This is a genomic window from Pseudomonas sp. Z1-14 (genome assembly GCF_051132005.1).
GTDB lineage: Bacteria > Pseudomonadota > Gammaproteobacteria > Pseudomonadales > Pseudomonadaceae > Aquipseudomonas.
This window is the reverse complement of sequence record NZ_CP071646.1, coordinates 335,476-450,818: the sequence shown is the minus strand read 5'-3', so window position 1 is coordinate 450,818 and position 115,343 is coordinate 335,476. Positions and strand designations below refer to the sequence as shown.

The 115,343-nt window shown below is 61.7% G+C and carries 95 protein-coding genes, 2 pseudogenes and 1 riboswitch (2 of these 98 only partly in view); of the genes and pseudogenes, 51 read left to right on the top strand and 46 right to left on the bottom strand.

The window, feature by feature from the left end; genetic code table 11:
- From J3P89_RS02120 to J3P89_RS02095, 6 genes are all read left to right on the top strand, one after another.
- On the top strand, positions 1–269 hold the 3' portion of the coding sequence (locus tag J3P89_RS02120; RefSeq protein ID WP_434696603.1) for an RNA polymerase sigma factor. The gene continues 250 nt to the left of window position 1, outside the view; only the last 269 of its 519 coding nucleotides appear in the window; its start codon lies beyond the left edge, outside the window; its stop codon occupies positions 267–269.
- Positions 266–1,246, top strand: coding sequence for a FecR domain-containing protein (locus J3P89_RS02115; RefSeq protein ID WP_434696602.1), 981 nt, complete (start codon positions 266–268; stop codon positions 1,244–1,246). The genes J3P89_RS02120 and J3P89_RS02115 overlap by 4 nt, the downstream gene beginning before the upstream one ends.
- Positions 1,247–1,464: 218 nt before the next feature.
- Positions 1,465–3,903, top strand: a complete 2,439-nt coding sequence (locus tag J3P89_RS02110) for a TonB-dependent siderophore receptor (protein ID WP_434696601.1) — start codon at positions 1,465–1,467, stop codon at positions 3,901–3,903.
- A gap of 224 nt (positions 3,904–4,127) precedes the next feature.
- Positions 4,128–5,258 (top strand): PepSY-associated TM helix domain-containing protein, encoded by a 1,131-nt coding sequence (locus tag J3P89_RS02105; protein ID WP_434696600.1) that lies wholly within the window; start codon positions 4,128–4,130, stop codon positions 5,256–5,258.
- Positions 5,255–5,434 carry a hypothetical protein gene (locus J3P89_RS02100; RefSeq protein WP_434696599.1) on the top strand — a complete coding sequence of 60 codons (180 nt, stop codon included), beginning with the start codon at positions 5,255–5,257 and terminating at the stop codon, positions 5,432–5,434. The genes J3P89_RS02105 and J3P89_RS02100 overlap by 4 nt, the downstream gene beginning before the upstream one ends.
- A 194-nt stretch (positions 5,435–5,628) precedes the next feature.
- Positions 5,629–6,258, top strand: a complete 630-nt coding sequence (locus tag J3P89_RS02095) for a glutathione S-transferase (RefSeq protein WP_434696598.1) — start codon at positions 5,629–5,631, stop codon at positions 6,256–6,258.
- Between the two features lie 197 nt (positions 6,259–6,455).
- On the opposite strand, the gene creD is transcribed toward J3P89_RS02095, so the two are convergent.
- The 4 genes from creD to J3P89_RS02075 form a co-directional block, all read right to left on the bottom strand.
- Positions 6,456–7,829 carry a cell envelope integrity protein CreD gene (gene creD, locus J3P89_RS02090; protein ID WP_434696597.1) on the bottom strand — a complete coding sequence of 458 codons (1,374 nt, stop codon included), beginning with the start codon at positions 7,827–7,829 and terminating at the stop codon, positions 6,456–6,458.
- 213 nt (positions 7,830–8,042) lie between these two features.
- Complete coding sequence (gene creC / locus J3P89_RS02085; protein ID WP_434696596.1) at positions 8,043–9,461, bottom strand: two-component system sensor histidine kinase CreC; 1,419 nt, start codon at positions 9,459–9,461, stop codon at positions 8,043–8,045.
- A complete protein-coding gene (gene creB / locus J3P89_RS02080; RefSeq protein WP_434696594.1) occupies positions 9,461–10,141 on the bottom strand; it encodes a two-component system response regulator CreB in 681 nt (226 codons plus the stop codon). Before creB ends, creC begins: the two co-directional genes overlap by 1 nt.
- A gap of 69 nt (positions 10,142–10,210) precedes the next feature.
- Positions 10,211–10,717 carry an ATP-dependent zinc protease family protein gene (locus tag J3P89_RS02075; protein ID WP_305498325.1) on the bottom strand — a complete coding sequence of 169 codons (507 nt, stop codon included), beginning with the start codon at positions 10,715–10,717 and terminating at the stop codon, positions 10,211–10,213.
- A gap of 197 nt (positions 10,718–10,914) precedes the next feature.
- On the opposite strand from J3P89_RS02075, the gene J3P89_RS02070 reads away from it, so the two are divergent.
- Positions 10,915–11,802, top strand: a complete 888-nt coding sequence (locus tag J3P89_RS02070; protein ID WP_434696593.1) for an acyltransferase — start codon at positions 10,915–10,917, stop codon at positions 11,800–11,802.
- Here J3P89_RS02070 and J3P89_RS02065 read toward each other — a convergent pair whose 3' ends face one another.
- A complete protein-coding gene (locus J3P89_RS02065; RefSeq protein WP_434696592.1) occupies positions 11,803–12,372 on the bottom strand; it encodes a DUF2780 domain-containing protein in 570 nt (189 codons plus the stop codon).
- 159 nt (positions 12,373–12,531) lie between these two features.
- Here J3P89_RS02065 and J3P89_RS02060 point away from each other — a divergent pair, with 159 nt between their 5' ends.
- From J3P89_RS02060 to J3P89_RS02045, 4 genes are all read left to right on the top strand, one after another.
- The gene (locus tag J3P89_RS02060; RefSeq protein ID WP_434696591.1) at positions 12,532–13,110 is read left to right on the top strand and encodes a hypothetical protein; all 579 of its coding nucleotides are present in this window, start codon (positions 12,532–12,534) and stop codon (positions 13,108–13,110) included.
- 198 nt (positions 13,111–13,308) lie between these two features.
- A complete protein-coding gene (locus J3P89_RS02055; RefSeq protein WP_434696589.1) occupies positions 13,309–14,016 on the top strand; it encodes a lytic polysaccharide monooxygenase auxiliary activity family 9 protein in 708 nt (235 codons plus the stop codon).
- A gap of 40 nt (positions 14,017–14,056) precedes the next feature.
- A complete protein-coding gene (locus J3P89_RS02050; protein ID WP_434696588.1) occupies positions 14,057–15,058 on the top strand; it encodes an RHS repeat-associated core domain-containing protein in 1,002 nt (333 codons plus the stop codon).
- Between the two features lie 128 nt (positions 15,059–15,186).
- Complete coding sequence (locus tag J3P89_RS02045) at positions 15,187–16,263, top strand: RHS repeat-associated core domain-containing protein (protein WP_434696587.1); 1,077 nt, start codon at positions 15,187–15,189, stop codon at positions 16,261–16,263.
- A 203-nt stretch (positions 16,264–16,466) separates the two neighbouring features.
- Here the strand turns inward: J3P89_RS02045 and J3P89_RS02040 are convergent.
- A pseudogene (locus J3P89_RS02040) lies at positions 16,467–16,602 on the bottom strand (formaldehyde dehydrogenase, glutathione-independent); the annotation flags it as partial.
- Positions 16,603–16,726: 124 nt separating this feature from the next.
- Here J3P89_RS02040 and J3P89_RS02035 point away from each other — a divergent pair.
- Both J3P89_RS02035 and J3P89_RS02030 read left to right on the top strand, forming a co-directional pair.
- Positions 16,727–17,788 carry an RHS repeat-associated core domain-containing protein gene (locus J3P89_RS02035; protein ID WP_434696586.1) on the top strand — a complete coding sequence of 354 codons (1,062 nt, stop codon included), beginning with the start codon at positions 16,727–16,729 and terminating at the stop codon, positions 17,786–17,788.
- 133 nt (positions 17,789–17,921) lie between these two features.
- The gene (locus J3P89_RS02030) at positions 17,922–19,031 is read left to right on the top strand and encodes an RHS repeat-associated core domain-containing protein (RefSeq protein ID WP_434696585.1); all 1,110 of its coding nucleotides are present in this window, start codon (positions 17,922–17,924) and stop codon (positions 19,029–19,031) included.
- Between the two features lie 90 nt (positions 19,032–19,121).
- Here the strand turns inward: J3P89_RS02030 and fdhA are convergent, their stop codons facing one another.
- From fdhA to J3P89_RS01990, 8 genes are all read right to left on the bottom strand, one after another.
- Positions 19,122–20,321: a formaldehyde dehydrogenase, glutathione-independent gene (fdhA, locus tag J3P89_RS02025; protein ID WP_003177608.1), complete on the bottom strand. Its 1,200-nt coding sequence runs from the start codon at positions 20,319–20,321 to the stop codon at positions 19,122–19,124.
- Positions 20,322–20,468: 147 nt separating this feature from the next.
- Positions 20,469–21,326 carry a formyltetrahydrofolate deformylase gene (gene purU, locus J3P89_RS02020; protein ID WP_434571318.1) on the bottom strand — a complete coding sequence of 286 codons (858 nt, stop codon included), beginning with the start codon at positions 21,324–21,326 and terminating at the stop codon, positions 20,469–20,471.
- Positions 21,327–21,500: 174 nt separating this feature from the next.
- On the bottom strand, positions 21,501–22,133 hold the full coding sequence (locus J3P89_RS02015) for a sarcosine oxidase subunit gamma (RefSeq protein ID WP_434655118.1): 633 nt from the start codon (positions 22,131–22,133) through the stop codon (positions 21,501–21,503).
- Between the two features lie 163 nt (positions 22,134–22,296).
- The gene (locus J3P89_RS02010; RefSeq protein WP_434696584.1) at positions 22,297–25,314 is read right to left on the bottom strand and encodes a sarcosine oxidase subunit alpha; all 3,018 of its coding nucleotides are present in this window, start codon (positions 25,312–25,314) and stop codon (positions 22,297–22,299) included.
- Complete coding sequence (locus J3P89_RS02005; protein ID WP_434561923.1) at positions 25,311–25,640, bottom strand: sarcosine oxidase subunit delta; 330 nt, start codon at positions 25,638–25,640, stop codon at positions 25,311–25,313. Before J3P89_RS02005 ends, J3P89_RS02010 begins: the two co-directional genes overlap by 4 nt.
- A gap of 14 nt (positions 25,641–25,654) precedes the next feature.
- The gene (locus tag J3P89_RS02000) at positions 25,655–26,905 is read right to left on the bottom strand and encodes a sarcosine oxidase subunit beta (protein ID WP_305498311.1); all 1,251 of its coding nucleotides are present in this window, start codon (positions 26,903–26,905) and stop codon (positions 25,655–25,657) included.
- A 21-nt stretch (positions 26,906–26,926) separates the two neighbouring features.
- Positions 26,927–28,180 carry a serine hydroxymethyltransferase gene (gene glyA, locus J3P89_RS01995; protein WP_434696583.1) on the bottom strand — a complete coding sequence of 418 codons (1,254 nt, stop codon included), beginning with the start codon at positions 28,178–28,180 and terminating at the stop codon, positions 26,927–26,929.
- A 308-nt stretch (positions 28,181–28,488) separates the two neighbouring features.
- On the bottom strand, positions 28,489–29,193 hold the full coding sequence (locus J3P89_RS01990; RefSeq protein WP_434696582.1) for a TraX family protein: 705 nt from the start codon (positions 29,191–29,193) through the stop codon (positions 28,489–28,491).
- Between the two features lie 194 nt (positions 29,194–29,387).
- Between J3P89_RS01990 and J3P89_RS01985 the strand changes: the two genes are divergently transcribed.
- Positions 29,388–30,428 carry a low specificity L-threonine aldolase gene (locus J3P89_RS01985; RefSeq protein ID WP_434655109.1) on the top strand — a complete coding sequence of 347 codons (1,041 nt, stop codon included), beginning with the start codon at positions 29,388–29,390 and terminating at the stop codon, positions 30,426–30,428.
- A gap of 187 nt (positions 30,429–30,615) precedes the next feature.
- On the opposite strand, the gene gbcB is transcribed toward J3P89_RS01985, so the two are convergent.
- Positions 30,616–31,716: a glycine-betaine demethylase subunit GbcB gene (gene gbcB, locus J3P89_RS01980; RefSeq protein WP_305498306.1), complete on the bottom strand. Its 1,101-nt coding sequence runs from the start codon at positions 31,714–31,716 to the stop codon at positions 30,616–30,618.
- Between the two features lie 281 nt (positions 31,717–31,997).
- On the opposite strand from gbcB, the gene gbcA reads away from it, so the two are divergent.
- On the top strand, positions 31,998–33,293 hold the full coding sequence (gbcA, locus tag J3P89_RS01975; protein ID WP_305498304.1) for a glycine-betaine demethylase subunit GbcA: 1,296 nt from the start codon (positions 31,998–32,000) through the stop codon (positions 33,291–33,293).
- A gap of 114 nt (positions 33,294–33,407) precedes the next feature.
- Here the strand turns inward: gbcA and J3P89_RS01970 are convergent, their stop codons facing one another.
- The 9 genes from J3P89_RS01970 to J3P89_RS01930 all read right to left on the bottom strand — a co-directional run bounded on the left by J3P89_RS01970 (position 33,408) and on the right by J3P89_RS01930 (position 49,119).
- Positions 33,408–34,652, bottom strand: a complete 1,245-nt coding sequence (locus tag J3P89_RS01970) for a metallophosphoesterase (RefSeq protein ID WP_434696581.1) — start codon at positions 34,650–34,652, stop codon at positions 33,408–33,410.
- 27 nt (positions 34,653–34,679) lie between these two features.
- Positions 34,680–36,548, bottom strand: coding sequence for a hypothetical protein (locus J3P89_RS01965; RefSeq protein WP_434696580.1), 1,869 nt, complete (start codon positions 36,546–36,548; stop codon positions 34,680–34,682).
- Positions 36,549–36,703: 155 nt separating this feature from the next.
- Positions 36,704–40,156 carry a GMC oxidoreductase gene (locus tag J3P89_RS01960; RefSeq protein ID WP_434696579.1) on the bottom strand — a complete coding sequence of 1,151 codons (3,453 nt, stop codon included), beginning with the start codon at positions 40,154–40,156 and terminating at the stop codon, positions 36,704–36,706.
- Positions 40,157–41,290: 1,134 nt separating this feature from the next.
- Entirely contained in the window at positions 41,291–42,061 is a 771-nt protein-coding gene (locus J3P89_RS01955) for an electron transfer flavoprotein subunit beta (protein WP_434627552.1), read from the bottom strand.
- A 15-nt stretch (positions 42,062–42,076) separates the two neighbouring features.
- A complete protein-coding gene (locus J3P89_RS01950) occupies positions 42,077–43,297 on the bottom strand; it encodes an electron transfer flavoprotein subunit alpha/FixB family protein (RefSeq protein WP_434696577.1) in 1,221 nt (406 codons plus the stop codon).
- A complete protein-coding gene (gene dgcB, locus J3P89_RS01945) occupies positions 43,297–45,246 on the bottom strand; it encodes a dimethylglycine demethylation protein DgcB (protein ID WP_434696576.1) in 1,950 nt (649 codons plus the stop codon). The genes J3P89_RS01950 and dgcB overlap by 1 nt, the downstream gene beginning before the upstream one ends.
- Before the next feature lie 209 nt (positions 45,247–45,455).
- Entirely contained in the window at positions 45,456–47,516 is a 2,061-nt protein-coding gene (gene dgcA / locus J3P89_RS01940) for a dimethylglycine demethylation protein DgcA (protein ID WP_434627543.1), read from the bottom strand.
- Between the two features lie 15 nt (positions 47,517–47,531).
- Positions 47,532–48,062 carry a DUF5943 domain-containing protein gene (locus J3P89_RS01935; protein WP_018612374.1) on the bottom strand — a complete coding sequence of 177 codons (531 nt, stop codon included), beginning with the start codon at positions 48,060–48,062 and terminating at the stop codon, positions 47,532–47,534.
- A gap of 79 nt (positions 48,063–48,141) precedes the next feature.
- A complete protein-coding gene (locus tag J3P89_RS01930) occupies positions 48,142–49,119 on the bottom strand; it encodes a dipeptidase (protein ID WP_030139307.1) in 978 nt (325 codons plus the stop codon).
- Between the two features lie 232 nt (positions 49,120–49,351).
- Between J3P89_RS01930 and J3P89_RS01925 the strand changes: the two genes are divergently transcribed.
- A complete protein-coding gene (locus J3P89_RS01925; protein ID WP_434655090.1) occupies positions 49,352–49,753 on the top strand; it encodes a lysozyme inhibitor LprI family protein in 402 nt (133 codons plus the stop codon).
- A 57-nt stretch (positions 49,754–49,810) separates the two neighbouring features.
- Entirely contained in the window at positions 49,811–50,227 is a 417-nt protein-coding gene (locus J3P89_RS01920) for a DUF3010 family protein (RefSeq protein ID WP_434696575.1), read from the top strand.
- 182 nt (positions 50,228–50,409) lie between these two features.
- Here J3P89_RS01920 and J3P89_RS01915 read toward each other — a convergent pair whose 3' ends face one another.
- On the bottom strand, positions 50,410–51,369 hold the full coding sequence (locus J3P89_RS01915; protein WP_434602076.1) for a GlxA family transcriptional regulator: 960 nt from the start codon (positions 51,367–51,369) through the stop codon (positions 50,410–50,412).
- Positions 51,370–51,562: 193 nt separating this feature from the next.
- On the opposite strand from J3P89_RS01915, the gene J3P89_RS01910 reads away from it, so the two are divergent.
- From J3P89_RS01910 to J3P89_RS01885, 6 genes are all read left to right on the top strand, one after another.
- On the top strand, positions 51,563–52,507 hold the full coding sequence (locus tag J3P89_RS01910; protein WP_434655086.1) for a choline ABC transporter substrate-binding protein: 945 nt from the start codon (positions 51,563–51,565) through the stop codon (positions 52,505–52,507).
- A 71-nt stretch (positions 52,508–52,578) separates the two neighbouring features.
- Positions 52,579–53,466: a 3-keto-5-aminohexanoate cleavage protein gene (locus J3P89_RS01905; RefSeq protein WP_434696574.1), complete on the top strand. Its 888-nt coding sequence runs from the start codon at positions 52,579–52,581 to the stop codon at positions 53,464–53,466.
- 79 nt (positions 53,467–53,545) lie between these two features.
- The gene (locus J3P89_RS01900) at positions 53,546–54,511 is read left to right on the top strand and encodes an L-carnitine dehydrogenase (protein WP_434696573.1); all 966 of its coding nucleotides are present in this window, start codon (positions 53,546–53,548) and stop codon (positions 54,509–54,511) included.
- Between the two features lie 146 nt (positions 54,512–54,657).
- Entirely contained in the window at positions 54,658–55,134 is a 477-nt protein-coding gene (locus J3P89_RS01895; RefSeq protein ID WP_434696572.1) for a thioesterase family protein, read from the top strand.
- A gap of 20 nt (positions 55,135–55,154) precedes the next feature.
- Positions 55,155–56,318 carry a gamma-butyrobetaine dioxygenase gene (locus J3P89_RS01890; protein WP_434696571.1) on the top strand — a complete coding sequence of 388 codons (1,164 nt, stop codon included), beginning with the start codon at positions 55,155–55,157 and terminating at the stop codon, positions 56,316–56,318.
- 382 nt (positions 56,319–56,700) lie between these two features.
- On the top strand, positions 56,701–56,961 hold the full coding sequence (locus tag J3P89_RS01885; protein WP_434696570.1) for a hypothetical protein: 261 nt from the start codon (positions 56,701–56,703) through the stop codon (positions 56,959–56,961).
- Positions 56,962–57,107: 146 nt separating this feature from the next.
- Here the strand turns inward: J3P89_RS01885 and J3P89_RS01880 are convergent, their stop codons facing one another.
- Together J3P89_RS01880 and J3P89_RS01875 are read right to left on the bottom strand one after the other, a co-directional pair.
- A complete protein-coding gene (locus tag J3P89_RS01880) occupies positions 57,108–58,211 on the bottom strand; it encodes a GlxA family transcriptional regulator (RefSeq protein ID WP_003177576.1) in 1,104 nt (367 codons plus the stop codon).
- A 573-nt stretch (positions 58,212–58,784) separates the two neighbouring features.
- Positions 58,785–60,161, bottom strand: a complete 1,377-nt coding sequence (locus J3P89_RS01875) for an L-serine ammonia-lyase (protein ID WP_434571282.1) — start codon at positions 60,159–60,161, stop codon at positions 58,785–58,787.
- A 434-nt stretch (positions 60,162–60,595) separates the two neighbouring features.
- Here J3P89_RS01875 and J3P89_RS01870 point away from each other — a divergent pair, with 434 nt between their 5' ends.
- From J3P89_RS01870 to choV, 3 genes are all read left to right on the top strand, one after another.
- Positions 60,596–61,543 (top strand): choline ABC transporter substrate-binding protein, encoded by a 948-nt coding sequence (locus J3P89_RS01870; RefSeq protein WP_434627513.1) that lies wholly within the window; start codon positions 60,596–60,598, stop codon positions 61,541–61,543.
- 65 nt (positions 61,544–61,608) lie between these two features.
- Positions 61,609–62,454 carry a choline ABC transporter permease subunit gene (gene choW / locus J3P89_RS01865; protein ID WP_305498280.1) on the top strand — a complete coding sequence of 282 codons (846 nt, stop codon included), beginning with the start codon at positions 61,609–61,611 and terminating at the stop codon, positions 62,452–62,454.
- A complete protein-coding gene (gene choV / locus J3P89_RS01860; RefSeq protein WP_434602082.1) occupies positions 62,451–63,629 on the top strand; it encodes a choline ABC transporter ATP-binding protein in 1,179 nt (392 codons plus the stop codon). Before choW ends, choV begins: the two co-directional genes overlap by 4 nt.
- A 239-nt stretch (positions 63,630–63,868) precedes the next feature.
- On the opposite strand, the gene J3P89_RS01855 is transcribed toward choV, so the two are convergent.
- Positions 63,869–65,404 carry a BCCT family transporter gene (locus J3P89_RS01855; protein WP_434697941.1) on the bottom strand — a complete coding sequence of 512 codons (1,536 nt, stop codon included), beginning with the start codon at positions 65,402–65,404 and terminating at the stop codon, positions 63,869–63,871.
- A gap of 365 nt (positions 65,405–65,769) precedes the next feature.
- Here J3P89_RS01855 and betI point away from each other — a divergent pair, with 365 nt between their 5' ends.
- The 9 genes from betI (at position 65,770) to yccS (ending at position 80,006) form a co-directional block, all read left to right on the top strand.
- Complete coding sequence (gene betI, locus J3P89_RS01850; RefSeq protein ID WP_305498277.1) at positions 65,770–66,390, top strand: transcriptional regulator BetI; 621 nt, start codon at positions 65,770–65,772, stop codon at positions 66,388–66,390.
- Between the two features lie 79 nt (positions 66,391–66,469).
- A complete protein-coding gene (gene betB, locus J3P89_RS01845) occupies positions 66,470–67,942 on the top strand; it encodes a betaine-aldehyde dehydrogenase (protein ID WP_434602083.1) in 1,473 nt (490 codons plus the stop codon).
- A gap of 214 nt (positions 67,943–68,156) precedes the next feature.
- Positions 68,157–69,860, top strand: coding sequence for a choline dehydrogenase (betA, locus tag J3P89_RS01840; protein ID WP_434696569.1), 1,704 nt, complete (start codon positions 68,157–68,159; stop codon positions 69,858–69,860).
- 292 nt (positions 69,861–70,152) lie between these two features.
- Complete coding sequence (locus J3P89_RS01835) at positions 70,153–71,595, top strand: TldD/PmbA family protein (RefSeq protein WP_434696568.1); 1,443 nt, start codon at positions 70,153–70,155, stop codon at positions 71,593–71,595.
- Positions 71,595–72,932 (top strand): TldD/PmbA family protein, encoded by a 1,338-nt coding sequence (locus tag J3P89_RS01830; RefSeq protein WP_434696566.1) that lies wholly within the window; start codon positions 71,595–71,597, stop codon positions 72,930–72,932. Before J3P89_RS01835 ends, J3P89_RS01830 begins: the two co-directional genes overlap by 1 nt.
- A gap of 192 nt (positions 72,933–73,124) precedes the next feature.
- Positions 73,125–74,552, top strand: a complete 1,428-nt coding sequence (gene mdtD / locus J3P89_RS01825) for a multidrug transporter subunit MdtD (RefSeq protein WP_434602087.1) — start codon at positions 73,125–73,127, stop codon at positions 74,550–74,552.
- Positions 74,553–74,856: 304 nt separating this feature from the next.
- Positions 74,857–76,194, top strand: coding sequence for an ATP-dependent RNA helicase DbpA (gene dbpA, locus J3P89_RS01820; RefSeq protein ID WP_305501161.1), 1,338 nt, complete (start codon positions 74,857–74,859; stop codon positions 76,192–76,194).
- Between the two features lie 182 nt (positions 76,195–76,376).
- Positions 76,377–77,555 carry an NAD(P)/FAD-dependent oxidoreductase gene (locus J3P89_RS01815; protein WP_434696565.1) on the top strand — a complete coding sequence of 393 codons (1,179 nt, stop codon included), beginning with the start codon at positions 76,377–76,379 and terminating at the stop codon, positions 77,553–77,555.
- Between the two features lie 267 nt (positions 77,556–77,822).
- Positions 77,823–80,006 (top strand): YccS family putative transporter, encoded by a 2,184-nt coding sequence (gene yccS / locus J3P89_RS01810; protein WP_434696564.1) that lies wholly within the window; start codon positions 77,823–77,825, stop codon positions 80,004–80,006.
- Between the two features lie 114 nt (positions 80,007–80,120).
- Here the strand turns inward: yccS and J3P89_RS01805 are convergent, their stop codons facing one another.
- Entirely contained in the window at positions 80,121–80,858 is a 738-nt protein-coding gene (locus J3P89_RS01805) for a substrate-binding periplasmic protein (protein ID WP_434571263.1), read from the bottom strand.
- 260 nt (positions 80,859–81,118) lie between these two features.
- Between J3P89_RS01805 and J3P89_RS01800 the strand changes: the two genes are divergently transcribed.
- Positions 81,119–81,571, top strand: coding sequence for a GNAT family N-acetyltransferase (locus J3P89_RS01800; RefSeq protein ID WP_434571261.1), 453 nt, complete (start codon positions 81,119–81,121; stop codon positions 81,569–81,571).
- Between the two features lie 111 nt (positions 81,572–81,682).
- Here J3P89_RS01800 and J3P89_RS01795 read toward each other — a convergent pair whose 3' ends face one another.
- Genes J3P89_RS01795 through J3P89_RS01785 form a run of 3 tightly spaced genes read right to left on the bottom strand, consistent with a single transcriptional unit; the run spans position 81,683 to position 84,653 of the window.
- Positions 81,683–81,979: a winged helix-turn-helix domain-containing protein gene (locus J3P89_RS01795; protein ID WP_434627482.1), complete on the bottom strand. Its 297-nt coding sequence runs from the start codon at positions 81,977–81,979 to the stop codon at positions 81,683–81,685.
- Positions 81,980–81,983: 4 nt separating this feature from the next.
- Complete coding sequence (locus J3P89_RS01790) at positions 81,984–82,487, bottom strand: M48 metallopeptidase family protein (protein WP_434571257.1); 504 nt, start codon at positions 82,485–82,487, stop codon at positions 81,984–81,986.
- Between the two features lie 42 nt (positions 82,488–82,529).
- Positions 82,530–84,653: a putative bifunctional diguanylate cyclase/phosphodiesterase gene (locus tag J3P89_RS01785; RefSeq protein ID WP_434571255.1), complete on the bottom strand. Its 2,124-nt coding sequence runs from the start codon at positions 84,651–84,653 to the stop codon at positions 82,530–82,532.
- A gap of 324 nt (positions 84,654–84,977) precedes the next feature.
- On the opposite strand from J3P89_RS01785, the gene J3P89_RS01780 reads away from it, so the two are divergent.
- The 4 genes from J3P89_RS01780 to J3P89_RS01765 all read left to right on the top strand — a co-directional run bounded on the left by J3P89_RS01780 (position 84,978) and on the right by J3P89_RS01765 (position 87,365).
- Entirely contained in the window at positions 84,978–85,646 is a 669-nt protein-coding gene (locus J3P89_RS01780; RefSeq protein WP_434696562.1) for a polysaccharide lyase family 7 protein, read from the top strand.
- A gap of 21 nt (positions 85,647–85,667) precedes the next feature.
- Positions 85,668–85,814 carry a hypothetical protein gene (locus J3P89_RS01775; protein WP_434696560.1) on the top strand — a complete coding sequence of 49 codons (147 nt, stop codon included), beginning with the start codon at positions 85,668–85,670 and terminating at the stop codon, positions 85,812–85,814.
- A 138-nt stretch (positions 85,815–85,952) separates the two neighbouring features.
- A complete protein-coding gene (locus tag J3P89_RS01770; protein ID WP_305498250.1) occupies positions 85,953–86,621 on the top strand; it encodes a polysaccharide lyase family 7 protein in 669 nt (222 codons plus the stop codon).
- Between the two features lie 459 nt (positions 86,622–87,080).
- Entirely contained in the window at positions 87,081–87,365 is a 285-nt protein-coding gene (locus J3P89_RS01765) for a fructose-bisphosphate aldolase (RefSeq protein WP_434696559.1), read from the top strand.
- A 924-nt stretch (positions 87,366–88,289) separates the two neighbouring features.
- Here the strand turns inward: J3P89_RS01765 and fba are convergent.
- The 6 genes from fba to tkt all read right to left on the bottom strand — a co-directional run bounded on the left by fba (position 88,290) and on the right by tkt (position 94,670).
- Entirely contained in the window at positions 88,290–89,354 is a 1,065-nt protein-coding gene (gene fba, locus J3P89_RS01760) for a class II fructose-bisphosphate aldolase (RefSeq protein WP_003177554.1), read from the bottom strand.
- 276 nt (positions 89,355–89,630) lie between these two features.
- Positions 89,631–89,966, bottom strand: coding sequence for an MliC family protein (locus tag J3P89_RS01755; protein WP_434571249.1), 336 nt, complete (start codon positions 89,964–89,966; stop codon positions 89,631–89,633).
- 56 nt (positions 89,967–90,022) lie between these two features.
- Positions 90,023–90,247 carry a hypothetical protein gene (locus J3P89_RS01750; RefSeq protein WP_434571247.1) on the bottom strand — a complete coding sequence of 75 codons (225 nt, stop codon included), beginning with the start codon at positions 90,245–90,247 and terminating at the stop codon, positions 90,023–90,025.
- A gap of 31 nt (positions 90,248–90,278) precedes the next feature.
- Positions 90,279–91,442, bottom strand: coding sequence for a phosphoglycerate kinase (locus J3P89_RS01745; RefSeq protein ID WP_198796856.1), 1,164 nt, complete (start codon positions 91,440–91,442; stop codon positions 90,279–90,281).
- A 24-nt stretch (positions 91,443–91,466) separates the two neighbouring features.
- Positions 91,467–92,522, bottom strand: coding sequence for an erythrose-4-phosphate dehydrogenase (gene epd / locus J3P89_RS01740; RefSeq protein ID WP_434696558.1), 1,056 nt, complete (start codon positions 92,520–92,522; stop codon positions 91,467–91,469).
- Positions 92,523–92,672: 150 nt separating this feature from the next.
- Entirely contained in the window at positions 92,673–94,670 is a 1,998-nt protein-coding gene (tkt, locus tag J3P89_RS01735) for a transketolase (RefSeq protein WP_434696556.1), read from the bottom strand.
- A 254-nt stretch (positions 94,671–94,924) separates the two neighbouring features.
- Here tkt and J3P89_RS01730 point away from each other — a divergent pair, with 254 nt between their 5' ends.
- Both J3P89_RS01730 and metK read left to right on the top strand, forming a co-directional pair.
- Entirely contained in the window at positions 94,925–95,920 is a 996-nt protein-coding gene (locus tag J3P89_RS01730) for an ArsR/SmtB family transcription factor (protein WP_434560372.1), read from the top strand.
- Positions 95,921–95,939: 19 nt separating this feature from the next.
- Positions 95,940–97,130, top strand: coding sequence for a methionine adenosyltransferase (gene metK / locus J3P89_RS01725; RefSeq protein ID WP_030137860.1), 1,191 nt, complete (start codon positions 95,940–95,942; stop codon positions 97,128–97,130).
- A 130-nt stretch (positions 97,131–97,260) separates the two neighbouring features.
- Here the strand turns inward: metK and J3P89_RS01720 are convergent, their stop codons facing one another.
- The gene (locus tag J3P89_RS01720; RefSeq protein WP_434696554.1) at positions 97,261–97,881 is read right to left on the bottom strand and encodes a LysE family translocator; all 621 of its coding nucleotides are present in this window, start codon (positions 97,879–97,881) and stop codon (positions 97,261–97,263) included.
- A gap of 206 nt (positions 97,882–98,087) precedes the next feature.
- Between J3P89_RS01720 and ligB the strand changes: the two genes are divergently transcribed.
- Together ligB and J3P89_RS01710 are read left to right on the top strand one after the other, a co-directional pair.
- Complete coding sequence (gene ligB / locus J3P89_RS01715; RefSeq protein ID WP_434696553.1) at positions 98,088–99,758, top strand: NAD-dependent DNA ligase LigB; 1,671 nt, start codon at positions 98,088–98,090, stop codon at positions 99,756–99,758.
- 89 nt (positions 99,759–99,847) lie between these two features.
- Positions 99,848–100,243, top strand: coding sequence for a DUF1090 domain-containing protein (locus J3P89_RS01710; RefSeq protein WP_434655035.1), 396 nt, complete (start codon positions 99,848–99,850; stop codon positions 100,241–100,243).
- 15 nt (positions 100,244–100,258) lie between these two features.
- Here J3P89_RS01710 and J3P89_RS01705 read toward each other — a convergent pair whose 3' ends face one another.
- Positions 100,259–100,708: a c-type cytochrome gene (locus tag J3P89_RS01705; RefSeq protein WP_434560364.1), complete on the bottom strand. Its 450-nt coding sequence runs from the start codon at positions 100,706–100,708 to the stop codon at positions 100,259–100,261.
- 122 nt (positions 100,709–100,830) lie between these two features.
- Between J3P89_RS01705 and mltA the strand changes: the two genes are divergently transcribed.
- The gene (gene mltA / locus J3P89_RS01700) at positions 100,831–102,018 is read left to right on the top strand and encodes a murein transglycosylase A (protein ID WP_434696552.1); all 1,188 of its coding nucleotides are present in this window, start codon (positions 100,831–100,833) and stop codon (positions 102,016–102,018) included.
- A gap of 132 nt (positions 102,019–102,150) precedes the next feature.
- Here the strand turns inward: mltA and J3P89_RS01695 are convergent, their stop codons facing one another.
- Entirely contained in the window at positions 102,151–102,534 is a 384-nt protein-coding gene (locus J3P89_RS01695) for an MAPEG family protein (RefSeq protein WP_249877090.1), read from the bottom strand.
- Between the two features lie 285 nt (positions 102,535–102,819).
- On the opposite strand from J3P89_RS01695, the gene J3P89_RS01690 reads away from it, so the two are divergent.
- Entirely contained in the window at positions 102,820–103,989 is a 1,170-nt protein-coding gene (locus tag J3P89_RS01690) for an MFS transporter (RefSeq protein ID WP_434696551.1), read from the top strand.
- Here the strand turns inward: J3P89_RS01690 and J3P89_RS01685 are convergent.
- Together J3P89_RS01685 and J3P89_RS01680 are read right to left on the bottom strand one after the other, a co-directional pair.
- Positions 103,940–104,824, bottom strand: a complete 885-nt coding sequence (locus tag J3P89_RS01685) for a formate/nitrite transporter family protein (RefSeq protein WP_434696550.1) — start codon at positions 104,822–104,824, stop codon at positions 103,940–103,942. The genes J3P89_RS01690 and J3P89_RS01685 overlap by 50 nt on opposite strands.
- A gap of 187 nt (positions 104,825–105,011) precedes the next feature.
- Positions 105,012–105,413 carry an acyl-CoA thioesterase gene (locus J3P89_RS01680; protein WP_030137870.1) on the bottom strand — a complete coding sequence of 134 codons (402 nt, stop codon included), beginning with the start codon at positions 105,411–105,413 and terminating at the stop codon, positions 105,012–105,014.
- A 189-nt stretch (positions 105,414–105,602) separates the two neighbouring features.
- Positions 105,603–105,709, top strand: a riboswitch (S-adenosyl-L-homocysteine riboswitch).
- Between the two features lie 23 nt (positions 105,710–105,732).
- On the opposite strand from J3P89_RS01680, the gene ahcY reads away from it, so the two are divergent.
- From ahcY to J3P89_RS01660, 4 genes and pseudogenes are all read left to right on the top strand, one after another.
- Positions 105,733–107,142: an adenosylhomocysteinase gene (gene ahcY / locus J3P89_RS01675; RefSeq protein WP_305498222.1), complete on the top strand. Its 1,410-nt coding sequence runs from the start codon at positions 105,733–105,735 to the stop codon at positions 107,140–107,142.
- Between the two features lie 168 nt (positions 107,143–107,310).
- Complete coding sequence (gene metF, locus J3P89_RS01670; protein ID WP_434696549.1) at positions 107,311–108,156, top strand: methylenetetrahydrofolate reductase [NAD(P)H]; 846 nt, start codon at positions 107,311–107,313, stop codon at positions 108,154–108,156.
- Positions 108,157–108,290: 134 nt separating this feature from the next.
- A pseudogene (locus J3P89_RS01665) lies at positions 108,291–109,102 on the top strand (substrate-binding periplasmic protein); the annotation flags it as partial.
- A gap of 231 nt (positions 109,103–109,333) precedes the next feature.
- Positions 109,334–111,208 carry a DEAD/DEAH box helicase gene (locus J3P89_RS01660; protein ID WP_434574071.1) on the top strand — a complete coding sequence of 625 codons (1,875 nt, stop codon included), beginning with the start codon at positions 109,334–109,336 and terminating at the stop codon, positions 111,206–111,208.
- Between the two features lie 245 nt (positions 111,209–111,453).
- Here J3P89_RS01660 and J3P89_RS01655 read toward each other — a convergent pair whose 3' ends face one another.
- From J3P89_RS01655 to J3P89_RS01645, 3 genes are all read right to left on the bottom strand, one after another.
- Positions 111,454–112,035, bottom strand: a complete 582-nt coding sequence (locus J3P89_RS01655; RefSeq protein WP_305498214.1) for a YceI family protein — start codon at positions 112,033–112,035, stop codon at positions 111,454–111,456.
- 32 nt (positions 112,036–112,067) lie between these two features.
- On the bottom strand, positions 112,068–112,619 hold the full coding sequence (locus J3P89_RS01650; RefSeq protein WP_305498213.1) for a cytochrome b: 552 nt from the start codon (positions 112,617–112,619) through the stop codon (positions 112,068–112,070).
- A gap of 716 nt (positions 112,620–113,335) precedes the next feature.
- Positions 113,336–115,090, bottom strand: coding sequence for a flavin monoamine oxidase family protein (locus J3P89_RS01645; protein ID WP_434696548.1), 1,755 nt, complete (start codon positions 115,088–115,090; stop codon positions 113,336–113,338).
- 222 nt (positions 115,091–115,312) lie between these two features.
- Here J3P89_RS01645 and J3P89_RS01640 point away from each other — a divergent pair, with 222 nt between their 5' ends.
- Positions 115,313–115,343, top strand: partial view of an adenosylmethionine--8-amino-7-oxononanoate transaminase gene (locus J3P89_RS01640; protein WP_434627430.1) — the start only. 1,376 nt of this gene lie beyond the right edge of the window; 31 of the gene's 1,407 nt are visible here — the first part of the coding sequence; the start codon lies at positions 115,313–115,315; its stop codon lies off the right edge, out of view.

The window sequence follows — 115,343 nt, the reverse complement described above, 5'->3', positions numbered from 1 at the left end:
CTTACCTGATCGAACTGATGCTGATTCCCGAGGCTGAGCAACCTTCGATAGAAGAGCAGCAGATGATCCTCGAAGACCTCAGGAACATCGACCGTCTGCTTGGCAAACTGTCGAGCAAGGCGCGTGCGGCCTTCCTCTATAACCGCCTCGACGGCCTCGGCCATGCTGAAATCGCCGAGCGCCTGGGGGTTTCGGTGCCGCGGGTGCGCCAATACCTGGCCCAAGGCGTGCGGCAGTGCTACATCGCCCTTTACGGTGAGCCGACATGACCCTGGCCTCTTCCAAGCCAGTCTCGGCGCGGGTGTTGGACGCGGCCATCGCCTGGCAATTGTCCCTGGACTCAGGCAATGGCAGCCCTCAGGAGCGTGAAGCCTTCGCTCAATGGCACGCCGCCGATGAGGAGCATGCACGCGCCTGGCAGCAACTGGGCATGCTCGACCAGCGTTTCAGCGTCGCCAGCGGCCCGGCGCGTGCGGCGCTGCTGCAATCGCGGGTCAGCATCCGGCGGCGGGTACGCAAGGTCGGCAGCGGCCTGGCCAGCGTCGTCGCGGTCATCGGCCTGGCGCTGTTCGCTGGCGAGCGTTACCTGCCGCTGGATTATTGGCTGGCCGACCAGCGCACCGCCACCGGTGAACAGCGCACGTTGCGCCTGGCCGACGGCACGCTGATCAACCTCAACACTCACAGCGCGTTGGATGTGCGTTTCGACGACAAGCAGCGGCGCGTCATCCTGCAGGAAGGCGAGATCCTGGTGGAAACCGGCCACAACGATCCGCGCCCGTTCATCGTCGAGACTCGCGAGGGTAGCATGCGCGCCCTGGGCACGCGCTTTCTGGTCAGGCTCGAAGACCAAGGTACACGCCTGAGCGTGTTGAAATCCGCGGTGGCCGCGCATCCGCAAGCGACCGCTGAGGAGCAGATTCTGCGCGAAGGCCAGCAGGTGCTGATGCGCCGCGACGGCCTCGGTCCAACCTTGGCCCTGAGCCCCGGCGCCGATGCCTGGACTCGCGGCATGCTGGTGGTGGACAACGCGCGACTCGAAGACCTGGTCCGTGAGTTGGCGCGCTATCGGCGCGGCTACCTGGGCGTCGAGCCCAAGGTGGCGGACCTGCGCATTACCGGCAGTTTCCCGCTGCATGACACCAACCTGGCGTTGACCGCTTTGCTGCCGACCTTGCCGGTGCAGGTCGAGCATCACACGCGTTGGTGGGTGGTGGTGGCGCCGCGGGTCGAGGCCAAGCGCTAGAGAATGTTGCGTCTCTGAGGACGCCTTCGCGAGCAGGCTCGCTCCCACCAGGTAATGCGTACCCCTGTGGGAGCGAGCCTGCTCGCGAAGAGGCCAGTTGCATCACCACCCAACCGCTCGCAATCTGAATCTAAATTATTTTCATCCACCCCTATCACTTTTCGGTTTTCATCCGGCACACAGGCAATTGAGAAATATTTCCATTCAGGAGCCGCCGTATGTCCCGCCCGCTAGACACCCTGTTGCGCCCCAGCCTGTTGGCCGTTGCCATCGCCTTCGCCACCCCGCTGGCCAGCGGTCCGTTGCTGGCCGCCGAGCAGGCGTCCAGCGTGCGCGCCTACAACCTCCCCGCCGCGCCATTGGCCAGCACCCTGAACCAGATCGCCAGCCAGGCCGGCCTGGCCCTGAGCCTTAACCCGGCGCTGGCTTCGGGTAAAACCTCGGCACCGGTCCAAGGCCAGTTCGACGCCACCGGTGCGCTGCGTGAAGCCTTGCGCGGCACCGGCCTGCAACTGGAACAAAGCAGCGCCGGCACCTACAGCCTGGTGGCCGTGCCAGAGGGCGTCATGGTGCTGCCGGAAACCAGCGTGATCGGCGCCGGCGTCAGCGAAACCGCCTGGGGCCCGACCGAAGGCTATGCGGTCACCCGCACCGCCGCCGGCACCAAGACCGACACGCCGATCGTCGAACTGCCGCGCTCGGTCTCGGTGGTCACGCGCCAGCAGATGGACGACCGCTCCGTGCTCAACCTCAACGATGCCCTGCGCTACACCGCCGGCGTGCAGAGCAGCGGCTACGGTTCGGACTCGCGCAATGACTGGCTGCTGGTGCGCGGCTTCGTGCCGACCCAGTTCCTCGATGGCCTGCCGCTGCCCAAGGGCAACTACATCACCCCGAAGATCGAGCCGTGGAACCTTGAGCGCATCGCCGTGCTTCGAGGCCCGGCGTCGTCGGTCTACGGCCAGACGCCACCCGGCGGCATGCTCGACATGGTCAGTCGTCGCCCGCAAGCCGAGAGCAGCAATGAAGTGGAGTTGCAGGCCGGCAGCCACGAGCACAAGCAGATCAACTTCGACAGCACCGGCAAGGTCGACGACGAAGGCCAGTTCCTCTACCGGCTCAGCGGTACCGTGCGCGACAGTAACTCCCAGATCGATCACATCCCGGACAAGCGCTACAACATCGCCCCGAGCCTGACCTGGAACATCAACGACGACACCCGCCTGACATTCCTGTCGCAATACACCCGCGATGACACCGGCATCACCGGGCAATTCCTGCCCCTGCAAGGCACCAAGCTGTCGTCGCCGGCGGGCAAGATCTCCCATCACAAGAACCTCGGTGACCCGGATTGGGAATTCTACGACCGCACCTACTACGCGCTCGGTTATGCCTTTGAACACCGCCTGAACGACACCTGGCAGTTCCGCCAGAACCTGCGCTACACCAAGAGCGATCTGGAAACCCAGGGCATCTCCGCCGGCGGTCAGTTCTCGCCGGATGGCCCGGACCAATCGGTGGACGCCGACGGCAACGTCAAGCGCAGCGCCAGCGTGATCGACGAAGACATCAGCCAGTTCGCCGTGGACAACAACTTCCAGGCTGACTTCCAGACGGGTGATCTGAGCCACACCTTGTTGCTGGGCCTGGATCACCAGCGCTCGAACAGCAATTCGCGTTGGGATTGGGGTTCGACTGGCGTGCCGACCAGCAATATCAACAACCCGACCTACGGACAGGATTTTTCCAACGTCCAGTACTTCACGATGTATGACTACAACCAGAAGACCAACCAGACCGGCCTGTACTTCCAGGACCAGATTGCCCTGGACAAGTGGCGCCTGACCCTTGGTGGTCGTGAAGACTGGATCCACACCGGCACCGTGTTCCACAACCAGAACAATGTCACCAACACCCAGCGCGACAAGAAATTCAGCGGCAACGCGGCGTTGAGCTACGTCTTCGATAACGGTGTGACGCCCTACGTTTCCTTCGCCCAGTCGTTCCAGGCGGCGGCGGGCTCAACCGTCAACAGCACCGAAGCGTTCAAGCCGACGGAAGGCGAACAGTACGAGGCGGGTATCAAGTACCAGCCACCCGGCACCAAGACCTTGTTGACGGCTGCGGTGTTCGACCTGACCCAGAAAAACAACTCCGTCACTGAAAACAACGTCACCCGCCAGGTCGGTGAAGTCCAGGTGCGCGGTCTTGAGCTGGAAGCCTCCGGCAACGTCACCGACAACCTGAAGCTGGTCGGTTCCTACACCTATAACGACAGCGAAATCACCAAGGGCACCGCCGCCGAAGAAGGCAAGCGCATGGCCCAGGTACCGCGTAACCAGGCCACCGCCTGGGCCGACTACACCTGGCACAACGGCCCGCTGGACGGGTTCGGCGTGGGTGCCGGCGTGCGTTATGTCGGCGACACCTACGGCAACACCACCAACACCGATTGGGGGCATGTCGGCTCCTATACGGTGTATGACGCCTCAGCCCATTACGACCTGGGCCGTTTGAACAAGACCCTCAAGGGCGTCACCGTGGCGGTGGACGCGAAAAACATCTTCAACAAGGAATACCTGTCCACCTGTGACGGCTTCTATTGCTACTACGGAGACCAACGCAACGTCGTCGCCAGCGTGAATTACAAATGGTAAACGGTTAGCATTTGCAAAACCTTTTAGGCCGCGCTGTCGGGCAATGCTGTTCGTATCAGGAAAACCGTGGCGAGGGAGCTTGCTCCCGCTGGACTGCGCAGCGGTCCTAAGCTTTTGGGGCTGCTACGCAACCCAGCGGGAGCAAGCTCCCTCGCCACGATGGATACTCAATCCAAAATGAACAGAGTTGTTGCTGTAGGTGCCCTTTTGCATTCGGATCGATCATGAAAAGCAAAACCATTCGCCGCTGGTCCTTTGTCCACACCTGGAGCAGCCTGATCTGTACGGTGTTCCTGCTGATGCTGGCAATCACCGGGCTGCCGCTGATTTTCCATCATGAAATCGAGCATCTGTTGGGCGATGCCCCGGAACTGCGGGAAATGCCGGCCGGCACGCCGCCGTTGGATCTTCAACAACTGGTGGAAAAAGCCAAGGCTCATCGTCCGGGTGAAGTGGTCCAGTATTTCGGCTGGGACGAAGACGACCCCAACGGCGTGATTACCATCATGGCGCCGACGCCGGGCACCGAACCCAATTCATCCCATACCTTCATGCTCGACGCGCGCACCGGCGAAGCCCTGGAGATGCCTTCGGCCAACGGCGGTTTCATGATGATCATGCTGCGCCTGCATGTGGACATGTTCGCCGGGCTGCCGGGCAAGTTGCTGCTGGCGTTCATGGGGTTTCTGTTCGTGATTGCCATTGTCTCCGGCGTGGTGCTGTACTTGCCGTTCATGCGGCGCTTGAACTTCGGCACGGTGCGCCAGGACAAATCCACCCGCCTGCGCTGGCTCGACCTGCACAACCTGATCGGCGTCGTCACCCTGGTCTGGGCGCTGACCGTGGGCGTGACCGGCGTGATTGCCGCCTGCGCCGACCTGATCATCGCCGCGTGGCGCAACGACAGCCTCAGCGCGATGGTCGAGCCGTACCGCAACGCCCCGCCATTGACGCAACTGGCGCCGGCGACCCGCCTGCTCGACATTGCCAAGGAAGTCGCGCCGGGCATGGAGCCCAGCTTCATCGCCTTCCCCGGCACGCTGTTTTCCAGCGAGCATCACTACAGCGTGTTCATGAAGGGCGACACCCACCTGACCTCGCACCTGCTCACTCCGGTATTGATCGACGCCAGCACCCAGGACGTCACCGCCGTGGCCGAGCGGCCGTGGTACATGGACGTGATGAGCCTGTCCCTGCCGCTGCATTTCGGCGACTACGGTGGCCGGCCAATGCAGATTTTCTGGGCAACCCTGGATGTGCTGACGATCATCGTCCTGGGCAGTGGCGTTTATCTGTGGGTGGTGCGACGTAAAGCCGCCAAGCGCGCGACTGTCGGCGCGGAGGTAACCTCGTGAGGCCTCGGCAGTCGAATTTCTGGAAGGTGTTTGGCATTCCCGTGATGATCGGCGCATTGAGCGCGGCGGGGCTGTTCAGCGCATTGCTCGGTGACGGCGCCTGGGATGCGCTGAGCTGGGTTGGATTGGGAATCCCGACCCTGCTTGGGACCTGGGGCTTGATCAAACGCGGATAACCCAGCCAGGCGCAGCCCCTGTGGGAGCGAGCTTGCTCGCGATAGCGGAAGTTCAGTTGCATTGATGTTGACTGACACGCCGCCATCGCGAGCAAGCTCGCTCCCACAGTGGAATACACCTATCGATTCGTTACTCGCCAGCAGACCCGCAACTGTCTAGGCTAACCCAGCCCGCCCAATCGAGGATGTTCTGCATGTCCACCCCCAGCATGACCCTGTTCCACAACCCCGCTTCGCCCTTCGTCCGCAAGGTCCTGGTGCTGCTCCACGAAACCGGCCAGCAGGATCGCGTCGCCTTGCAGCTCAGCCAACTCACGCCGGTCAAGCCGGACCTGGCGCTGATCGGCGACAACCCGTTGAGCAAGATCCCGGCCCTGCGCCTGGCCAACGGGACGGTGATCCACGACAGCCGCGTCATCCTTGACTACCTCGACCACCAACACGTCGGCAACCCGCTGATCCCGCGCGAGGGCGCCGCGCGCTGGCGGCGCCTGACCCTGGCCTCCATGGCCGACGGGATCATGGACGCGGCGGTGATGATCCGCTACGAGACAGCCCTGCGTCCTGTGGAAAAACACTGGGACGAATGGCTCGATGCGCAGCGGGACAAGATTCGTCGCGCCCTCGCCACGCTCGAATCCGAGGCGATTGCCGAACTGGCCAGCCATTTCGACGTCGCGTCCATCAGCGTGGCCTGCGCCCTGGGTTACCTGGACCTGCGCCATGCCGACCTGGAATGGCGCGAGAACAATCCGCAGCTGGCGGCGTGGTTTTCCGAGGTCAGTTTGCGGCCTTCGCTGGTCGAGACGGTGCCCCGGGTCTAAAACTGCCTTGGCTCACCGGCCTCTTCGTCGGAACGCCGCCCGGAGCAGGCTCGCTCCCACATTTGAGTGTGTTGCCCTCTTGTGGGAGCGAGCCTGCTCGCGAAGGCCGCGCACCGGATCCAAAGGAAACAACCCGACAATTCGCATCACCAGCATTTCCCCCACTCGCTGATCCTCCCGCAACCCCAACGACCGGCTCATTTCACCTCTCCCAGATCAAAACTCATCGCAGCCGCCGGCTTCGCGCCCACCCCGTACCAATCCAGCTTGCGGGTCAGCACCATGAACACACCCAGCAGGCCGAACAGCAGCAACGAACCCATCAACAGCGCGTAGTCTTCGGCGCTCAACAGGCCGTAAAGCAGTCCGTACAACCCCGCCAACCCCGCTGAAAATCCCAGGCCGTGGCTCACGCTGCGCAGCACATGGCAGACGTAGAAGCCAATCAGCACCACGCAGGCACTGGCCGATACCAGGTACGCCAGGGTGAAGCCGATGTGCTCCGACAGCGACAACAGCAGCAGGTAGAAGAACGCCAGCGCCACGCCGACCAATGCATACTGGACCGGGTGCACCGCGAGGCTCTTGAGCACTTCGAAGAGGAAGAACCCGGCGAAGGTCAGCGCGATGAACAGCAGCGCATATTTGATCGCCCGGTCGCTCTTCAGGTACTGGTCCACCGGATCGACGAAACTTACACCGAACGCACGACTGCGGAACGCTTCGCAACCATCGCTGGGATCGCAGGCTTGCAGCGTTTCCAAAAGGTTGGTGGAGAAAAACGAGGTCTGCCAGTCGGCATTGAAGCCCTGTTCATTGATCTCACGATTGACCGGCAGGTAATTGCCGATGAAGCTCGGGTGCGGCCAATCGGCGGACAGGTGCACCTTGGTGGACTTGCCCACCGGCAGGATCTGCAGCTCGCCGGTGCCTTGCAGGCGCAGGTCGAAACCGAAGGTCAGTTCGGGGCTGCCCTGGGCGGTGATCATCGGCAACGGCACGTGTACGCCCTGCCCCAGCCAGCCAAGCCGCGAACCGGGAAGGAAGTCGACCGTCTGCTGGTTCAGCGTCAGGGTCAACGCGTTCTCGATGCCGCGAATGTCGCTGATTCCGACGCTCAGGTACGGCTCGTCAAAGCGGTAATCGGCGAAATCCTTCGAGGCGACGCCATAACGTTCCGGCACTTTGAAGCGGCCATCGATCCGGTTGTCGGCATGAAACAAGCGCGCTTCGTAGATGCCCCGGGCACGTGTTTCGGTGCGGATCTGGCCGTCGAGCTCAAATTGCTCCGGGAGAAAATACAACTCGCCCGTTTGCTCGACGGTTTCGAGGAAACGCACGCCGGTCTTCTCGTTGGTATTCCAGACCTTCACGTCCTTGCGAAACGGCACCACGATCATCGGGCCGATCAATTGCTGGCTGTGGCTGGAACTGCGGGCGATGTCCTGCAACACCCCATCGCGCAGCTCCTGGCGCTCATCAATGAGGCCGTTGATCATCAACAGCGGAATCATCAGCAAGAGAATCAAGAGGGCAATCATGCCCAGTTTTATAGCGAGGCTGCGGTTCATGTGGGGCTCTCCCTGTTCGAATGGGGAAGAGTCTGGCGCGGCTGTGTGGGCGGTTTATGAGGGGAATGTGGAGATTGTGTGGAGAACCGGTTCCTGTGGGAGCGAGCTTGCTCGCGATAGCGGTAGAACAGCACCAACTGTGCTGAGTGACACACAGCCATCTCGAGCAAGCTCGCACACAAGTAACTGCTTTTTCAGATGGATTTTGTGGTGTCAGGGCAACCGCAGCACCACTTCCACCCCACCCTCGACATTGCCAATGCCGAATTCACCACCATGCAACTGCACCACTTCCTCGACGAAGTTGAGCCCCAGGCCTGTGCTTTTGCGCCCGGTGCCCGGGCGCGGCAGGGAATAAAACCGCTCGCTCAGGCGCGGTAGTGCGTAGTCGGGAATCGGCTCGGCCTGGTTGAAAAGACGGATCTCGACGCGGCTGCCCAGGCGCTCGGCGTTGATGCGCAACAGGCCTTCGACAGGGGTGAAGTCCAAGGCATTTTCCAGCAAGTTGCCCAACGCCTGGCGCAACAGGAAGGCCTCCCCGGTCAGCGTCAGATCAGCGGCGATGTATCGCTCCACGCGCAATTGACGACTTTCGATCCAGCCGCCGCGAGCTTCCAGCAATTCATCGACCAACGCCGCCAACGGCACCGCGACAATATCCTCCAACCCCTGGCGCTGCTCGACCTGGGCCAGGTTGAGCAGGCGCTCGATCAATTGCTGCATGCGCACGCTTTCGCTGTCGATGTTGCTGACAAAGCGCTGGTGCTGGGCGGCGGGCATGTCGCTCTGCAGGAGCTCGGCGGCGCCGCGAATCGCGGCCAGCGGGCTCTTCAGTTCATGAGTCAAGGTGTGCACATAACGCTCGACGTAGGCCTTGCCTTCGAGCTGGGTGCGCATGTGTTCGACGGCGCCCGCCAGTTGCTCGAATTCGCCGCCGCGATAATGCGGCACTTCCACCCGCCGGCCCTGGCTGACCGCCTGGGCATAACGAGTCAACCGACGCAAAGCCGCGCTGAGCCACCAGGACAGCAAGGCGCCCAGCAACAGGCCCAGGCCGATCAACCCGGCACCGTACGCCAGCAGGCGCCGCTCCGTGCGGTCGATATAAGGTTGCAACGAGCTGTTGGGCTTGGCCACCGTGACCACGCCGATGATCCTTCCGTTGTCGCGGATCGGTGCCCCGACATGCATCACCGACGACGCCGGATCGTCCGGATCGTTGCGGGTCGAACGAGCGCCGTAATGGCCGCGCAGGGTCAGGTAGACGTCATTCCACCGCGAATAATCCTGGCCCACCGCCACGCCACTGGAATCGAGCACGACGATGCCATTGGCATCCGTGACGTAGATGCGATGGTTGACCTGGTTTTTTGGCAATCCCCAGATCGTCGCCGCCGGCTGGCGTTCGCCATAGGACCTGAGCAATTGCGGCCAGCGGTTCTGGCTGAGCGTCCCGGCCTTGAAATCGTCCCGCAGGATCTCGGCCATCAGGTTGGCCGTGTCTACCAGGGTTTCCTCGGTGGACTGGCGCACACCGGGACGGATCTCCTCCATCACCGTGTTGAGCACGAAATACCCGGCCAGGCCGATGAACAGCACGTAGGCCAGGAAAATACGGATACCCAGCGACATCAGCTGTGGCCCGGGCTGTAGCTGTAGCCAAGGCCCCGGTGGGTCTGGATCGGTTCGGCCTCGGCCCTGACCAGGCGCAACTTGGCGCGCAGGCTCTTGATGTGGCTGTCGATGCTGCGCTCGTAGCCGGCATCGCTGGCCACGCCCAGGGCGTCGAGCAATTGCTCGCGACTGAAGACCCGCTCAGGCTGCTCCAGCAGGCAGTTCAACAGGCGAAACTCATGACGAGTGAGGTTCAACGGCTTGCCGCGATAGCTGATCTGCACGCGCTCGCTGTCCACCTGGAACAACGCCGAAACCGCTTCCGCGAAAGGCCGCGGCGCCACGCGCTTGAGAATCGCGCGAACCCTGGCGGCAACCTCGCGAGGGCTGAAGGGCTTGACCACGTAATCATCAGCGCCAATCTCCAGGCCCACCACCCGGTCGATCTCGCCATCCCGAGCCGTAAGAAAAATTACCGGAACGTCGCTGAAACGTCTGAGATTCTTGCACGTCTCGAAACCGCTGATATCCGGCAGGCCGACGTCGAGAATAATCAGGTCCGCCGGAGTCTTTTGCTGATGCTCCAGGGCCGCGGCTCCCAGGCTCAACCAGGTGGTGTCAAAGCCCTCGCCCTGCAGCGCAAACACCAGCGTATCAGCGATGGCGGCTTCGTCTTCGACAATCAGAATATGAGGCATGGCGACCGGGCCCGACAGTAAAGTTGCCGGAACGGTGCCCCAAGCCTCGGGGCACGTCAATCGGGGAAATCAACAGTCCGGTTTATCCGCCGTAAACCGCCGCGCCGGGTTCACCGCCGCGTCGAACTCACGCAAGGCCTTGGCACCGATCAGCAGCGGGTAGTTGAAACTGCTGCGGTCGGTCAGGTTGACCTCGACAGTGCGCTTGACGTTACCCAGACACATTTCCAGTTCCACCACCGGACGCTTGCTGGGGGCGATCTTTTCGTCGTCGTCCTCGTCCTCTTCGGAACGGGTCTTGATCTTGCTGATTCGGGCGATCTTGTGTTCGTAGATCTTGTTGCTCGCGTCCTTGGTCGCCAGGCGGAAACGTACCCAGTCATCGCCGTCACGGGTGAACGTCTCGATGTCCTTGGCCGACAGCGAGGCGGTCAATGCGCCGGTGTCCATCTTGGCCTTGAGCACTTCGCCACCGATTTCCGGCAGCGCGATGTATTCGTAGCGCCCATAGAGGGTCGGTTCGGCGGCGAGCACGGGGAGGGCCACCAGGGAAAGCAGGGCTAAAACGGATTTCATGTAAGGGGCTTCCGTTGTGGGAGTGGGATTTTAGACAGTGGCCGATGAATTCGTTCGGTAAAGCGTACCGTAGCTCCCTCGCCACAAAAGCAGGTTCAGCCTATACAAGCCCAAGTGAAACTTTCGTCCAGGCCGATTTGGCCTGCCGCGCGAAGCTGCTTATCATGGCCCGCCCACCCCGTTTGCAAGAGTCATCTATGCGCCGCCTGCTCACCGGCTGTTTCGTCACCCTGCTGCTACTGCTCAATACCCTGGTGCTGTTCGGGCCGCTGATGGTATTCGCATTGCTCAAACTGGTCCTGCCCGGGCGCCTTCGCGATTACGCCTCGTGGGCGGTGATGTGGATTGCCGAGACCTGGGCCGAGATCGACAAGTTGATCTTTGCCTGGTGCATCCCCACCCGATGGGACATTCGCGGCGGTGGGGGCCTGCGTAGCGACACTTCATACTTGGTGATCAGCAATCACCAGTCATGGGTGGATATCCCGGCCCTGGTCCAGACCCTCAACCGACGCACGCCGTTCTTCAAGTTCTTCCTCAAGAAAGAGCTGATCTGGGTGCCGTTCCTGGGGCTGGCGTGGTGGGCATTGGATTACCCTTTCATGAAGCGCTACACCAAGGCGTTCCTGGCGAAGAATCCGGAGCTGGCCGGCAAGGATCTGGAAATCACCAAGGCCGCCTGCGAGCTGTTCAAGCGCCAACCGGTCACTGTGGTGAATTATCTCGAAGGTACGCGCTACACCGCCGCCAAGAGCCAACAGCAGCAGTCGCCGTTCAGCCATCTGCTCAAGCCCAAGGCCGGTGGCGTGGCGTTTGTGCTAGCGGCGATGGGCGAGCAGCTGGATGCGATCCTCGACGTGACGGTGGTTTATCCGCAGCAGCGCATCCCGGGGTTCTGGGACTTGATCAGCGGCGCGGTGCCCAGGGTCATCGTCGACATCCAGACCCGCGAGCTGGACCCGGCGCTGTGGCAGGGCGACTACGAAAACGACCCGGTTTTTCGCCAGCATGTGCAGGACTGGGTCAACCAGCTCTGGCATGAAAAGGACCAGCGCATTGCTCATCTGCGCAACGAGAGCGCCTGATCAGATACCGGCGCCAGCGCCCCAGATACCGCCCAGGTTCTGCAACAGCGAGCTGGCGACGCCCTGTTGGCCGAGGTACTGCAAGATGATCGGGGCAAACTGGCCGATCATGCCGCTGTCCATGCCCAGCGCGCTGAAGGCATTGTTCAGGTCACCGGTGTCCTTGACGTTACCGAGCAAGCCGTCGAGCAAGGCGTTTTGGTCCGACCCGCCGCCCAGCAAGCCACCCAGGCCGTTAAGGCCACCGATGGCACTGTTCCCGGCGATCTGATCGAGCCCCGGCACACTTTTGCTCAGCTCGGAGAACTGCGCCTCGCCGAGCTGGTTCCTGGCCAGCCCGAGCATCGCCCCGGCACCGCCCACGGCTTGCTCCGGCGTGATCTGGAGTTCCGAGCCCAAGGTATTGAGCAGCCCGGCGGCTTTCGGCGCGGCCGCGACCGCCCCCTCCTGCCGATCGCCCTGGATGGCCGAGATCACGCTTGTCGCATCAGCGAGGCTGAACTGTGCGAAGGCCGGGCCGGCTGCCAACGAGAGCAGGCAAGACAGTGCAAAACCGCGTGAAACCTTCATCGGGACATCCTCTGGAACATGAAAAAGCCGCCTGGAAAGGGGCGGCGCAAAGTCGAGCGTTGGACTGGGATAGCCGGGGTTTGTTCAACACCACGCTTGCCGCGTGCAGCAATACCTGCCATCGAATACAGTGCAGCCTTCTTTCAGCAGAGTAACGCCATGAACGTACAAATCGGTGGGGGCGCCCTCGCGGTCATTCTGACGGGCATGCTCATCGCCTTCGGCGTCAGCGAGTGCCAACGCGGCCCGTTGAACCCGGAACTTGCCGACGACGTCAGCGACGCGCAAAAGACCTGGCTGACCATCGAGCACCGCATCAAACGTTATGATCCAGCCCTGACGCAGGTCACGCGAGACCAGCAGGGCCTGACCGTTTTCTACCGCCCCGCCACGCCCATCGAGGCGGGTGACGATTGGGCGCCGGACATGCTGCGCATCGTTGGCCACGGCCTGGCGGCGCTGAATGGCGCGCCAGGAGGAAAGGTGTATACCCAAGTGACCGTGAAAGCGCGAATGCTTGGCGATGATGACGTCGAACTGATGTATGACATGCCGGGGTTCGATGCCATCAAGACCCAACAGGACGGCTACTTCGACTTTGCCAGCATGCCGCGCAGCCTGGCATTCAGTCCGGCCGCCCTGGCGCAGATCAAGGACGATTGCCGTGGCATGAACGCGCAGGCGTTCTATTCGCAATTCTGCCAGCGGGTCGGCGAGGCCATAACGAGCCAACCCTGAACGCAGTCGCACAGCGGGCTCTTGACCCGTTTTTTTGACGCAATACTGTCAACTCTGACAGTAGGCAGCTGTTCATCCCGGTCCTAAGCTCGGATTGTCGAAGGTAAAAACCTTGGCAGATACCGTTCCTTTGCGCTGAAAACAGCCCGGACGTCGTGTTCGAAATAAAGGAATTTTCTCTAGAAAAAGGAATTTACAATGAAATATTCCAGCCTAGCCCTGAGCTGCATTCTTCTGTCCGGCATCGGTTTGATCAGTTGCACTGATGTCAAAACCCCGTCCAAGAGCCCAGAGATAAAACACGGAACCTCGCAGATGCCGCCGTCTCGCCAGTACTATTGCTGGGATCAGCAGGACTTCAACAATGGCAGCGCAAACATCAAGAACGCTGCGTGCCGGGAAGCCTTTACAGCGGCAGGCGACGCCGACTGGGAACGCGCCCGTCTGTTCAACGACTGGAACGCCTACTCGCAAAACATCCCCGAAGGCACAAAGCCGGAAGATGTCGCTCCCGATGGGAAACTGTGTTCCGCCGGGCAGGATCGCTTCGACAGCATCAATATCAAAAGCGCTGCCTGGCACACCACCAACCTGGACGTGAAGGATGGCCGCGTGCAGCTCACTTACGTGGCAAGCCAGATGCATGACCCCAGCGAATTCAAGGTTTACCTGACCGACCCGGACAATCTCAACTGGGCCGCGCTGAAGCAGTCCCCTGACGTCAAGGTGAGGCTCGCTCCGGACACCAAGGGACCGGGTACTTATTACCTGGACGTTCAATTACCTGCAGGCTACGCCACGGACAGCCGGTCAGTGATCTTCATCATGTGGCAACGCCATGAAGACCCTGCCCGTGAAACATTCTTCAGTTGCAGCGATGTGGTGCTGGCAAATGGGAAAAGCTGACGACTGATCCTTATCGTTAATTTCACTAATGGTCGACTCCATGCCGAAGAACCAGCGAACCCTACTCTGCCACTATTATTACGATCCACTGGATCGCTTGGCCGACTTCGCAGGAGCGGACCAGACCAGCACCCGGCGCTTCTACCTGAAAGAGCGCCTGACCAGCGAAATCCTGGGCTCGGTCCAACGATCGATTTTCCAGCAGGACGACCAACTCCTGGCGCAACAACAGCGCCAGGACGGCGTCGTCGAAACCACCTTGCTCGCCACCGACCTTCAGCGCTCGATATTGCACGCGCTCGATGCCACGCAGCCTCATTCCCTCGCCTACACACCCTACGGACATCGCGCCCCGCAAAATGGCTTACTCAGCCTGCTTGGCTTCAACGGCGAACGAGCGGATCCGGTGACCGGGCATTATCTGTTGGGTAATGGCTATCGGGCGTTCAATCCGGTGTTGATGCGATTTAACAGCCCGGACAGACGCAGCCCATTCGATAAGGGTGGAATAAACGCTTATGCATATGCCTTGGGAAATCCTGTTAATCACACGGACCCGACAGGCGAGTTCGCCCTGGCGATATTGGCTCCGATACAACGCAGTTTAACCATTGCGCTGCACACCATAGTGCCTGCGGGCATGATCTTAGGGCCCAAAGTGAGTGGCGCTGCGCTGTGGGCCACCCGTGTCAGCCTGTCAGGCTCCGCAGGTACTGCAGCGGGGGCAGTCATGCAACTTGCCGGCAACCCGATTGGTCCCTATGTTTCGGCCGTGGGCACGGCAGCGTTAATCGGAGGAGCCGCTACCCGCGGCGTCCTCGCGCTACGCACCGCGCAAAAAGCCGGCCCGCTATGGAACAAGATAAAAGGTAACGTTAGACAAATTTTCGGATTTTCGAAGAAAGAAAAACTGCCCGTCAAAATACCGGAGGCAGGTACGCCGAATCTCTCCTCTTCCTCCCCTTCAATTGCTATTTCCGTACCTGACGATCTCAACCAAACAGCCGAGTCGATAAGGGTATCAAGCGATTCTCACATTTGATTGTGTATAGGTTGAAGGTCGGAAAACGTGAGCAGCCAAACTAACACTTCCGCTAGCTAGACAACCATTCGCATCTGCCTGAGCCTTATACCTGCGTCCGAGGTTTTCTTTTATTCAGAGCGAAGCCCATGCCTTCTATCGACGAAACGCTTCTTTGCCGCTATCACTACGATCCTCTCGATCGCCTGGCCGATTGCACGCCAGCGGCCCAGGCCAGCACCCAGCGCTTCTATTTGCAGAATCGCCTGTCCTCAGAAATTCAAGGCTCGGTGCAACGATCGGTTTTCCAGCACGACGACCAATTGCTTGCCCAGCAGCAATGCCAGAACGAGGTCCGCGAAACCTATCTGCTCGCCACCGATCAACGACGCTCGGTTTTAAAAGGGCTCGACGCTACGCAACCCCATTCCCTTGCCTACACGGCCTATGGTCACGGCTCAGAAAACGGCTTGCTCAGCCTGCTCGGCTTCAACGGTGAGCGGCCGGATCCGGTGACCGGACATTATCTATTAGGGAATGGTTATCGGGCGTTCAATCCGGTCTTGATGCGGTTTCACAGTCCGGACAACTTGAGTCCGTTTGGGAAGGGCGGATTGAATGCATACGCCTATTGCTTAGGTGACCCCGTGAATAAGACGGATCCTACCGGGCATTTCCCTAACTTGTGGAAAGCTTTATTAAATGTTTTGAACCTTCGAATATCAAGTACCCGCTTGGCCGCTGCATCCTCTCAAGCCACTGTATTCTATCAAGACACTGCAACCTCTCGAGCCACTGTATTCTATCCAGCCACTGCAACCTCTCGAGCCACTGTATTCTATCAAGCCACTGCAACCTCTCGAGCCACTGCTGGGTACGCAGCGAACGCTGTTACGCCCCGCAACATCGCAACTGCAACCCCTCCACCAAGCTATTCTGCCGGAAATCTCAATCGTCTGAGACCTCCGAGTCAACGCGGGGAACCTCCCGCTTATCGCTCGTTACCACCTGGTTACAATGATCATGGATTGGACCCCCTCATACTAGCCACAGAAAAAGAATACCAAAACGGCGGACCTCCAACTTATCCTGAAGCTGAAGGGCGTCCATGGCTATTTATGTCACCGAGTACACGCAGAGCTTTTTTACGCTACGCTAGATCCTCTACAAGCAGTAGCATCAGCTTATCTGCCGAACAAGTCGACCGAATCAGACGTCTCTCATAGCTCGGCTGCAAATGGCGGGAAACTTATGAAATTGCGGCGACCATGGAGAATATTTCACTGGAACTGATTACAGTTTTGTTCGTCGTGTTTAGTGTCAGGTCCGTCAAACTGAATCGATTCGGTTCTGAAATACCGCAAATGGGGTGCACTGAATAAAAAGGGCAACATCGCTGTCGCCCCTTCTTTCCGTCTTGCTTCCAACCTCACGCTGCACTGAACAACTTATGCGGATCAATCACAAACTTCTTCGGCACACCCGCATCGAACTCGCCATAGCCCTTCGGCGCGTCATCCAGGCTGATTAACCTGCACGCCGACGATTTCAGCACTGTTGATGCGGCCCCCATGAGCAGGGCCCAGCTAGTGGCTATCATACCTAACACTTCTGCTAGCTAGACAACCCTGTGCATCTGCCTGAGCCTGATCCCCCCGTTCGAGGTTTCTTTTATTCAGAGCGAAGCCCATGCCTTCTACAGACGAAACGCTACTCTGCCGCTATCACTATGATCCCCTTGATCGTCTGGCTGATTTGGCGCCTACAGCTCAGACCAGCACCCAGCGCTTCTATTTGAAGAGTCGCCTGACCTCAGAGATTGTGGGATCGGTGCAACGCTCGATTTTCCAGCACGACGACCAACTGCTGGCCCAACAGCAACGGAAAGATGAGACCAGCGAGACCACATTGCTCGCCACCGATCAGCAGCGTTCTGTCTTGCAGATGCTCGACGCAGCGCAACCCCATCCCCTCGCGTACACGCCCTACGGTCACCGCCCCCAGGGAAATGGCTTGCTCGGCCTGCTCGGTTTTAACGGCGAGCAGGCAGATCCGGTCACCGGGCACTATCTGCTGGGTAATGGCTATCGGGGGTTCAATCCAGTGCTTATGCGGTTCAACAGTCCGGACAGCTTGAGCCCGTTCGGGGAGGGGGGGCTGAATGCATATACGTATTGCGTTGGGGATCCAATAAATCGGGTGGATCCGACGGGACATGTTGGAAATCTATTCAAAGGGATTTTAAATTTACTGAAGCTAAGGACTCCTTCTGCCAGACGGTTAAGCCCCGTCAGCAGCCTACCATCTGTCAGCCCTGATATGCCTACGCAAGTTTCCCGACCTCCCTTTTTGCAGCGTTACTTAGAGGGAAATCACGACTGGCATAAAAATTTCAATATTCCTTTGTCTACAGAATCAGTACCGTACGACATTTCATTTAATTCTCCTGGCAGGGTCGCTCGATACATAGAAAAATATCCAGGAAAAACTCCAATTCAAAAGCAGGCTCCAAATTTAGCCGACATGGCCAGAAAGAAAATCCCAAAAACCGCGCTCGATGATTTACAAAAAGACACCAAAGTGCAACTGGGATTAGCTGATAGCCCAGCAAAAATCTACAGTGACTTTATTAAAGATTTCAAGAAAAGCGGTAACCCACATGAGTTTCTGACTTTATATAGAAATGAAAATCCCAACTTCTATGAACTACCTGCCAAATTAAGAGAAAACATCAGGAAGAAAGACGGTTGATGCGATGCGGCCCCCATGAGCAGGGCCCAGCTAGTGGCTATCATACCTAACACTTCTGCTAGCTAGACAACCCTGTGCATCTGCCTGAGCCTGATCCCCCCGTTCGAGGTTTCTTTTATTCAGAGCGAAGCCCATGCCTTCTACAGACGAAACGCTACTCTGCCGCTATCACTATGATCCCCTTGATCGTCTGGCTGATTTGGCGCCTACAGCTCAGACCAGCACCCAGCGCTTCTATTTGAAGAGTCGCCTGACCTCAGAGATTGTGGGATCGGTGCAACGCTCGATTTTCCAGCACGACGACCAACTGCTGGCCCAACAGCAACGGAAAGATGAGACCAGCGAGACCACATTGCTCGCCACCGATCAGCAGCGTTCTGTCTTGCAGATGCTCGACGCAGCGCAACCCCATCCCCTCGCGTACACGCCCTACGGTCACCGCCCCCAGGGAAATGGCTTGCTCGGCCTGCTCGGTTTTAACGGCGAGCAGGCAGATCCGGTCACCGGGCACTATCTGCTGGGTAATGGCTATCGGGGGTTCAATCCAGTGCTTATGCGGTTCAACAGTCCGGACAGCTTGAGCCCGTTCGGGGAGGGGGGGCTGAATGCATATACGTATTGCGTTGGAGATCCGGTGAACTGGGTGGATTCAACGGGGCATGCGGGGATCTGGGGGATGTTGAAACTTATCGGGAGGAAACTTGGTCTCAGACAGTCATCGCGTGTAGCGCGTGCCAATCAGATAAACGAAGCTGCAACAAATTCGTCAATTTCAAGCTCTCTTATGAACCCCCCTGGTGCGCGACCCACTTCCGTGAGGATCAACCCTATTTACAATAGTTCCGGATCGTCCAGCACGTCGGATAGTATTTCCTCCAGCTACGCAAGCGCGCAATCATATTCCAAAATCAGACCTGCCCCCGCCCCGCCGATGCCTTTACGCCCTCCTCCGGCAAGCTCGAGCTCCTCATCTCGTTTCTCAACGCAGAGTCCTCAAAGGTTACCAACTGGAAGGTCGCCAGGAGATGTTCAGAAATGGGTTGATAACAGCTCTATCGGCGCTGACCCAGAGTTGGAAGCATTTACTAAAATTCCGGACTCCAGTGCCGAATTGAATCTAGATCGGCTAGTTACACGTATGCGTAACGGATCTGAAATAGCAAAGAGAGCCAACAAGGACTATCACCAAGTGTCAGTCATAGATGAAAATGGCACGCGGTATACTGGCTGGAGAAAAAACTAACCATGACTGAAAAACTTGCCCAAACGGAATACCAAGCCAAGTCATAAATCAAAAGGGCGACATCAAGTCGCCCTTTTTCTTCAAGCCAACTTACGCCGCACTGAACAACTTATGCGGATCAATCACAAACTTCTTCGGCACACCCGCATCAAATTCGCCATAACCTTTCGGCGCGTCGTCCAGGCTGATGACCTGCACGCCAACGATTTCAGCAATGTTGATGCGGTCCCACATGATCGCCTGCATCAGCTGGCGGTTGTACTTCATCACCGGGGTCTGGCCGGTGTGGAAGCTGTGGGATTTGGCCCAGCCCAGACCGAAGCGGATGCTCAGGCTGCCCATTTTTGCGGCGGCATCAACTGCGCCCGGGTCTTCGGTGACATAGAGGCCGGGAATGCCGATCTTGCCGGCCACGCGGACCACGCCCATCAATGAGTTGAGTACGGTGGCCGGGGCTTCGTGCTTGACGCCGTCATGGCCGTGGCCGCGGGCTTCGAAGCCCACGCAATCGACGGCGCAGTCCACTTCCGGTTCGCCCAGCAGCGCGGCGATTTGCTCGTGCAGTGGGGTGTCTGTGGACAGGTCGACAATTTCAAAGCCCTGGGCCTTGGCGTGAGCCAGGCGGATGGAGTTGACGTCGCCGATGATCACTACCGCAGCACCCAGCAGGCGGGCGGAAGCGGCAGCCGCGAGGCCAACCGGGCCGGCGCCGGCGATGTAGACGGTGCTGCCAGGGCCGACGCCAGCGGTGACTGCGCCGTGGTAGCCGGTCGGCAGGATGTCGGACAGGCAGGTCAGGTCGCGGATTTTCTCCATGGCCTTGTCGCGGTCCGGCAGTTTCAGCAGGTTGAAGTCAGCGTACGGCACCAGCACGTATTCGGCCTGGCCGCCGGTCCAGTCGCCCATGTCGACGTAACCGTAGGCACCGCCGGCACGGGCCGGGTTGACGGTCAGGCAGACACCGGTGTGTTGCTCCTTGCAGGAACGGCAGCGCCCGCACGCAACGTTGAATGGCACCGAGACCAGATCACCGATTTTCAGGTTTTCGACGTCGCTGCCCTTTTCGATCACTTCACCGGTGATCTCGTGACCCAGGACAAGGCCGGTCTGGGCAGTGGTACGGCCGCGCACCATGTGTTGGTCGGAACCGCAGATGTTGGTGGAGACTACGCGCAGGATGACGCCGTGCTCGATCTTCCTGCCGCGCGGGTCCTGCATTTTGGGATAGTCGATTTTCTGTACTTCGACCTTGCCGTTGCCGAGATACACGACACCACGATTACCAGACATGCTTTCACCTCGCTGTTGTTTTTGTGGAACTGCGTTGCCCAGGCAGGCAGCGCGTTGATTGCTCGGGTTGATGCCTGAGCTTCAAGCGGCAAGCACAAGCCGCAAGAAGCACGCATACCGCCTTTTCTTGCGGCTTGAAGCTTGTGGCTAAAGCACCACGGTACGATTGGCGTTCAGAAATACTCGTCGCTCGATGTGGTACCCCACCGCGCGGGCCAAGGTGAGCCCTTCGATATCGCGTCCCTTGGCGATCAGGTCTTCGGGATAGTGGCTGTGATCCACCACTTCCACGCCCTGGGCGATGATCGGGCCTTCGTCCAGGTCGTTGTTGATGTAATGCGCCGTGGCGCCTACCAGTTTCACGCCTTTGTTGTAGGCCTGGTGATACGGCTTGGCGCCCTTGAAGCCCGGCAGCAATGAGTGATGGATGTTGATGGCCTTGCCGTCGAGCTTGCGGCACAGTTCCGGCGACAGCACTTGCATGTAACGGGCAAGAATCACCAGCTCGGCGCCGGTCTCTTCGATCACCTGCCACACCTGCCGCTCCTGGGCCGGCTTGTCGTTCGGGTCCAGGGGGAAATGGTAGTAGGGAATCTGGTGCCAGTCGGCGAGCGGCTTGAGGTCGGGGTGATTGGAGACCACGGCCACCACGTCCATCGACAACTGGCCGATGCGTTGGCGGTAGAGCAAGTCGTTGAGGCAGTGATCGGCCTTGGAGACCATGATCACCACTTTCGGCCGGTAGTTGGGCGGCGTCAGTTCAAAGACCATGCCGAAGGCTTGCGCCCGCTCGGCCAGGCCCGCGCGGAAGCTCTGCTCGTCGAAACCGTCAGGCTGGCGAAACTCCACGCGAATGAAGAAGCGCGCCGAGAGCCGGTCGTCGAAGGAGTGGTGCTCGGTGACGTAGCAGCCCTGCTCGAACAGAAAGCGGGTCACCGCATCCACCGTGCCGAGCACGCTGGGGCAGTCGGCGGTCAAGATCCATGTGTCTGGGGCGCGGCTCATTGCGGTGACTCCTGTTCCAAATTAACGAAGCGACACAGAACTCCGTGGCGAGGGAGCTTGCTCCCGCTGGGCTGCGAAGCAGGCCCAGGATCTTGCGGTCGCTGCGCACTGGAGCGCCAGCCCGGCCGAGCGGGAGCAAGCTCCCTCGCCACGACAGCATTCCAAGGCCAAGAATCAGGCCTGCACGCTCAACCCATACTCAGCCGCCGCATCCTGCAACCACAGCCACCAGTAATCGGAAAAGCTGCGGCGGATCACCAGTTCCCAGGTGTCTTCAGCCGTGTGGCGGATCACCAGTTGCGACTTGGCGAACACCGTGCCCACGGCCTTGCCCACCGGGAAGTTGCTTGGGTGTACATCGTAGCTGGTGGATTTCATCAGCACGTCGCGCACGTTAGGGCCGGACAGTTCGAGTATCTGCTGGCCGCCGCTGACGTTGACGATCTGGATGTGCAGGTCGCCCAGGGCTTCGCGCAGTTTCTGCTCGGCGACGAATTCTTCGCCAGAAGGCACCACCAGCAGCCATTCATCCGGCCCCAGCCATTGCAGGCTGGTTTCGCCCTTGACGATGACAGCCAGCGCACCCGGCAACTCCAGGCCCAGGGCCTTGTGCACGCCCGCGGCGAACGCCGGATCGTGGCCATCGCCACGAATGGTCAGGTGGCCGAGGAGTTTTTTCTCGCGCACGGTCACACCGGCGTTCTTGCGGCCCTTGCCCGCCAGGCTGGCGAGGTCGGCATGGTGCAGCGACGACTCGGCCTTGGCCCCGGTGGTGGGGCGTTGTTGGTACACGTTGACTGCGGTCATATGGAGCACCTGTCTTGAATTCTTGATTCGGCCCTTGTGGAGCTGTTCTGCCGCCTTCGCGAGCAGGCTCGCTCCCACAAGGGTTATGCGGTCTCCTGTGGGAGCGAGCCTGCTCGCGATGCAGACGACGCAGAACAACTGCTCCCACCAGGACCTCAAGTCATTAAACGTTCTGCCGATCCCCCTTCGGATCGAAGAACACCGAAGAAACGATCTCTGCCTCGATCACCCGGCCATCCGCCAGCGGGGCGAAGACTCGCTCGCCGAGGCGCTTCAAGCCGCCCTTGACCACGCCCATCGCAAACGAATAACCCAGGGAGTTATGCGCATAGCTGGAGGTCACGTGGCCGACCATCGACATCGGGATCGCCTGCTTGGGGTTGAAGACCAGCTGCGCGCCTTCCGGCAGCCAGACATTCGGGTCGATCGGCTTGAGACCCACCAGTTGCTTGCGCTCTTCACGCACGCAGTCTTCGCGGTTCATCCCACGCCAGCCGATCCACGAGAACGGCTTGGTCCGGCCGACGCACCAGCCCATGTTCAGGTCGTCCGGGGTCATCGAGCCGTCGGTGTCCTGGCCGACGATGATGAAGCCCTTCTCGGCCCGCAACACGTGCATGGTCTCGGTGCCGTACGGGGTCAGGTTGTACTTCTTGCCGGCCTCGACGATCTGTTCGAGCACGCCCATGGCGTAGTCGGCCTGCACGTTGATTTCGTACGACAGCTCACCGGTGAACGAGATGCGGAACACCCTCGCCGGCACGCCGCCTACCAGGCCTTCCTTCCAGGTCATAAACGGGAAGCCGTCCTTGTCCAGGTCGATGTCGGTGACTTCGCTCAGCAGCTTGCGGCTATTGGGCCCCGACAGGGTCATGGTCGCCCAGTGATCGGTAACCGAGGTGAAATACACCTTCAGATCCGGCCATTCGGTCTGCTGGTAGATCTCCAGCCATTGCAGTACACGGGCCGCACCGCCAGTGGTGGTGGTCATCAGGAAGTGGTTGTCGGCCAGACAGGCAGTCACGCCGTCGTCGAAGACCATGCCGTCTTCCTTGCACATCAGGCCGTAGCGGGCCTTGCCCACGTCGAGCTTGGTCCAGGCATTGGTGTAGATGCGGTTGAGGAACTCACGGGCATCCGGGCCCTGGATGTCGATCTTGCCCAGGGTCGAGGCGTCAAGCAGACCGACGCTGTCGCGCACGGCCTTGCACTCGCGCTTGACCGCGGCATGCAGGCCTTCGCCGTTCTTCGGGAAGTACCAAGGCCGTTTCCACTGGCCGACGTCTTCGAACTCGGCGCCATTTTTCACATGCCAGGCATGCAGCGCGGTGAAGCGCACCGGTTCGAAGATATGCCCGCAGTGCCGACCGGCCACCGCGCCGAAAGTCACCGGCGTGTAGTTCGGACGGAACATGGTGGTGCCCATCTGCGGGATGCTCACGTTCAGCGAACGGGCCGCGATGGCCAGGCCGTTGACGTTGCCCAGCTTGCCCTGGTCGGTGCCGAAGCCCAGTGCGGTGTAGCGCTTGACGTGTTCCACCGACTCGAAGCCTTCGCGGGTGGCGAGTTCGATGGCGGCGGCGGTGACGTCGTTCTGCAGGTCGACGAATTGCTTCGGCGCACGTGCGGTGGTTTTTTCATGCGGCACCTGGAACAACGCCAGGGTCGGTTCTTCATGACGGCTCAGCGCCTTGGGCAACACGCCCTCCACAGCCTTGAAGCCGGCTTCGCTGGCCGCGCGCACGCCGCCTTCAAAACCGTCGGCCAGGGAATCGCCGAGACCGTAGACGCCATTCACACCGCCGACGCACACGCGTTTCTGAGGCGCTTCGCCCGGCACGAAACCGAGGATGTCTTCACGCCAGATCGGCTTGCCGCCCAGGTGCGAAGCCAGGTGGACCACCGGGCTGTAGCCGCCGGAACTGGCCACCAGGTCGCAGTCCAGCCATTCGCCGGGGCTGGTGACCTTGTGGGCGCGGACGTCGATCGCGGCGACACGTGCGCCGGTGACGCGCTTGCTGCCACGGGCTTCAATCACGGCGCTACCGGTGAGGATGCGGATGCCTTTGGCGCGGGCTTCTTCCACCAGCGCGCCACGCGGATTGCTGCGGGCATCGGCGACCGCCACCACTTGCAGGCCGGCGTCGAACCAGTCCAGGGCGACGCGATAGGCGTGGTCGTTGTTAGTGCTCAACAGCAGTTTCTTGCCCGGTGCCACGCCGTAGCGGCGAATGTAGGTAGAAACCGCACCCGCCAGCATGTTGCCCGGCACGTCGTTGTTGCCGTAGACCAGCGGGCGTTCGCAAGCACCAGTCGCCAGCACCACGCGCTTGGCGCGTACCCGGTTGATGCGCTGGCGCACCTGGCCGATCGGTGCGCGGTCACCGAGGTGATCGGTGAGGCGCTCGTGGATGGTCAGGAAGTTGTGGTCGTGGTAACCGTTCACCGTGGCGCGAGGCAGCAGCACCACCTCGGGCATCGAGCGCAGTTCAGCCACCGCCGCCGCGGCCCACTCGGTCGCCGGCTTGCCGTCCAGGCTCTCGCGGGAATCGAGCAGGCTGCCGCCGAACTCTTCCTGCTCATCGGCCAGGATCACTCGCGCACCGCTGCGGGCCGCGGCCAATGCTGCGGCCAGGCCAGCAGGGCCAGCGCCGACGATCAGCACGTCGCAGTGACGGTTCATGTAGTCGTAGGTGTCCGGATCGTTCTCGGTCGGCGAGCGACCCAACCCTGCGGCCTTGCGGATGTACTTCTCGTAAGTCATCCAGAACGATTGCGGGTACATGAAGGTTTTGTAGTAGAAGCCCGGCGGCATCAGCTTGCCGCCGACCTTGCCGAGAATCCCCATCATGTCGTTGTTGACGTTCGGCCAGCCGTTGGTGCTGGTGGCGACCAGGCCCTGATACAGCGCCTGTTGCGTGGCGCGCACGTTCGGGATCTGCGTGGCTTCGGTGGCGCCGATCTGCAGCACCGCGTTCGGCTCTTCCGCACCGGCGGCAAAGATGCCGCGCGGACGAGAATACTTGAAGCTGCGACCAATGATGTCGACGCCGTTGGCCAGCAGCGCAGCGGCCAGGGAATCGCCCTCGAAGCCTTTGTAGCTCTGGCCGTTGAAGGTGAATGTCAGCACTTTGTTGCGGTCGATCCGTCCGCCGTTGGACAGGCGATTGATCTGGCTCATACCTTCTCTCCCAGAGCCTGCGCGGCCGCTTTCGGACTGTCAGCCTTGTCGGTGAATTGCGGCTTTTGACCGATCTTGTAGGTTTCGAGGATCTCGTAGGTCACGGTGTCACGGGTCGCGTTGAAGTACTGGCGGCAACCGGCGGCGTGGATCCACAACTCGTGGTGCAGGCCGCGAGGGTTGTCGCGAAAGAACATGTAGTCGCCCCACTCCTCGTCGGTGCAGGCGTTCGGATCCAGCGGACGCGGGATGTGCGCCTGGCCGGATGCGTGGAATTCCTCTTCGGAGCGCAGTTCGCCGCAGTGAGGACAGAAGATGTGCAACATGGGGATTTCTCCTGTTAGTGGGCAACCGCAGCAGCGCCGTGTTCATCGATCAACGCACCGTTGTGGAAACGGTCGATGGAGAAAGGGGCGGCCAATGGGTGCATTTCGCCCTTGGCCAGACTCGCGGCAAACACGTTGCCCGAGCCAGGTGTCGCTTTAAAGCCGCCGGTGCCCCAACCGCAGTTGAAGAACATGTTCGGCACTGGCGTCTTGGAGATGATCGGGCAGGCGTCCGGCGTGGTGTCGACGATGCCGCCCCACTGGCGGTTCATGCGCACCCGCGAGAGCACCGGGAACATCTCGACGATGGCCTGGATGGTGTGCTCGATCACCGGGTACGAGCCACGCTGGCCGTAGCCGTTGTAGCCGTCGATACCGGCGCCGATCACCAGGTCGCCCTTGTCGGACTGGCTGATGTAGCCGTGCACGGCGTTGGACATGATCACGCTGTCGATAATCGGCTTGATCGGCTCGGACACCAGCGCTTGCAGCGGATGGGATTCGACCGGCAGGCGGAAACCGGCAAGCTTGGCCATGTGCCCGGAATTACCTGCGGTCACCACGCCGACGCGCTTGGCGCCGATGAAGCCCTTGTTGGTCTCCACGCCGATGCACACGCCGTTTTCCTTGCGGAAACCGATCACTTCGGTCTGCTGGATCAGGTCCACGCCCAAGGCGTCCGCCGCCCGGGCAAAGCCCCAGGCCACGGCATCGTGACGGGCCACGCCGCCGCGACGCTGGACGGTGGCGCCCATCACCGGATAACGGGTGTTCTTCGAGCAGTCCAGGTACGGAATCTCGTCAGCCACTTGCTTGGCATCGAGCAGTTCGCCGTCCACGCCGTTGAGGCGGTTGGCGCTGACGCGGCGCTCGGAATCACGGATGTCCTGCAAGGTGTGGCACAGGTTGTAGACGCCACGCTGGGAGAACATCACGTTGTAGTTCAGGTCCTGGGACAGGCCTTCCCAGAGTTTCATCGCGTGTTCGTACAGGTGGGCCGATTCGTCCCACAGGTAGTTGGAGCGCACGATGGTGGTATTGCGCGCGGTGTTACCGCCGCCCAGCCAGCCCTTTTCGACCACGGCCACGTTGGTGATGCCGTGCTCCTTGGCCAGGTAGTAGGCGGTCGCCAGACCATGCCCGCCGCCGCCGACTATGACCACGTCGTAGACCTTTTTCGGGGTCGGCGTGCGCCACATCCGCTGCCAGTTTTCATGATGGCTGAGTGAGTGTTTGAAGAGGCCGAAGCCCGAATAGCGTTGCATAGTCATTACTCCAGAACCGACTCAGCGATAAACCGGGAAGTCCGCGCACAAGGCCGCCACTTGCTGCGCGACATTGGCCTCGACATCGGCATCGCCGAGGTTGTCGAGGATGTCGCAGATCCAGCCGGCCAGCGTGACGCACTGGGTCACCTTGAAGCCGCGGGTGGTCACTGCCGGCGTACCGATGCGCAGGCCCGAGGTCACGAACGGCGATTGCGGGTCGTTCGGCACGGCGTTCTTGTTGACGGTGATGTGGGCGCGGCCCAGGGCGGCGTCCGCGTCCTTGCCGGTCAGGCCCTGGCGGATCAGGCTGACCAGGAACAGGTGGTTGTCGGTGCCGCCGGACACTACATCGTAGCCGCGCTTGATGAACACGCCCGCCATGGCCTGGGCGTTGTCGATCACTTGCTGCTGGTAAGCCTTGAAGCCCGGCTCCGCCGCTTCCTTGAAGCACACCGCCTTGCCAGCGATGACGTGCATCAGCGGGCCGCCCTGGGCTCCGGGGAATACGGCGGCGTTGAGCTTTTTCTCGATCTCTTCGTTGGCCTTGGCCAGGATCAGGCCGCCGCGTGGGCCGCGCAGGGTCTTGTGGGTAGTGGTGGTGACCACGTCGGCGTACGGCAGCGGGTTCGGGTACAGGCCGGCGGCAACCAGGCCGGCGACGTGGGCCATGTCGACGAACAGCAGCGCACCGACCTTGTCGGCGATCTGGCGGAAGCGGGGGAAATCCAGGGTCTTGGAATAGGCAGAAAAACCGGCCACGATCATCTTCGGCTTGCACTCGACCGCCAGGCGCTCGACTTCGTCGTAGTCGATCAGGCCCGTAGCGGTGTCGATGCCGTATTGCACCGCGTTGTACAGCTTGCCCGAGGACGACACCTTGGCGCCGTGGGTCAGGTGACCGCCGTGGGCCAGGCTCATGCCGAGGATGGTGTCACCGGCTTGCAGCGAGGCCAGGTACACGGCGCTGTTGGCCGACGAACCGGAATGCGGCTGGACGTTGGCGTAATCGGCGCCGAACAGTTGTTTGGCGCGCTCGATGGCCAGGGCTTCGACCTTGTCGACGTGCTCGCAGCCACCGTAGTAGCGCTTGCCCGGGTAACCTTCGGCGTACTTGTTGGTCAGGCCGCTGCCCTGGGCCTGCATCACGCGCTTGCTGGTGTAGTTCTCCGACGCGATCAGTTCGATGTGATCTTCCTGGCGTTGCTCCTCGGCATTCATCGCCGCCAGCAGTGCATCGTCGTAACCCTGGATCTGGTCTTGCTTGCTGAACATCGCGTCTCTCCCAGCGGCGGCGGTGCGCCTTTCGTCTCGGTGAGGCACGGACCGTTTCGGTCGTGCCCTTTGGATGCGATGGTATGGCCGGCGCAGGCAGGTCAAATGCCTATGGACGCCACGCAAAGGTGCGTTTACGACATGGGATCAAATGGAATCGAAGACGGCCCTTGTGGCGAGGGAGCTTGCTCCCGCTGGGCTACGAAGTAGCCCTAAGACCAGACGCCTCGGCACATCAGGTAAATCCGGGGTGGCCTTTTGGGAGGGCTTCGCCCTCCAGCGGGAGCAAGCTCCCTCGCCACGAAGGGTTATGCAATGACCTGGCGGACCGCGAGCAATATAAGGAAATGCCCGGGATACAGCGCATACGCCCAGCGCCGCATGGGCACTGGACGAAAACGCCCCGCCTGTCGCAAAAGCGCCAGCCCAAGCCATGGCGCGATCAGGCAAGCCACCAGCCCCCAGACCGCCACCGTGTCGCCCAGCCATGCCGCGCCATACAACACCCGCCATTGATTGGCCGCCACGCAGACCATTCCCGGTAGCAACGCGAAATACCAAGGCCGGCGATGCACCAGCAACATCGCCAACGGCAGCAGCACGCCGTAGAACCCGAACATCAACTGTGACGAGCACAGCGCCGCCAGCAGCAGCGCCGCCACCGCCAGGCATCGCGCCTGCAAGGTGGGGGTTTGCCAACAGCGCGCCAGCAACAATCCCAGCACCAGCGTCGGCATCACGTTCAATGTCGTGGGGTTGGGAACGAACAAGCGGTAGGGGATTTCACTGATGGCGCTGAACAGCAACAGCCAGCCCAGGTAACGCCACGGAAGCGAGCTGGCGCCGTTGCGTGCGAGGTTGGCCGCCATCGCCAGGCAGAACCAGGGAAACGCCAAGCGCCCCGGCACATAAAGCCAATCGGCGGAAAAACCGACATATCGCAGATGATCGAGGACCATCGACAACAGTGCCAGCCACTTGAGCAGGTCCAGCGCAGCGTCGCGCTGACTCATGCGTACTGCGGCCCGCTGATTTTGTGATTTTCTGACCTAAACATCCCGTGTGCTCCCTCGCTAATCTTGGGTAAAGTGCGCACCACTATCGACCACGGCGCTGTGGACCCAAACACGCCGAACCATGGAACCCCTCACCCGGGAATTCCACCAGGGATCTCTTACCCAGGATTCTCTATTCAAGGAGCAAGGCCATGACCGACAAGAGCCAACAATTCGCCAGCGACAACTATTCCGGCATTTGCCCCGAAGCCTGGGCGGCCATGGAAGAAGCCAACCAGGGCCACCAGCGCGCCTATGGCGACGATGAATGGACCCACCGCGCGGCGGATGATTTCCGTGCCCTGTTCGAAACCGACTGCGAAGTGTTCTTCGCGTTCAACGGCACGGCCGCCAACTCCCTGGCCCTGTCGTCGCTGTGCCAGAGTTACCACAGCGTGATCTGCTCGGAAACCGCCCACGTCGAAACGGACGAATGCGGCGCGCCGGAATTCTTCTCCAACGGCTCCAAGCTCTTGGTGGCGCGCACCGAAAACGGCAAGCTGACCCCCGAGTCGATCCGCGAGATCGCCCTCAAGCGCCAGGACATCCATTATCCCAAGCCGCGCGTGGTGACCCTGACCCAGGCTACGGAAGTCGGCAGCGTCTATACCCCGGAAGAAATCCGCGCCATCAGCGTTACCTGCAAGGAACTGGGTTTGAACCTGCACATGGACGGCGCGCGCTTTTCCAACGCCTGCGCCTTCCTCGGCTGCACCCCGGCCGACCTGACCTGGAAGGCCGGCGTCGACGTGCTGTGCTTCGGCGGCACGAAAAACGGCATGGCGGTGGGCGAAGCGATCCTCTTCTTCAACCACGACCTGGCGGAAGATTTCGACTATCGCTGCAAACAGGCCGGCCAGTTGGCCTCGAAGATGCGCTTCCTCTCCGCCCCCTGGGTCGGCCTGCTGCAGAACGACGCCTGGCTCAAGCATGCCCGCCACGCCAACCGTTGCGCGCAATTGCTGGCGCAACTGGTCAGCGACATTCCTGGCGTCGAACTGATGTTCCCGGTCCAGGCCAACGGCGTGTTCCTGCAACTCTCGGAACCGGCCATCGCCGCGCTGACCGCCCGGGGCTGGCGCTTCTACACCTTCATCGGCAAAGGCGGCGCACGGTTCATGTGCTCGTGGGATACCGAAGAAGCGCGAGTGCGGGAGTTGGCGGCGGATATTCGGGAAGTGATGAGCGCCTGAGGCAACCACCGATGCATCAAGGCCGTTTGCCCTTTTAAGCTTCAGGGCTTTCGTAGCGAGGGAGCTTGCTCCCGCTCGGCTGCGCAGCAGTCGCCTCCGGTAAGCACGAGCTATCTGATGGATCGCATGGGGCTGCTGCGCAGCCCAGCGGGAGCAAGCTCCCTCGCCACAGGGGGCTCGCTGCGGGTTAAAACTCGATCCGCACATCCCCCTTCGGCACGCTGCAGCACGACAGGATGTAACCCTCGGCCTCGTCGTCCTCGGTGATGCCGCCGTTGTGTTCCATCTCCACTTCGCCGCCCAGCTTCATGACTTTGCAAGTGCCGCAGATGCCCATGCCGCACGCCTTGGGAATCATCAGGCCGAGCTTGGCTGCTGCCGCGTGGACGGTTTCGCCCGGTGCCACGCCGATGCTCTTGCCCGACGCGACGAATTCCACCTGATGCAGGTCCGCCTGGTCGACTTCAGGCGCATCCGCCGCCTGTTCGGCCTGCTCCACCGCGTCGGCGCGGGCTTCCGGTGGCGTGGCGCCGAAGGATTCCTCGTGGTAGCGCTTCATGTCGTAGCCGGCCGCTTCCAGCAGACGCTTGACCGCGCTCATGTACGGCGTCGGGCCGCAGCAGAACACTTCGCGCTCAAGGAAATCCGGCACCATCAGTTCCAGCATCTTGTGGTTCAGGTAGCCACGATACCCGGCCCACGGCTCGCCCAAACCATGCTTTTCGCAGATCAGGTGCAAGCTGAAGTTATCGATCCGCGACGCCATGTGCTCCAGCTCGCGGTGGTAGATGATGTCCTTGGGCGAGCGGGCGCTGTGGACGAAGGTCATGTCGACGTTGGCGTTGGTGTCGTAGAACCAGCGGGCCATGGACATGCATGGCGTGATTCCGACACCACCGCTGAGGTACAGGACCTTCGGGCTCGGGAAATCCATGGCATTGAACAACCCCACCGGCCCGTGCACCGCCAGTTCCTGGCCTTCGTGCAGCGTGTCGTGCAGCCAGTTGGAAACCTTGCCCCCCGGCACGCGCTTGATGGTCACCGAGAAGCTGTAGGGCACCGATGGCGAACTGGAGATCGTGTAGGAGCGCATGATCGGCTGGCCTTCGATTTCCAGCTCCAGGGTGACGAACTGCCCGGGCTTGAAAAAGAACATGATCGGCTGGTCGGCCATGAAGCAAAAGGTGCGCACATCCCAGGTTTCCTGGATGACTTTGACGCAACGAACGATATGTCGGCCATTGGCCCAGGTCTGGGTGGTGACCGGGTTCAGGAAATTGTTGGACATGCTGATCTCCACGGCCGACTGTCGGCCTTCATGATGGCGATTGTGCGCAGGCGCCTGCACCGCCATTTACCTATCTGCGACATTCACATACTTATCGCGACCAGCCCCCAACTACCGGGGCTCGCGCGTCGGGAACAGATTGGGCCATGTCGCCCATGGATAAGGTTGCGCCCCTGCGCGGCCCCACACTCGCCCCAACGGATAAACAATATTTCTGCCTTGCGTAGCACCCTTGATTAGCCACTTTCGCCGGCCACAGAGATGGCCATGAGGATAAAACGATGGACGTCACCACTACCCTGAGCCTGGGCGATCCGCTGGAACCCGCACGCAAGGCCACCGCGCAAATGCTGCAAGAGCGCGAGCGGACCTTTTCGCTGCCGCAGCCGTTCTACTCCGATGAGCGCCTGTTTGATATCGACATGCAGGAAATCTTTCAGAAAGAATGGTTGATCGCCGGCATGACCTGCGAAATCCCGGCCAAGGGCAACTACCTGACGCTGCAGGTCGGCAAGAACCCGATCATCGTGATTCGCGGCGCCGAAGGCGTGGTGCACGCGTTCCATAACGTCTGCCGCCACCGTGGCTCGCGGTTGTGCACCAGCGACAAGGGCAAGGTCGCCAAGCTGGTCTGCCATTACCACCAATGGACCTACGAACTGGACGGTCGCCTGCTGTTCGCCGGCACCGAGATGGGCGCCGACTTCGACATGAAGCAGTACGGCCTCAAGCCGGTGAACGTGAAGACCGCCGGCGGCTACATCTTCATCAGCCTGGCCGAGAACCCGCCGGCCATCGATGATTTCCTGTCGACCCTGAACCACTACATGGAACCCTACGACATGGAAAACACCAAGGTGGCGGTGCAAACCACCTTGATGGAAAAGGCCAACTGGAAACTGGTGCTGGAAAACAACCGCGAGTGCTACCACTGCAACGCCTCGCACCCCGAACTGCTCAAGACCCTGCTGGAATGGGACGACGTCACCGATCCGCGGGCCGACCAGGCGTTCAAGGACCACGTGGCCGCTTCCGCCGCCGCCTGGGATGCCGAGAAGATCCCTTACGCCCACGCCAGCTTCGGCCTGCGCAACCGCATCGTGCGCATGCCGCTGCTCAAGGGCACCGTGTCGATGACGATGGACGGCAAGCAGGGCTGCGCCAAACTGATGGGCCGCATCAAGAACCCGGACCTGGGCTCGATGCGCATCCTTCATCTGCCGCACTCATGGAACCACTGCATGGGCGACCACATCATCGTCTTCACGGTGTGGCCGATCAGCGCCCAGGAAACCATGGTCACCACCAAATGGCTGGTGCACAAGGACGCGGTCGAAGGCGTGGACTATGACGTAGAGCGCATGCGCCAGGTCTGGGACGCCACCAACGACCAGGACCGGCGCCTGGCCGAAGAAAACCAGCGCGGCATCAACTCCACCGCCTACCAGCCGGGCCCGTACTCGAAGACTTACGAATTCGGCGTGGTGAATTTCGTCGACTGGTACAGCGAGCGCATGCTGAACAACCTCGGGGCCGAGCCGGCGCCGTACCTCAAGGGTGTTCCGGTCCAGGGCTAAAAACTAAAAGCTTCGCGAGCAAGCCCGCTCCCACAGTTGACCGAGTTTCTTCAGAAGGAATGCGGTCGAATGTGGGAGCGGGCTTGCTCGCGAAGGCGGTCTAACAGCCGACGACTAATGTGAAGACCACCGCACACTGCCATCCTCCCCATAAAACGTCTCGACAATCTCCTCCCCCGCCAGCTGCACCTTCACATACCCGTTCAACACCCGCTCCGGATACGCCTCGTCCCCCGCCAATTGTGTTTCCGACCACAACACCCGAGGATGCCCGTTCAACTCGCTGGTGGTGCCGTAGGGAATCGCTCCATGCCCGACGCAACGTGCCTGCAGCCCGCCTTGCGGCGCATAGCAGATGCCGTTGTGCAGATGGCCCCAATACCAGTAATCCGGCTCACGCCCCAAGGCGTCGCACACCGGTTGGTAGAGCGCGGTCTTGTGGTGTCCGGAAATATCAAAACCCTGGTGATGACTGAGCACCATCAGTTTCTTGCGCTTGGGCAGGCTTTTCATCCACTCGATCTGCTGGGTGTTGAGGGTGCCGTCCATGTACAGGTTCATCGCGTCCGAGGCATAGGCGCTGTCCAGGCCAACCACCAGCCAGTCATCGTTGTACAGGGCGAAGTAGCTGGTGCCTTGCTGCACCGGAAAGCGCTTGGCCAACTCCCGGAAATAACCGTGGGCGCCGCTGTACATTTCGTGATTGGAATTGAGCGTGAAAGAGCCGTGCCTGCCCTGGGGCCAGCCGGCCATGTCGACGTCTTCCTGGGAGTGGGTGCCGGCGTAGTAGACATCCCCCAGGTGAATGGTGAAATCGGCCTGGGCCAGTTGCATCTGGTTGGCGACGGCCACAGCGGGTGCGTGACTGTCGAACGGGCCGGTGCCCCAGTCGCCAGCAATGGCCAGCACCACGTCATTGTCCATTTTCACCAGCGCCGGGGTGGTAGCGAACGGTGCGTGGTGACGCAGGTTCTCGATCCACTTGAGCAGCGCCTCGCTCCACAACAGGTCCAGCAGCTCCCATTTTCGGCAACCGAGCAAGGTGCCATCCTTGAGCACTCGGGTTGGCAGTTCCTCTTCCTTTTGCGGCAAAGGCGTGGCGTTGCCGATTTTCAGAATCGACAGGCCGTGGGCCAGTTCCCACGGCACGGCCGGTTCATCGTCGGGCAAATCACCATGATCAATGACATGCCGGGCTTGAGCGTGGCCACGCTCGAGCAGCTTGACGATGGCCTGGAACTCCTCGGGCTCCAGGTCGTTGACGAGTTTTTTCCAGGACATTTCCAGCCGCGTGACCAACCCGTGCAAGCGGACCTTGACCTTGTCGAACTCATGTTCCCAATGGTGCAGTAATGACATGTAAACGCTCCTTCGTTTTGCCCCGGACTACAGGGTCTTCATGAATTCGATCAAAGCCCGTTTGTCGACGTCCGACAGCTGCGTGCCGTACAGGTGGCCGCCGTTGTGGTTGCCTTCGAGCCGAGTGTCGTATTTGAAATCCGCCGACGCCTTCATCTGCGCGCCGCTGGTGATGAAACCAACCTTCTGCGGGTCGTAGATGTCGGAGCCGGTGTAGAACACTTGCGGGCGCTGCTCGGGTGTTTGCAGCAGATCCCACAGGGTCGGCACCGAACCGTTATGCAGGTACGGCGCGCGCAGCCAGATGCCGTCGGTGGGCGTGTTGCTGTAGCTCTGGGTCTTGCGGTAGGCGCCAAAGTCGAACGGCGGTTTCTTGAAACCATGGAACGCCGCCACCAGCCCGGTGGTGAAGGAATTCAGCCGATGGGGATCGGTGCCCAACTGGTCGATGTTGGTGGTGACCTGGCCGGTGTCGCTGCGGCCGAAGTCGTGGCAACCGGCACAGTTCTGCTCCCAGATCGGTTTGCCCTGGGCGACTTTCGCCTGATCCAGGGCGAACGGCCAGGCCGGTGGCTTGTGGCCCAGCAACCAGTTGGTCACCCGGTTGAAGCTCGGCGGCAGCACCGATTCCGGCGTCGCGCCCACGGCCATGGCGGCGGCGTAGTTGCGTTCGTGGATCTTGTTGTTATTGCCGTCCCAGTGCAGGTACATGGACTCGCGGGGTTTCTGGTTCCACACCTGCGGCAAGTCCACGGTGCCGATGGTGGAGTCATCCGGGAAGCCGAAGACCACCATCTTGGTCGGGTTGAACGTGTCGGTCCGCCCCGGTCCCTGGGCCGGACGCAGCTTCTGCCAGGCGTACGCCTGTTTCTGCTTGAGCAGCGCACTCTTGGCCATCGGAATGATCAGGTAGCGGTTATAGAGCTTTTCGATGAACCCCAGCTGGAACTTGCCGTTAATCGCCGCCATGACCGCATCCGGGGTGAATTTCGGATCGCTGGCACACTCGTAGGCGAACCACTGGAAGGCTTGCAATTGCAGGGTATTGGCCGGCGCGGCGGCGACCGGCACCGCTACGTCAGTGGCATTGGCCCGGTAGGAACCGGTGTGGCACAGCGCGCAGTTGGGCTCCACCGTGGGGTAACCGAGCTGCCGCTTGGCCATGCCGATGGGCAAGTCGTTGCCGTTTTCATAGAGGAAGCCGAACACCTCATAACCGCCTGGCTTGGGCAGTTTTTCCGGGCACATCTGTGGCAGCACGGCGAACAGGTAGTAGGGAATCCGCGCTTCGATGCCCAGGCCGATGGCGGCGTATTTGTAATGATCTTCGTCGGAGGCGAAGTCCGGCTGCGGCACCTCGCGGATCATCTGATACCAGGTCTGGTAGCCGATGAAGCCAAGCACCAGCAGCACAATCAGCGCGCCTACCTTGAAGCCATGGCTTTGCCAGCGATGTGCCCAGCCTTCACGCCATTCGCGCCAACCGGCCCGGAGCAAGGCCAGCGGACGATTGGCCGCCGGGCTGCCCAGATACAACAGCACGCCCAGAATCAGGAACATGCTCAGGTCGCCCATCAACATTGGCACGAACAGTTGGCCCTGGTTGTTGGTGTTGATCAGGTAGATCCAGAACACCACCGCCACCAGACGCGACAGCACGCATAACCACGAATGCACCACGAAACGCGGCGCGTTGAACCCCGAGGGCATGTAGAACAGGCTGATCCCCACCAGCAACATGCCGGCGTTTTCCAGCCATGGATCGGACAGCACCGGCGGCAGGCCAAGCATGGACGTCAGCAACGCCGGCGCGAACAGCGCCGGGATCGCGAAGACCATGTTCATGACGATTCCGATCCAGATGATGCGTTGGAACCAGCGGATACAAGTGTTCATGGCATCCTTTTCCTTAATTCCTGACTCACCACAAAACCCATGTGGCGAGGGAGCTTGCTCCCGCTGGGCCGCGTAGCGGCCCCCAAGACTTCAAAAGCGACGACCGCTTCGCAGCCGAGCGGGAGCAAGCTCCCTCGCCACGGGATAGTCATACTTCAACCGAGCGCCGTCTTCTCCAGGTGCCCAAGGATGATCGGATACACATCCACCACCGCGTCCTTGCCGAACATGCAGTCGATGTGGCCGTAGCCGGGGACCTCATGACGGCTGAACAGCTGCGGACCGTGCATCTCGCATAACCGTTCGTAGGTCTTGAGGGTGCTCTGCGGCAAGTAGCACTGGTTGTCGGCGCCGCTGATGAAGCAGATCGGCAACTTCAACCGATCGAAATGCGGCATGTAGACGTCGTTGCCCTTGAAGTCCACCAGGTGCCCCTTGCGCACGATCAGCGCCAGGTGCTCGAAGGTCTGGATGTTCGACTCGCCGAACAATTCATGCAGATTGTCGTGCAGGGTTTCATTGAGGGTGTCGTGGCGGTACAGCGACGCATACATGAACGTGATGCGGTGGCAGACCGGGTTGGTGCAGTAACCCTGGGCCTCGATCCGAGCGTAGCCGTTGAGGGCCTTGTCGTAGAGTTTGTTGAACCAGCTTTCCTTGGTGTCGGCATAGGCCGTCATGGACTTGATGCCGATGGCATCGAGCATCCCCGGCAAATGCAAACCGGCCTTCAACCCGGTGGCGGTGGCCACCACCGTGTCGGCGGCGATCTGCGAGCAGACCACCGAGCGCACGCCCTGCAAGCCCGCCAGCATCGACATGAAGAACGTCGTCGCGCCGTAGCAATGCACTACGCATTGCACGTCACGAGCCGAGGTCGCCTGCTGGATTTGCCCGATAGCGGCCTTGAAGTCGTATTGGGCCACCTGATCGCCGTTCCATTCGTTTTTGCTCGCTGGGAGCAGGATACTCACCCGCAAATCCAGCAGCCAGACGTCGTACTCGTGCTTGCACAGGTACTCCAACAGGTTGGTATGGATGGTGTCGGTGGAAAAGATATTCGAGCCCACGCCCAGGCCATGGACCAGCATCACCGGGCCCTTGCTGCCTGCCTGGTAGCGCGTCAGGCGCAGCTCGACGTGGTCTTCGGTCTGGAAGAAATGCACCACCGGGGCCGGCGCATCCAGCGGCCGTTTCAAGCGCGACGGCGCGTCCGGATTGAAATAGACATCGCCAGCGAACACTCCGCCGTAGCTCTCCCACAGGATGCCTGCGAAAAACTTGCCGAATCGCGCAAGCGCCTCCACCCGCTCACGCTCGTTGCGAGCGTTGAGCACTTTCATGGTGGTCATCTGCTTGGCAAAATCCGCCGGCAGGATGTGCATCACCCCCGAGCCGAGCACCGCGCCGCTCTTGTCCGGCCCGCGATAGAGCGTGACGTAGAGGGTGCTGGTGTCGTGCCAGATGTTCAGCACGCCGTTGTCCTCCGGCACGGTCTTGAACGCACTGAAAAAATAGTCGCTGCCGTCTTCGGCGGTCAGTTTCATGTCGTAGTTCATGTGCCGCACGCCGACCTGATCCTGATACTGCTCGAACAGGTTGAACACGCCGTTGCTGGCGACCAACGGCTTCGCCGACAGCAGGGGGGCATCGAGGGTACCCACCAGGGTCGCAGCGTGCTCCGGCTCCTTGATCAAACGATCAAGGTCGGCAGCGGTGATGGTCAGCGTAAATTCGATGGGCGAGTTGTCAGCCTTGCCGCGCTTGGCAGCTTCCTCGTAAAGCGGCAGGTCGGTGCCCTGGGGCTGGGTAAAGGCGCTGGAGAAATAGCCCTTCATGGTTTCGGTGAATTGCACACCGAGGGTCGGCGCCGCCACTGGTTTGCGCGGGGCCGACGGCAGCGTGTAGTCGATCAGCCAACCGCGATCGGCCGCCAGCAGGCCCATGTTGCGTTCACTCACCGCTGAAATGGTCAGCAGCGGATTGACCGCCAGGGACGTCGGGATCACCGAGCCGTCCGTCACGTACAAGCCTGGGTAGACGTCGGTACCGCTGGCGCCACTGAACACCTGCCCCTTGTGATTGACCACGCCCTGGGCGGCGTCCTCGCCCATCACGCAACCGCCCAGTGGATGGACCGAGACGATGCTGTGCTTGAGGAGTTTGGTCCAGATCGGGTTTTCGACCCAGATCCCGCCCAGGGCCTTGGTGCTCTGGTGCAGACGCTCGTTGCCGAGGGTAACGTTTTGCTGCTCGCCGACACCGGACCAGTCGATGCGCAGCTGGTCCTTGTTATCGAGGACCATGCGGCCCTTGCCGTTGTCATGGCTCATGATCAGGTAGGTCTGCATGTTATGCAGCGCGCCGTAGTACGGCCCGCGCAGGAAGCTTTCGGCTTCGCGCCCCTTGTACCTGAGGGCGGCACCAAAACCGGTGTCGGTGGGCACGCCGATCATCTCGGCGAACGCCGCCATGCTCGGCACCATGGCCCGGCCGAGGGCGCCGGGGATCGAGCCTTCTTCGATAACCATGCGGCTGCGCCAGTCGCCTTCGGTGCGCATGTCGATCACCGAGGTGATGCACGGCCCCACCGGCTCCAGCTCCTTGGCCGAATGAGCGCCAAAACCGATGCCGTTGATGACCTGATCGCAGTTGTGGCCGAAGCCGAGGATGTCGCCGTTGCCGCTCATGTTCTCGCCCAACTGGGCAGACATCGACAGGCCCTTGTCCCGCGAGCGCAACATGATCTCGGTGGAGCCCAGGGTGCCGGCGGACACCACCACGATATCGGCGCGCACGAACAGCGTTGGCGCCGAGAACATTTCGCGACCACTGTCCAGGTACTGGAAATGCACGATCCAGCCGTCGCCATCGCGCTCCAGGTGCCGCACCTCAGCCTGGCAGAAAATCTCCGTGCCATGGTTCCAGGCGTCCGGCAGATAATTCATCAGCGTGGTGTTCTTGGCCTTGTTGTTACAGCCCGAGACGCAGTCGCCACAGCCATTGCACGGCAACTGCTCGACGCCGACGTGGTTGAGGTTGTTCGGCAACTTGTCGAAAGTTACGTTGATCGGCGGCTTGTAGAAATGCGCGCCCTGCTTGAGGTAATCAGCGGACTTCTTATGGGCGTCGAGCTTGGGCAGGTTCGGCGAGGACGCCGGATAAGGATTGGGCTTGAGCATTTCCCGAGCCCGCGCGTAGCCGTCCTGGAGCAGCGTGTCGCTGTGCTCGCGCATCGCCAGCGGCCAGCGCGGATCCTCGAACACGCCGGGCTCGGCTTCCAGGGCGACGTTGGCGTTGATCAGTGACGTGCCGCCCAGGCCACACCCGACCACCACGTTCTGCTGGGCGTTGACGTGCAGGTCGAACAGCCCGGTGCGCGAACCGATGTGGCCGTCGGGGTCGTGCACCTGCAACTCCTCGGTGGCAGCGAGCAATGTATTGGGGTATTCGCCCGGCTGGATTTCCCGGCCACGTTCCAGCAGGCAGACCTTGCGCCCGGCCCGGGACAGGCGCGACGCAGCAATGCCGCCGCCGTAGCCGGAACCGATGACGATCACGTCGTAGTGTTCCTTGATTTCACTGATGGGGGTCGATATCCGTGTCATGTTCAAGTCCTCTCAGGCAGAAGGGGCAACTCTGCGGTTGCCTGTAGTTTCAAGGCGCACGAACGCCTGGCCGCTATCCCGTATGGGTTGGAGCGGCAGTCAACGGTGTTGATGGGAGGGAACCTCAGGCGCTATAGGCGTGCACGCTGATTGGCGGCACGCCGACCGTTGCGCCGGGGTAACGAGGTCATGGGGGTGGGCATGCAGGTCGGGGTTGAAGCGGGATACAAATTTCGGGGCTTGCTATCCATCATGCGTTCTCCCTGAACCGGCATGGATAAAGTCGCGCTGTCCTTGTGCCATGAGTGAAGACAGGCGACACCCATACGTCAAGGCGGTTCCTTAGAACTGTATGAAATTTGATCTATCGCATTCCGCGCTAAGCCTGCCTTGACCTGTAGCGTTCGACGAACAAGTTATCCACAAGGCAACCCACAGCTAATGGGGACAAGTGTCGAGGTGATCTGGATTTTGTCAGGGCAAATGTGAACAAAATCCGTGACTTATTTGCAAACAGGAGTTTCATACCTGATTGACCAGTTTTTGATCAATACGCCGTAAGCCCCACACAGCGTGGCCTGTAGGACAGAGCGAACATGTTATCCACAGAAGCGCCAACAGCGTTTGGGGGTAATTTGACGATTTTATGGAAAACAGGCTGAGCAGCCACCAACCCAGTGTTATGGCGGTGGTTTTTCTACTTGAAGTCGATGATTGATCATTAATCGATCAACTCAATGGAAGCCCCGTACTGCATGGGTTGCAGCGTTGAGCGAACATCTTATCCACAGAAGCGCCAACAGAGATTGGGGGCAAGTCTGGCTTGGCATGCTGCGTTGCTCGCAGACAAAAGCTAATGAAAACCGCCAGTTAAACTGGTTGTTATTTGAGCGAAGGTCTACAGAGAGCGATTTACATGGGTTGCAGCGAGGGGCAAACAGGTTATCCACAGCTGGACACACAGGGATTGTGGGTAACCGTGAAATTTCGGCAGGCACAACACTCAGATGCATCGCCGGCCCTTGTGGGAGCGAGCTTGCTCGCGATGGCGGACCATCAGCACCATCATCGCTAGCTGACAGACCGCTATCGCGAGCAAGCTCGCTCCCACAGGGAACCTGGGCGTTCCTGGGATTAGCGAACCACCCCTTCCTCCACCAGCAGCTTCAGAATCGCCTCGGCCCCCGCCTCCGGAGTGACACCCTTGAGCACCTGCCCACCTCCGCCGCTGGCCTTGGCCGTGGCGGCTTTCATGCGGTCGGCGCCGCTCTTGGCCTTGATGACCTTCAGGCGCTTGGGCCGTGGCTTGGCCGGTTGCAGGGTTGCCACCGCCAGCAGGCTGTCGTCGACCACTTCGACTTCTTCCGCCTGCAACGCTCCACGCCGCGCCGGGCCATAGGCGCTCTGCCGTGGTTTGGGCGCGGCGTTATCCACAGTGGCCAGAAACGGCAGGCGCACCTTGAGCCGACGGCGCTGGCCGCGGGGCAAGGCTTGCAGCACCAGGGCCACGCCGTTGTCGATGGATTCGACCTGGGCCAATCCCACCACCAACGGCCAACCGAGGTTTTCCGCCAACAGAAACGGCAGCATGCCCGAGCCTTCACCGGTTTCCGCCTGGCTGCCGGTGAGCACCACTTGGGCGCCAGCGTCTCTCAGATATTCGGTCAACGCCGGCAACGCATCGGCGCCCTCTGGATTATCCAACACGTGAAGCTCATCCAGGCCCATGCCCAGGTAGGCGCGCAGTGCCGGTTCGGCCACGTCGCCGGCATGCAGCACTTGCAGTTCATTGCCGGCCAGTTGCAGGCCCAGCTCCACGGCGCGGGCATCCTGTTCGGCGCGCCGGGGCCGACCAGAGGTCGGGTGGGCGCCGATGGAGACGAGGCTGATCACTTGGGTACTCATGAACGTTTCCTTAGCTTAAGCCGCATCACGCCTGGCTTCGTTGCGGTAAGCCTCTACCGCCGCGATCAGGGCCTGGAGAATCGCCGCGCTGTCGCCGATCACCGACAAGTCCGCGCGCTTGATCATGTCGCAGCCCGGATCAAGGTTGATCGCCACCACCTTGTCGCAGGCACCGATGCCTTGCAGGTGCTGGATCGCCCCGGAAATCCCCACGGCCACGTAGACCCGTGCGGTGACCCAGGTGCCGCTGGCGCCAACCTGGCGATCGCGGGCCATGAAACCGTCGTCCACCGCCACCCGCGAGGCGCCTTCGGTCGCGCCCAAGGCCGCCGCGGTTCTGTGGAAAAGCTCCCAATCCTTGACGCCGTTGCCGCCGGAGAAAATGAATTCGGCCTCGGCCATCGGGATCGCGCCCGGATCCACCGCCACCGCACCAAGATCCTCGATCCGCGACAAGCTGCGCGCCACGCTTGTGGATAACTCCACCGGCAAGGCCTCGTGGCGGGTCTCGCTAACTGGCTCGGCGCACTCGGCCGCTGCCAGGATCAGTCGCGCCAATGGTCGGGCCAGGTCTTGCAGGCCAGCACCGGCCCGGCCGATGCACTCTTCACCCTTGACCTGCCAGACACGAGTGGCCGGGCGTTCGCCCAGGGCCGCGGCGAAGCGCCGACCCAGTTCACCGCCTCCGCTGCGGCTGTCAGGCAACAGCCAATGGCGTGGGCTGAACTGGTTATCCACAGCCCGCAGGCCTTGGACCCGTTGTTCCGGTGCATAACCGCTGAATCCCTCGCCCTCAAGCACCAGCAAGCGGTCCACGCCCGCCGTGGCGAAGGCATTCTCTTTATGCTCGCCGAACACCACCGCCAGGACCGCGCCGTCCGCGCCCGCCAATTGATGGGCCAGGCCCAACAGGTCGCGGTCGTGACTGCTGAGACGGCCACCGACCATGTCCGGGACCACACTGATGTAAAACGCCGGTTGCGGCACCTGATGCAGCGGTAGCTGCACTTCGGTGGCCGCGGTGCGCTTGGTCGCGCCGCCCTGCTGGGCGCCGCTGCGGTCGATGCGCTTGATGCCGTTGGGGCCGATGAAGCCGACCCCATGGACGTTCTTGCGAATGACGCCGTTAGGGCCCATCCAGCTGTGCTGCACCGGTTGCATGGCCGCGTGCAGCGGGTGCAGCCGGTTACGGGCGATCCACTCGGCGCGAGGGTCGCGGCGGATGATGTCGGTCATCAATGCACCTCCGCAGGTTCACGTTTGGCCGGAGCCACGGGCTTGCTCGGGGTCGTATCCTCGAGCAGCGCATCGGCCACCAGTTCGGCAATGTCCTTGATCATTGGTCGTGGTTCGACCACGCCTTCCAGCATCGCGGTGCACTGTGGACAACCCACGGCCACCAGTTCGGCGCCGGTTTCGCGGATGTCTTCCATGCGCATGTCAGGAATACGCTGCTTGCCCGGAATGTCGGTGATCGGCGCACCGCCACCGCCGCCGCAGCAACGGGAACGGAAACCGGAGCGCTGCATCTCCTTGACCTCGATGCCCAGCGCACGCAGCACCTGGCGCGGTGCCTCGTATTCGCCGTTGTAGCGGCCCAGGTAGCAGGGGTCGTGATAAGTCACGCTGTCGCCCTTGTGCTGGCCGAGGTTCAGCGCGCCGGCGTCGATGATTTCCGCCAGATAGGTGCTGTGGTGCTGCACCAGGTAGTTGCCATCGAAGGCGCCGTACTCGTTTTTCAGCACGTGGAAGCTGTGGGGGTCGCAGGTGACGATGCGGTTGAAGCGGTATTTGGCCAGGGTCTGGATGTTGCGCTTGGCCAACAGCTGGAACGTCGCTTCATCACCGAGGCGCCGGGCCACGTCGCCGCTGTCGCGTTCTTCGAGGCCGAGCACGGCGAAGTCGATCTTCGCCGCCTTGAGGACTTTGACGAAGGCGCGCAAGGTGCGCTGGTTGCGCATGTCGAAGGCACCGTCACCGACCCAGAACAGCACGTCGGTGGATTTTTTCTCGCTGAGCAGATTAAGGTTCAAGTCCGCCGCCCAGTTCATCCGCCCGCCCGGGGCGAAGCCGCCAGGGTTGTCGGTGGCGATGAGGTTTTCCAGTACCTCGGCGCCCTTGTTCGGCGTGGCGCCTTTTTCCAGGGTCAGGTGCCGGCGCATGTCGACGATGGCGTCGACGTGCTCGATCATCATCGGGCACTCCTCGACACACGCCCGGCAAGTGGTGCAGGACCACAGGGTCTCGGCGTCCACCAGACCGTTGACGATCGGCTGGTGTGGATTACCGCCGTGCTCGCCAACGGGTTTGCCTGGGTAAGGACTGCCGGCGAACTTCGCATCGGTGCCGCCGGCCAGGCCGACGACCATGTCCTGGATGAGCTTTTTCGGGTTCAGCGGCTGGCCGGCGGCGAACGCCGGGCAGGCCGCTTCGCACTTGCCGCACTGTACGCAGGCGTCGAAGCCGAGCAACTGGTTCCAGGTGAAATCCTTGGGTTTCTCCACACCCAGCGGTGCGGCGGGGTCGTTCAGGTCCAGCGGCTTGAGGCCGGTGGAACGGCCGCCACCAAAACGTTCTGCACGGCGGTGCCAGGCCAGGTGCAGGGCACCGGCGAAGGCGTGCTTCATCGGCCCGCCCCAGGTCATGCCGAAAAACATCTCCGAGACGCCCCAGAGCACGCCCAGCCCCAACAGCGCCACCAGCAACCAGCCACCGAAGTCCGCCGGCAGAATCCCGGCCACCGGCAAGGTGACCAGGAAGCAGCTGATGGAAAACGCGAACAGGCTTTTCGGCAGGCGCATCCAAGGGCCCTTGGATAGCCGCGAGGGCGGGTTGCGACGGCGCAGGGCGATGAAGATCGCGCCGCTGAACATCAGCAACGTGGCGAACAGCAAGGCATAGCCGAGGATACGGTTCTGCAGGCCGAAACCGTGCACCAGGATTGCCAGCACCGCCGCCAGGACAAACCCACCCGCCGTGGCGACGTGGGTATTGGCGATGTATTTGTCCCGCGCCACCACGTGGTGCAAATCCACCATGTAGCGCTTGGGCATGGCGAAGAGGCCACCGATCAGGTCGACTTTCGACGGTCGGCCCCGGCGCCACATGTTCACCCGCCGCAAGGCACCCAGGGCCGCGAGGCCGAGGGCTGCGAACAGCAGGATTGGAAGAAGGGTGTTCAACATAGGTGTTGCTCCCAAAGACCTCAGGGTCATGTGCGCGCCAGTGAGAGCGACGCACCTACTTGTGGCGAGGGAGCTTGCTCCCGCTGGAGCGCGAAGCGCTCCCAAAAAAGCCCCAGGTGTAAACCTGATGCTCCTCGACTGATGATTTGGGGCCGCTTCGCAGCCCAGCGGGAGCAAGCTCCCTCGCCACAGGTGATGGTGTTAAGCCGTTAGAAATCCTTGCACAGCCGCAGGGCGTCGTAGATGGCCGCGTGGGTATTACGCTGGGCCACGCAGTCGCCGATGCGGAACAGCAGGTAGCCATCGCCACTCTGCTCAAGGCACGGCTGCGGCTTGATCGCGAACAGGGCTTCGACGTCGATCTGGCCCTTGTTGCGCGAACCCTCCTTCAGCGCGTAGTAGATTTCTTCGTCCGGCCGCACGCCGTTCTCTACCACCACCTGGTCCACCACGCGTTCTTCCTTGGCGCCGGTGTATTCGTTCTCCAGCACCGCCACCAGCTTGTCGCCTTCGCGGTAGACCTTCTCCAGCATCATGTCCCCGGTCATGATCACTTCCTTGGGGTACATGCTGCGGTAGTAGGTCGGGAACGACGTCCCGCCAATGGCCACGCCCGGCTTGATGTCGTCGGTGACGATTTCGACCTGGCTGCCCTTGTCGGCGAGAAAGTCCGCCACCGACATGCCGGTGAACTCGCAGATGGTGTCGTAGACCAGCACGTTCTTGCCCGGTGCAACCTTGCCGTCGAGTACGTCCCAACTGCTGACCACCAACCCTTCGGCGGCGCCCCAGTGCTCGTTCTGCTCGACGTTCGGGTGGCCGCCGACGGCCAGCACCACCACGTCCGGACGCAAGTCCATGATGGTTGGCGCATCCGCCGCCACGCCCAGGCGCAGGTCGACTTTCAGCCGCGCCAGCTCCAGCTGGAACCAGCGGGTGATACCGGCGATCTGGTCCCGTTGCGGGGCTTTCGAGGCGGTGGTGATCTGCCCGCCGATGAATTCCTTCTTCTCGAACAGCGTCACGTCGTGCCCACGCTCGGCGGCCACGCGCGCCGCTTCCATCCCGGCCGGGCCGGCACCGACCACCACGACTTTGCGTTTCGGCCCGGTGGATTTCTCGATGATGTGCGGCACGCCCATGTATTCACGGGAGGTCGCGGCGTTCTGGATACACAGCACGTCCAGGCCCTGGTACTGGCGGTCGATGCAGTAGTTGGCGCCGACGCACTGCTTGATCTGGTCGATCTGGCCCATCTTGATCTTGGCGATCAGGTGCGGATCGGCGATGTGGGCGCGGGTCATGCCGACCATGTCGACGTAGCCGCCCTCGAGGATCCGCGTGGCCTGGTTCGGGTCCTTGATGTTCTGCGCATGCAGCACCGGAACCTTGACCACTTCCTTGATACCGGCGGCCAGGTGCAGGAATGGCTCCGGTGGATAACTCATGTTCGGAATGACGTTGGCCAGGGTGTTATGGGTGTCGCAACCCGAGCCCACCACGCCGATGAAATCGAGCATGCCGGTGTCGTCGTAGTACTTGGCGATCTGCTTCATGTCCTCGTGGGACAAGCCGTCCGGGTGGAACTCGTCACCGCACAGGCGCATGCCCACGCAGAAATCGTCACCCACTTCGGCGCGCACGGCCTTCAACACTTCCAGGCCGAACTTCATGCGCCCCTCAAAAGTGCCGCCCCACTCGTCGGTCCGCTTGTTGACCCGCGGGCTCCAGAACTGGTCGATCATGTGCTGGTGCACGGCGGACAGCTCGACGCCGTCCAGGCCACCGGCCTTGGCCCGGCGCGCGGCCTGGGCGTAGTTGCCGATCACCCGCCAGATTTCTTCCGGCTCGATGGTCTTGCAGGTCGCACGGTGCACCGGCTCACGCACGCCGGACGGCGACATCAGGGTCGGCCAGTTGAAACCGTCCCAGCGCGAGCGACGACCCATGTGGGTAATCTGGATCATGATCTTGGCGCCATGCTTGTGCATGGCGTCGGCCAGGTTCTGGAAGTGCGGGATGATGCGGTCGGTGGACAGGTTCACCGAACTCCACCATTCCTGCGGGCTGTCGATGGCAACCACGGAGGAGCCGCCGCAGATTGCCAGGCCGATGCCGCCCTTGGCCTTCTCTTCGTAATACTTCACATAGCGGTCGGTGGTCATGCCGCCGTCGGTGGCGTAGACCTCGGCGTGCGCGGTACTGAGTACGCGGTTGCGGATGGTCAGCTTGCCGATCTGGATCGGCTGGAACATTGCTTCAAAAGCCATGGCGCAATCCTCGACTTACAACGGCTTGACGATGAACAGGCCGTCGTCGTGGCCTTCTTCGGAACCGCCGTAGACCTGCTCGGCCACGGTGCGGATCTGGCTGCCGCGAGCGGCGAGAATCTGATCCATGGCGCCGGCGAACCAGCCGGTGAACATGTAGTCGACCTTGCGCCCGACTTTGCCGTACACGTAGACGAACGCCGAATGTTCGAGCTTGACGCTGGCGGTGCCTTTATCCAGGTCGATGTCCTGGATCTTGAACAGGCCCCAGCCACGCTGGGACAAGCGCTTCATGTAGTGCTCGAACACCGCGACGCCTTCCAGGCCGTGACATTCGGCTTCTTTTTCACACCAGTGCCAGGCGGATTTGTAGCCGGCCTTGTAGAGGATTTCGGCGTAGGCATCGGCGCCCAGCACTTCCTCGATGCCCATGTGGTTGTTGACGAAGAAGTGCCGCGGCACGTACAGCATCGGCAGGGCGTCGGAGGTCCAGACACCGGTTTCGCTGTCGACTTCGATAGGCAGTTGCGGGGCGATCTTGGCCATGAAAACGTGACTCCGGAAATTCGTGATGTGCCTGCGGCGCGAGTGGCCGCAGGTAAAGGATTCGGTGACGCAGCGGGGTTTATTCGCCCCAGACGTCCTTGAGAACGTTGACCCAGTTCTCGCCCATGATCTTGCGTACCACACGCTCAGGATGGCCGCGCTTGAGCAAGGTCTCGGTCAGGTTCGGGAATTCGCCCACGGTGCGGATGCCCAGGGGGTTGATGATCTTGCCGAAGCTGGTCAGACGACGGGCATAGCCCTTGTCGTGTGTCAGCATCTCGAAGAAATCCTGGCCATGGCCCTGGGTGAAGTCAGTGCCGATGCCGATGGCGTCTTCACCGACGATGTTCATGGTGTATTCGATGGCTTCGGCGTAGTCGTCGATGGTCGAATCGATGCCCTTGGCCAGGAACGGCGCGAACATGGTCACGCCGACGAAACCGCCGTGGTCGGCGATGAACTTCAGTTCCTCGTCGGACTTGTTGCGTGGGTGCTCTTTCAGACCGGACGGCAGGCAGTGGGAGTAGCAGACCGGCTTCTTCGATTCGAGAATGACTTCTTCTGAAGTCTTGGAACCAACGTGGGACAGGTCGCACATGATGCCAACGCGGTTCATCTCGGCGACGATTTCACGACCGAAGCCCGACAGGCCGCCGTCGCGCTCGTAGCAGCCGGTGCCCACCAGGTTCTGGGTGTTGTAGCACATCTGCACCACGCCGACGCCCAGCTGCTTGAAGATCTCGACATAGCCGAGCTGGTCCTCGAAGGCATGGGCGTTCTGGAAGCCGAAGATGATGCCGGTCTTGCCCTGTTCCTTGGCGCGACGGATGTCGGCGGTGGTCTTCACCGGGATCACCAGGTCGCTGTTTTCGCGGATCAGTTTCTGGCTGGCGACGATGTTGTTGATGGTGGCCTGGAAACCTTCCCACACCGACACGGTGCAGTTGGCTGCGGTCAGGCCGCCCTTGCGCATGTCTTCGAACAGGTCACGGTTCCACTTGGCAATGATCAGCCCGTCGATAACGATGCTGTCGGCGTGCAATTCGGCTGGGCTCATCAGGCAGTCCCCTTGTTGGCGATTCATGCGCCGAATCGTGTGCCGGCGCTTTGGGGCCAGCATATGCCTGAGGGCCGTCGCGACCGGGTGCAAAAACGACAGGGGAATTGCCGAAAGCGTCAATCCGCGACAATGGGCTGCGACAGGCCCACCCTGCCCATCTGTTCTTTACCCGGCGCTTGCGCCAGAATCCGCTGCACCACTGGATTCAACCGGACTCGAGCGACAACCGATGAAATCGATTTTCTTCGCCCTGGCACTGATCAGCACCGTCGCCCACGCGACCGAAGACACCGAACCCAACCCCTGCGACGAAGTTGAAAACGACGTCCAGACCCTGGCCTGTTCGGCCTACGGCAAAGCCGCCGCCGAACAACTGCTCAACGAAAACCTGCAAAGCCTCAACGAACGCCTGCAAACCCGCTACGCCAGCGACAAGGCCCAGCTCAACGACATCACCGCCAAGATCAAGGCCGCCCAGCAACTGTGGCAAAAGCAGCGCGAAGCCGACTGCGCGATCGCCGCCTTCCCGGCCAAACCTGGCAGCGACGCCTACAAAATCGCCGAAAACGACTGCATGGCCCAGGTGAGCGATGACCGGTCGGAGTTTTTGGAGTCGATTGGGCAGGAGTGATGCATAAGAAGCCGTTCAGCACGGTAAGCTGCGTGCATCTTCGGTAAAGGGATTCACATGAAAACTTGCGGCATCGAAATCAAAGGCAGCGAAGCGATCATCGCCGTTGCCTCGCTGGACCAACAGGCGTTAAGCCACGTCGCGCTCAGTACCAAGAAAATCGCCCTCGACGACGATGACGAAGCCGCCAACGTCAAGGCCTTCGCCGCGCAGGTTCGGGCGTTCGTGACGGACAACGGCATCGAACGCATCGCCATCAAGAAGCGCAGCAAGAAAGGTGAATTCGCCGGTGGGCCGACCACCTTCAAGATCGAGGGCATTTTCCAGTTGCTGGAAGGTTGCGAGGTGATGCTGCTGTCGCCACAGACCATCAACGCGCAGAGCAAGAAACACGACTTCGCCCTGCCGGCGACGCTGAACAAGTATCAGCATGAGGCGTACAAGGCAGCCTGCTCGGCACTGATGAAGAAATAGACCTTCCCAGCCGAACACAGCCCCCCGTGGCGAGGGAGCTTGCTCCCGCTGGGCTGCGCAGCGGCCCCGAAACCCGGCACCCTGGTGTGTCAGGTTGATTGAGTCGATGACATTGGGCTGCTCCGCAGCCCAGCGGGAGCAAGCCCCCTCGCCACGGTGTATTTCCAGACTATGAAAACCTGTCAAACCACCTCCCGCTCATCCCCCTGCCGTCGCCGATCCTCCCGTGGACACCGGGCAAACCGTGCCCGATAGCTGCGGGTGAAGTACGACGGCGACTCGAACCCGCAGGCGATGCTCACCTCCAGCACGCTCATGTCGGTCTGACGCAGCAGTTGCCGGGCCTTTTCCAGGCGCAGGCGCAGGTAGAAGTTGCTCGGGGTGTCGTTCAGGTGCAGGCGGAACAGGCGCTCCAGCTGACGCCGCGTCACGTTGATCGACTCGGCCAGGGCCAGGGTGCTCAAGGGCGGTTCGCTATGGGTCTCCATCTCGCCAATGACCTGCACCAGCTTCTTGTTGCGGATGCCATAGCGCGTGGCGATTTCCATGCGCTGGTGATCCTTGCGCGGACGAATGCGACCGAGCACGAATTGCTCGCTGACCTGGACCGCCAGCTCCGGGCCGTGGGCCTGGCCGATCAGGTCGAGCATCAGGTCGATGGAGGCGGTGCCGCCGGCGCAAGTGATGCGACGGCGGTCAATCTCGAACAGTTCCTGGGTCACGCCGAGCTGTGGATAAGATTCCTTGAACGCCTCGATCGCCTCCCAGTGCAACGTCACCCGGTGTCCATCAAGTAGCCCCGCCTCGGCCAGGACCACGCTGCCGGTGTCGATACCGCCAAGGATCACACCTTCATTGTCCAGTCGATGCAACCAGCGCTCCAACGCCGGGCTGGCAAATTTCAACGGTTCGAAACCCGCCACGACCCACAGCGTCGCACCCTTCTTCAGCGGCTCCAGCGCGGCGTCGGCGTTGACCGACATGCCGTTGCTCGCCAGCACCGCACCGCCATCGGCGCTCAGTACATGCCAGCGGTACAGCTCGCCGCGAAAACGGTTGGCGACCCGCAAGGGCTCGATGGCCGAAATGAAACCGATGGCCGAGAAACCCGGCATCAACAAGAAATAAAAATCCTGGGACATGGAGCGCACTCGGTTGACGGGCAGCGTGCGGACCTTGATACGCCACTTGCAAGCGTCCTTCAAGCGCACAGGTCGCTGCAGTGCAAGAGCAGGTCGCCGCTGTGCGTTTTGCGCAGGGCCCGGCTGCGTACTTTGGCATCACCGGCGCGCAGATGCCGGAACCCATAACAACAAGCTGCCGAGGAACCTGACAATGAAACACCTGATCAGCTACTGCGTTCTTGCAATCAGCGCCACGTCTCTCCTGAACCAGACAGCCCTCGCAGCCGAACCCGCTGCCTGCCAGAACGTGCGCCTGGGCGTGGTCAACTGGACCGACGTCATTGCCACCAGCGCCTTGACCCAAGTGATGCTCGATGGCCTCGGCTACAAGACCAAGCAGACCAGCGCCTCCCAGCAGATCATTTTCGCCGGCATCCGCGACCAGCGCCTGGACCTGTTCCTGGGCTACTGGAACCCGCTGATGACCCAGACCATCACCCCGTTCGTCGAGGCGAAGCAGGTCAAGGTGCTGGAGCAGCCGAGCCTGAAGGACGCCCGCGCCACCCTGGCCGTACCCACTTACCTGGCCGACAAGGGCCTGAAGACCTTCGCTGATATCGCCAAATTCGAAAAAGAGCTGGGTGGCAAGATCTACGGCATCGAGCCCGGTTCCGGTGCCAACACTCAGATCAAAGCGATGATCGCCAAGAATCAGTTTGGCCTGGGCAAGTTCCAGCTGGTGGAGTCCAGCGAGGCCGGCATGCTCGCGGCGGTGGACCGCGCCGTGCGGCGCAAGGAAGCCGTGGTGTTCTTCGGCTGGGCGCCGCACCCGATGAACGTCAATGTGCAGATGACCTATCTCACCGGCAGCGAAGACGCCCTCGGTCCGAACGAAGGCATGGCCAGCGTCTGGACCGTCACCGCGCCGAACTACGCCGAGCAATGCCCGAACGTCAGCCGCCTGCTGAGCAACCTGACCTTCAGCGCCGAAGACGAGAGCCGGATGATGCAGCCGCTGCTCGACCACAAGGACCCACTGGAATCCGCCCGGCAATGGCTGAAGGACCACCCGCAAGATAAGCAGCGCTGGCTCGAAGGGGTGACCACTTTCGACGGCAAGCCGGCCATAGACAACCTGAAACTGACCAGCAATTGATCAACCGTTATCCCTCTGCGCAGCTCCAAAGGGCTGCGCGGTGACTCACCACGCCTGAAGGAATCCGCACCATGAACCACGACGTCATCATCACCTGCGCACTCACCGGTGCTGGCGACACGACCGCCAAGAGCCCGCACGTGCCGGTCACCCCGAAACAGATCGCCGCGGCGGCCGTCGAGGCGGCCAAGGCCGGCGCCACCGTGGTCCACTGCCATGTGCGCGACCCACAGACCGGCAAGTTCAGCCGCGACGTGGCGCTGTACCGCGAAGTGATGGAGCGCATCCGCGAGGCCGACGTCGACATCATCGTCAACCTCACCGCCGGCATGGGCGGCGACCTGGAAATCGGTGGGGGGGAAAACCCGATGGAATTTGGCCCCAACACCGACCTGGTGGGTCCGCTGACCCGCCTGGCCCATGTCGAGGAGCTGCTGCCGGAAATCTGCACACTGGATTGCGGCACCCTGAACTTCGGCGACGGCGACACCATTTACGTCTCCACCCCGGCGCAACTGCGGGCCGGCGCCAAGCGCATCACCGAGCTGGGGGTCAAGGCCGAACTGGAGATCTTCGACACCGGGCACCTGTGGTTCGCCAAGCAGATGATCAAGGAAGGCCTGTTGGACAACCCATTGTTCCAGCTCTGCCTGGGTATCCCGTGGGGCGCGCCGGCGGATACCACCACCATGAAGGCCATGGTCGACAACCTGCCCGCCGACGCGGTGTGGGCCGGCTTCGGTATCGGCCGCATGCAAATGCCGATGGCGGCACAGGCCGTATTGCTGGGCGGCAACGTGCGGGTCGGGCTGGAAGACAACCTCTGGCTGGACAAAGGCGTGCTCGCCACCAATGGACAACTGGTGGAGCGTGCCGGCGAAATCCTCAGCCGCCTCGGGGCGCGTGTGCTTACGCCGGCTGAAGGCCGCAAGAAAATGGGCCTGACCCAACGCGGCTAACCAAATCTCCACCGTCTTCCCTGTGGGAGCGAGCTTGCTCGCTCCCACAGGTGATCCTCACCCTTTTCAGGAAACCACCATGAGCTTCATCACCAACATCAAAACCTTCGCCGCCCTGGGCAGCGGCGTCATCGGCAGCGGTTGGGTCAGCCGCGCCCTGGCCCACGGCCTGGACGTGGTCGCCTGGGACCCGGCGCCGGGTGCCGAAGCGGCCTTGCGCAAACGCGTCGCCAACGCCTGGGGTGCCTTGGAAAAACAGGGCCTGGCCCCCGGCGCATCGCAGGATCGCTTGCGCTTTGTTGCGACCGTCGAGGAATGCGTGCGCGATGCCGATTTCATTCAGGAAAGCGCTCCCGAGCGGCTGGAGCTCAAGCTTGAGCTGCACGCCCAGATCAGCGCCGCCGCCAAGCCGGATGCGCTGATCGGCTCGAGCACCTCGGGGCTTTTGCCGAGCGAGTTCTATGCAAACTCCACTCATCCGGAGCGCTGCGTGGTTGGGCATCCATTCAACCCGGTCTACCTGCTGCCCCTGGTGGAAGTGGTCGGTGGCAAGCACACCGCGCCTGAAGCCGTACAAGCGGCGATGCAGGTCTACGAATCCCTTGGCATGCGCCCGCTGCACGTGCGCAAGGAAGTCCCCGGTTTCATCGCCGATCGCCTGCTCGAAGCGCTGTGGCGCGAGGCCCTGCACCTGGTCAACGACGGCGTAGCGACCACCGGCGAAATCGACGATGCCATTCGTTTTGGCGCCGGCCTGCGCTGGTCGTTCATGGGCACTTTCCTGACCTACACCCTGGCCGGCGGCGATGCCGGGATGCGCCATTTCATGGCCCAGTTCGGCCCGACGCTGCAATTGCCGTGGACCTACCTGCCGGCGCCGGAGCTGACCGAAAAGCTGATCGACGATGTGGTGGAAGGGACGAGCGAGCAACTGGGGCGCCACAGCATTTCGGCGCTGGAGCGCTATCGTGATGATTGCCTGATGGCGGTGCTGGAGGCGGTGAAGACCACCAAGAAAAAGCATGGAATGGCCTTCGCCGAGTAACCCTTGGTTTTTTGGGCCAGCAGGTCTGGCCCCATCGCGAGCAAGCTCGCTCCCACATTGGCTTTGTGTCGTTTACAAAACCTGTGGGAGCGAGCTTGCTCGCGATGGCGTCCTCCCAATCGCCACAACAATCGGAACCCACCCTCATGCCCGCTCTTACCACCTACCAAACCCCCATCCTCCCGGAATGGGTCGACTACAACGGTCACTTGCGCGATGCGTTCTACCTGCTGATTTTCAGCTACGCGACCGACGCGCTGATGGACCAGCTCGGCCTGGACAGCCAGAACCGCGATGCCAGCGGCCATTCTCTGTTCACCCTCGAACTGCACCTGAACTACCTCCACGAAGTGAAGCTCGGGGCCGAGGTAGAGGTGCACACACAACTCATCGGCCACGACGCCAAACGCCTGCACCTCTACCACAGCCTGCACCTGGTGGGCGGAGACAAAGAGCTGGCCGGCAATGAGCAGATGCTGCTGCACGTCGACCTGGCCGGCCCGCGCTCAGCGCCTTTCACCGAGCAGACCCTGGGCCGACTCAAAGCCCTGATCGACGAACAATCCGACCTGCCGGCTCCGACCTGCATTGGCCGCGTCATCGCCTTGCCGCCCGCCCGATAAGTCTCGAACAGGAGACCGCCATGAACATCGCCGCCGCTATTGCCGACTTCCGACGCTACCCTCTTGTCCAGGCATTGAGCGCTGTAACACCCTTGGGCGACCGGGTCCACGTCACGTGGGCCGACGGCCGGATCAGCCCGTTTCACCATCAATGGCTGCGGGACAACTGCCCCTGCGCGCAGTGTGTCTACAGCGTCACCCGCGAGCAGGTCCTGGAGATCGTCGACGTCCCGGAAGACCTGACGCCCGGCGAAATCGACATCGACAGCGCGGGCTGCCTACACGTGGTTTGGCAGGACGGCCATCAGAGCCTTTTCGACCCGGGTTGGTTGCGCGCCCATGCCTATGACGATCAATCCAGGGCCGAGCGACTGGCGGGCAAACCACAACGCCAACTATGGCAGCACGATCTGTCACTGCCAGTGTTCGAATACCAGGCCCTGATGGAGGACGCCGACACCTTGCTGAAATGGCTCCTGGCAGTACGCGACATCGGCCTGACCCAGGTACGGGGCGTCCCCACCGAACCCGGCTCGCTGAAACTGATTGCCCAGCGCATTTCCTTTATCCGCGAAAGCAATTTCGGCGTGCTGTTCAACGTGCAGTCCAAGGCCGATGCCGACAGCAACGCCTATACCGCCTTCAATCTGCCGCTGCACAGCGACCTGCCAACACGGGAACTGCAGCCGGGTTTGCAGTTCCTGCATTGCCTGGTGAACGACGCCGACGGTGGCGAGAGCATCTTCGTCGACGGTTTCGCCATCGCCCAGGCGCTGCGCCGGGATGACGCCGAAGCCTTCGACGCGCTGTGCCAGATCCCGGTGGAATTTCGCAATAAGGATCGCCACAGCGACTACCGCTGCCTGGCGCCGATCATCGCCCTGGATACGCTGGGGCAGGTCTCGGAGATCCGCATGGCGAATTTCTTGCGCGGACCGTTCGATACGTCGGTGGAGCAGATGCCCAGGCTCTATCAAGCCTATCGCCGCTTCATCGCCCTGACCCGCGAGCCTCGGTTTCGCCTGGTACAGAGGCTTGAACCCGGCCAGCTCTGGTGCTTCGACAACCGTCGCACCCTCCACGCGCGCAATGCGTTCGACCCAGCCTCCGGGGCGCGACACTTCCAGGGGTGTTATGTCGATCGGGATGAATTGCTGTCGCGGATTCTGGTGTTGCAGCGTTAGACCGCGTCATCGTTCTTCGCGAGCAGGCTCGCTCCCACAGGGGTTCTGTGTCGATCACGAAATCTAATGTGGGAGCGAGCCTGCTCGCGAAAGCACCCGATCAGACAACTCATTTCCCGCTGATTCACACAGGCAAAAAAATCCCCGATCAAGCCGTGACAGGATCGGGGCAGGAGCGTTACTGGAGGAGCCGTTGCGCGAGGGTGACCAAACCATCGTGATTCAGCTTGGGGCCAGTGTGCCCACTCCCGAGGCGGGCGAGTTAGCCGAAAACGACCCGCTCATAGTCATTCAGGCCAGATCGACGATTTGCCCTTGCCGCCGCTTCGGACGGCTACCAGAATCCAGTCACGACCCCAATCCCTGAACAAGGAAAAGCGTCATGATGTACGCCGATTTGATCGACCAGGAAGACCTGCTGGGCCACCTCAAGGCCCTGGGGCTGCAGATACCCAGCGGTGCGACCGCCGAGCAGGCCTGTGAATGCGCGGTGCGCGGCCTGGACCGGGCGCGCGCCAATGAACTGCGGCGCATGGTCAAGGACATGTACACCAGCAGCGCGACCATCCTGCCGGCGGTGCGTCAGGCGATCGACAAGCAACTGCTGCCAGCGCTGACCGAATACCAGCAGAACCATAGCTGACCCTGTGGCGAGGGAGCTTGCTCCCGCTCGACCGCGAAGCGGTCGCAAAACCGGCGCACGGGATATCCTGGCATATCGCGAAATCAGGTTTTGGGGGGCTTCGCCCCCAGCGGGAGCAAGCTCCCTCGCCACAAAAGCCCTCGGTCTTAAAGCCTCACACTGGCAAACGTCGACTCATTGCGCGCCTGGCTCAAGGCCGACAGCGGGCCGGACAATGGCGACAGCACCAGGGCCTGCGGCAACGGCATCATCGCTACCTGCTGCGTAGTGTTGGAACCGACGCGCTCGTCGCGCGGTGGAATGCCGAAGTATTCGCGGTAGCACTTGGAGAAGTGCGGGGTGGAGACGAAGCCGCACACCGAGGCCACTTCGATGATCGACATCGGCGTCTGCTTGAGCAGCTGCCGCGCGCGGATCAGCCGCAGCTTGAGGTAGTAGCGCGACGGCGAACAGTGCAGGTATTTCTGGAACAGGCGCTCGAGCTGACGTCGGGACACGGCGACATACACCGCCAGCTCGTCCAGGTCGATCGGCTCTTCGAGGTTGGCCTCCATCAGTGCGACGATTTCCTGCAACTTCGGCTGGTTGGTGCCGAGCATATGCTTGAGCGGCACGCGCTGGTGATCCTGCTCGTTGCGGATGCGCTCATAGACAAACATTTCCGAGATCGCTGCCGACAGTTCGCGACCGTGATCGCGGCTGATCAAGTGCAGCATCATGTCCAGCGGCGCGGTGCCGCCAGAACTGGTGAAGCGATTGCGGTCGAGGGTGAACAGGCGCGTGCTCATCGACACCCGCGGGAAGGCTTCCTGCATGGCTGCCAGGCATTCCCAGTGCACGCTGCAATCGAAACCGTCCAGCAGGCCGGCACAGGCCAGGGCCCAACTGCCGGTGCAGACCGCGCCGAGGCGACGGGACTGCCGGGCCTGGCTTTGCAGCCAGGAGACATGCTCACGGGTAACGGTGCGCTGGATGCCGATGCCGCCGCAGACGATGACGGTGTCGAGGGCCGGCGCTTTGTGCATGGAGGCGTCAGGCGTGATCTGCAGACCGTCACTGGCCCAGACCTGCCCGCCATCGACGGTCAGGGTGGTCCAGCGATACAACTCGCGACCGGACAGCTGGTTGGCCATGCGTAGCGGTTCCACCGCGGACGCCAGGGAAATCAGCGTGAAATTGTCCAGCAGCAAAAAGCCGATGGATTGAGGCGCACGGTTCTGGGGTTGAGCCCCAGAGTTGGACGTCGTCATCGCGGTATCTCCTCACACAAAGCGGGTGATGGCCTCAGGCGGAGGCTCTTGTTATTGCCCACCATTCTCTTGCGTGAGACGGGGCTTTATCGGGACAGAGCAATTGCCATGCCTAAATTTGAATGCGCGTTCAATAAATCCTGAAAACGACATGCCGACCTGTCTATTCAAAGGGCCTGTCGGGGCTGGTTTGAAAGTGCCATCAACGGCCCCAGGCACCTGCCACAGTGGGCTGTGAGCAGATCGGTAGCACTTGTGGTAACTGGGCTGCGCCGCTTGCACGGCGGATGTCACCGCAAGCGCGGGGACGGACGGTAGCGCGGCGGACAATGGCGTGACCGATAAGTCAGGTCTTGTCTGTTTGCGACGCGCCAAAACGTGGCGTGTTTTTGCAGCGGTGTTCATTTTACGAGCGGTTTTTCTCGATACCTGTGGCGAGGGAGCTTGCTCCCGCTGGGCTGCGGAGCGGCCCTGAGTCGGGCACCTCGGCGTGTCAGAAAACCGCAAAGGGGACGCTTCGCGCCCCAGCGGGAGCAAGCTCCCTCGCCACGGAATTATCTTGTGAATCCTGAATCAGCACTCCACCGCGCTCACCGCCAACCCGCCCCGCGATGTCTCTTTATATTTGTCATGCATGTCGGCGCCGGTGTCGCGCATGGTGCGGATCACCCGGTCGAGGGAGATGAAGTGCTGGCCGTCGCCGCGCAGGGCCATTTGCGCGGCGTTGATGGCTTTCACCGCGGCAATCGCGTTGCGCTCGATGCAGGGCACCTGGACCAGGCCGCCGACCGGGTCGCACGTCAGGCCAAGGTTGTGCTCCAGGCCGATTTCCGCGGCGTTGCACAATTGCTCCGGCGTGGCGCCGAGGATTTCCGCCAGGCCCGCCGCCGCCATGGCGCAGGCCGAGCCGACTTCGCCCTGGCAGCCGACTTCGGCGCCGGAGATCGAAGCGTTCTTCTTGCACAAAATCCCCACCGCCGCTGCGCTGAGGAAATAATCCACCACGTTGGCGTCGGTCACCGCTTCGCTGAATTTCATGAAGTAGTGCAGCACCGCCGGAATGATCCCCGCCGCGCCATTGGTCGGCGCCGTGACCATGCGCCCGCCGGCGGCATTTTCCTCGTTGACCGCCAGGGCGAACAGGTTGACCCATTCCATGGCACTCAAGGTCGAGCCGATCACGTTCGGTTTGTTCAGTTCCTGCAGGCTGCGATGCAACTTGGCCGCCCGCCGCCGCACGTTCAGGCCGCCGGGCAGGATGCCTTCGTGCTTGAGGCCTTGCTCAACACAATCCTGCATGGCCCGCCAGAGTTTCATCAGGCCACTGCGGATCTCCTCCTCGGAGCGCCAGACCTTTTCATTCGCCATCATCAACTCGGCCACCCGCAGGTTGTGCGTGCGGCACAGGGCCAGGAGTTCTTCGGCGCTGGAAAAATCGTACGGCAGTTCGGTACTGTCCAGGTCCACCACGCCGCTGGAAGCCTGGGCCTGGTCAACGACAAAACCTCCGCCGATGGAATAGTACGTGTCGCGGTGCAATTCGCCGCTCGCGCCTTCGGCAATCAAGGTCATCGCGTTAGGGTGGAACGGCAGGTTCTCGTCGATCAGGCGCATGTCGCGCGACCAGACAAAAGGCACCGGCAGACGCCCATCCAGCAATAAGGTCCCGGTTTCGCGCAGCAGCTCGATGCGCGTGCCGATCTGCGACGGGTCGATCGCGTCAGGCCATTCGCCCATCAGGCCCATGATCGTGGCGTTGTCGCTGCCATGGCCGATGCCGGTCGCTGACAGCGAACCGTACAACTGCACCTCGACCCGGCGCACATCGTGCAGCAACGCCTTCGCCCGCAGTGCTTCAACGAACAGCGCCGCGGCGCGCATGGGGCCCACGGTATGGGAACTGGACGGGCCGATACCGATCTTGAACAGGTCGAACACGCTGATTGCCATGCCTTGGATCTCCAGAACGGTCACATCCGGGCGCAGGAGCGCCCGGTGGCGGAGCTGCTACGCTCAACGCCGGGATGGCCGCATCATCCGGCTTTTGAATCGGTTTTCGACGTCTGACACCGACGCAATCATGCCCAGCAGCGCCGCGCCCTTGTCGCCCAGGTTTTACGACGTTTTTTTGCGTGTCAGAAGCCAGCCGGGGGCGGAAAAAATCTGTAAACGACGTCACCAACACTGGATGCGACCCTCCCTGTACTGGATACGACGCACCCTGTAGGCGTCGGATTTGCACTGGTACATGATCGGTTACGGCTCGTTTGCAAGGCCGCGTGTCACCCAGGGTGCCCACGCGCCACCAACCGCAACATTAAAAAAGCAAAAAAGCGCGGTTGTCCCCGACCGGACACTGCCGATAAAACACCAGGAGTCCACCCATGAAAGGTTCCAAGCCGTTGTTGTTGGCCGCCATGCTGAGTCTTCCGATGCTGGCCAACGCTGCAGAGCCCGCTCAGTGCAGCACCGTCAACTTCTCCGATGTCGGCTGGACCGACATCACCGTTACCACCGCTACCACCAGCGTCGTGCTCGACGCCCTCGGCTACAAGACCAAGACCACCATGATCTCCGTACCAGTGACCTACAAATCCCTGGCCGACGGCAAGAACATGGACGTTTTCCTCGGCAACTGGATGCCGACCATGGAAAACGACATCAAGGCCTACCGCGAAGCCGGCACCGTGGAAACCCTGCGCGCCAACCTGGAGAACGCCAAGTACACCCTGGCCGTCCCCGAAGAGCTGTATGAAAAGGGTCTGAAGGATTTCGCCGACATCGCCAAGTTCAAGAAGGAACTGGACGGCAAGATCTACGGCATCGAACCGGGCAACGACGGCAACCGCTTGATCCAGAGCATGATCGACAAGAACGCCTTCGGTCTCAAGGACGCTGGCTTCAAGGTGGTCGAATCCAGCGAAGCCGGCATGCTGTCGCAGGTCGATCGCGCCCAGCGCCGTAACACCGCCGTGGTGTTCCTGGGCTGGGAACCGCACCCGATGAACACCCGCTTCAAGATGAAATACCTCACCGGTGGGGATGAATTCTTCGGTCCGAACTTCGGCCAGGCAACCATCTACACCAACACGCGCAAGGGCTACGCCCAGGAATGCGGCAACGTCGGCCAACTGCTGAAAAACCTGGTCTTCACCCTCGACATGGAAAGCACGCTGATGGGCAACGTGCTGGACGACAAGATGAAGCCTGAAGCCGCCGCCAAGGCCTGGCTGAAGAAAAACCCACAGGTGCTCGACACCTGGCTCGCCGGCGTCACCACCATCGACGGTAAACCTGGCCTGGAGGCCGTGAAAGCCAAGCTCGCGCAGTAAAAGCTTATGCCGGGCGAGTTCACTCGCCCGGGCTGTTTATTCCTTGCATGCGGAAGTTCACTACCATGCTTATTGATCAGAAAATACCCTTGGGCCAGTACATCGCGGGCTTTGTCGAATGGTTGACGCAAAACGGCGCCAACACTTTCGATGCCATCGCGATGTTTCTGGAAACGATGATTCACGGCGTGACGTTTGCGCTGACCTGGTTCAATCCCCTGGCCCTGATCGGCCTCATTGCCCTGCTGGCGCATTTCATTCAGCGCAAATGGGGCCTGACCGTTTTTGTCATCGCCTCGTTCCTGCTGATCCTAAACCTGGGTTACTGGCAGGAAACCATGGAAACCCTCGCCCAGGTGCTGTTCGCGACCCTGGTCTGCGTGCTGATCGGCGTGCCGCTGGGCATTGTTGCCGCGCACAAGCCGATGTTCTACACCATGATGCGTCCGGTGCTCGATCTGATGCAGACCGTACCGACCTTCGTCTACCTCATTCCTACCCTGACCCTCTTCGGTCTGGGTGTGGTCCCGGGACTGATCTCCACGGTGGTGTTCGCGATTGCCGCGCCCATCCGCCTCACCTACCTGGGCATCCGCGACGTTCCCGACGAACTGATGGACGCCGGCAAAGCCTTCGGCTGCTCCCGTCGCCAACTCCTCTCTCGCATTGAATTGCCCCATGCCATGCCGAGCATCGCCGCCGGCATCACCCAATGCATCATGCTGTCGCTGTCGATGGTGGTCATCGCGGCGCTGGTCGGTGCCGACGGCCTGGGCAAACCCGTGGTCAACGCACTGAACACCGCCGATATCGCCCTGGGCTTCGAAGCCGGCCTGGCGATCGTATTGCTGGCGATCATGCTCGACCGAATCTGCAAACAACCCGACGCCAAAGTAGGGGGTGACGCATGAGCATAATCCGCTTCGAAGAGGTCGACGTGATCTTCTCCAAAGATCCACGCGAAGCCCTCAAGCTGCTCGACAAGGGCATGACCCGCAACGAAATCCTGAAGCAGACCGGGCAGATCGTCGGCGTGGAAAAGGCCAGCCTGGATGTCGAAAAAGGCGAGATCTGCGTATTGATGGGCCTCTCCGGCTCCGGCAAGTCGAGCCTGCTGCGCTGCATCAACGGCTTGAACACAGTGAGTCGCGGCAAATTGTTCGTCGAACACGAAGGCCGCCAGATCGACATCGCCTCCTGCACCCCCGCCGAATTGAAGATGATGCGCACCAAGCGCATCGCCATGGTCTTCCAGAAATTTGCCCTGATGCCCTGGCTGACAGTGCGCGAGAACATCAGCTTCGGCCTGGAAATGCAGGGCCGCCCGGAGAAGGAACGCAAGAAGCTGGTGGATGAAAAGCTGGAGCTGGTGGGCCTCACCCAGTGGCGCAACAAGAAGCCCGACGAGCTGTCCGGCGGCATGCAACAACGGGTCGGCCTGGCGCGCGCCCTGGCGATGGACGCCGATATCCTGCTCATGGACGAACCCTTCTCGGCCCTCGACCCGCTGATCCGCCAAGGCCTGCAGGACGAACTGCTGGAGTTGCAGCGCAAGCTGAGCAAGACCATCGTATTCGTCAGCCATGACCTCGACGAGGCCCTGAAACTGGGCAGCCGCATCGCGATCATGAAAGACGGCCGCATCATCCAGTACAGCAAGCCGGAACAGATCGTGCTGAACCCGGCGGATGACTACGTGCGCACCTTCGTCGCCCACACCAACCCGCTCAACGTGCTCTGCGGACGCAGCCTGATGCGCACCCTGGACAACTGCAAGCGCATCAACGGTTCCGTGTGCCTGGACCCGGGCGGCGATTCATGGCTCGACCTGGCCGAAGGCAACACCATCAAGGGCGCCCGCCAGAACGGCGCCGCGCTGGACCTGCAGAACTGGGCACCGGGCCAGGCCGTCGAGGGCCTCGGCCGCCGTCCGACCCTGGTGGACTCCAGCATCGGCATGCGCGACGCCTTGCAGATCCGCTACCAGACCGGCAACAAGCTGGTGCTCCACGATAACCAGAAGGTCGTCGGGATCCTCGGCGACAGCGAGCTGTACCACGCGCTGCTCGGCAAGAACCTGGGCTGAGCCCGGGCACACAAAAACGCCGCGAGATGATCGCGGCGTTTTTGTTTGGACAAGATTTGGAATGCTATCCCGTGGCGAGGGAGCTTGCTCCCGCTCGACTGCGCAGCAGTCGCAATCCAGGTGACACTAACCTTCAGGTTCACCGTGTTGGCCGGTTTGGGGTCGCTTCGCAACCCAGCGGGAGCAAGCTCCCTCGCCACAAAAGCCCCTCTGCCACAAGAGCTGGGCCAGACAGAGGGTCAGCTAAAAACCCTACCCAACCCCGCCAACTCCGCCCGCTCCTGCTCAACCCGCACATCCTCGCGCATTGCCTTGTGCAGGCCGAACATGAAGAACACCAGCACCACCGAGAACGGCAGTCCGGCCAGCACGACCATGGTTTGCATGGCTTCGAAGTTACCGGCGAACAGCAGGCCGATGGTCACCAGCGTGATCACCACCGACCAGAAGATCCGCAACCAGTGGGGGGCATCTTCATCGACGTTGCCACCCGTGCACGAGAGATTGGCCATCATCACCGCGCCGGAATCCGCCGGGGTCAGGAACAGCACAAAACCGACAAAGATCGACACGCCGATCACCACTTTCGACGCCGGGTAATATTCCAACAGCTGATAGATCGACATCGACGGCTGCGTCAGTGCGGTCTTGCCCAGCTCCACCGCACCGTGGTTCATCACCAGATCCAGCGCCGAGTTACCGAAAATCGACAGCCAGGCCAAGGTAAAGCCCAGGGGAATCAGCAGCACACCGGCCACCAGCTCGCGCACGGTGCGGCCACGGGAAATCCGCGCGATGAACATGCCGACAAATGGCGCCCAGGAAATCCACCAGGCCCAGTAGAACAGCGTCCACAGGCCCATCCAGCGGCCCGACTTGGCGTTGTCGTCCGCATACACGTACAGGTCGAACGTCTTGAGCACAACGCCATTGAGGTAGTCGCCAATGTTCTGCACGAAGCCGTTGAGCAAGTGCAGCGTGGGCCCGCACAGCAAGACGAAGATCAGCAAACCGCTGAACAGCACGATGTTCAGGTTGGATAGCCGGCGGATGCCGTTCTCCACGCCGGACACGGCGGCGATGGTCGCCACGCTGCTCATCACGATGATCACGATCAGCAGGTTGGTGTTGCTGTGCTCCATGCCAAACAGGTTTTCCAGCCCGGAGGCGACTTGCAGCGAACCGATCCCCAGGTTGGTCACCAGCCCCAGCAACGTCACGAACATGCCGAAGCCATCCACCGCATGACCGGCCGCGCCCTTGACCCAGCGTTCGCCCATCAGCGGATACAAGGCCGAACGCAACGCCAGCGGCTGGTTGTGCCGGTAGGCGAAATAGGCCACGGCCAGGCCCACAAGGGCGTAGATCGCCCATCCGTGCAGACCCCAATGCAAAAACGTCAGCTGCACCGCCTGGCGCGCAGCCTGGTTGCTACCGGCGACGCCTTCGGGCGGGTTGAAAAAATGGTCCAGTGGCTCGGATGCGCCAAAGTACAACAGCGAAATGCCGATGCCCGAGGAAAACAGCATCCCGGCCCAGGCGCCATAACTGAAATCCGGCGTGTCGTCCTTGCTGCCCAGCTTGAGCTTGCCATAGGAAGAAAACGCCAGGCCGACCACAAAGACCAGGTAAGCGGCGATGACCACCATGTAGTACCAGCCGAAGCTGCGCGATAGCCACGCCTGGGCAATGCCGAGCAACCGGCCGGCCTCCTGCGGGGCGATGATCAGGGTGGCCGTCAACAACAGAATCAGCGCGGTGGAGGTGTAGAACACCCAACCGTTGACCGTCACCTTCTGCGGCGGGGTCTTTATTAGCAAGGCAGAACTCATTGCACGGATGCTCCAGGCAGTGCGAGAGAAGGACTAGGCAACGCAATACCCGCCCGATCGATGAGTTGGCAGCCGACCGGCGGGTGTTATAAAGACACCCTGGAAGCCCTTGCCCCCGCGATGCGTGGGTGTGAGGCCCTTGATGTCCGTTTATTTACGCCATTTACGTGTAGGAAATTTCGTAAATCGCGACGATTTGTCGCAGAGCTTATTCTTTGTTGATTGAACGTTCAATCAAAACAAAATAGACTGGCCCTCATGAAGGCAGGCGAAGACTCGTCCGCCCGATGGCCTAAGGAGATGTGCAGATGCCCAAGGTCGGTATGCAACCCATCCGCCGCCAGCAGTTGATCGAAGCCACTTTGCAGGCTGTCGACCAGGTCGGAATGGGGGACGCCAGCATTGCGCTGATCGCCCGTTTGGCCGGCGTTTCGAACGGCATCATCAGTCACTACTTTCAGGACAAGAATGGCCTGATCGCGGCCACGGCCCAGTACCTGATGAGTGTCTTGAGCGAGAACGTCACCGCGCGGCGTCAAGCGCTGACGGATCCAAGCCCGCGAGCTCACCTGAAGGTGATCATCGAAGGCAATTTCGACGCCAGCCAGGTCAACGGCCCGGCAATGAAAACCTGGCTGGCCTTCTGGGCCACCAGCATGCACCACCCGTCATTGCACAGGTTGCAGCGGATCAACGATCACCGTCTGTATTCCAACCTGTGTTGCCAGTTCCGCCGCGTCTTGCCCGTTGACCAGGCACGCAGCGCGGCACGGGGCCTGGCCGCCCTGATTGACGGTTTGTGGCTGCGCGGGGCGCTGTCGGGAGACGCGTTCGATACCGCCCAGGCACACCAGATCGCTTACGAATACATGGATTTCCAACTGGCCAAGGCAGGAGCGCCAGAGCACACCGAACCGCTCGACTCCTGAACCGTCACCGCAGCGCGTAGTCAGCTATAAACGACACGCTCGGTGGCTAGCCAACCACTCATGCACTTGCGAGGACTTTATGGCCCGTTTCGAACTGCAAAAACTCTACATCGATGGCGCGTACAGCGATGCCAGCGGCGACGCCACTTTCGAAGCCATCAACCCGGCCAACGGTGAAGTTCTCGCCCTGGTGCAGCGCGCGACGTTCGAGGACGTCGAGCGCGCCGTGGTCAGCGCCGAAAAGGGCCAGAAAGTCTGGGCCGCGATGACCGCCATGCAGCGCTCGCGCATCCTGCGCCGCGCCGTCGACATCCTGCGCGAACGCAACGATGAACTGGCCGCCTTGGAAACCCTGGACACCGGCAAATCCTTCTCCGAAACCAAATACGTCGACATCGTCACTGGTGCCGACGTGCTGGAATATTACGCCGGCCTGGTGCCCGCCATCGAAGGCGAGCAGGTTCCGCTGCGCAGCACTTCGTTCATCTATACCCGTCGCGAGCCCCTGGGCGTGGTCGCTGGTATCGGCGCGTGGAACTACCCGATCCAGATTGCCTTGTGGAAGTCCGCCCCGGCCCTGGCAGCCGGCAACGCGATGATCTTCAAGCCCAGCGAAGTGACCTCGCTGACCACCCTGAAACTGGCCGAGATCTACACCGAGGCCGGTGTTCCAGCGGGCGTGTTCAACGTGCTGACCGGCAGTGGCCGTGAAGTCGGCACCTGGCTGACCGAGCACCCGCGCATCGAGAAAATCTCCTTCACCGGCGGCACCGACACCGGCAAGAAAGTCATGGCCAGCGCTTCGAGTTCTTCGCTCAAGGACGTGACCATGGAGCTGGGCGGTAAGTCGCCGCTGATCATCTTCGACGACGCCGACCTGGATCGCGCCGCCGACACCGCGATGATGGCCAACTTCTACAGCTCCGGCCAGGTGTGCACCAACGGCACCCGCGTGTTCGTGCCGAGCCATCTGAAGGCAGCGTTCGAAGCCAAGATCGCCGAACGCGTGGCGCGCATCCGCATCGGCAATCCGGAAGACGAAAACACCAATTTCGGTCCGCTGGTGAGCTTCGCCCACATGGAAAGCGTGCTGGGCTACATCGAGAAGGGCAAGGCCGAAGGCGCGCGCCTGTTGTGTGGCGGCGGTCGCCTGACCGAGGGTGAATTCGCCAAGGGCGCATTCGTCGCACCGACCGTATTCACCGATTGCACCGATGACATGACCATCGTGCGTGAAGAAATCTTCGGCCCGGTGATGAGCATCCTCACCTACGACACCGAAGAAGAAGTGATCCGCCGCGCCAACGATACTGACTTCGGCCTGGCCGCCGGCGTCGTGACCCGCGACCTGAACCGCGCCCACCGCGTGATCCATCAGCTCGAAGCAGGCATCTGCTGGATCAACGCCTGGGGCGAGTCCGCGGCGGAAATGCCGGTCGGTGGCTACAAGCAATCGGGCGTGGGTCGGGAGAATGGCATCAGTTCGCTGACCAACTACACGCGCATCAAATCGGTACAGGTCGAAATGGGCGATTACGCCTCGGTGTTCTGATCTGACACGAGCCTGAGGGGGCTTTTGTGGCGAGGGAGCTCGCTCCCGCTGGGCCGCAAAGCGGCCCCACTTCAGCCCCCAAGGTCATCCAGACAGAACACGGTCGCCCTGTTTGCGACTGCTTCGCAGCCGAGCGGGAGCAAGCTCCCTCGCCACGCAAGATAGGCATCTCGGCAACCGCGACCTGAACCCAATTCAAAAGAGGGTGCATTTCATGTCCCAAGAATTCGATTACATCATCATCGGTGCCGGCTCGGCCGGTAACACCCTGGCCACCCGCCTGACCGAAGACGAAGGCGTCACCGTGCTGCTGCTCGAAGCCGGCGGCCCGGACTATCGCCTGGACTTCCGCACGCAAATGCCCGCCGCCCTGGCGTTCCCGCTGCAAGGCCGGCGCTACAACTGGGCCTACGAGACCGACCCGGAGCCGCACATGAACGGCCGCCGCATGGAATGCGGTCGCGGCAAGGGCCTGGGCGGTTCTTCGCTGATTAACGGCATGTGCTACATCCGCGGCAACGCCCTGGACTATGACAACTGGGCCAAGCTGCCAGGCCTGGAAGACTGGACCTACCTGGACTGCCTGCCGTATTTCCGTAAAGCCGAAACCCGCGACATCGGCCCGAACGACTACCACGGCAGCGACGGTCCGGTCAGCGTGACCACGCCCAAGCCCGGCAACAACCCGCTGTTCCACGCCATGGTCGAAGCCGGCGTGCAAGCCGGTTATCCACGTACCGAAGACCTCAACGGCTACCAGCAGGAAGGCTTCGGTCCGATGGATCGCACCGTGACGCCCAATGGCCGTCGCGCCAGTACCGCGCGCGGTTACCTGGACATCGCCAAGAAGCGCTCCACCCTGACCATCGTCACCCACGCGCTGACCGACAAGATCCTGTTCGAAGGCAAGCGTGCGGTCGGCGTGCGTTACCTGGTGGGCGCCGCTGAAGAGCGCGTCGAAGCGCGGGCCCGCAAGGAAGTGCTGCTGTGCTCCGGCGCCATCGCTTCGCCGCAGATCCTGCAACGCTCCGGCGTCGGTCCGGCAAAACTGCTCGAAAACCTCGACATTCCGGTGGTCCACGACCTGCCGGGCGTTGGTGAAAACCTCCAGGACCACCTGGAGCTGTACCTGCAATACGCTTGCACCCAGCCGGTTTCGCTGTACCCGTCGCTGCTCTGGTACAACCAGCCGGCCATTGGTGCCGAGTGGCTGTTCAACGGCACCGGCATCGGCGCCAGCAACCAGTTCGAGGCCGGTGGTTTCATCCGCACCCGCCCGGACTTCGAGTGGCCGAACATCCAGTACCACTTCTTGCCGGTGGCGATCAATTACAACGGCAGTAATGGCGTGAAGGAACACGGCTTCCAGGCGCACATGGGCTCCATGCGTTCGCCGAGCCGTGGCCGTATCCAGGCCAAGTCCAAGGATCCGCGCCAACACCCGAGCATCCTCTTCAACTACATGGCCACCGAACAGGACTGGCAGGAATTTCGCGACGGCATCCGCCTGACGCGCGAGATCATGCAACAGCCGGCGCTCGACCCGTTCCGCGGCCGCGAGATCAGCCCGGGCATCGAGGTGCAGACCGACGAGCAACTGGACCAGTTCATCCGCGAGCACGCCGAAACCGCGTTCCACCCGTCCTGCTCGTGCAAGATGGGCACCGACGACATGGCGGTGGTCGATGGCGAAGGCCGTGTGCATGGCATGCAAGGCCTGCGGGTAGTCGATGCCTCGATCATGCCGATCATCACCACCGGCAACCTGAACGCGCCGACGATTATGATGGCCGAGAAAATCGCCGACAGGATCCGCGGTCGCAAGCCCCTGCCGCGCAGTACCGCGCCGTACTACGTGGCCGACGATGCGCCGGTGCGTGGCAAGCCTCTGCGTGAAGTGGCGACTGCCGCCCAGTAAGGTTCAAGACCCAGGCGCGGCCTTCGTCGGATCGCCGCCCGGAGCAGGCTCGCTCCCACAAAGGTTTGGTGGTGGACACAGGCTTTGTGACCACTGAAAACCTACTGTGGGAGCGAGCCTGCTCCGGGCGGCGATCCGACGAAGGGGCCAGCCCATTCAGAATATTTCTCTGACTGCCACACCGCAAAATCCCCATCTGCCTTGATCCCTCCCCCACCCCAGGCCTACTCTAGAGCCGCCCGCGTCAACGCGCCGCACCTCGCTGCATCGTCACTCCAGACAAGGAGGTTTCATGTTCGATTTCCATCCCCAGCTCAAGCAGCGGTTTGCTGCATTGCGCACGGGCGCTGAATTCTTTTCCCTGCGTTACGTCCGAGAGTCCGGTCAGCACCTGTCGGTGCGCAAGAATGTCGCCGAGCCGCCCAGCCTGAGCCGCGACGAAGGTGCGATGCTCACCGTGCGGGTCAATGGCGTCGAAGCCTATGCGGCCACCAACGATTTGTCCCAGGCCGGCCTGCAAGCGGCGCTCGAACGCGCCGAGCAACAGGCCCGCCGGCTCAAGCCCCACGCCTTGCTCGACTTGCGCGAGCAGCCGGTCTCCAGCGACCGCGCCGATTATTTCTCACCGCATTTCGACCAGGCGTTCCCTCCACTGAGCGATTGTTACCAACTGCTCGGCGACGAATCGGCAGCGGTGCCGACGGACGAGCGCCTGGTGAACTGGCAGGCCAGTATCGGCCTGACCCAGGTCGAGCAGATCTACCTCAACAGCGCCGGCGCCGAACTGCGCCAGGCCCAGCGCTTCATCTACCCGGCCCTGGACGTCACCGCCTTCGACGGGCACGACAGCCAGACGCGCACCCTGGGCCGCGAGAACTTCGGTCAGCAGGGCGGCTTCGATGTGATCAACCGCTGCGGCCTGATCGGTGCCGGGCCGAAGATCGCCGACCAGGCCCTGCAATTGCTGATGGCGCCAAACACCCCGCAAGGCCCACGCGACCTGTTGCTGATGCCCGACCAGATGATGCTGCAGATCCACGAATCCATCGGTCACCCGCTGGAACTGGACCGCATCCTCGGCGACGAGCGCAATTACGCCGGCACCAGTTTCGTCAAGACCAGCGATTTCGGACGCCTGCAATACGGCTCCAACCTGCTGAACGTGACGTTCGACCCGGACATCCCGGAAGAACTGGCCAGCTACAGCCATGACGACGACGGCAGCGCTGCCAGCAAACAGTTCCTGATTCGCGAAGGCTTGCTGTTGCGCCCACTGGGCGGTGCGCTGTCGCAGTTCCGCGCCGGCCTCGACGGGGTCGCCAACAGCCGCGCCTGCAGTTGGAATCGTCCGCCCATCGACCGCATGGCGAACCTGAACATCGAGCCCGGCGACCAATCCCTGGAGCAACTGATCCAAGGCATCGAGCACGGCGTGCTGATGCGCACCAACCGCTCCTGGTCCATCGATGACGCCCGTAACAAATTCCAGTTTGGCTGCGAATGGGGCCAGTTGATCGAAGACGGCGAGCTCAAGGGCGTGGTGAAAAATCCGAACTACCGGGGCATTTCCGCGCAGTTCTGGAAAAGCTTGAGGGCCGTGGGCGACGCCAGCACTTCCCAGGTCCTCGGCACGCCGAACTGTGGCAAGGGTGAACCGAACCAGGTCATCCGCGTCGGCCATGCTTCGCCGGCCTGCGTGTTCAGCAACGTTGACGTATTTGGGGGAGATGCCTGATGAGCACCGTCACTAATGAGGCCGGGGCGTTCAAGGCGTTGGTCGATTGGCTGCGCGATGCCTTGCGTGAGCCCGAACAGTTCACCCTCGGCTATGCCGCCGAGTCTTCGGCTTTCGTGCGCTTCAACCACGGCAAGGTTCGCCAGGCCGGGCAGGTCCAACAGGCCAATATCAACCTCAAGCTGATCAACGACGGCCGCCATGCCGACTTGCAGATCACCTTGTCCGGCGACACCGAGACCGATCTGCAACGCCTGGGCGAAGGCCTGCAACAGTTGCGCGAGACGTTGCCGTTGTTGCCCGCCGATCCCTACCTGCTGCTCAACCACAACCACTGGCAGAGCAACAATGTGCAGGATCACCCATTGCCCGAGACGGAGCAGGCGGTCGGCGAAATCACCCGCGCCGCAGAAGGCCTGGACCTGGTGGGGTTCTATGCGGCCGGGCCGATCAGCCGGGGCTTTGCCAGTTCCTCGGGTGCCTTCGGCTGGCATCAGGCCAACAGTTTCAATTTCGACTTCAGCTTGTTCCATGAGAACGGCCAGGCCGTGAAAGCCAGTTATGCAGGCCACGCCTGGAGCAGCGAAGGGTTCGCCCAACGTTTCGAACAGGCACGCGAACAGCTGCAATTCCTCGGCCGACCACTGCGTACGCTGCCGCCCGGTGAATACCGCGCCTACCTGGCGCCAGCCGCGCTGGAAGAAATCATGGGCATGCTCAGTTGGGGCGGGTTCTCGGCCCGTGCAATCGCCAGCAAGCAAAGCCCGCTGCAGAAGTTCTACGCCGGCGAAGCCCACTTCAGCCCCAACGTCTGGTTGACGGAGCAGGTCAGCGGCTCCCTGAGCCCGGCATTTTCCGACGAAGGTTATCCTCGCGATGACCTGGGGCTGATTGCCAAGGGCACGGCCAACGCACGGCTGGTCAATTCCCGCAGCGCCGCCGAATACGGTCTTACCGCCAACGGCGCCAGCAGCTATGAATACCCTACCGCGCTGGAAATGAAAGAGGGTCATCTGGCGCTAAGGCACGTTCTCGAAGAACTCGGCACCGGCTTGTACATCAGCAACCTCTGGTACCTGAACTACTCGGACCAACCGGCGGCGCGCCTGACCGGCATGACCCGTTTCGCCACGTTCTGGGTCGAGGATGGCCAGATCCAGGCGCCGGTGAGCACCATGCGTTTCGACGACAGCGTCTACAGCCTGCTCGGCTCGCAACTCGAAGGCCTGACCCGGGAGCGGGAACTTCTGCTTTCGGCCAGTACCTACAGCCAGCGGGCCACGGCTTCGATGCTGCTGCCGGGGGCGTTGGTGAAGAGGCTCACGCTGACGCTATAACTCGTAGTTCCCGTGGCGAGGGAGCTTGCTCCCGCTCGGCTGCGAAGCAGTCGCAACCCAGGCGGCGCGATATTTCAGGCACACCGTGTTCACCGGCTTGGGGGTGCTCCGCACCCCAGCGGGAGCAAGCTCCCTCGCCACAAAAGCGTTTTCGCCACAGGAAATTGTTCACTTTTTCACACAAGAGGTCCCATGCCCAACCGCGCCCCGCTCGACGCCGTCACCGCCCGCTGGCTTCCGTGGGTCGTGGCAATCGCTTTCTTCATGCAGTCCCTGGACGGGACCATCCTCAACACTGCCCTGCCTGCCATGGCCAGCGACCTGGCGGAGAACCCGCTGCGCATGCAAGGCGTGATCATCGCCTACATGCTCACGGTGGCCCTGCTGATCCCGGCCTCGGGCTGGATCGCCGACCGCTTTGGCACCAAAAAGATTTTCTTCGGCGCGATCCTGCTGTTCAGCTTCGGCTCGTTGCTGTGCGCGTTGTCCAATTCGTTGAGCATGCTGATCGGCGCCCGGGTCGTCCAGGGCCTGGGTGGCGCGCTGATGCTGCCGGTGGGCAGGCTGGTAGTTCTACGGGCGTACCCGCGTTCGGAGCTGGTGAGGATCATGGGTTTCATCACCATCCCCGGCCTGCTGGGCCCGCTGATCGGCCCGACCATGGGTGGCTGGATGGTCGAGTACCTGACGTGGCACTGGATTTTCATCATCAACCTGCCGGTGGGGGTAATCGGCTGCTATGCCGTCTGGAAATTCATTCCGGACCTGCGCGGCAGCGAGCGCACGCGGTTCGATGGGCTGGGGTTCCTGCTGTTTGGCGCCGCTATGGTGTTGATCACCATCGCCATGGAAGGCCTGGGCGAACTGCATCTGCCACACCTGCGGGTGATGTTGCTGCTGTTCGGCGGCATGGCCTGCCTCGCGGCCTATTGGTTGCGGGCCGGGCACGTCGAGAATGCGCTGTTCCCGCCGTCGCTGTTCAAGACCCGGACCTTTGCCGTGGGCATCCTCGGCAACCTGTTCGCGCGCCTGGGCAGCGGCGCGTTGCCGTTCCTGGTGCCGTTGCTGCTGCAAGTGGCGCTGGGCTATTCACCTTCCCAGGCTGGCATGAGCATGCTGCCCCTGGCGGCGGCGGCGATGGTCGCCAAATCGGTGGCCCGGCCGTTGATCGAACGCTTCGGCTATCGCATCGTCCTTACCGCCAACACCCTGGCCCTGGGCGTGATGCTGGCGAGCATGGGCCTGGTCAGCGAGCAGACCCCGTACTGGCTGCTGCTGGCGCATCTGGCGGTGCTTGGCGCAATAAACTCGCTGCAATTCACCGCGATGAACACCGTGACCCTGATCGACCTGGACGACGCCAGCGCCAGCAGCGGCAACAGCTTGCTGTCGGTGGTGGCGCAACTGTCCCTGAGCCTCGGCGTGGCCTGCGCCGGCGCGCTCCTCGGCGGCTTTACCGCCCAGGTCGGCAATGATGGCGTGGACACGGTGCTGGGCGCGTTCCAGTTGACCTTCGTGACCGTGGGCATCATGGCGATGCTGGCGGCGACGATTTTTTCCCAGCTGTCCAAGCAGGACGGACGGCGGGTGAAGCGGCCGGATGAGCATATCGAGCACTAATGTGGCGATAGGGCTGTTGTGGCGAGGGAGCTTGCTCCCGCTCGGCTGCGCAGCAGACGCAATCCAGACGACGCGATACTTCAGGCGCACCGTGTTGGCCGGTTTTGGGGGCGCTTCGCACCCCAGCGGGAGCAAGCTCCCTTGCCACAGGGGAATCTTCCCGCTTCGGAGCTGCGCCACAGCTCGTCCAGAACTTTCGAAGAAAGTGGCACGAGGCTGCTACACTGCGCGACATTTTGTTTTGCAGGCCAGTCCCGTGACCACCATTGCCACCGCTTTTAATACTTTGCCGCTGTCCGCCGCCATGCTGGCTAACCTCGAATCACTCGGTTATGCCCAGATGACGCCGATCCAGGCGCAAAGCTTGCCGGTGATCCTCAAGGGCATGGACCTGATCGCCCAGGCCAAGACCGGCAGCGGCAAGACCGCGGCCTTCGGCATCGGCCTGCTGAACCCGATCAACCCGCGCTTCTTTGGCTGTCAGGCCCTGGTGATGTGCCCGACCCGTGAGCTGGCCGACCAGGTCGCCAAGGAAATCCGCCGGCTGGCCCGCGCCGAAGACAACATCAAGGTCCTGACCCTGTGCGGCGGCGTGTCGTTCGGCCCGCAGATCGCCTCCCTCGAACACGGTGCCCACATCATCGTCGGCACGCCGGGACGCATCCAGCAGCACCTGCGCAAGGGTTCGCTGGTGCTCGACGGCCTCAACACGCTGATCCTCGACGAAGCCGACCGCATGCTCGACATGGGCTTCTACGACGCCATCGAAGACATCATCCAGCAGACCCCGGAACGCCGCCAGACGCTGCTGTTTTCGGCCACCTACCCGGTGGGCATCAAGCAACTGTCGTCGAAGTTCATGCGCAATCCGCAGCAGGTCAAGGCCGAGGCGCTGCACTCCGACGCCCAGATCGAGCAGCGCTTCTACGAGATCTCTCCCGAGGAGCGCATGGACGCGGTGGTCAAGGTGCTGGCGCATTTCCGCCCGGCCTCCTGCGTGGCGTTCTGCTTCACCAAGCAGCAGGTCCAGGAAACCGTCGATCACCTGACGTCCAAGGGCATCTCCGCCGTCGGCCTGCACGGTGACCTGGAGCAGCGCGACCGCGACCAGGTCCTGGCGATGTTCGCCAACCGCAGCACCTCGGTATTGGTCGCCACCGACGTGGCGGCCCGTGGCCTGGATATCGATGCGCTGGACATGGTGATCAACGTCGAGCTGGCCCGGGACTCGGAGATTCATATCCACCGCGTCGGCCGCACCGGGCGCGCCGGGGAGAAAGGCATCGCCATCAGCCTGGTGGCGCCGTCCGAAGCCCATCGCGCCCAGGCCATCGAGCAACTGCAGAAGTCGCCGTTGAGCTGGGACCAGTTGGACAACCTCAAGCCCCAGGGCGGCGGTCCGCTGCTGCCGGCCATGAGCACCCTGTGCATCGGTGCCGGACGCAAGGACAAGGTGCGCCCCGGCGACATCCTCGGCGCCCTGACCGGCGAGGCCGGCATCCCTGGCGCCCAGGTGGGCAAGATCGCGATTTTCGATTTCCAGGCCTATGTGGCAGTGGAGCGCGGTATCGCCAAACAGGCCTTGCAGCGCCTGAACGATGGCAAGATCAAGGGACGCTCGTTGCGGGTGCGTATCCTCTGATTGCTGTTGATTCACCCTGTGGCGAGGGAGCTTGCTCCCGCTCGGCTGCGCAGCAGTCGTAATCCAGACGATGCGATCTTCCAGATGCACCGTATCGTCTGTTCAGGGCTGCTCGCAGCCCAGCGGGAGCAAGCTCCCTCGCCACAAAAGCTCCATACTCATCTGAATGTGAGGACACCGTTTTGCGCTCTACCGAAGTCGTGATCATTGGCGCTGGCGCCGCGGGGTTGATGTGCGCGCTGACCGCCGCCGGGCGCGGGCGGCAGGTGATGTTGCTGGACCACGCCAACAAGGCCGGCAAGAAAATCCTCATGTCGGGCGGTGGACGCTGCAACTTCACCAACATGTACACCGAACCGGGCAACTTCCTCTCGCAGAACCCGCACTTCTGCAAGTCGGCCCTGGCCCGCTATACCCAATGGGATTTCATCGCGTTGGTGGCCAAGCACGGCGTGCCCTATCACGAGAAAAAACTCGGCCAGTTGTTCTGCGATAACAAATCCAGCGACATCCTCGGCCTGCTGCTGGACGAGTGTGACCAGGCCGGCGTCGACCTGCACCTGGACACCTCGATCGAGCAGATCGAGAAGACCGCCGACGGCTACCAGCTGCAAACCACCCTCGGGCCCATCGCTTGCCAATCCCTGGTGATCGCCACGGGCGGGCTGTCGATCCCGACCCTGGGCGCGACTGGCTTCGGCTATCAGGTAGCCAGGCAATTCGGCCACCAGCTGCTGCCGACCCGGGCAGGGCTGGTGCCGTTCACCATCACCGATCAGTTGAAGAGCCTGTGCACCGAACTGTCGGGCACGTCAGTGGACTGTCTGGTGAGCTGCAACGAGCAGAGCTTTCGCGAGAACATCCTGTTCACCCATCGCGGCTTGAGCGGTCCGGCGATCTTGCAGATCTCGTCGTTCTGGGAGCCGGGCGACACGGTGCAGATCAACCTGCTGCCCGATCACGACGTGCCGCAGTGGCTGCAACAGCAACAGGCCGAACGCCCGAACAGCGAACTCAAGACCCTTTTGGGCGAGTTGTTCACCAAGAAAATGGCCAACCTGCTGGCCGACACCTGGTTCGTCTCCAAGCCGATGAAGCAATACACTCACGCGGAACTCGCGGACATCGCCGAGAAGCTGGCGAGCTGGAACATCGTCCCCGCCGGCACCGAAGGCTACCGCACCGCCGAAGTGACCCTGGGCGGCGTCGACACCCGGGAAGTTTCTTCCAAGACCATGGAGTCGCTGAAGAGCCCGGGGCTGTATTTCATTGGCGAAGTGCTCGACGTCACCGGTCACCTGGGCGGCTTCAACTTCCAATGGGCGTGGGCTTCGGGGTATGCGGCGGCGCAGTACGCCTGATCCCCCCCTGGGTCGAGTCCGCTTTTGTGGCGAGGGAGCTTGCTCCCGCTCGACTGCGCAGCAGTCGCAAAACAGCCATCGCACTCGGTCTGAATTAATGCGACGCATGGGAAGGGGCCGCTTCGCAGCCCAGCGGGAGCAAGCTCCCTCGCCACAGGGTTCTTTGCATGCCGGAACACTTTTTGCTGCCGGATGTGATCGTCGCCATTGCATCGGCGTCATTACTGCCTCAATTTAGCGTCATTGCCCGTCAGGCCCGTGCACTTCATGTCATCGACCTCGTTCAGCCAGTCTCTGCGTCGCCTTTGGGCGTTGGATAAATTCAGCTATAGCGTGCGGGTGTTCATCGCCCTGACCGGCAGCATGGTGCTGTGTTGGTACCTGGATAAGATGGCGCTGCTGATTCCGCTGTTCCTCGGCATCATCGCCAGCGCATTGGCCGAGACCGACGACAGCTGGCAAGGCCGCCTCAACGCGCTGGCCGTGACGCTGGTGTGCTTCAGCATCGCCGCGCTGTCGGTGGAGTTGCTGTTTCCCTATCCCGTCCTGTTCATCGTCGCCCTGGCCCTGGCGGCCTTCGGCCTGACCATGCTCGGCGCCCTGGGCGAGCGCTATGGCGCGATTGCCTCGGCTACCCTGATTCTTTCGGTCTACACCATGATCGGCGTGGACCAGCGCGGCGGTGCGATCACGGACTTCTGGCATGAGCCGGTGTTGCTGGTGGCCGGCGCCGCCTGGTATGGCCTGCTCTCGGTGTTGTGGCACGCGCTGTTTTCCAACCAGCCGGTGCAGCAGAGCCTGGCGCGCCTGTTCCGCGAACTGGGGCGCTACCTGAAACTCAAGTCATCGCTGCTGGAGCCGATCCGTCAGCTGGATATCGAGGCCCGACGCCTGGAGCTGGCCCAGCAGAATGGCCGGGTGGTGGCCGCGCTCAACAGCGCGAAGGAAATCATCCTGCACCGCGTCGGCAATGGCCGGCCGGGCTCGAAAGTCAGCCGCTACCTGAAGCTGTACTTCCTTGCCCAGGACATCCATGAACGCGCCAGCTCCTCGCACTATCCCTATAACGCCCTGGCCGAGGCGTTCTTCCACAGCGACGTACTGTTCCGCTGCCAGCGCCTGCTGCGCCAGCAAGGCAAGGCTTGCCTGGCACTGGCCGAGTCCATCCAGTTGCGCCAGCCGTTCGTCTACGACGACAGCTTCGCCGAAGCCCTGAACGATTTGCATGCTTCCCTGGAGCACCTGCGCATCCAGAGCAACCCGGCCTGGCGCGGCCTGTTGCGCTCTCTGCGGGCGTTGTCGGTCAACCTCGGCACGATGGACCGCCTGCTCAGCGACGCGAGCAACCCCGACGCCCTCGCCGACGCCACTGACAGCAGCCTGCTGGACCGCTCGCCACGCAACCTCAAGGACGTCTGGGTCCGCCTGCGCACGCAGCTCACGCCGACGTCGCTACTGTTCCGTCATGCCCTGCGCCTGCCCCTGGCGCTGAGCGTGGGCTACGCGATGGTGCACCTGATCCACCCCTCCCAGGGCTACTGGATCATCCTCACCACACTGTTCGTCTGCCAGCCCAACTACGGCGCCACGCGGCGCAAGCTCGGCCAACGGATCATCGGCACCGCCATCGGCCTGACGGTGGCCTGGGCGCTGTTCGACCTGTTTCCCAATCCGCTGGTGCAGTCGTGCTTCGCCATTGCCGCCGGGGTGGTGTTCTTTACCAACCGCACCACCCGCTACACCCTGGCGACTGCCGCGATCACCGTCATGGTGCTGTTCTGCTTCAATCAGGTCGGCGACGGCTACGGGCTGCTGCTGCCCCGGCTGTTCGATACCTTGCTCGGCAGCCTGATCGCCGGGCTGGCGGTGTTCCTGTTCCTGCCGGACTGGCAGGGCCGGCGACTGAACAAGGTGCTGGCCAACACGCTGACCTGCAACAGCATCTACCTGCGCCAGATCATGCAGCAATACGCCGCGGGCAAAAGTGACGACCTGGCCTATCGCCTGGCCCGGCGCAACGCCCATAACGCCGACGCGGCGCTGTCCACGACGCTGGCGAACATGCTGATGGAGCCGGGCCATTTCCGTAAGGAGGCCGACGTAGGGTTCCGCTTCCTGGTGCTGTCCCACACCCTGCTCAGTTACTTGTCGGGGCTCGGGGCCCACCGGGGCACCCAACTGCCGACTGAGGTGCGCGAGCAGCTGATCGACGGCGCCGGAGCAAGGCTGGCGACCAGCATCGATGAAATTGCCCAGGGCCTGGCGAGCAAACAGCCGATCGCGATCCAGAGCGACGACGAAGAAGCCCTCGCCAGCGAGCTTGAGCTGATGCCCGATGAAATCGACGAAGGCCAGCGGCTGGTGCAGACGCAACTGGCGTTGATCTGCCGGCAGTTGGGGCCGTTGCGCACGCTGGCGGCGCACCTGATCAAGGACACCAGTGAGGCTTGAGTGCTGTGGTGACCATGCCATCGTCTTCGCGAGCAGGCTCGCTCCCACAGGGGCAGGCATTTTCAGTGTGGGAGCGAGCCTGCTCGCGAAGGGGCCATCAGCCGCACAGCAGATTCACATCCCATGCGCCTTCAATAACTTCTGATAACTCCCATCCGCCTTCATCGCCGCAATCTCCCGATCAAACCCGGCGACGATCTGCTCATGCTCGGGATTCTTCAGGCTGACCAGGATATGCAGGCTGTTTTCACTCAACGGCTTGGGTAGAAATTCCACGGCATTGCGCACCTTGGCGGATTCGCGGGCCAGGTAATAACGGGCGACGTATTCGTCTTCCAGCGTCAGCTTCACCCGGTCGGCGGCGAGCATGCGCACGGCCATAGCAAAATTATGCACAGGGATTTTCTGCATCTTCTCGTCCTCATCGAACGCCTTGGAATAGGCGTAGCCACGAACCACGGCGATGGGATAGGCATACAACTGCTGCAGGTTGTCGAAGTCGATGGGCGAGTCCTTGCGCTTGATAAACCGCACGCGGTTGAGCAGGTACTCGGCCGAGAACTGGCCCACATGGGTGCGTTCCTCGGCGTACCAGGCATTGATCAGCACGTCATACCGCCCTTCGCTGATCCCCAGCATCGCCCGGGCCCAGGGCACCTGCTCGAAGTCACTGGCATAACCGGCGCGGGCCAGGGCGGTGGTGACGATATCGGTCGCAAGGCCGCCATTGACCAGCGTCGAGTCGGTAAAGGGTGGCCAGGCATCGGCGACCAGACGCAGTTTCTGCGCACAGGCGTTGTGGCTCAGCAACAGCAACCCGACCAAAGCAAGAGCTCGATGCAATCGCGGCATGCCTGACTTCCTTGACGGGTTCAAAGCCCGGTTTGTTTTTAGCCGAAACCCAAGGGACTCCCCAAGGCATCCGGGTCCTGACGTTAGCTCATCGAAACCGCTGCGCAGCGCTGGATTGAAGATTACATAAAGAAGGCAGTACCGCGACAAATCGATGATGGCATTTTGGTCTTTATCACAGATTTTTCGACCGATTGAAAAGAGACTTCCGACGCAAGGACGCCTAATATCGGCAGCAGGTTCTCTGGGAAATTCAAAAAATGGATATCGACTGGGTCTGCAAACATCACACTGACCTGAGCAAGGAACAGCTATACGCCATCCTGAAACTGCGCGCCGAAGTCTTCGTCGTCGAACAGAACTGTGCCTACCCGGACGTTGACGGACTGGACCTTGAAGGCGACACCTGCCATCTGATGGCTTGGCAGGACAACCACCTGGTCGCTTACCTTCGTTTGCTCGATCCGCATTCGCGAAACAGCGATGTGGTGATCGGCCGCGTGGTCATCGCCCCCGAGGCGCGAGGGCAAGGGCTGGGGCATACACTGATGGAACAAGCCTTGAAGCAGGCCGAAAAGCACTGGCCCGGCGTGTCGATCTCATTGTCGGCCCAGGCGCATCTGCAGGGGTATTACGGGCGATACGGGTTTGAAGTGGTGGGCGTGGAATATCTTGAGGATGGGATTCCGCACATCGGGATGCATCGGCCCTGAGGCCCTCTTCGCGAGCAGGCTCGCTCCCACAGAGGCACGGGATTTGCTGCCACCCAGGCCCCCTGTGGGAGCGAGCCTGCTCGCGAAGGCGTCAGTCCAGTCGCGGACGCTTCAGGGATAACCGAGCACCGCCTTGATCCCCTGCAGATTCTGCTCGATCCACTTGCAATCAATCGCCCCCCAATCGCGAATCCGATACCGCCCGGCATGGTTGCGCGCGCCCTCCTGCTGCTCGAATTCACAGAGGATGTCCAGGTCCGCCAGCGCCACGACGGTATCCTGGGCGGTGCGCCGAGGCATGCCGGTAACTTCGGTGAGCGCGGGAATGTTGCTGGCCAGGCCGCTGTCGATCAGGTAAGCCACGTACAGTCGACGATAGAAGCTGCTCTTGGTCTTGCTGACGTCCATTCGCTCATCCCTTGTCTTGTTGCAGGTCCCGCCAGGTCAGGTACACCCGCAGGTCGAATTCCAGCTGGTGATAGCCCGGCAGCATGTGCTCGCACAGCTGGTAGAAAGCCTTGTTGTGGTCCGATTCCTTGAAGTGGGCCAACTCGTGCACCACGATCATTTCCAGAAACTGGGGCGCTGCGTCCTTGAACAAAGAAGCAATGCGGATCTCTTTCTTGGCCTTGAGCTTGCCGCCCTGTACCCGCGACACCGCCGTATGCAGCCCAAGCGCGCGATGAGTCAGGTCGAGGCGGTTGTCGAACAGCACTTTGTCGATGGCCGGCGCGTTACGCAGGTAGCGCTGCTTGAGATCCAGCGCATAGCCGTACAACGCCTTGTCGCTCTGGATCGGATGGCGGCCGGGATAGCGTTGTTGGAGGTAATCGCCCAGTCGATCCTCGGCAATCAGTTGCTGCACCTGGGCTTGCAGCGCGGCGGGGTACGCCTGGAGGTATTTGAGCACGGTCATCGGACGGCAACACAGTCACTGGAGGCCGCCAGTGTAGCGAATTCAGGCCGGCACCGCGCTCCAGTCGAATGGTCGCGCGAAAGCATCTGTGTCCTCGGCCATCAAGGGCCGCGCCACGAGGAAGCCTTGCACATATTCACAGCCATGGGCCTTGAGCCAGTGATACTGCTGCGGCGTCTCGACCCCCTCGGCGATCACCCGCAAGCCCAATTGCTTGCACAGGTCGATCACCGAGGCGGCCAGCGCAGCGTCCCTGGGCGAGTCCGGCAAGCGGGCGATCAAGTGCCGATCAAGCTTGAGCGTATCGAGTTCGAGATCACGCAGATGCGCCAGCGAGCAAGGCCCCGAACCGAAGTCGTCCAGCGCCACTCGCACGCCCAGGTGGCGCAGCAGGCGCAATTGCTTATGGGTTTCGTCGGGGTTGCGCATCAGCGCGTCTTCGGTGATCTCGACCTCCAGCTGCCGTGGCTTCAACGCATGGCGATCCAGGACCTGGCGCAACTCGGTCACCAGGTTGGGCATGCCGAACTGGGTACTGCTCAGGCTCACGCCCAACACCAGGTCGTCGGGAAACATCCGCTCCCAGACTTTGCGCTGGGACGCACTGCGATGGTAAATCCAGCTGCCCAGCCGACTGATCAACCGAGCCTCCTCCAGCAACGGCAGGAACAAGCCCGGCGGTACGTCCCCAACGCTGGGGTGCTGCCAGCGCAGCAGCGCCTCGAACCCTCGGGTCCGTCCGTCGAGGATGCTGACCTGTGGTTGATAGACCATATTGAAGTCGCGGTTTTCGATGGCCGAACGTACGCTTTCCTCAAGCATCAGCCGTGAACGGGCTCGGCCGTTCATTTCGTGATCGTAGAAACGATACTGCTGGCGGCCGGCGCGCTTGGCCTCGTACATGGCGATGTCGGACGCGCGAAGCAACCCGTCGAGGTTGGAGCCGCAGTCCGGGTACGTGGCGATGCCGATACTGGCGCCCAGCGCCACGTCCATGCCTTCGATCTGCTGGCAGACCGAGACGCGCTCGATGAGTTTCTCGGCAATCTTCGCCGCCTGCTCGGGCACCTCAAGATCCAGCAGCGCCGTGAACTCATCGCCGCCGAGCCGCGCGAGGATATCGAACGGGCGCAGGCAGGCCTTCAACTGTTCCGACACCCAGCGCAACACCCGGTCGCCGGCATCGTGGCCCAGCGAGTCATTGACCCGCTTGAAGCCATCGAGGTCCAGGTACAACAGCACCCAGTTGCTTTCCAGCCGTTCGCTGCGCATCAGCAGGTTTTCGGCGGTCTGATAGAACCCCCTGCGGTTGAGCAAACCGGTCAGGGGATCAGTGACGGCCTGGAACTCCAGCTGCTGGTGCAGATGACGAACCACCGACATGTCCTGAAGCGTCACCACCATGGCCTTTTGTTCCGAAGGCAGGGGGGCACAGGACAAGGCCACCGACACTTGCTGGCCGGGCGCGGTGCGCAGCACGGCGTCGTGCAAGCGCCAGGTTTCGCCACGTCGATAGGCGGCATGGATATCCGAATCGATCCACTCGGGAATATGGGGTTTCTGCAGGAAATCCAGGAAGGGCATCCCTTGCAATCGGTCCGCAGTGGCGTTGAGCAAGCGGCACGTCGAAGGGTTGGCAAAACGGATGAAACCGCCTTCATCCACCACCAGGATGCCTTCGGCGGCGTTATCCAGCACCGAGGCATTAAAGGCCCTGGCTGCCTCCAGGTCCTGGCTCAAACGCTGCAAGGCCCGGCGATTGCGCTGGTGCTCGAGCAACGCGTGGACCTTGGGCTTGAGAATCTGCGGGTCGAATGGCTTGAACAGGTAATCCACCGCGCCGCTGGCGTAACCCTTGATCACCGCGTCCTGGGACTGCTCGTTGGCGGTCAGAAAGATGATCGGCGTGAGCCGCGTGCGCTGGCTGCCACGCATCAGACGCGCCACTTCGAAGCCGTCCATGTCCGGCATCTGCACATCCAGCAGCACCAGGTCGATGTCATGTTCGAGTAGCAGGTTGAGGGCCTCGACACCCGAGGACGCGGTCATGACCTGCCAATCCTGACGCTGCAACAACGCTCGCATGCTGAGCAGGTTTTCAGGGTAGTCATCAACAATCAAAAGGACGGAGCTGTCTTCGCCAAACGGGGGTTGCGCGCATTCCATGCTGCTTCTCTTATCGGGACGCCATGTCCGTCCTACGTGGGAAAACGGACAACATACAGTGATCTCACTCTAGACCGGGATTTTGAAAAGCAGTAGGTGTCATGACGCCATCATCCAGACAAAGCCCGAAATAGCCGACTAACGGTCACCCTGCTCAGGCACAGAAACTGCAATGACCCCCACGACGAACAATTGACGTCAAACATTCGCCGAGCGGTCAACAACAAAAGCCCCACCCAGCGTTTCGAGACGCTCAAAAGGGCGGTTCAAAGCCTCCCGACACGGCGTACACCCTTTTACATCCCGATACGCAGGACACACGACATGATCGATCTCGCAACCTGGAACCTGAGCATTCCTGAAGGCGCACCACCGGCGACCATCCAGACTTCGCAACTGGTACAAGGCTTCAAGAACCAGTATTTCAACTCGGAAACCGGCACCGTGTTTTTCTGGGTCCCCGTCACGGGCGCCACGACGGCCAACGCCATTTACCCTCGCAGCGAGCTGCGCGAAACCAACAGCGACGGCACGTTGCGCAATTGGTTGTACCCGGCTGCGGATAACAAGCTGGCCGCCACGTTGACCGTCGGCCAGGTGCCCAGCACCGGCAAGCTGGTGATTGGCCAGATCCATACCAAGGACAGCACCAGCCCCATGGTGAAGCTGGAGTACCAGTACAAGACCTACAGCTCCACCGGCAACATCGTCGCCAAGGTGCGCATGCGTCCCGACGACGCCACGGGCCAGGTCATCACCATCGCCACCGGCATCAAGCTCAACCAGCCGTTCTCGTACCTGATCCACCTCAACCGTGCAGGCCTCTTGACCATCAACGGCGCCGGCTATCAGTGGAGTGCCACCATCAGCAACACCTGGAGCACCAAACCGTTGTACTTCAAGGCTGGCGTCTACGTGCAGGACAACGCTGGCTACGCCACCGAAGGGGCAAAAGCCACGTTCAGCCTGCTGGATATCGATCACAACCTCTAAGGTTTCCCCCCGAGCAGCAGCATGGATCGCTGCCTGCCCGCCGCCGACTCGCTCCCCTTCGATCAACGTCGCAATGGCACCGCCAAAAAGCCATCGTTCAATAAAATTTTGACGCTATCGACCAACGGTCAATTATCTGCGGCACAAAATCGCCAATCCCTACTCTGACGGACTGCTGACGCCAAACCTCCGCCGTACGAACGTGCCAAATGTTTGTCCGCATTCCTGCCGGCGTCCGCAGAAAGCGCGTCTTAGAGCCTCCGGCTGTGGCGTAAATCATTTCTTCTTCTCAGAAAGGATCCGAACATGGTCGATCTAGCAACCTGGAACCTGAGCATCCCCGAAGGCAGCCCGCCGAAAACCATCGAAACCCCTCGACTGGTGGATGGATTCAGGGACAAGTACTTCAATTCCGAAGGCAGCACGGTGTATTTCTGGTCGCCGGTGACCGGCACCAAAACCGAAAACGCGATCTACCCACGCAGCGAACTACGTGAGACCTACCGAGACGGCACCCTGCGCAACTGGCTTTACCCAGAGGCCGACAATCAATTGCGCGCAACGCTGGTGGTCAATCAGGTTCCCAGCAGCGGCAAAATCGTGATTGGTCAGATCCATGCCAAGGACAGCAACAAACCGATGGTGAAGCTGGAATACCAATTCAAGGACGCCACCAACACCGGCAACATCGTCGCCAAGGTGCGCATGCGCCCCGATGACAGCAAAAGCCGGGTCATCACGGTAGCGACAGGCGTGAAGCTTGACCGGGCCTTTTCTTATCGGATCCACCTGGATCGCACCGGCGACCTGGGCATCACCGCCGCCGGTAATAGCTGGTACACCACGGTCGGCGCCGCCTGGCGGGTCAAGCCGTTGTATTTCAAGGCCGGGGTTTATGTGCAGGACAACAGTGGCTATACCAGCGAAGGTGGCAAGGTGACGTTCAGCAAGCTGGACATCGATCACAACACTTGAAGTTTCGCTTCCTAAAATCTCGTAGGAAACATCCCCTTGTGGTGAGGGGATTTGTTCCCGCTGGGCTGTGAAGCGGCCCCATCTTTTGTCAGACCTAGCGCATACACCGGTTTGCGGCGGCTGCGCCCCCGAGCGGGAGCAAGCTCCCTCGCCACGGGGGCCCGGTGCGTCCTACAGGTCAATTTTGGCCTGGAAAACCTACTCTATAGTTTGGTTGGTCTGCTGGCTTTGGTCAGTGGCAGGGGTTTCGCAGCCCTGGTGAGTTAGAATCACGACCGTCAAAAGTCAACATAGGCGCATTCCGCCTGCGTTCGGCTTTTTATGGCGGCTGTGTGCGGGAGATCTTCGGGTCTGCCGAGTTTCTCTGACTCCTCGGTCTGCGAACCCGCACATGGCTGCCACCCAATTTGTTTCGCAGCGAACGGTGGCAATTACTTTTTCTTGAGTTAGAGGTTTGTCATGAAAACCGAACAATTGCTTGGCCGCTTCACTCCGCTCACCCCGATCGCCACCACCCAACCCATCCTGTTCATCGACAGCACCGCGCCCCTGACCGAGCTTCATGCGTGCGCCAGCGAACGCCTGCATGCCACTCTTGATTACCTGACGCTTATTGCCTGCACCACTTTGCGCGATTCGGCTGCCGGGGATCTCAACACTCTCACTAATGTCGCCCGGATTCTGGTTCAGGATGTGGCCGATGTGTTTGGTGTCATTGAGCAACGTGGGCTCGAAGAGCAATAAAACCTGCGTGCAGGAGATCCCCTATGGGAGGGAGCTTGCTCGCGATGGCGTTGGATCTGTAGCGGAAATGTTGGCTGACTCGGCGCTATCAGGATCGTGTATATATCCGTTTTTTTGTAACGGCTACTTATGGTTCCGCTCTTACAGCGGGTCACTTTTGGAGAGCGCCAAAAGTAACCAAAAACGCCCTGCCCCACCACTCGGTGCCTCGCTAAGGCTCGGCATGCCCTCACTCCGGCATTGCTCCGTGGGCCCGCCGCGAAGGGCCGTCCCTGGCCCAGCGCGGCTAACCCGGCATCCATGCCGGGTTGCCACTGCGCAATGCCTGCGTTTGGCCAGCGTGGTTAACGGGGCGCCGAAATCAACGTCCACCGCGAGGCGGCCTGAAGCCGACCTGGTTCTGGATGGGGTCCGCGCTCCTCCTGTGGGAGCGAGCCTGCTCGCGAAGAGGCCAGTAAGCCCAACGCCATCTGATTGAACCACCGCTATTGCAAGCCAGCTTACGGTGGCGGCAGGAAATTCAGTCCTTTCATCGACTGTGACACCGACTTCGCGAGCAAGCCCGCTCCCACAGGGGCAACGCGAACCTCATCCAGAACCAGGTCGGCTACCAGGCCGCCTCGCGGTGGACGTTGATTTCGGCGCCCCGTTAAGCACGATGGCCGAACGCAGGTATTGTGGAGTGGGTACCTCGGCATGGATGCCGGAGTGAGGGCATGCCGAGCCTTAGCGAGGCACCGAGTGGTGGGGCAGAGCGTTTTGCTTACTTTTGACTGGGCCGGCTTCCGGGCTTTTCAAAAGTGAGACGCTGTAAGAGCGTAACCATAAGCAGCCACCACCCAAAAAACGGATATACACCCAAATCCCAAGCATTAAAAAACCCGCATCACTGCGGGTTCTTTAATAATGAATAACGCGAAAAGCTTAGTTGACCTTAGCGTTCAACTCACCCTTCAAATACCGCTGATACATGGCTTCCAGCGAGATCGGCTTGATCTTCGACGCATTACCCGCCGTACCAAACGCCTCATAACGCGCAATACACACATCACGCATCGCCGTCACGGTCGCACCGAAGAACTTACGCGGATCAAACTCGCTAGGATTGGTCGCCATCAGACGACGCATGGCACCGGTGGAAGCCAGGCGCAGGTCAGTGTCGATGTTGACCTTGCGCACGCCGTACTTGATGCCTTCGACGATTTCCTCGACCGGCACGCCGTAGGTTTCCTTGATGTCGCCACCGTACTGGTTGATGATCGCCAGCCACTCCTGCGGTACCGAAGAGGAGCCGTGCATCACCAAGTGAGTGTTGGGGATGCGCTTGTGGATTTCCTTGATGCGGTCGATGGCCAGCACGTCGCCGGTAGGCGGCTTGGTGAACTTGTAGGCGCCGTGGCTGGTGCCAATGGCGATCGCCAAGGCGTCGACCTGGGTTTTCTTGACGAAGTCGGCGGCTTCTTCCGGGTCGGTCAGCATCTGGCTGTGATCCAGCACGCCTTCGGCGCCGATGCCATCTTCCTCACCGGCCATGCCGGTTTCCAGCGAGCCCAGGCAACCTAGCTCACCTTCCACCGAGACGCCGCAGGCGTGGGCCATGGCGACGGTTTGCTGGGTGACACGGACGTTGTATTCGTAGTCGGTCGGGGTCTTGCCGTCTTCGCCCAGGGAACCGTCCATCATGACCGAGCTGAAGCCCAGTTGGATGGAGCGTTGGCAGACGTCAGGGCTGGTGCCGTGGTCCTGGTGCATGCACACCGGAATGTGCGGGAATTCTTCGATTGCCGCCAGGATCAGGTGACGCAGGAACGGCGCGCCGGCGTATTTGCGAGCGCCGGCCGAAGCCTGGACGATCACCGGGGAGTCAGTCTTGTCAGCGGCTTCCATGATGGCGCGCATCTGCTCAAGGTTGTTGACGTTAAAGGCTGGGACGCCGTAGCCGAATTCGGCTGCGTGGTCCAGCATCTGACGCATGCTGATAAGTGCCATTAGTGTGTCTCTCCCGGTCGAGGGTCGTTAATCGTGCCAGCCTGCCGGAGCGGCGGCGGCTATTCAAGTCATTGCGGGTCGGGGCTGGCCCGAGCCTGCGTGTTCCGTATCGCCAAACCCAAACATTGACGCGATCCCTGTGGGAGCGAGCTTGCTCGCGATGAGGGTGGCACATTCAACATCTCTGTTGCCTGATAGACCGCTATCGCGAGCAAGCTCGCTCCCACATGGGATCTGCTTTCCCTATTCAGATCTGTGTGAATCAGCTGAATCCTGTCAATCGGCCTTGCAGCCCCGCCCAATCAGATCATTGGTGGCGACCCAATACGCCAGGCCTTCCTCACCCTTGATGTGCAACGCCAGCATGTCATCGCTGTACAGCGAACCTTCGGCGCCGGGCTCAAGCTTGAGGCGATAAACCTTGTCAGCGCCGCCCAGCCGGACATCGACTTCCTTGCGCGCTGCATCGGCATAACGCCAGAGCACCTTGGCCTCGCTGTCACATGTCCAACTCGTCCAGCCCTCTGCAGCAGGCTCGGACGACTGCAAAAAACCCAGTTGCGAGCAACCGGCCAACAATGCCAACGCCACGACGGCGATAAAGCCTTTCATCCGTGTTCCTCGACGGGCGGCCCGTGCCGCTCGCCATGAGTTAAGAGTCTGACCCGTCAAGGGCAACCATGTTCCTTGACCGGCGCCTGCGTCTCGTATTTATCCAGGCCGTCCGGCCCGGAACGCTTGTTCAGTACCGGGTTGGTCTCGGCCTGCCAGTCAGCCTGATAACAGCCTTGCTCAGGCACTGGCGCCGCCGTATCCGGCGCGGTGGCTTGCGGGCTGCTCGAGCAAGCCACCAACAGCGTCGCGGCCATCAGCGACATGAACGTCTTGACCATCGGAACACTCCTTTGCCTGGTCAACGTCGCCTCAGGCCTTGGCCCGGCTTTCCAGGACTTCCACGGCAGGCAGCACTTTGCCCTCGACGAACTCGAGGAACGCGCCACCACCGGTAGAAATGTAGGAGATCTGCTCGGCTACGCCATATTTATCGATGGCAGCCAGGGTGTCGCCACCGCCCGCGATGGAAAACGCAGCGCTTTCGGCGATCGCCTGGGCCAGCACCTTGGTGCCGTTGCCGAACTGGTCGAACTCGAACACACCGACCGGACCGTTCCACAGGATGGTCTGGGAGGATTTCAGCAGTTCGGCGAAGTTCGCCGCGGTTTGCGGACCAATGTCGAGGATCATGTCGTCCTCGGCCACGTCGTCGATCAGCTTGACGGTGGCGGTGGCACTTTCGGCGAATTCCTTGGCGACCACCACATCCACGGGCAACGGTACGCTGACCTTGGCGGCGATTTCACGGGCGGTGTCCAGCAGATCCGGCTCGTACAAGGATTTGCCTACCGGGTGACCGGCGGCGGCGAGGAAGGTGTTGGCGATGCCGCCACCGACGATCAACTGGTTGCAGACCTGGCTCAGGCTGTTGAGCACGTCCAGTTTGGTCGAAACCTTGGAGCCGGCAACGATGGCGGCCATCGGCTGGGCTGGCGAGCCCAGGGCCTTGCCCAGCGCGTCCAGCTCGGCCGCCAGCAACGGACCTGCGGCGGCGACCTTGGCGAACTTAGCCACGCCGTGGGTCGAGCCCTCGGCGCGGTGCGCGGTGCCGAAGGCGTCCATCACGAACACGTCGCACAGGGCGGCGTATTGCTGGGCCAGCTCATCGGCGTTCTTTTTCTCGCCCTTGTTGAAGCGCACGTTTTCGAACAGCACGACATCGCCAGCCTTGACGTCGACGCCGCCCAGGTAATCGGCCACCAACGGCACGTCGCGGCCCAGCGCCTTGCTCAGGTAATCCGCCACCGGCTTGAGGCTGTTCTCGGCCGAGAATTCACCTTCGGTCGGACGGCCCAGGTGCGAGCAGACCATCACGGCCGCGCCTTTTTCCAAGGCCAGCTTGATGGTCGGCAGCGAGGCCAGGATGCGCGCGTCGCTGGTGACAACACCGTCCTTGACGGGGACGTTGAGGTCTTCGCGAATCAGTACGCGCTTACCTTGCAGATCGAGGTCGGACATCTTCAACACGGTCATGGGTCGCAATTCCTGGGTAACTGTTTAGAGAGCAGGTTTATTGGAAGCGGTTTTCAGGTAATGCTCGGCAACGTCCAGCATACGATTGGCAAAACCCCATTCGTTGTCGAACCAGGCCAGGATGTTCACAAGCCTGGGCCCGGAAACGCGGGTCTGGCTGGCATCGACGATGGCCGAATGTGGGTCGTGGTTGAAATCACAACTGGCGTGAGGCAACTCGGTGTAGGCCAGGAGGCCTTTGAGCGGGCCGCTGGTGGCGGCTTCGCGCAGGATCCGGTTGACCTCGATGGCGTCGGTATCGCTCACAGTCTGCATCGTGATGTCGAGGCAAGACACGTTGACCGTCGGCACCCGCACGGCTTTGGCCTGAATTCGCCCGGCAAGTTCCGGCAACAGCCGTTCAATGCCGCGCGCCAGACCAGTGGACACCGGAATCACCGATTGGAAGGCCGAACGGGTACGGCGCAAATCCTCGTGGTGATAGGCGTCGATCACCGGCTGATCATTCATCGCCGAGTGGATGGTGGTGATCGACACGTATTCCAGGCCGATAGCCTGGTCCAGCAGGCGCAACAGCGGCACGCCGCAGTTGGTGGTGCAGGACGCGTTGGACACCAGCAGCTCTTCGCCGGTCAGGCAGTCCTGGTTCACACCGTAGACGATGGTGGCGTCAACGTCGGCCTCGCTGGCCATCGGCTGGGAGAACAGCACCCGTGGCGCGCCGGCAGCGATGAACCGCTGGCCATCGTCACGGGTGTTATAGGCGCCGGAGCACTCAAGCACCAGATCGACGTTCAGGGACGCCCAATCGATGCCTTCGGGCGTGGCGCTGCGCAGGACCTTCACGCAGTCGCCATTAATGTGCAGACAATCGCCCTCGACCCGCACTTCGCCGGGAAACCGGCCGTGGGTGGAGTCAAAGCGTGTCAGGTATTCGATGCTGGCCATGTCGGCCAGATCGTTGATGGCCACAATCTCGAACCCGGCCTTTGCCCCTCGCTCGAACAACGCACGCAAGACGCAACGACCAATGCGGCCGTAGCCGTTGAGTGCAACTTTGTAGGGACGCGGTTGGGGCATGGGGTTCTCGATTACCGTGGTGAATCCTTCAGCTCAGTATTGCCCGAGCCACCGCTTTCGCGAGCAAGCCCGCTCCCACATTGAAATGCAATCTCATGTGGGAGCGGGCTTGCTCGCGAAGGCGGCAGCTCAGACGACGCAAGTTTCGGATCAGTCTTCCAGCAGCTCTTCAGCCTGCCCCAGAATGTTCTCCAGGGTGAAGCCGAATTCCTCGAACAGCGCCGACGCAGGCGCCGACTCACCGTAGGTGGTCATGCCGATCACGCGGCCTTCCAGGCCCACGTACTTGTACCAGTAATCGGCGTGAGCGGCTTCGATGGCAATGCGCGCGCTGACCTGCAACGGCAACACCGCTTGCTTGTAGCCGGCATCCTGGGCGTCGAACACGCTGGTGCAAGGCATGGAGACCACGCGCACGTTGCGGCCCTGCCCGGTCAGCTTGTCGAAGGCCTGGACGGCCAGGCCGACTTCCGAACCGGTGGCGATCAGGATCAGCTCAGGCTCGCCGATGCAGTCCTTGAGCACGTAGCCGCCACGGCTGATGTCGCCGATCTGGCCGGCATCGCGCTCCTGGTGCTGCAGGTTCTGGCGCGAGAAGATCAGCGCCGATGGGCCGTCGTTGCGCTCGATGGCGTGCTTCCAGGCCACAGCGGACTCCACCGCGTCGCATGGGCGCCAGGTGTCCAGGTTCGGCGTGCAGCGCAGGCTCGCCAGTTGTTCGATCGGCTGATGAGTCGGGCCGTCTTCGCCCAGGCCGATGGAGTCGTGGGTGAACACGTACAGGATGCGTTTTTTCATCAGCGCCGACATACGCACAGCGTTGCGGGCGTATTCCATGAACATCAGGAAGGTCGCGCCGTAAGGCACCAGGCCGCCGTGCAGGGCAACGCCGTTCATGATCGCGCTCATGCCGAACTCACGAACGCCGTAGTACATGTAGTTGCCGCTGGCGTCTTCGGCGGTTACACCCTTGCAGCCTTTCCACAGGGTCAGGTTGGAGCCTGCCAGGTCGGCCGAACCGCCCAGCAGTTCCGGCAGCAGCGGGCCGAAGGCATTCAGGGTGTTCTGGCTGGCCTTGCGGCTGGCGATGGTTTCGCCCTTGGCCGCGACTTCGGCGATGTAGGCAGAAGCTTTCTCGGCGAAGTCGGCCGGCAGCTCGCCGCTGAAGCGACGGACCAGTTCGTTGGCCAGCTCAGGGAATTCGGCGGAGTAGGCTGCAAAACGTTGGTCCCACTCGGCTTCGGCCGCGCGGCCTTTTTCCTTGGCGTCCCATTCGGCATAAATGTCGGCCGGGATTTCGAACGGGCCGTGTTCCCACTTCAGCGCGGCGCGGGTCAGGGCGATTTCCTCGGCGCCCAGTGGCGCGCCGTGGCAGTCTTCCTTGCCCTGCTTGTTCGGCGAGCCGAAACCGATGGTGGTCTTGCAGCAGATCAGTGTCGGCTGGGCGCTCTTGCGCGCAGTCTCGATGGCGATCTTGATTTCTTCCGGGTCGTGACCGTCGACGTTGCGGATCACCAGCCAGTTGTAGGCTTCGAAGCGCTTGGGGGTGTCGTCGGTGAACCAGCCTTCCACCTCGCCGTCGATGGAAATGCCGTTGTCATCGTAGAAGGCGATCAGCTTGTCCAGGCCCAGGGTACCGGCCAGGGAAGCGACTTCGTGGGAAATGCCTTCCATCATGCAGCCATCACCCAGGAACACGTAGGTGTGGTGATCGACGATGTCGTGGCCCGGACGGTTGAACTGCGCCGCCAGGACTTTTTCCGCCAAAGCGAAGCCCACGGCGTTGGCCAGGCCCTGGCCCAACGGACCGGTGGTGGTTTCAACGCCTGGGGTGTAGCCGTATTCCGGGTGGCCCGGGGTGCGGCTGTGCAGCTGGCGGAAGTTCTTCAGGTCATCGATCGACAGGTCATAACCGGTCAGGTGCAGCAGCGAGTAGATCAACATCGAGCCGTGGCCGTTGGACAGCACGAAGCGGTCGCGGTCGGCAAACGATGGGTTGCTCGGGTTGTGCTTGAGGTAGTCGCGCCAAAGCACCTCGGCGATATCCGCCATACCCATGGGGGCACCGGGATGGCCGCTGTTGGCTTTCTGCACGGCATCCATGCTGAGGGCACGAATGGCATTGGCACGCTCACGACGGCTGGGCATCGCTGATCTCCTGGGTTTTGAATAACGAAACTGAAAAAGGCGAGCATTTTCCCTCACCCACCCGCCTCGGGGCAATCAGATACTCGTCCAAAGGCGATATTTGCGCCGGATAAAGCCGCATCGGTCAGGTGAAACCTTTCCGCTGTTGCTGGGTAGAGTCAAGCTGCTGCTGGGAAGTGCCATTTATCGAGCAATATCAAAACTTTTTGATATTGACCTTGCGATGCGCCAGACCCGTCACTAGACTGCCGCCCATGAATTTACGCGTGCCTTCCATTCGCCATGACGATTGCGATGAGCTGGCGGCCCTTTGCAAGGCCGGCGGCGATCCGCTGCGGCTCAATGTATTGCGCGCCCTGGCCAACGACTCGTTCGGCGTTCTGGAACTGGCGCAGATCTTCGGCATCGGCCAGTCCGGCATGAGCCACCATTTGAAGGTGCTGGCCCAGGCCGACCTGGTGGCGACGCGCCGTGAAGGCAACGCGATTTTCTACCGCCGCGCCCTGCCCCACACCGAACTGCTGGGCGGCAAGCTGCACGCAGCGCTGCTTGAAGAGGTGGACGAACTGGACTTGCCGCTGGACGTGCAAGCCCGCATCGCCCAGGTACACGGGCAACGAGCCGCCGCCAGCCAGGACTTTTTCGCCCGGGTGGCGGAGAAATTTCGCGCCCAGCAGGACCTGATCGCAGGACTGCCGCAATACCGTGACAGCGTCGTGGCGCTGCTGGACAAGCTGAGCTTCGAGCCCACCGCCACAGCGATGGAAGTCGGCCCCGGCGACGGTGCATTCCTGCCGGAACTGGCGCGGCGCTTCAGCCAGGTGACCGCGCTGGACAACAGCCCGGCGATGCTCGAACTGGCCCGCCAGGTGTGCGAACGTGAGTCCCTGGCTAATGTCCGCCTGCAACTGGCCGACGCGCTGAACGGCGTGAGCCTGCAGGCCGACTGTGTTGTATTGAACATGGTGCTTCACCATTTTGCCGCGCCGGCCGATGCACTCAAGCACATGGCCAACCTGCTGCAACCGGGCGGTAGCCTGTTGGTGACAGAGTTATGCAGCCACAACCAGAGTTGGGCCAAGGAGGCCTGCGGTGATCTCTGGCTGGGGTTTGAACAGGACGATCTGGCCCGTTGGGCCACCGCTGCGGGCCTCGTGCCCGGGGAAAGCCTCTATGTAGGCTTACGTAATGGTTTCCAGATCCAGGTCCGCCATTTTCAGCGGCCGGCTGGCGACACTCACCATCGGTAACTTGTAGGAAAACATCGAGATGAGCGAATACTCCCTTTTCACCTCCGAGTCCGTGTCTGAAGGGCATCCGGACAAAATCGCCGACCAGATTTCTGATGCGGTGCTGGACGCCATCATTGCTGAAGACAAGTTCGCCCGCGTGGCGTGCGAGACTCTGGTGAAAACGGGCGTGGCGATCATCGCCGGCGAAGTCACCACCTCGGCCTGGGTCGACCTGGAGCAGATCGTTCGCGACGTGATCCTGGGCATCGGCTACAACAGCTCCGACGTCGGCTTCGATGGCGCGACCTGCGGCGTGATGAACATCATCGGCAAGCAGTCCCCGGACATCAACCAGGGCGTTGACCGCGCCAAGCCGGAAGATCAGGGCGCTGGCGACCAGGGCCTGATGTTCGGCTACGCCAGCAACGAAACCGACGTACTGATGCCGGCACCGATCACCTTTTCGCACCAGCTGGTCCAGCGCCAGGCTGAAGCGCGCAAATCCGGCCTGCTGCCTTGGCTGCGCCCGGACGCCAAGTCCCAGGTGACCTGCCGTTACGAAGGTGGCAAGGTGGTTGGCATCGACGCCGTCGTGCTGTCGACCCAGCACAACCCGGAAGTGTCCTACAAAGACCTGCGCGAAGGCGTGATGGAGCTGATCGTCAAGCACGTGCTGCCTGCCGAACTGCTGTCCAAGGACACCCAGTTCCACATCAACCCGACCGGCCAGTTCATCATCGGCGGCCCGGTAGGCGACTGCGGCCTGACCGGTCGCAAGATCATCGTCGACAGCTACGGCGGCATGGCCCGTCATGGCGGCGGCGCGTTCTCCGGCAAGGACCCGTCCAAGGTTGACCGTTCGGCCGCCTACGCCGGTCGTTATGTGGCCAAGAACATCGTTGCCGCCGGCCTGGCCGAGCGCTGCGAGATCCAGGTGTCCTACGCCATCGGCGTCGCCCAGCCTACGTCGATTTCGCTGAACACCTTCGGCACCGGCAAGATTGGCGATGACAAGATCATCCAATTGGTCCGTGAAGTGTTCGACCTGCGTCCGTACGCGATCACCACCATGCTTGATCTGCTGCACCCGATGTACCAGGACACCGCAGCCTACGGCCACTTCGGCCGCACGCCGCAGACCAAGACGGTGGGTGACGATACCTTCACCACCTTCACCTGGGAAAAAACCGACCGCGCCGACGCCCTGCGCGCCGCTGCCGGCCTGTAATACCCCACGGCTGTGAAAAGCCCCTGGCGACTCGGTCGCCAGGGGCTTTTTTACGCCTTCGTGGCGAGGGAGCTTGCTCCCGCTGGGGTGCGAAGCGCCCTCCTTCAAACCTCAGAATGTATGAAGCTGTTCAAGTCCGCCGCGCCACCAACAAAAACGAAGCCGCGCTCGCCAGTAACCCCGCGCACATCCGGTTGAACAACCGCCTACCACTCGGCCGGGCGAACAGCCGCCGGGCATAAATACCCATGTAGCAATACAAGCCAATGGCAACGCATTCCAATGCCAGGAACAGCCCGCCCAGCACCGCGAACTGCTGGGTGACGGTGCCCGCCCGGTCAACGAACTGTGGCAGGAAAGCGGTAAAAAGCAGGATTGCCTTCGGATTGCCGATCGCCACGAGGAATTCCTGGCGCGCCAGGCTGGCCATGCTCATCGAACTGGCCTCTGCCTCGCCGGCGGCTTCAGGTTGCGCACGCCACAACTGCACAGCGAGATAAAAAAGATAACCGGCACCGACGAGCTTGATGCCCAGGAACAACAGCTCCGAGGTGTGCAGCACCGCCGTCAGCCCCACCGCCGCCAGGGCAATCATGATCGCAAACGCCAGCAGGCGGCCGATGCCACCGCTGCAGGCGCGAACGAAACCATAGCGCGAGGCGTTGCTGATCGATAGTAGGTTGTTCGGGCCCGGCGCCATGTTCAGCGCAAAGCAGGCCGGGATAAAGACCGCGAGCGTGGTCAGGTCCATCGGTTGCACTCCTGGCAGAGCGGATCGAGTGTCCATTCTGCACCGCTCACCGACGTGTTCAAGGCACAGTTGCCCGAGCAAATCACTGCCGACTGTACCGCCACAGCTGCGCCATCGCGCTTGGCAAAACCCGGTAACGCACTGGACCTCGCGCCTTTTGCAACACTGACTAGCCTTCCAGTACTTCACCTGGCAAGGATGCTTCGATGCTGTCGTTATTGCGCGCACTTGTATGCTTTTTACTGGCCATGCCCGTCATCGCGGCCCCCTGCCCGAGCGGGCCAACCGAACGCGCCCAGGCACAGGTCGACGTCCTCCAGCAACAGATTGACGCATGGGACGACGCCTATCACCGCCTCGGCCACTCTTTGGTGGCCGATGAGCTTTACGATCAGTCCCGGGCGCAACTGGAACATTGGCGCAACTGCCTTGGCCTCGAGTCGCCGGGCACGCCCTTGCGCTCCGCTGGCGGGAAAGTCCCCCACCCGATCGCTCATACCGGCCTGGATAAACTCAAGGACGCCGATGCCGTGCGCAGCTGGTTGAACGGTCGCGACGACGTCTGGGCCCAGCCGAAAGTCGATGGCGTAGCGGTTACCCTGGTTTATCGCGGTGGACGCCTGCACCGGGCGATCAGCCGCGGCGATGGCCTCCAGGGACATGACTGGACCAACACTGCACGAAAGATCCGCGACATCCCTCAACGGTTGCGCGAACCTGCGGACCTGCTCGTCCAGGGGGAGCTCTACTGGCGGCTCGACAATCACGTACAGGCCGTCAGCGGCAGCCTTAACGCTCGATCAATCGTGGCGGGACTGATGGCCCGCAAGGACCTGAGCGCGGAACAAGCGTCTGGCATCGGTCTGTTCGTGTGGGAGTGGCCGGAAGGGCCGGCGACCCTGCCTGAACGGATTGCCGCGCTGAACGAACTGGGTTTCGCCAATGCGACCGCTTATAGCCAGCCCATCCAGGCATTGGCCGATGCGCAACACTGGCGCAACCACTGGTACCGCACGCCGCTGCCGTTCGCCAGCGACGGGGTCGTCTTGCGCCAGAGTCGACGCCCGCCCGCCGACCGCTGGCAAGCCCGGGCGCCCTCGTGGAGCGTGGCCTGGAAATACCCACACGCCCAGGCGCTGGCCGAGGTGCGGGATGTGCGTTTCAAGATCGGCCGCACCGGGCGTATTACGCCGGTGCTGGAGCTTGCGCCGGTGATGCTCGACGACCGCCAGATTCGCCGGGTAAGCGTCAGCTCACTCAAGCGCTGGGAAGGCATGGATATCCGCCCCGGCGACCAGGTCGCCATCAGCCTGGCCGGGTTGACCATTCCGCGGCTCGACAGTGTCGTGCTGCGCAGTGTCGAGCGCCGGAGCCTCGACATCCCCGCCGCTGCCGATCATCACTTCTTGAGCTGCTGGCAACCGACGCCTGGCTGTGAAAGCCAGTTCCTCGCGCGCCTGAACTGGCTCAGTGGCAAGCACGGGCTCGCCCTGCCCCATGTTGGCCCCGGCACCTGGGAGCAACTGCTGGCCGCCGGCCAGCTGGACGGATTGCTGGATTGGTTGACCCTTGATGCCGCCGAGCTTGCTAACATTGCCGGTTTCGGCGAACGCAACAGCGCCCGTCTGCTCGCCAGCCTGGACAGCGCCCGGCAGCGCCCCTTCCGTCAATGGCTCAAGGCGCTTGGCGTACCGCCCACCGGAGGGGCAAGGCTCGAGGAGCGCTGGGAGGTCCTGGCTGAACGCGACACTGAACAATGGCAAGCCGAAACGGGTATCGGGCCGGGACGCGCCGCGCAACTGAGCGCTTTTTTTCGCGACCCGCAGGTACTGGCCTTGAGTGAAACATTACGCACCGCAGGGGTCGATGGCTTCTAGTCCGGCCCGTGCGGTTGAACCCAAGAGACGGGAGGCGCTCCAACTGCGCATCTGTCCCGACCGCTCGTGAGTTTTTATACGGAGTTGCTATGAATTTCCTGTACCCCGTTGCCCTGCTGGCCTTATGCGGTGCCATGGCCGCCCCCTTGATGGCGGATGAACAGAGCCCGGAACTGACCGGTTGTGCAGCCAAGCGCCAAGGCATCATCAACCAGATCGAACTGGCCAAGTCCCGAGGCAATCAGGACCAGCAGGCCGGGCTGGAAACAGCCCTGGCCGAAGTCACCACCCACTGCACCGATGCTTCCCTGCGCAAGGAGCGTGAAAACAAGGTGCTGGAGGCCAAGCATGAAGTCAGTCGCCGTCAGGCCGATTTGGAAAAGGCCATGAAAAAAGGCGATGCGGAGAAAATCAACAAGCGCAAGGACAAGCTGGCGGCGTCCCGCAAGGAGCTGCAGGAAGCGGTGGACGAGTTGGATAAATAAGCACCGGGCTGGATTTCAATAGTCCCGGAATTCCTTATGACAGGCACTGCACGCATCTTCGACCTTCTGCACCGCCGGCCCCAGGTTACTGGCCCGGTAGGGCTGGACCCGACTGGCGGTCACCAACTCGGCGGTGGCCGCTTCGAGACTGCGGGCCAGTTCCTGGAAACGCGCCTGCTTCTGCCAGACTTCGTCCCGGGCACTGGTGTGATCCTGCTCGCGCACCTGCGGAAAATGTTTCCACGGCTCATGGGAAAGTTGATCCAGTTGCACCGCGCCTTCGGCGAAACGCGCGCCATCGAACGGAACACGACCACGCAACATGCCACCCAACTCTTCGTTGGTCTTGAGCATCTGCTTGAAAATCGTCTTGCGCTGGCCCAATGGTGAGTTGGGATCGACGCCACCACAGGCGGACAACATCAGGCAGGCCAGCACTGCCATGGAAAATCGTCTTACAAACATTTTGGCCTCTGGACAGAAAACGACCGCTAGTATCCCCGGGTCGTCGGAAAACACCAATGGCCCTATCAACAATACGGGTGCCAGGCGCATGTCAGCGCTTGGATGACCGCAAAGGAAATATCATGAACAGCCGCTTCAAGTCCTGGCGCACGGGCCTGGCGTTGACCTTACCGCTGATTGCACTGCTGGCCGGTTGCAACCGCGGCGAAAAGGTCGAGGAGCCCCAGACTCATGCCCTCGCCACCTACGTCAGCGCGCCTTGGGAGGCACTTCCGTCGGTAGCCGATGAAGACCTGCTGGCCGGCTTCGGTGCCTGGCGCAGCGCCTGCACCCGCCTCAAGGCCGATGCCGCCTGGGGGCCGACCTGCGCGGCTGCGGCCAATGTGCCATCAACCGCCGCGGGCGTACGCAGCTTCATGAAACAGAACCTCGACGTCTATGGCCTGCGCTCCGGCGACAACAGCCCCAACGGCTTGATTACCGGTTACTACGAGCCGGTCTATCCCGGCAGCCTCACCCAGACCGCGAAGGCGAACATCCCGGTCTACGGTGTGCCTGAAGACATGATCGTCGTGGCGCTGGACAGCCTTTACCCGGAGCTCAAGGGCAAGCGTCTGCGCGGGCGTCTCGAAGGCCGCGTGCTGAAACCCTACGACGATGCCAGCACCATCGAAGCCAACGGCGTGAAAGCGCCGGTCATCGCCTGGCTGACCGACCCGATGAACCTGCAATTTCTGCAGATCCAGGGTTCGGGACGCATCCGGCTCGATGATGGCCGTCAGTTGCGCATCGGTTATGCCGACCAGAATGGCCACCCCTACCGGCCCATCGGCCGCTGGCTGGTGGAACAGGGCGAGCTGAAAAAAGAAGACGTGACCATGGGCACCATCAGTGCCTGGGCCAAGGCCCATCCGGAGCGGATCCCCGAGTTGCTGGGCAGCAACCCCAGCTATGTGTTTTTCAACCGCAACCCCGACAGCAACGAGGGCCCGCGAGGCTCGCTGAATGTACCGCTCACCGCCGGCTACAGCGTGGCGGTGGATCGCAAGGTGATTCCGCTGGGCAGCCTGCTGTGGCTGTCGACGACGCGCCCCGATGGCAGCACCCTGAACCGTCCCGTCGCCGCCCAGGACACGGGGGGCGCGATCTCTGGTGAAGTGCGAGCGGATCTGTTCTGGGGCACCGGGGACGCGGCCGGGCAACTGGCCGGGGACATGAAACAGCAAGGTCAGATCTGGATGTTGTGGCCCAAGGGCATGGCGCTGCCGCAAGTGCCACAGGTGGCGAATGCGGTCAGCGCCAATCCTTGAGGAATGAGCTGACAGTGCAATCCCTTCGCGAGCAGGCTCGCTCCCACGGATCCGGATTCACTGAGATCCATTGTGGGAGCGAGCCTGCTCGCGAAGAGGCCCGCACAAATATCAAATATTCAACAAACAGCCTCAGACCGAAACAAAGAAGAAACTCAGTACCAACCCTACCCCCACGAACCACACCAGCGAACGCAGGATCGCCCAGTCCGCCAGGTAGCAAATGATGTAGAGCAGGCGACTGGTGATGAACAGCACCGCCAGCACATTGATGGTGACCAGTTCGGCATTGCCGGCCAGGTGCGCGACGATCACGGCGGCGGCAAAAAACGGGGCGATTTCAAAGCTGTTCAATTGCGCGGCGTAGGCACGGCGGGGAGCGCCTTCGAGCGAGTCGAGAAAATCCCGGGGGTCGTGGTTATCTTGCAATCTGTATCTGCCGCCGGCCTTGGCGATGCCGATACACAGGTAAGGCAGGATAAAAGCAATCAAAACGCACCACAGGGCTACCGTCATACCGCATTTCCTTATTGAGTTTTATCGAGAATCGAGCGTCAAGCACCGCCAGAGCTTCATCACAGCATGCCAGCCCGCAGGCTAAGAGTCGCGGCCGGCCGAAAGGTTCTTTCAGCTAGCGCATGCCGAAAAGCACCACCACCGTTATACTGCACCCGACCACGCCGCACTCAGTTGCGCATAGATCAATTCCAATAATTCTGCTGCTGCCCGTTCACTCGAACCAAGGCCTCGGCATGCGTATGCCTGATCAGAGCGTCAAGACTACAGACAGAGACCTTGCGCATGCCACTCGCCTTGCTTGCTTTGGCCGTCGCCGCTTTCGGCATCGGCACGACTGAATTCGTCATCATGGGGCTGTTGCCCGATGTCGCCCGTGACTTGGGCGTGAGCATCCCCCAGGCCGGGCTGCTGATCACCGGCTATGCCTTGGGGGTGGTATTCGGCGCGCCGATCCTGGCGATCGGCACCGCGAACATGCCGCGCAAGGCCACGCTGCTGGGCATGACGCTGATGTTCATTCTCGGCAACGTGCTCTGCGCCCTCGCGCCGAACTACGTCACGCTGATGGCTGCCCGAGTCATCACCGCGCTCTGTCACGGGGCCTTTTTTGGCATCGGGTCGGTGGTGGCCGCCGGGCTGGTAGCACCGAACAAACGGGCCCAGGCGATTGCAATGATGTTCACCGGCCTGACCCTGGCAAATGTGCTGGGCGTGCCGCTGGGTACGGCCTTGGGCCAATACGCCGGCTGGCGATCGACGTTCTGGGCGGTAGCGGTCATCGGAATCATCGCTGCCGTCGCGCAATGGGTGTGGCTGCCCAAGGAAATTCCCATGGACAAGGCCAACCTCGCCAGTGAGTTCAAGGTGCTGGGCAAGGCCAATGTGCTGCTGGCGCTGGGCATGAGTGTGCTGGCCTCGACCAGCCTGTTCAGCGTCTTCACCTACATCGCGCCGATCCTGCAGGACATCACTGGCGTGAGTCCCCACGGCATCACCGTCATGCTGTTGTTATTCGGCGTCGGCCTGACGGCGGGGAGTTTCCTGGGCGGACGCCTGGCTGACCGGCGCCTGCTGCCATCCCTGGTGGGAATGGCGCTGGCCGTGGTGCTGGTGCTCGCCGCGTTCAGCCAGACCAGCCAATCAGTGATTCCTGCGGCGATCACCCTGGTGTTGTGGGGCGTCTTTGCCTTCGCCCTGTGCCCGATCCTGCAATTGCTGATCATCGACCAGGCCCACGAAGCCCCCAACCTGGGCTCGACCCTGAACCAGAGCGCCTTCAACCTCGGCAACGCGGCCGGGGCCTGGATCGGCGGCCTGGTGGTCGCCAGCGGCGCCGACCTCGCCGATTTGCCTTGGACCGGCGCCCTGGTCGGCGGGCTTACCGTACTGACCGCGCTTTACTTCATTTATCGACAACGTCACGTCGGCGCTGCGGCAGACCTTGCCGACTGAGGGGCGTATTAGTTTCGCTGCGCACCTGGGCGTGGCTGATCAGCGCAAAGATGAAGCTGCCGCCGATGATGTTTCCCGCCAGGGTCGGCGCGGCGAACACCATCCAGAAATCCTCCCACGACAGCTGCCCGGCAAACACCAGGTAAGACACCTCGGCCGATCCCACGACGATGTGGGTGAAATCCCCGAGCGCCATGAGGTAGGTGATGAGGACAATGATCCACATCTTGGCGTTCTCCATGGAGGGGATCATCCACACCATGGTTGCGATCATCCAGCCGGAAATGATCCCCTTGGCGAACATCTGGCCGGTGTCGTTCTCCATGACCTTGCGGCCAATCTCCAGGAAGGCCAGGTCGGTGCGCCGGTCAAAGATCGGCAGGTGCAGCATCACATAGGCCACCAGCAAGGTGCCGCACAGGTTGCCCACCAGCACCACGCCCCATAACCGGAACAACCGGCCGAAATTGCCCAGCGTGGGTTTGCTCATGATCGGCAACACGGCTGTCAGGGTGTTTTCGGTGAACAACTGCTGCCGCGCGAGGATCACTGCCAGGAAGCCGGCGCAGTAGCCAAAACTGGCGATGACCTTGAAGCCTTCGTGGTCCGGCAACCGAGAATTGAGCAGCCCCATCGCCATCAGCGACAAGCCCATCGTCAAACCGGCCGCCAGGGCCGACCACCAGAGGGCGGCGACACTGCGCTCCAGCTCCTGATCACCCTGGGTGCGAATGATTTCATGCAATACCGCCGCCCGTGGCGGCTGGTTGCGGTCGACCTCGTGCTGCTCCTCTGCCGAGAGGTCAGGGGTCTTGCCGTCTTTGTGGGTGTCCATACAGCTCCTGAACCGGTGGCGTGATGTACCTACGACACGCGGCGCTCGGAGCTGTTCAGTGGTGCCAGGAAATGACCGGCGCCGGTAATCCCGCCTTCGCGAGCAGGCTCGCTCCCACAGAGGATCCGGCGGTGGGGACTAATCCAATGTGGGAGCGAGCCTGCTCGCGAAGAACACTACGCCGACCCTATTCGACGGTATCGTCCTTGAACTGATCCTTGACGTACTTGATCTCGGTCCGGCCATGGGGCGCGGGCAAGCCGTCTTCACCGAGGTTGACGAAAACCATCTTTTCCACCGTCAGGATGCTCTTGCGAGTGATCTTGTTGCGCACCTCGCAGGTCAGGGTGATGGATGTGCGGCCGAACTCGGTGGCGGTGATGCCCAGTTCGATGATGTCGCCCTGGCGCGAGGCGCTGACAAAGTTGATTTCGGAGATGTATTTGGTGACCACACGCTGGTTACCGAGCTGGACGATGGCATAGATCGCCGCTTCTTCGTCGATCCAGCGCAGCAGGCTGCCACCGAACAGCGTGCCGTTGGGGTTGAGGTCTTCGGGCTTGACCCATTTGCGGGTGTGGAAATTCATGTTCACTCCTGAGCGTCTGGCCGATGAATGCCGGCATCATGGCAGACCCGGCGGGCTGGCTCTACGTCGCCGCCCCTATGATGATCATCGGCATTTTTGATTTGCCGACAGAAACCCTTTGGAAGATCCGCTTAGCCCGTTATAATCGCCCCCGTTTCATCGGCCCACGCTTTGGGTCGTTCCCGCCACCTGTCCGAGGGGCGCTGCAGCAGGCTCGACCTGTCAGGCTCGGATGGGGCGTTGCTGATACGGGGTTCCCCGCACTGGCACTAAACGCACAACGGCGCCCATTCGCATACATTACGAATGGAGGCTCTTCATGAGCGCTGTTATCACGCCTGCAGCTTTTACCGACTACAAAGTCGCCGACATGTCCCTGGCTGCCTGGGGCCGTCGCGAAATCATCATCGCCGAATCCGAAATGCCAGCCCTGATGGGCCTGCGCCGCAAATACTCTGGCGAACAGCCATTGAAGGGCGCAAAAATCCTCGGCTGCATCCACATGACCATCCAGACCGCCGTGCTGATCGAAACCCTGGTTGCCCTGGGTGCCGAAGTGCGCTGGTCGTCCTGCAACATTTTCTCGACCCAGGATCAGGCCGCTGCAGCTATCGCCGCTGCCGGCATCCCGGTTTTCGCCTGGAAAGGCGAGACCGAGCAAGAGTATGAGTGGTGCCTGGAGCAGACCATCCTCAAGGATGGCCAGCCATGGGACACCAACATGATTCTTGACGACGGCGGTGACCTGACCGAGCTGCTGCACAAGAAATACCCGGCCGTGCTGGACAAGGTCCACGGCGTGACCGAAGAAACCACCACCGGCGTCCACCGCCTGCTGGACATGCTGGCCAAGGGCGAGCTGAAGATCCCGGCCATCAACGTCAACGACTCGGTGACCAAGAGCAAGAACGACAACAAGTACGGCTGCCGTCACAGCCTCAACGACGCCATCAAGCGCGGCACCGACCACTTGCTGTCCGGCAAGCAGGCGCTGGTGATCGGCTACGGTGACGTGGGCAAGGGTTCGGCCCAGTCCCTGCGTCAGGAAGGCATGATCGTCAAGGTATCCGAAGTCGACCCGATCTGCGCCATGCAGGCCTGCATGGACGGTTTCGAACTGGTTTCGCCGTTCATCGACGGCAACAACGACGGCACCGAAGCCAGCGTCGACAAGGCACTGCTGGGCAAGATCGACCTGATCGTGACCACCACCGGCAACGTCAACGTCTGCGACGCCAACATGCTCAAGGCCCTGAAGAAGCGCGCCGTGGTCTGCAACATCGGTCACTTCGACAATGAAATCGACACCGCTTTCATGCGCAAGAACTGGGCATGGGAAGAAGTGAAGCCACAGGTGCACAAAGTTCACCGCACCGGTACCGGCAGCTTCGACCCGCAGAACGATGACTACCTGATCCTGCTGGCCGAAGGCCGCCTGGTGAACCTGGGCAACGCCACCGGTCACCCAAGCCGCATCATGGACGGTTCGTTCGCCAACCAGGTCCTGGCGCAGATCTTCCTGTTCGGCCAGAAATACGCCGACCTGCCACCGGCGCAGAAAGCCGAGCGCCTGACCGTGGAAGTATTGCCGAAGAAACTCGACGAAGAAGTGGCCCTGGAAATGGTCCGCGGTTTCGGCGGCGTGGTCACCAAGCTGACCAAGCAACAGGCTGACTACATCGGCGTGACCGTCGAAGGCCCGTTCAAGCCGCACGCCTATCGCTACTGATCGGCGCGGCTCCCCTGCGGGAGCCGGCTCCTTTGTGGGAGCGAGCCTGCTCGCGATGCAGACACCTCGGTCCAGCTGCCAGACCGAGGCGATGCCAATCGCGAGCAAGGTCGCTCCCACAAAGAGCCCGAGCGCCTCACCGGCCTACAAGTTTCCAAGGATATGACCATGTCCCAAGAACGTCGCTACAGCTTCGAGTTCTTCCCGACGAAGACCGATGCTGGGCATGAAAAACTGATTGCCACTGCCCGACAGCTGGCAGGCTACAACCCCGATTTTTTCTCCTGCACCTACGGCGCCGGCGGTTCGACCCGTGACCGCACGATGAATACCGTGCTGCAGCTTGAAAGCGAAGTCAAAGTCCCGGCCGCTCCGCACCTGTCCTGCGTGGGCGATAGCAAGGATGACCTGCGCAGCCTGCTGACCCAGTACAAGGCCGCCGGCATCAAGCGTATCGTCGCCCTGCGCGGTGACCTGCCCTCGGGCATGGGCATGGCCAGCGGTGAACTGCGCCACGCCAACGAGCTCGTCGAGTTCATCCGCCAGGAGACCGGTGAGCACTTTCATATTGAAATCGCCGCGTATCCGGAGATGCATCCGCAAGCACGCAATTTCGAAGACGACCTGAGCAATTTCGTGCGCAAGGCCAACGCCGGCGCCAACAGCGCGATTACCCAGTATTTCTTCAACGCCGACAGCTACTTCTACTTCGTCGAGCGTGTGCGCAAGTTGGGTGTCGACATTCCGGTGGTACCGGGCATCATGCCGATCACCAACTACAGCAAACTGGCGCGTTTTTCCGACGCCTGCGGCGCGGAAATCCCGCGCTGGATCCGCAAGCAACTGGAAGCCTACGGCGATGACACGGCCAGCATCCAACGCTTCGGCGAGGAGGTCATCACGCACATGTGTGAACGACTGTTGCAAGGTGGCGCGCCGGGCCTGCACTTCTACACGTTGAACCAGGCCGAGCCGAGCCTCGCTGTGTGGAACAACCTCAAGCTGCCGCGCTAGGCACTGAAGTGCCGGTACGCAAAGGCCCTGGTGAAAACCCGGGCCTTTTTCATGCGCCTTGCAGGCAAAGGGCAACCAACCCGCGAGCCAGAGCGCTCTAGCTATTTGATGAGCTCTCATCGTAACCTCAGACAATGCCCGTCTTTGCCCAACTCCTGACCGTCCTGTTACTCCTGTGCCTGAGCGTTTGCGCCCGGGCCGAGAAGCTGCGCATCGTCACCGAACCCTGGGCGCCCTACGTCTATGAGGAGAACGGCAGGGCCCTGGGCCTGGACTATGAAACCACCGCCATCGTGTTCAAGCGCCTGGGCGTTGATGTCGAATGGCAGTTCCTGCCTTGGAAGCGTTGCCTGGCGATGCTGGAACAGGGGCTGGCAGACGGTGCACTGGATATCTTTCGCAGCGAGGAGCGCGACTCCCTGCTGCTCTACCCGAGCGAACCACTGTCGGACGTCGAGTTCGTGATGTTCTACGCCAACGCCCGGCCCCATCCGTTTCGCACGCTCGATGAGCTCGAAGGACTGACCGTCGGCACGTCTCCGGGTTATCTGTACAGCCAGGCGTTCAGGGAATCGACCCGGTTCAAGCGGGAAACCGCGCCCACCCATGAAGCCAATTTCGGCAAGTTGCAGTTGGGCCGGATCGACCTGCTCATCACCGACCGCCGAGTGGGCCGGCATGTGCTCAAGGCGCTGCAAATGGATGACCAGATCAGCGAAAATCCCACGGTCGTGAGCCGTCAAAGCCAATACCTGGCGGTACGGCGCAGCGCCGGCATGGATTTGCTGGTGCAGCGCTTCGGTGCTGAACTCAAGCGTTTCAAGCGCGAACCGGCCTATGCCGAGCTGAGCGCCCGCTATGGTGCCGACCCGGCCGGCAAGGCGGCACCGCAAGACCCGGTACCCCACTGAAATACACCGTTGAGCAGCAGGAAAGCGGCGCGCGGCGATTGCTCTGTTATACTCGGGCCTTCCCGCCAGGCTCACGCCCGGACGCCCGGTCTTGCAAAAGGCATCCCGACACCGCTACAGCGCAGCTTCCAGCCCGCGCGAGCCCTGTCCGGACCCGTCTTCCAGACCCGGCAGGACCGGACGGGATGACGTCTTCCAATGACCGTCATTTGCGCCAGGCAAGACTATCCCATTGGGCCAGGCCCTCACTAAAAACAGGATTACTCATGTCCTTTGCTTCCCTCGGTCTCTCCGAGGCTTTAGTCGGCGCCATCGAAGCCGCCGGCTACACCCAGCCTACCCCGGTGCAACAGCGGGCCATCCCCGCCGTGTTGCAAGGTCGCGACCTGATGGTCGCCGCACAGACAGGTACTGGTAAAACCGGCGGTTTCGCCCTTCCGATCCTGGAGCGGCTGTTCCCCAACGGTCACCCGGACAAATCCCAGCGTCACGGCCCGCGCCAACCCCGCGTGCTGGTCCTGACCCCAACCCGCGAACTGGCGGCCCAGGTCCACGAGAGCTTCAAGGTCTACGCGCGTGACCTGAAGTTCGTCAGCGCCTGTATCTTCGGCGGCGTCGGCATGAACCCGCAAGTCCAGGCCATGGCCCGTGGCGTCGATGTCCTGGTGGCCTGCCCCGGCCGCCTGCTGGATCTGGCTGGCCAAGGCAGCGTCGACTTGTCCCACGTGGAAATCCTCGTGCTGGACGAAGCCGACCGCATGCTCGACATGGGTTTTGTCCATGACGTGAAAAAAGTGCTGGCCCGCCTGCCGGCCAAGCGCCAGAACCTGCTGTTCTCGGCGACGTTCTCCAAGGACATCACTGACCTTGCCGGCAAGCTGCTGCACAACCCGGAACGCATCGAAGTCACGCCGCCGAACACCACGGTCGAGCGCATCGAGCAGCGCGTGTTCCGCCTGCCGGCCAGCCACAAGCGTGCCCTGCTGGCCCACCTGATCACCACGGGCGCCTGGGAACAGGTCCTGGTCTTCACCCGCACCAAGCACGGCGCCAATCGCCTGGCCGAATACCTGGACAAGCACGGCCTGCCAGCTGTGGCGATCCACGGCAACAAGAGCCAGAACGCCCGCACCAAGGCCCTGGCCGACTTCAAGGCCGGCGAAGTGCGCATCCTCGTAGCCACCGACATCGCCGCCCGTGGCCTCGATATCGACCAGTTGCCTCACGTGGTCAACTTCGAGCTGCCGAACGTCGATGAAGATTACGTCCACCGTATCGGCCGTACCGGCCGGGCCGGTCGTTCGGGCGAGGCGATTTCCCTGGTCGCGCCGGATGAAGAGAAGTTGCTCAAAAGCATCGAGCGCATGACCAAGCAGAAAATCCCTGACGGCGACCTGATGGGCTTTGATGCCAGCACCATCGAGGCCGAGAAGCCTGAAGTGCGTGAGCGTCCGGATGTGCGCAATCCGCGTAATCCTCGTGGCCCGCGTGGCGACGGCCCGAATGGCGGCGGTGGTGGCGGCGGTCGTAAGGACAAAGGCAAGGACAAGGGCAAGGAAAAATCGGCCAGCAACAGCAACGGTCGCGGCGAACGCCCAGCCCGCGAGCAGAAGCCCCGCGAAGGCACTCCGGCCCGTGAGCAGCAACGCCCTGCCCCGCGCGCCGCGGCCGCCGACCGCGCCCCGGACGAATTCCTCGACGACGATGTCGATAACTTCGGTAACCGCGTGGACTACGTGCCGCAGCAGAAACCGGCCCAGGGTCGCGGTCGCCGTCCGGGCGCCCCGGCAACAGGCGCTGGTGCCGGCGCCCCCCGCGGTGGCCAGCCACAGGGTCGCCAGAACGGACCGCGCAACAGCAACGGCTCGTCCACCGGCACTCCGCCAGGCAAGCGCAGCGGTCCGCGTAATGGCGCCCCACGTGACGGCCAGGCCCGCCGCGAAGAGTCCCGTCCACGCCGCCCGGCACGTGATGATGACCAGCCTCGTCAGGAACCTGCCGTGCAGAACCCGCGTGGCAACCAGCCGAAAATCATGCACAAGGAATCGAAGGTTGATCGTTTCCCGACGCCTGAACAGCTGGACCAATTGCCAAGCCGTCCACGTGGCGAAAAGCCGGCCTTGCTGACGCGCAATCGCTGAGTTTTCCAAGCCACGAAAAATGCCCCGGTTCTCTCGACCCGGGGCATTTTTTTGGCCCCACACAATTCCAAATGTGGGAGCGGGCTTGCTCGCGATAGCGGTGGCTCAGTCACCATCAATGTGACAGAACTGACGCCATCGCGAGCAAGCTCGCTCCCACAGGGTTATCTGTGTCGCCGAAATCCGCACAATAAAAAACGCCCCAGGCCGCAAGACCAGGGGCGTTTTTTTGTCAGGCGCGAAAGTTACTTCGCCTGAACACCTTCAAACGTCACGTACAGCTCGACCACGTCGGATTTCGGACCCAGGTCTTTCTGCTTGCCGAAGTCGGAACGCTTGATGGTGGTAGTGCCTTCGAAGCCGGCACGGTAGCCACCCCATGGGTCCTTGCCTTCGCCCAGGAAGGTTGCCTTGACCACGACCGGCTTGGTCACGCCCAGCAGGGTCAGGTCACCGGTCACGTCGGCGGTGTTTGCGCCGGTGGACTTGACACTGGTGGACACGAAAGTGGCCTTGCCGAATTTGCTGGCGTTCAGGAAGTCAGCGCTGGCGATGTGCTTGTCACGTTCGGCGTGGTTGGTGAACACGCTGGCGGTGTTGACGTTGAATTCGATCTTGCTGGCTTCAGGCTTGGCGGCATCGAAGCTGAACTTGCCGTCGATGTCCTTGAAGGTACCGGTGATGTAGCTGTAGCCCAGGTGGCTGATCTTGAAGTCGACGAAGGCGTGCTGGCCTTCCTTGTCGACCACGTAGTCTGCGGCCATGGCCTGGCCGGCGGACAGCAGGGCGGAACCGATTGCCAGGGCGGCGAGCGTCTTTTTCAACATGCTTTCTATTCCTTTGGAGTCGAGGTTGAACATCAGGCTTGGCGCCCCAGCATGCGCTTGAGGGTCGCGTCACGGTCGATAAAGTGGTGCTTCAATGCTGCCAACGCATGGAGGCCGGAAAAAATTACCAGCGCCCATGCCAGGTAGAAGTGGATCTGCCCGGCGACGTCTGCCTGATCGGGCAGTCCGGACACCAGCGCGGGTACTTCAAACAAACCAAACACCGAGATCCCGACACCGTCTGCGGTGGAAATCAGGTAACCGGCGATCATCACGGCGAACAGCCCGAGATACAGTGCACTATGACCAATCCTGGCGCCGACGCGTGTAAGGCGGCCATAGGTCTCCAGGGTCGGTGGCGGCGGGCTGACGAAACGCCAGATCACTCGCAGCACCATCACCGCCAACAGCACCAGGCCGATGCTCTTATGGATGTCCGGCGCGTCTTTGCGCCAGGTGCTGTAATAATCCAGCCCGACCATCCACAGGCCCAGCGCGAACAGCCCGTACACCGCCAAGGCAACGGCCCAGTGCGAAACGATGCTGACCCAGCCATAGCGAGAAGAAGAGTTGCGTAGCTGCATTGCTCATATCCTGTAAAAACTGTGACCAAGACTAGCGAGTTATCTATCGAATTAAAGCGGAAAATTTCGCTTTGAAATATCGAGAAATACGATCATCAGTCTGGAACGAGTGCGTTAAGGAAAGATTAAAGCGGATGCGCTGCGCGATGGCGGGGGAGCCAGGACATCAGCTTGGCCGAAGGGCCTCGTCGCGAGCAGGCTCGCTCCCAACAGAACCCCGGTTTTTATCAGCCAAAGCCTGTGATTATCAATTCACTGAGCATTTGGGGTGGTATGGGTCGAAGGTGCATTTGTACGCCAACTGAGGGTCCCGTTCCGGAACCATCGGGATCATCAGGGGATCCCGACATTCACCATACACACACCCGTACAGCGAAACCGATACGACCATTGCCATCAGTATTTTCATAGGCACTCCTGTTTTTCAAGGAGCCTGAACGCTTGGCCCGGCGAACTCTATCGCCTGCTTCCGGTTAAAGGGTGGGAAGTTTCCGATATATCGTCGAGCCCTGTAGGACGTCGGCGTAATGATCAACCCGTGGCGAGGGAGCTTGCTCCCGCTCGGCTGCGAAGCAGTCGTAAACCGGCGGGTGCGGTGTGTCTGATGCTCCGCATTGGGAGGGTTTGGGGCCGCTTCGCGGCCCAGCGGGAGCAAGCTCCCTCGCCACGGGTTATTGATTGCCTTAAGTGAACGGCAGCGTTCTTTCCACTTGACGTTACTGAGCCTTCGTCTCAGTAGTTGCCGCCGGTTTGGCGGCAGGTTTCTTCACTGGCTCAGCCTTTTTCACTGGTGCCTTGGCCGGGGCCTTTTTAGCCGGGGCCTTGGCCGCCGGCTTCTTCGCCGCTGGCTTGGCCGTGGCTTTCTTGGCTGGCTCGGTCTTCGCTGGCGCCGGCGCGGGTGGTTCCACCGGCGCAGGGGCTGGGACGGGGGCCGGCGCTGGAGGCGGCGCTACCGGCTCGGGAGCCTTGGCCGGCTCCGGCTTCTTGTCGTCATCCGAGCCGCCGAACAGGTTGCTGAAGAAATTGCCTTTCTTCGCCGCCACCGCTCCGGCGGCAGCTGCTGCGGCCGGGGCGACCTTCGGTGGTTCGAACGACTTGCCCGCCGCCAGGTCTTCAACCTGGCTGGCGGCGCGCTGGCCGCTGCGCAGTGCGCCTTCCAGGGTGCCTGGGTACAGCGCGTCGGTGTGTTCGCCAGCAAAGGCTACGCGCTGCAATGGCTTTTCCCACAGGCGCCAGTACTTGCTGATCTGGCCCGGACCAAACGCCAGGTACGCGCCGCCCATGGAAGGGTCGGTGCTGTAGCGGCGGATTTCATAACCGGTGAAAGCACCGCGCGCCTGTGGATAAAACGCGTGGAGACGGATCAACACCTGGTCGACCATCTGCTTGTCGCCGAAGGCCTGCATCACCCGTGCGTTGTCGCCGGACAGGTTGATGACAACGTTGGCGCCACCCTTCATGGCTGGCTCGATCCACATCATGCCCAGGCCGGCGTTGCTGTAGATCTCGCCCGACATGCGTGCCTTGCTGTCCCAGACCGGGTTCTTGAACTTGAGCATGATCTGGTCACGCCAGCCGTAGTTGGTGCCTTTGATCGCACCCAGGTGCTGGGCATCCAGGGCCGGGGTCAGCTGGATCTTGTTCAATGCTCGCAAGGGCACGGCCAGTACAACATAGTCGGCCTGGTAACCGACGCTGCCGACCTTGACGGTGACGCCGTCCTTGTCCTGGGAAATGGCCGACACCGGCGAGCTCGTCTTGATGGTTTTCAGTTGCTTGACGAACGCCTGGGCCAATACCGGGCTGCCACCGAGCAGGCGCGAGGCGCGCAGGTCACGGTCGGACACGCCGCGATAGACGCGGTTCTGCTGGGCGAAATACAGCAACGACAGGCGCGACGGCTCGTCATAGCGCGTGCGGATTTCCTGGTTGACCAACTGTCGGGCGGTGGCCGGCAGTTGCAAACGGTCCAGCCAGTTGGACACGGTGATCTGGTCGAGCGCGTGTAACGTACTGGTAGCCGTCGGGTTCAGTGGGTCGTCGATGGAACGGGCCAGATCATCCAGGGTGGTTTCGTAGCGCTTGAGCGCCTCGGCCGTGGCTGGCTGCTTGGTCGCCAGGTCGGTGGCAGTAAAATAGGTGCCGTCGATCAGATAGCTGGGGGTGCGCACGAATTCCGGCGCCGGCGTGGTGCTCAGTTTGAAGGTCGAAACGTACTTGTTCAGTACCGGCTGGACCTTATCGTTGCCGATCCACTCGCTGGTGGCCATGCCCGAACGGCCGCCCAGGCTCGGTTTGGCTTCCAGCAGGGTCACGGCCCAGCCCTTGTTCTGTAACTCGTAGGCCGCCGTGAGCCCGGCCAGCCCGCCGCCGATGACGATGGCCGTCGGTTGTTTGTCCTTGGCCAGCGCCGAAACGCTGAACAGCCCTATCATCACCAGCGCACAGGCGCGCAGCCAACCAGCAGACATTCAGCGAACTCCGGAATTACGTAAGAATTTTCGGTTTTTCGAGCCAGTCGGCTCCGGGAACGGCGAAGAATACGTCAGCCATCAAAACGCCGCCAGCGACGTCTATCACCTCACTGAAACGGGTGGGGACGACACAATGGGTTGTTCCCCGGCCCGCCATTGCATAGGCTTGCGCGATTGTTTTGCCCGCGCCCGCCGCGAGCCGCCTCGAGGAGACTGTACATGGGCCTGAATAACCAGTGGATGCAGCGCG

What these genes read in the sequence shown, in the direction of transcription:
- J3P89_RS02115 (WP_434696602.1), top strand. Translation starts at nt 266, where the DNA reads ATGACCCTGGCCTCTTCCAAGCCAGTCTCGGCGCGGGTGTTGGACGCG.
- J3P89_RS02110 (WP_434696601.1), top strand. Translation starts at nt 1,465, where the DNA reads ATGTCCCGCCCGCTAGACACCCTGTTGCGCCCCAGCCTGTTGGCCGTT.
- J3P89_RS02105 (WP_434696600.1), top strand. Translation starts at nt 4,128, where the DNA reads ATGAAAAGCAAAACCATTCGCCGCTGGTCCTTTGTCCACACCTGGAGC.
- J3P89_RS02095 (WP_434696598.1), top strand. Translation starts at nt 5,629, where the DNA reads ATGTCCACCCCCAGCATGACCCTGTTCCACAACCCCGCTTCGCCCTTC.
- creD (WP_434696597.1), bottom strand. Translation starts at nt 7,829, where the DNA reads ATGAACCGCAGCCTCGCTATAAAACTGGGCATGATTGCCCTCTTGATT.
- creC (WP_434696596.1), bottom strand. Translation starts at nt 9,461, where the DNA reads ATGTCGCTGGGTATCCGTATTTTCCTGGCCTACGTGCTGTTCATCGGC.
- creB (WP_434696594.1), bottom strand. Translation starts at nt 10,141, where the DNA reads ATGCCTCATATTCTGATTGTCGAAGACGAAGCCGCCATCGCTGATACG.
- J3P89_RS02075 (WP_305498325.1), bottom strand. Translation starts at nt 10,717, where the DNA reads ATGAAATCCGTTTTAGCCCTGCTTTCCCTGGTGGCCCTCCCCGTGCTC.
- J3P89_RS02070 (WP_434696593.1), top strand. Translation starts at nt 10,915, where the DNA reads ATGCGCCGCCTGCTCACCGGCTGTTTCGTCACCCTGCTGCTACTGCTC.
- J3P89_RS02065 (WP_434696592.1), bottom strand. Translation starts at nt 12,372, where the DNA reads ATGAAGGTTTCACGCGGTTTTGCACTGTCTTGCCTGCTCTCGTTGGCA.
- J3P89_RS02060 (WP_434696591.1), top strand. Translation starts at nt 12,532, where the DNA reads ATGAACGTACAAATCGGTGGGGGCGCCCTCGCGGTCATTCTGACGGGC.
- J3P89_RS02055 (WP_434696589.1), top strand. Translation starts at nt 13,309, where the DNA reads ATGAAATATTCCAGCCTAGCCCTGAGCTGCATTCTTCTGTCCGGCATC.
- J3P89_RS02050 (WP_434696588.1), top strand. Translation starts at nt 14,057, where the DNA reads ATGCCGAAGAACCAGCGAACCCTACTCTGCCACTATTATTACGATCCA.
- J3P89_RS02045 (WP_434696587.1), top strand. Translation starts at nt 15,187, where the DNA reads ATGCCTTCTATCGACGAAACGCTTCTTTGCCGCTATCACTACGATCCT.
- J3P89_RS02035 (WP_434696586.1), top strand. Translation starts at nt 16,727, where the DNA reads ATGCCTTCTACAGACGAAACGCTACTCTGCCGCTATCACTATGATCCC.
- J3P89_RS02030 (WP_434696585.1), top strand. Translation starts at nt 17,922, where the DNA reads ATGCCTTCTACAGACGAAACGCTACTCTGCCGCTATCACTATGATCCC.
- fdhA (WP_003177608.1), bottom strand. Translation starts at nt 20,321, where the DNA reads ATGTCTGGTAATCGTGGTGTCGTGTATCTCGGCAACGGCAAGGTCGAA.
- purU (WP_434571318.1), bottom strand. Translation starts at nt 21,326, where the DNA reads ATGAGCCGCGCCCCAGACACATGGATCTTGACCGCCGACTGCCCCAGC.
- J3P89_RS02015 (WP_434655118.1), bottom strand. Translation starts at nt 22,133, where the DNA reads ATGACCGCAGTCAACGTGTACCAACAACGCCCCACCACCGGGGCCAAG.
- J3P89_RS02010 (WP_434696584.1), bottom strand. Translation starts at nt 25,314, where the DNA reads ATGAGCCAGATCAATCGCCTGTCCAACGGCGGACGGATCGACCGCAAC.
- J3P89_RS02005 (WP_434561923.1), bottom strand. Translation starts at nt 25,640, where the DNA reads ATGTTGCACATCTTCTGTCCTCACTGCGGCGAACTGCGCTCCGAAGAG.
- J3P89_RS02000 (WP_305498311.1), bottom strand. Translation starts at nt 26,905, where the DNA reads ATGCAACGCTATTCGGGCTTCGGCCTCTTCAAACACTCACTCAGCCAT.
- glyA (WP_434696583.1), bottom strand. Translation starts at nt 28,180, where the DNA reads ATGTTCAGCAAGCAAGACCAGATCCAGGGTTACGACGATGCACTGCTG.
- J3P89_RS01990 (WP_434696582.1), bottom strand. Translation starts at nt 29,193, where the DNA reads ATGAGTCAGCGCGACGCTGCGCTGGACCTGCTCAAGTGGCTGGCACTG.
- J3P89_RS01985 (WP_434655109.1), top strand. Translation starts at nt 29,388, where the DNA reads ATGACCGACAAGAGCCAACAATTCGCCAGCGACAACTATTCCGGCATT.
- gbcB (WP_305498306.1), bottom strand. Translation starts at nt 31,716, where the DNA reads ATGTCCAACAATTTCCTGAACCCGGTCACCACCCAGACCTGGGCCAAT.
- gbcA (WP_305498304.1), top strand. Translation starts at nt 31,998, where the DNA reads ATGGACGTCACCACTACCCTGAGCCTGGGCGATCCGCTGGAACCCGCA.
- J3P89_RS01970 (WP_434696581.1), bottom strand. Translation starts at nt 34,652, where the DNA reads ATGTCATTACTGCACCATTGGGAACATGAGTTCGACAAGGTCAAGGTC.
- J3P89_RS01965 (WP_434696580.1), bottom strand. Translation starts at nt 36,548, where the DNA reads ATGAACACTTGTATCCGCTGGTTCCAACGCATCATCTGGATCGGAATC.
- J3P89_RS01960 (WP_434696579.1), bottom strand. Translation starts at nt 40,156, where the DNA reads ATGACACGGATATCGACCCCCATCAGTGAAATCAAGGAACACTACGAC.
- J3P89_RS01955 (WP_434627552.1), bottom strand. Translation starts at nt 42,061, where the DNA reads ATGAGTACCCAAGTGATCAGCCTCGTCTCCATCGGCGCCCACCCGACC.
- J3P89_RS01950 (WP_434696577.1), bottom strand. Translation starts at nt 43,297, where the DNA reads ATGACCGACATCATCCGCCGCGACCCTCGCGCCGAGTGGATCGCCCGT.
- dgcB (WP_434696576.1), bottom strand. Translation starts at nt 45,246, where the DNA reads ATGTTGAACACCCTTCTTCCAATCCTGCTGTTCGCAGCCCTCGGCCTC.
- dgcA (WP_434627543.1), bottom strand. Translation starts at nt 47,516, where the DNA reads ATGGCTTTTGAAGCAATGTTCCAGCCGATCCAGATCGGCAAGCTGACC.
- J3P89_RS01935 (WP_018612374.1), bottom strand. Translation starts at nt 48,062, where the DNA reads ATGGCCAAGATCGCCCCGCAACTGCCTATCGAAGTCGACAGCGAAACC.
- J3P89_RS01930 (WP_030139307.1), bottom strand. Translation starts at nt 49,119, where the DNA reads ATGAGCCCAGCCGAATTGCACGCCGACAGCATCGTTATCGACGGGCTG.
- J3P89_RS01925 (WP_434655090.1), top strand. Translation starts at nt 49,352, where the DNA reads ATGAAATCGATTTTCTTCGCCCTGGCACTGATCAGCACCGTCGCCCAC.
- J3P89_RS01920 (WP_434696575.1), top strand. Translation starts at nt 49,811, where the DNA reads ATGAAAACTTGCGGCATCGAAATCAAAGGCAGCGAAGCGATCATCGCC.
- J3P89_RS01915 (WP_434602076.1), bottom strand. Translation starts at nt 51,369, where the DNA reads ATGTCCCAGGATTTTTATTTCTTGTTGATGCCGGGTTTCTCGGCCATC.
- J3P89_RS01910 (WP_434655086.1), top strand. Translation starts at nt 51,563, where the DNA reads ATGAAACACCTGATCAGCTACTGCGTTCTTGCAATCAGCGCCACGTCT.
- J3P89_RS01905 (WP_434696574.1), top strand. Translation starts at nt 52,579, where the DNA reads ATGAACCACGACGTCATCATCACCTGCGCACTCACCGGTGCTGGCGAC.
- J3P89_RS01900 (WP_434696573.1), top strand. Translation starts at nt 53,546, where the DNA reads ATGAGCTTCATCACCAACATCAAAACCTTCGCCGCCCTGGGCAGCGGC.
- J3P89_RS01895 (WP_434696572.1), top strand. Translation starts at nt 54,658, where the DNA reads ATGCCCGCTCTTACCACCTACCAAACCCCCATCCTCCCGGAATGGGTC.
- J3P89_RS01890 (WP_434696571.1), top strand. Translation starts at nt 55,155, where the DNA reads ATGAACATCGCCGCCGCTATTGCCGACTTCCGACGCTACCCTCTTGTC.
- J3P89_RS01885 (WP_434696570.1), top strand. Translation starts at nt 56,701, where the DNA reads ATGATGTACGCCGATTTGATCGACCAGGAAGACCTGCTGGGCCACCTC.
- J3P89_RS01880 (WP_003177576.1), bottom strand. Translation starts at nt 58,211, where the DNA reads ATGACGACGTCCAACTCTGGGGCTCAACCCCAGAACCGTGCGCCTCAA.
- J3P89_RS01875 (WP_434571282.1), bottom strand. Translation starts at nt 60,161, where the DNA reads ATGGCAATCAGCGTGTTCGACCTGTTCAAGATCGGTATCGGCCCGTCC.
- J3P89_RS01870 (WP_434627513.1), top strand. Translation starts at nt 60,596, where the DNA reads ATGAAAGGTTCCAAGCCGTTGTTGTTGGCCGCCATGCTGAGTCTTCCG.
- choW (WP_305498280.1), top strand. Translation starts at nt 61,609, where the DNA reads ATGCTTATTGATCAGAAAATACCCTTGGGCCAGTACATCGCGGGCTTT.
- choV (WP_434602082.1), top strand. Translation starts at nt 62,451, where the DNA reads ATGAGCATAATCCGCTTCGAAGAGGTCGACGTGATCTTCTCCAAAGAT.
- betI (WP_305498277.1), top strand. Translation starts at nt 65,770, where the DNA reads ATGCCCAAGGTCGGTATGCAACCCATCCGCCGCCAGCAGTTGATCGAA.
- betB (WP_434602083.1), top strand. Translation starts at nt 66,470, where the DNA reads ATGGCCCGTTTCGAACTGCAAAAACTCTACATCGATGGCGCGTACAGC.
- betA (WP_434696569.1), top strand. Translation starts at nt 68,157, where the DNA reads ATGTCCCAAGAATTCGATTACATCATCATCGGTGCCGGCTCGGCCGGT.
- J3P89_RS01835 (WP_434696568.1), top strand. Translation starts at nt 70,153, where the DNA reads ATGTTCGATTTCCATCCCCAGCTCAAGCAGCGGTTTGCTGCATTGCGC.
- J3P89_RS01830 (WP_434696566.1), top strand. Translation starts at nt 71,595, where the DNA reads ATGAGCACCGTCACTAATGAGGCCGGGGCGTTCAAGGCGTTGGTCGAT.
- mdtD (WP_434602087.1), top strand. Translation starts at nt 73,125, where the DNA reads ATGCCCAACCGCGCCCCGCTCGACGCCGTCACCGCCCGCTGGCTTCCG.
- dbpA (WP_305501161.1), top strand. Translation starts at nt 74,857, where the DNA reads ATGCTGGCTAACCTCGAATCACTCGGTTATGCCCAGATGACGCCGATC.
- yccS (WP_434696564.1), top strand. Translation starts at nt 77,823, where the DNA reads ATGTCATCGACCTCGTTCAGCCAGTCTCTGCGTCGCCTTTGGGCGTTG.
- J3P89_RS01805 (WP_434571263.1), bottom strand. Translation starts at nt 80,858, where the DNA reads ATGCCGCGATTGCATCGAGCTCTTGCTTTGGTCGGGTTGCTGTTGCTG.
- J3P89_RS01800 (WP_434571261.1), top strand. Translation starts at nt 81,119, where the DNA reads ATGGATATCGACTGGGTCTGCAAACATCACACTGACCTGAGCAAGGAA.
- J3P89_RS01795 (WP_434627482.1), bottom strand. Translation starts at nt 81,979, where the DNA reads ATGGACGTCAGCAAGACCAAGAGCAGCTTCTATCGTCGACTGTACGTG.
- J3P89_RS01790 (WP_434571257.1), bottom strand. Translation starts at nt 82,487, where the DNA reads ATGACCGTGCTCAAATACCTCCAGGCGTACCCCGCCGCGCTGCAAGCC.
- J3P89_RS01785 (WP_434571255.1), bottom strand. Translation starts at nt 84,653, where the DNA reads ATGGAATGCGCGCAACCCCCGTTTGGCGAAGACAGCTCCGTCCTTTTG.
- J3P89_RS01780 (WP_434696562.1), top strand. Translation starts at nt 84,978, where the DNA reads ATGATCGATCTCGCAACCTGGAACCTGAGCATTCCTGAAGGCGCACCA.
- J3P89_RS01775 (WP_434696560.1), top strand. Translation starts at nt 85,668, where the DNA reads ATGGATCGCTGCCTGCCCGCCGCCGACTCGCTCCCCTTCGATCAACGT.
- J3P89_RS01770 (WP_305498250.1), top strand. Translation starts at nt 85,953, where the DNA reads ATGGTCGATCTAGCAACCTGGAACCTGAGCATCCCCGAAGGCAGCCCG.
- J3P89_RS01765 (WP_434696559.1), top strand. Translation starts at nt 87,081, where the DNA reads ATGAAAACCGAACAATTGCTTGGCCGCTTCACTCCGCTCACCCCGATC.
- fba (WP_003177554.1), bottom strand. Translation starts at nt 89,354, where the DNA reads ATGGCACTTATCAGCATGCGTCAGATGCTGGACCACGCAGCCGAATTC.
- J3P89_RS01755 (WP_434571249.1), bottom strand. Translation starts at nt 89,966, where the DNA reads ATGAAAGGCTTTATCGCCGTCGTGGCGTTGGCATTGTTGGCCGGTTGC.
- J3P89_RS01750 (WP_434571247.1), bottom strand. Translation starts at nt 90,247, where the DNA reads ATGGTCAAGACGTTCATGTCGCTGATGGCCGCGACGCTGTTGGTGGCT.
- J3P89_RS01745 (WP_198796856.1), bottom strand. Translation starts at nt 91,442, where the DNA reads ATGACCGTGTTGAAGATGTCCGACCTCGATCTGCAAGGTAAGCGCGTA.
- epd (WP_434696558.1), bottom strand. Translation starts at nt 92,522, where the DNA reads ATGCCCCAACCGCGTCCCTACAAAGTTGCACTCAACGGCTACGGCCGC.
- tkt (WP_434696556.1), bottom strand. Translation starts at nt 94,670, where the DNA reads ATGCCCAGCCGTCGTGAGCGTGCCAATGCCATTCGTGCCCTCAGCATG.
- J3P89_RS01730 (WP_434560372.1), top strand. Translation starts at nt 94,925, where the DNA reads ATGAATTTACGCGTGCCTTCCATTCGCCATGACGATTGCGATGAGCTG.
- metK (WP_030137860.1), top strand. Translation starts at nt 95,940, where the DNA reads ATGAGCGAATACTCCCTTTTCACCTCCGAGTCCGTGTCTGAAGGGCAT.
- J3P89_RS01720 (WP_434696554.1), bottom strand. Translation starts at nt 97,881, where the DNA reads ATGGACCTGACCACGCTCGCGGTCTTTATCCCGGCCTGCTTTGCGCTG.
- ligB (WP_434696553.1), top strand. Translation starts at nt 98,088, where the DNA reads ATGCTGTCGTTATTGCGCGCACTTGTATGCTTTTTACTGGCCATGCCC.
- J3P89_RS01710 (WP_434655035.1), top strand. Translation starts at nt 99,848, where the DNA reads ATGAATTTCCTGTACCCCGTTGCCCTGCTGGCCTTATGCGGTGCCATG.
- J3P89_RS01705 (WP_434560364.1), bottom strand. Translation starts at nt 100,708, where the DNA reads ATGTTTGTAAGACGATTTTCCATGGCAGTGCTGGCCTGCCTGATGTTG.
- mltA (WP_434696552.1), top strand. Translation starts at nt 100,831, where the DNA reads ATGAACAGCCGCTTCAAGTCCTGGCGCACGGGCCTGGCGTTGACCTTA.
- J3P89_RS01695 (WP_249877090.1), bottom strand. Translation starts at nt 102,534, where the DNA reads ATGACGGTAGCCCTGTGGTGCGTTTTGATTGCTTTTATCCTGCCTTAC.
- J3P89_RS01690 (WP_434696551.1), top strand. Translation starts at nt 102,820, where the DNA reads ATGCCACTCGCCTTGCTTGCTTTGGCCGTCGCCGCTTTCGGCATCGGC.
- J3P89_RS01685 (WP_434696550.1), bottom strand. Translation starts at nt 104,824, where the DNA reads ATGGACACCCACAAAGACGGCAAGACCCCTGACCTCTCGGCAGAGGAG.
- J3P89_RS01680 (WP_030137870.1), bottom strand. Translation starts at nt 105,413, where the DNA reads ATGAATTTCCACACCCGCAAATGGGTCAAGCCCGAAGACCTCAACCCC.
- ahcY (WP_305498222.1), top strand. Translation starts at nt 105,733, where the DNA reads ATGAGCGCTGTTATCACGCCTGCAGCTTTTACCGACTACAAAGTCGCC.
- metF (WP_434696549.1), top strand. Translation starts at nt 107,311, where the DNA reads ATGTCCCAAGAACGTCGCTACAGCTTCGAGTTCTTCCCGACGAAGACC.
- J3P89_RS01660 (WP_434574071.1), top strand. Translation starts at nt 109,334, where the DNA reads ATGTCCTTTGCTTCCCTCGGTCTCTCCGAGGCTTTAGTCGGCGCCATC.
- J3P89_RS01655 (WP_305498214.1), bottom strand. Translation starts at nt 112,035, where the DNA reads ATGTTGAAAAAGACGCTCGCCGCCCTGGCAATCGGTTCCGCCCTGCTG.
- J3P89_RS01650 (WP_305498213.1), bottom strand. Translation starts at nt 112,619, where the DNA reads ATGCAGCTACGCAACTCTTCTTCTCGCTATGGCTGGGTCAGCATCGTT.
- J3P89_RS01645 (WP_434696548.1), bottom strand. Translation starts at nt 115,090, where the DNA reads ATGTCTGCTGGTTGGCTGCGCGCCTGTGCGCTGGTGATGATAGGGCTG.